An 86,812-nucleotide genomic window follows, 5' to 3' on the forward strand; every position below is an offset into this window, starting at 1 on the left:
TATCAACTGTTTCAGCAGCGATCCCAGCATCAAGTCCAGCCTGAAGTTCTTGCGCAAGACGCCGTGGGCCAGGACGCAGGTCGAAGCCCTGTATCTGGCCACCACATTCTAAACAGGGAACGATTATGGACAGCAATCTGAAAACCTCGCTCAAGAACCTGCACGCCAATCTGGCCAATGCCGGTCCGGTCGATGAGGAATTGCAGGAACTGCTGCGACAGCTCAACGGCGATATCCAGACGCTGCTGGAGCGCGGCACCGAGCCGGCCCCCGGCGAGTCCACCACGTACGGCCTGGCGGAGCGCTCGCAGGAGCTGTCGGCCAAGTTCGCCGCCAAGCATCCGACGCTGGAGTCGGGCCTGCGCGAGCTGGGCACGATCCTGTCAAACATGGGCATTTGATATCGTTTTCGCACAAGTGTTTGAAAAGTAAAAGGAAATTCACGACCGCGTGAGCGGAACGGGGCTAACTCCGGTACAATACGGCCCCATATGAACCCCCCTACCAATTTATTTGCGGCCGTCCCGAAGCGGTCTGCCCGCGCTGCTGTTGCGCCTTTCCTGCCGATGACCCGTCAAGAGATGGACGTGCTCGGCTGGGATCAGTGCGATGTCATCCTGGTGACCGGCGACGCCTATATCGACCATCCGAGTTTCGGCATGGCCCTCGTCGGTCGCCTGCTGGAAGCCAACGGCTACCGGGTCGGCATCATCGCCCAGCCGGACTGGCTGTCGGTGGACGCCTTCCGCGCGCTGGGCAAGCCGCGTCTGTATTACGGCGTCACCGCCGGCAATATGGACTCGATGGTCAACCGCTACACCGCCGACCGCAAGCCGCGTTCGGACGATGCCTACACCCCGAACGGCGAGCCGAACAAGCGTCCGGACCGCGCTGTCACGGTCTACGCCCAGCGTTGCCGCGAAGCTTTCCCCGGCATTCCGGTGGTGATCGGCTCGATCGAAGCCTCGCTGCGCCGCATCGCCCACTACGACTACTGGTCGGACAAGGTGCGCCGTTCGGTGCTGTTTGAGTCCAAGGCCGACATGCTGATTTTCGGTAACGCCGAACGCGCGCTGGTCGACCTGACCAAGCGCATGGCCGATGGCGAGCCGATCAAGAGTATCCGCGACCTGCGCGGCACCTCGTTCCTGGTGCCGGCCGGCTGGATGCCGAATGAAGACTGGGGCGTGCACAACAGTACCCGCGTGGATACGCCGGGCAAGGTCGACAAGCATATCGATCCATACCTGATGGTCGAGCCGAATTCGCCGACCTGCGCCACCAGCAACGATCCGAACGCCAAGCCGGGCGAAGAAACCAATCCGGCCATGGTCGAGCCGACCAAGGCCGTTGCCGAACCGGCGCCACCGCCACCGGCGCCGTCCGAATACAAGCCGATCCGCATCATGAGCCGCGAAGAACGCCGCGCCATGGAGCTGGAAAAACACCACAAGACCGTGGTGCGCCTGCCGTCGTTCGAAACCGTCGCCAGCGATCCGGTGATGTATGCGCACGCCTCGCGCGTGTTCCACCTGGAGTCGAATCCGGGCAATGCGCGCGCGCTGGTGCAAGGCCACGGCGACCGCGACGTGTGGATGAATCCGCCGCCGCTGCCGCTGCAGATGGACGAGATGGACAACGTCTACGACATGAACTACGCCCGCGGCCCGCACCCGAGCTACGGCGGCGCCAATATCCCGGCGTGGGAAATGATCCGTTTCTCGGTCAACATCATGCGCGGCTGCTTCGGCGGCTGCACCTTCTGCTCGATTACCGAGCACGAAGGCCGCATCATCCAGAGCCGTTCGGAACCGTCGATCCTGCGCGAAATCGAGCACATCCGCGACAAGACCAAGGGCTTCACCGGCATCATTTCCGACCTGGGCGGCCCGACCGCGAATATGTATCGCCTGGCCTGCAAGGACAAGGAAATCGAGACCACCTGCCGCCGCCTGTCGTGCGTCTACCCGTCGATCTGCGTCAACCTGGGCACCAACCACAATCCGCTGATCAAGCTGTACCGTCGCGCGCGCGCCATCCCTGGCATCAAGAAAATCCTGATCCAGTCCGGGCTGCGTTACGACCTGGCGGTGCGTTCGCCCGAGTACGTCAAGGAACTGGTGACCCACCACGTCGGCGGCCTGCTGAAGATCGCGCCCGAGCACACCGAAAGCAATGTGCTGAGCAAGATGATGAAGCCGGGCATCGGCGCCTACGACGAGTTCAAGGCGCTGTTCGAGAAGTATTCGCTGGAAGCCGGCAAGAAGCAGTACCTGATTCCGTACTTCATCGCCGCCCACCCGGGCGCCACCGATGAAGACATGCTGAATTTGGCGCTGTGGCTGAAGAAGAACAACTTCCGCCTGGACCAGGTGCAGACCTTCATGCCGACGCCGATGGCCATGGCCAGCGCCATGTACCACTCGCGCCGCAACCCGCTGCACAAGGTCACCGAGGATTCGGAAGAAGTGTTCACGCCGCGCAGCCTGAAGCAGCGCCAGGCGCACAAGGCTTTCCTGCGTTACTACGATCCGAAGAACTGGCCGATCCTGCGCGACGCCCTGCGTAACATGGGCCGTGGCGATCTGATCGGCACCGGCGAGCGCCATCTGATTCCGCCGTACACGGCGGGCGAAGAGAACTTCAAGGCGTCGCAAGGCAAGCGCGCGATGCCGATGCTGGCGCCGGGCGAAGGCCGTCGCGAGCGTGGCATGCCGGCCGGCAGCCGTGGCAAGCCGAACGCGCTCACCGGTTCGCTGACGGCGCGCGCGACGATCGAGACCAAGGCCAAGCCGTCGATCCTGGACACCATCAAGGTCAAGAAGGCGGCGCCAGCGCCGGCCAAGGGCGGCAATCCTGGACGGCCGGCTACCGGCGGCGCCCCGCGCGGCCGCAAGTAAGGCAAGCGCTAACTTGCAAAAAGCACCTTCGGGTGCTTTTTTTTATCCGTTCTCAGAAGAAATCTTGTTAAATTGCCGTATCGGCTTAATAACGTGGATAATTCAGTTCTGCTTGTGTGATGTGCGGCTGCCGAGGCGGGCTACACTGCTTGCACCGCAGACTTTATTCTGTGAATTGGATGATCATGAAAAACTTTAAATTCTCTTCGTTCCTGCTGGTACCGCTGCTTGCCGTGCTGGCCGCGTGCGGTGGTGGCGGCGGCAGCAGCACCCCCTCGACCCCGGCCGTGACGCTGAAAAGCATTGCCGTGACTTCGGCGCAGCCGACCACCATGGTGACCAACACCACCGCGCAGCTGACCGCCACCGGCACCTATTCGGACGGTTCGACCAAGGCGCTGACCAGCGCGGTCTGGGCCATCAAGTCCGGCGCCACCACGGTGGCGCAAGTATCGTCCACCGGCCTGGTCACCGCCAAGGGTGTCGGCACCGAATCCGTGACCGCCACGGACAGCAGCATTACCGGCACGATCGCACTGTCCGTGATCGCCCCTTCGCCGTGGACCCAGGTGGCCGCCGGCGGCAACCAGACCATCGGCCTCAAGACCGACGGCAAGCTCTATAGTTGGGGCTCCAACATCCGCGGCCAGCTGGGCGACGGCACCAGCACCGACCGCAGCGCGCCGGTCACGGTGTCCGGCAATAGCACGCTGTGGAAGCAGGTGGCCGTGGGCGACCGCTTCGCCGTGGCGATCCGCACCGACGGCACGCTGTGGGCCTGGGGTTACAACCTCAATGGCCAGCTGGGCGACGGCACCCAGATCGACCGCCTCACGCCGGTCCAGATCGGCACCGCCAAGACCTGGAGCTTCGTTTCGGCCGGCCGCGCCCACGTGGCGGCGCTGCAGAGTGTGACCAGCACCGGCACCACCGGCAGCGCTGGCACCACCGTGTCCACCTTGTACACCTGGGGCAGCAATGTCAATGGCCAGCTGGGCGACGGCACCACCGACGAAAAGCGCGTGCCGACCAAGATCGGCACTGCCAACTGGCTGACGGTGGCGGCCGGCGATTCCCACACCGTGGGCATCCAGAGCAACAACACGCTGTGGGGCTGGGGCGACACCTCCTTTGGACAGGTCGGCAATGGCGCCACCAGCGGCAATGTCGTCGCGCCGGTGCAAATCGGCACGGCGACCTGGCTGTCGGTGGCGGCCGGCAGCTTCCACACGCTGGCGATCAGCACCGACAGTGCGTTGTTCGCCTGGGGCCGGGGCGATTCCGGTCAGCTGGGCAATAACGGCAACAGCCTGCAGCCGACGCCGGTGCCGGTCAGCACGGCCAAGAACTGGGCCCGCATCGCCGGCGGCCTGTCGCACAGTGTCGGCGTGCAGAACGATGGCACGCTGTGGGGCTGGGGCTCGAACGCGGAAGGCCAGCTTACCAATGGCAATACCGACAGCCTGTTCCCGGTCCAGATCGGCGACCTGAAAACCTGGAAAACCGTGGCGGCCGGCAACGCCCATACGGTCGCGCTGCGGGCCGACAGCACCTTGTGGACCTGGGGCCGCAACGGCAACGGCCAGCTGGGCAACGGCACCGTAACCAACTCGGCGACGCCGGTCAACGTGGCGTATTGATCGCGGCTTGGCGGCGCAACAACGGACGGCGGGCATCAGCCCGGCCGTCCGTTGCTTTTTGTGTGGCGCCGGCGTCGAAGCGGCTACACTAGAGCCACTGCCTATCGTCCCGGGAACTCTGTGACTGTGCGCTTTTCCGCCCTTGCCGCGCTGTGCACCGCTGCCGCCTTGCTGCTGGCTGCGGTTCCGGCCTTGGCGCTGGAAAAAGTTACCCTGCAACTCAAGCACGTCCACCAGTTCCAGTTTGCCGGCTATTACGCTGCACTGGAGCTGGGTTATTACCGCGAAGCCGGGCTGGACGTGCGAATTCTCGAAGGGACGGACGGCAATGCGCCCGAGCGCGATGTGATTGCCGGCCGGGCCGAATACGGCACCGGCAGCAGCAGCCTGCTGCTGGCGCGCATGGCCGGCAAGCCGGTGGTGGTGCTGGGCGTGATTTTCCAGCATTCGCCGTATGCGCTGGCGATGCGCCAGGGCGGCGCCGAACCTGATATCCGCCGCCTGATCGGCAAGCGCGCCATGATCGGCTCCCTCACCGACGACCTCGGCAACGCCGACGAACTGCTGGCCTATCTGACCAAGGAAGGCGTACCGTCCACCAGCTTCCAGCGCGTCGAGCACAGTTTCAATCCGGATGACCTGATCAACGGCAAGGTCGACGCCATGGCGATCTATACCACCAACGAGCCGGACACCTTCGACCGCCTCGGCTTTCCATATGATATCTACAGCCCGCGCTCGGTCGGCATCGACTTCTACGGCGACAACCTGTTTACCAGCGAGCAGGAGCTGGCCAACCATCCGGCACGCGTGAGCGCCTTCCGCGCCGCCAGCATGCGAGGCTGGCAGTGGGCCATGAGCCACCAGGAAGAGGCGGCGGATATGATACTCAGCAAGTATTCCCGCCGCAGCGACCGCCAGCACCTGCTGTACGAAGCGCGCCAGATGGTGCCGCTGGTGCAGCCGGTGCTGGTGGAAATCGGCTACATGAATCCGGACCGCTGGCAGCATATTGCCGACGTCTACGCCGGACTGGGTATGATGCTGCGCCAGGCACGCTTCGACGGCTTTATGTACCGCGTCGACACCGCCCGCGCCAGCCTGGCGTGGCTGTACCGGCTGCTGGTGGCCGTGGTGCTGCTGCTGGTGCTGGGCGCGGCCATTCACTTCAGTTTGCTGGCGCGCGAGCGCAAGCGCGCGCTGGAAACCATCCGCCACGGTGAGCGGCGCTTCCGCACCATGTTCGAGGCGTCACCGCTGGGCATTGCGCTGATCGATTCGATCACGTATGAATACCGCGATATCAATGCACGTTACCAGGAGATACTGGGGCGTTCGCAGCATGAGCTGCGGGCGCTGCGCTGGCTGGAAGTGGGCCATCCTGACGATGTGGTGCAGATCAAGGCGGAGATGGCGCTGCTGACCACGCAGCAGATCAGCAGCTTCAAGGCGCTCAGCCGGCTGTTCCGGCCGGACGGCACGGTGACCTGGATCGATGTCTCGGTCAACGCCATCGAACCCGAGGCCGGCAGCCATCCGCACCACCTGTGCATGATCGAGGACGTCACCGCCAAGAAGCAGAGCGAGGCGCTGATCTGGCAGCAGGCCAATTTCGACACGCTGACGCAGCTGCCCAACCGCCGCATGTTCCTCGACCGGCTCGCGCACGACATGCTCAAGAGCCAGCGCGACAAGTCGCGCATTGCCGTGCTGTTCATCGACCTCGACCACTTCAAGGAAGTCAACGACACGCTCGGCCACCAGCAGGGCGACGTGTTGCTGATCGATGCCGCGCGCCGCATCAGCGCCTGCGTGCGCAAGTCGGACACGGTGGCGCGCCTGGGCGGCGACGAATTCACCGTCATCCTGACCGAGCTGGAGGCGCCGGACCATGTTGAACGCATCGCCCAGTCCATTCTTAACAGCTTGCTGAAGCCGTTCGATCTGGGCCAGGAGCAGGCATTTGTCTCGGCCAGCATCGGCATCACGCTGTACCCGGACGACGCGCTGGACATCGACGACCTGCTCAAGCACGCAGACCAGGCCATGTACGCGGCCAAGGGTGCCGGTCGCAACCGCTACAGCTATTTCACGCCGACCTTGCAGGTGGCGGCGCTGAACCGCATGCGCCTGACCAACGACCTGCGCGGCGCGCTCAAGGGCCAGCAGTTCGCGCTGTATTTCCAGCCGATCGTGCACCTGGAAAGCGGCGCCATCCACAAGGCTGAGGCGCTGATACGCTGGAACCATCCGCAGCGCGGGCTGGTCAGTCCGCTGGAATTCATTCCGCTGGCCGAAGCGAGCGGGCTGATCGTCGAGATCGGCGAATGGGTGTTCCACGAATCGGCGCGCTGGGTGCAGCGCTGGCGGCAGCAGGTGCATGGCGAGTTCCAGGTCAGCCTGAACCAGTCGCCGCTGGAATTCCAGCGCGAGGGCAGTTCTTACCAGGGCTGGCTGGCGCATTTGCAATCGCTGGCGCTGCCCGGCCAGTCGCTGGTGGTGGAGATCACCGAAGGGCTGCTGCTGGACGCCAGCAGCGCGGTCAGCAACCGCCTGCTGCAACTGCGCGACGCCGGCATCCAGGTCGCGCTGGACGACTTCGGCACCGGCTACTCGTCGCTGTCCTATTTGAAGAAGTTCGACATCGACTACCTGAAGATCGACCGCTCCTTCACCCGCAACCTGGCGCCCGAATCCAGCGACATGGCCTTGTCGGAAGCCATCATCGTCATGGCCCACAAGCTGGGCCTGAAAGTCATCGCCGAGGGCGTGGAGACGCCCGAACAGCGCGACCTGCTGGCCGCCGCCGGCTGCGACTACGGGCAAGGTTATCTATTTGCCAAGCCGATGCCAGCCGAGCAGTTCGACGCCTTCCTGCGCGATAATGCTATGCCGCTTGCAGCGTCGATAGTCAAAGCCAATTGAAACTATTGGAACAATCAATTTTGCAAATGGCGGGAAAAGCCTTACACTGGCGTCTCAATGATTCACAACCCCAACGAGGAAACCACCATGTCCCTGATCAATACCCAAATCAAACCATTCAAGGCCCAGGCTTACCACGCAGGTAAATTCATCGAGGTCAGCGACGAGACCCTGAAAGGCAAGTGGGCGGTCCTGATGTTCTACCCAGCCGACTTCACCTTCGTCTGCCCTACCGAACTGGAAGATCTGGCCGATTTCCAACCTGAATTCGCCAAACTGGGCGTGGAAGTTTACGGCGTGTCGACCGACACCCACTTCGCTCACAAAGCATGGCACGACACCTCGGACGCGATCAAGAAAGTGAATTACCCACTGATCGGCGACCCAACCGGCACCCTGTCGCGCAACTTCGAAGTCATGATCGAAGAAGAAGGCCTGGCACTGCGCGGTACCTTCGTGATCAATCCAGAAGGCCAGATCAAAGTGCTGGAAGTGCACGACAACGGCATCGGCCGCGACGCTTCGGAACTGCTGCGCAAAGTTAAAGCAGCTAAATACGTTGCCGAGCACCCAGGCCAGGTTTGCCCAGCTAAATGGACCGAAGGCGCAGCGACCCTGACCCCATCGCTGGACCTGGTTGGCAAGATCTAAATCTTGAGCAACAAAGCAGCACACAAGTAGTTACCGCGATGCCGGACCGGGCGTCCGGCCCGGCATACGCCTAAATATTTGTAAAGGAAGAAAATCATGTTGGACGCTACCCTCAAAACCCAGTTGAAAGCCTACCTGGAAAAAGTGGTTTACCCACTGGAGCTGGTCGCCTCTCTCGATGACAGCGCCAAAGCCCGCGAGATGAAAGAACTGCTCCTCGAAATTAGCGAGTTGAGCGACAAAATCACGCTGGTCGAGCGCACCGAAGCGGGCGTCCGCGCACCGTCGTTCAGCATCAACCGTGCTGGCACCGATATCGCCGTGCGTTTCGCCGCGATTCCGATGGGCCACGAATTCACCTCGCTGGTGCTGGCGCTGCTGCAAGTCGGCGGCCACACCATCAAATTTGACGAAGCCGTGATCGAGCAAATCCGCAACCTGGATGGCGATTACGAATTCGAAACCTTCATGTCGCTGACCTGCCATAACTGCCCGGACGTGGTGCAGGCGCTGAACGCCATGTCGGTGATTAACCCACGCATCAAAGTCACCACCATCGATGGCGGCCTGTTCGCCAAGGAAGTGGAAGAGCGCCAGATCCTGGCCGTGCCGATGATGTTCCTGAACGGCCAGCATTTCGGCCAGGGCCGTACCTCGGTCGAGGAAATCCTCGCCAAGCTGGACACCAATGCCGGCGTCCGCCAGGCAGCCGAGATCAGCAAGAAAGACGTGTTCGACGTGCTGGTGGTCGGCGGTGGCCCAGCCGGCGCGGCAGCGGCGATCTACGCCGCCCGCAAAGGCATCCGTACCGGTGTGCTGGCCGAGCGTTTCGGCGGCCAGGTGCTGGATACGCTGGCGATCGAGAACTTTATCTCGGTCAAGGCCACCGAAGGCCCGAAATTTGCAGTGGCGCTGGAACAGCACGTCCGCGAATACGAAGTGGACATCATGAACACCCAGCGCGCCAGCAAGCTGGTGCAGGTAGGCAAGCTGACCGAAGTGCATACCGCTTCCGGCGGCGTGCTGAAAGCCAAGTCGGTGATCCTGGCGACCGGCGCCCGCTGGCGCGAAATCAACGTGCCGGGCGAGAAGGAATACCGCAACCACGGTGTGGCCTACTGCCCGCATTGCGATGGTCCGCTGTTCAAGGGCAAGCGCGTGTCGGTGATCGGCGGCGGTAACTCCGGCGTGGAAGCGGCGATCGACCTGGCCGGCCTGGTCAAGCATGTGACGCTGATCGAGTTTGGCGCTGAACTGCGCGCCGACGCGGTGCTGCAACGCAAGCTGCGCAGCCTGCCGAATGTCACCGTGATCACCTCGGCGCAAACCACCGAGATCCACGGCGACGGCAAGATCGTCAACGGCCTGAGCTACACCGACCGCAACACCAGCGTGTCGCACAAGGTTGAGCTGGAAGGCGTGTTCGTGCAGATCGGCCTGGTGCCGAATACCGAGTGGCTGAAAGGCACGGTAGCCCTGTCGCGTCATGGCGAGATCGAAGTCGATGCGCGTGGCCAGACCTCGCTGCCGGGTGTGTTTGCCGCCGGCGACGTCACCACCGTGCCGTACAAGCAGATCATCATCGCCACCGGCGAAGGCGCGAAAGCGGCACTGTCCGCCTTCGATCACCTGATCCGCTCTGACGACGAAGAAGTCGTCGAAGAGTCGGCCGACAAGCACGCGATGACCGCGTAATCTAAGCCGGCATTAAACAAAAATGGGAGCCTCGGCTCCCGTTTTTGTTTATTTCTTCAGCACCCCCGAGTTTCGCCCGAACTCGCCGAGCATATTATCCAATCCCCGAAAGCCAAACAGCAGTGCGGCAATCACCAGAATGGTGACAAAATTCACAGCCAGATTGCCGCTGACATCTGCTGCCCACCCTTTCCAACTACGCTTCTGCTGTTGGTTGGCTTGAATCACTTCCAGTTGTTCCCCTACCTTCGTCGCCAAAAAATCCTGCTCCAACTCGCGTTTGCGTAGCTCCAGCGTTTTCCCAACTAATTGCTGCATTAATTTTTCGGCTTGCTGCACGTACATCTTGCGCATGCTCGGAGTACAGCAGGAAAGATAAAATGTTTCTAGTTCGACTTGCGTAGCTTCTTTGCCGTTCTTTTCAAGAATTGCGCGCAGTGACTCAGCTTTATGCTGTTTATAAACGGTATAGGCGAAGATAGCGAGGGCTTCGCTGCTGCATTCCTGCGCGAGTAATTGATACATGGCAGGCATGATGATGGCCCATTTAATTCTTGAATGTCTCTTTCCATGCTGCGTCTAATGCAGCTCGAATTTCTTCACTGGTGAAATGCGCGCTGGGCCAGTCATCGAAGAACTTCTTGGGGCGCGGTTTGCCTGCACGTTCGTTGCGCATATCTTCGTCGACAGCCCTGCAAATCTCACGGATTTCTTCCGAGGTAAGATTGTCGAATCTCATAATCGCCTCCTGTATAGATCTCAGGCCAGTGTACGCCGTGTGTTGCGGCGCACGTTTGATATGGCTCTAGGAGGTCAGGTCGTAGCTGGCTTGCTTGGTGCGCAGGGCCATGGCGTTGCGGTGGCGGGCGCGCAAGCGTGGGTCGGTGATCAGCCTGCCCAGCGTTTCGCCGATCACCATCACCACGCCCAGCAAGGGCAGCACCAGCATCAGCCCGGCCACGCCGGCCACCGAGCCGCCGATAAAAATCATCAGCACGGTAATCAGCGGATGGATGTGCAGGCTGCGGCCCAGCGTCAACGGCATGAAGACGAAGTCGTCCAGCAGGCGTACCAGGATGAATACGCCGATTGCCATATACGCCACCGACGGTTGCGACGGCGCATCGGTCGACGCCACCATCACCACCAGCATGCAGCCGACGATCGAACCGACATACGGCACCCACGCCAGCAGCGCCGCAATCAGCCCCAGCACCAGCGGCGACGACACGCCGATCGCCCACAAGCCCAAGGCCAGCACCGCTGTGTCGAGCACGGTCAGCCGTATCAGCCCCTTGAAGTAGCGGTGCGCGGTCTGGTCGACTTCATGCAGCAGGCATAGCGTGCGTTCAAAGAAGGCATTCGGCACCGCCCGCGCCAGGAATTTTTTAAAGCGCAGGCCGTCGCGCAAAAAGAAGAAGGTCAGGAACGGCGCCAGCAGCAGCGACGGCAGCCACGCCACCACCGTCACCAAAATGTCGGTCAGGTGCGACTGGATGAAGTCGCCCGTGAATTCGCTCATGCGCTGGTTGACGGTGTCGGCCAGCGCCACCTGTTTCAGCAAGGGGAACTGCTGCTCCAGCGCCACCATCGTATGGCGCACGAATTCCAGCCCGCCGGCCAGGTAGATGCCCAGCATTTCCTGCCACGAGGTGGTCGGCGCGGATTTCCAGTACACCGCCGCCAGCACGGCCAGCGCCACCAGCAGCAGGGACACCGTGCCGACCATGAAGGTGGCGGCGTTCTGGCTGAAGCCCATGCGGATCAGGCGCTGCGTCGGCGGTTGCAGAATGTAGTACAGCACGATGCCGAGCAGGAAGGGCACGGCCAGGAACAGCATCTGCTGCAACAGGAACAGCAGCCCGCAGGTGGCGGCGATGATGCCGCTCCACACCACCGGCCCGCCGCGCTGTTGCGTCGGCAGCAGATTCATAGCGCCTCCAGTTGCGGCTTGCCGGTCATCCAGTCGCGCAGGCGGCGGCCGATGTGGCGCGCCAGGGCCAGCGAGATCTTGTAGCCGATCACGGGATCGGTTTCCATCAGGCCCATGAAGTCGGCGCGGAAGAATACCGCTAGTTCGCAGTTGTCCAGCGCGCGCGTCTGGGCGTTGCGCGGGGCGTTGTCCAGCAGCGCCAGGTCGCCGAAGAAGGAGCCGGACGACAGTTCCGCCACCACTTCGCGTCCCGCCCCCAGCTGGCGGCTGATGATCACGCGGCCCGACGTCACCAGGTACAGCGCCTGGCCTTCCTCGCCTTCGTCGAAGATGATTTCTTCGGCCAGGTAGCGGCGCTCGTGCATCAGGCCGTCGATGATTTTCAGTTCGAGCGGGGTCAGCGAATCGAACAGCGCCGAATCTTTCAGGCGCAGCAAACGGGGTGACAGGGCGGGGGACTTGAACAGGCCAAACATGAGGCAAAACTCCTGCGGAAATAACGGGGCAGCATCCATTGTCGCCGGTTTTACGGCGGCTGCCGCCACCCAAAGGGAATTGTTGCTAATTCATCACATATTTGCCGCCGCCGCGTCACTTGCAAGGTCATACCCTTGACATACTCGGCCGCTAAGCTGGCGCCCGCAATCCCACCACAACAACCAGCAGAGCAGAGATGAATATCAAACGTAGCCAAATTGCGAGCGCCGCCGCGCTGTGCGCCTGCCAGGCCATGATGGTCGCCCACGCCGACACCATCGCCGACACCGCCACCACCGCCGCAGATAGCCAACAGTCCATCATCGTCACCGGCACCCGCGCCAGCAACCGTACCCAGTTCGACACGCTGGCGCCAGTCGACGTGTTCAGCCGCGAGGACATCGCCGCCGTCGCCTCGTCCGACCTCAACGACGTGCTGGCCCAGCTGGTGCCGTCGTACGTGGTGCAGCGCCTGCCGATGGCCGATGGCCAGGTATTCGTCCGCCCGGCCACCTTGCGCGGCCTGTCGCCGGACCAGACGCTGGTGCTGGTCAACGGCCGCCGCTTCCACCGCAGTGCGCTGCTGGGTGCGCGCGGTGCGCAGGCGCCCGACCTGGCGCAGATTCCGAGCAGCGCCATCAAGCGCATCGAGGTGCTGCGTGACGGCGCCTCGGCGCAATACGGTTCGGACGCGATTGCCGGCGTCATCAACATCATTCTGGACGACAGCCTCGGCGGCGAACTGACCGCCCAGCATTCGCAATACAGCGAAGGCGACGGCAAGGCCAACGAGTTGCACGCCAAGTACGGCTTCATGCTGGGCGAGCATGCGCGCATCGCGCTGTTTGCCGAGGCAGCGCAATCCGATCCGACCTCGCGCACCCGCCAGCGTCCGGACGCCATCGCATTCCAGGCCGCGCATCCAACGCTGAGCGTACCGAATCCGGTGCAGCGCTGGGGCCAGCCGGAACTGGAAAGCCAGCACCTCGGCTACAACGCCACGCTGGACCTGGGCAACGAGCTGGAAGCCTACAGCTACGGCCTGTTCGCGCACAGCGATGGCACCTCGGACTTCAACTGGCGCAATCCGGACACCGGCACCACGGTCTACAAGCTGACCACGATTTTCCCTGGCTGGGATGTGCGCAGCATTTATCCGGTCGGCTTCAGCCCGCAGTACACCAACAAGCAGAACGACATGCAACTGCTGGCCGGTCTGCGCGGTCGCATGAGCGAAGCGCTGGGCTGGGACGTCAGTGCCTCCTACGGCCGCAACGCCATCGACTATGGCTTGCACAACTCGATCAACGCCTCGCTCGGCCCGTCCAGCCCGACTTCGTTCTACCTCGGCCGCCTGACGCAGGAAGAAAAACTGGTCAACGCCAACTTCAATTACGAATGGCGCGTGGCGGGTTTGTCGCAGCCGGTCAACCTCGCCGTTGGCGCCGAATATCGCAACGAGACTTATTCGGTCAAGGCCGGCGATCCGGCCTCCTACGCGGTAGGCCCAGGCGCTGCTGCCGGCCTCGACGCCAACGCCAATGGCGCGCCGGGCTTCAGCGATATCCAGTCCGGCAAATGGGGCCAGGACAGCTATGCCGCCTATGCCGACGTCGAAGTCCCGCTGAGCAAGCAGGCCACCATCGGCGCCGCCGTGCGTTATGAAGATTTCTCCGAGTTCGGCAACACCGTCAACGGCAAGCTGTCGGCGCGCTTCGAGGTGACGCCGGACTTCGCGCTGCGCGGTTCCTGGTCGACCGGCTTCCGCGCGCCAACGCCGGGCCAGCTCAACACCAACAGCACCAGCCAGGGCCTGGACACCAAGACGCTGCTGGTGTTCACCAGCGGCCGCCTGGCCAACAACGATCCGCTGGCGGTGGCATTGGGCGCCAAGCCGCTGCAACCGGAAAAATCCAAGAACCTGTCGCTGGGCCTGACGTGGAAAGACGCCAGCGGCCTGTCCGGCTCGGTGGACCTGTACAACATCAAGCTGCGCGACCGCTTCAGCACTTCGGCCTCGTTCGCGGTGCCGGCCGGTGTGCCCAATCCGCTGCGCTACACCTCGGTCAGCTACTTCACCAATGACTTCGACACCACCACCAAGGGCGTGGATGTAGTGGGCAGCTATCTGCACCGTCTCGGCGTCGGCAAGCTGAACCTGACTGCGGCTTACAACTACAACGAAACCAAGATCGACGGCGGCAAGTCCAGCATCGCCACCAATGAGAGCCAGCGCGTGGTGTTCGAAGAACGCTTGCCGCGCCAGAAGGCTACCTTCAGCGCATCGTATGACCAGGGCGGCTGGAGCACGCTGGTGCGCGCGCGCTACTACGGCAGCTGGACCGACAGCACCGGCAACGCCACCGGCGACATCTTCCAGCGCTTCGGTGCGATGCGCTTCCTCGACCTGGCCGCCACCTACAAGCTGACGTCCAAACAGTCGCTGCGCTTCGGTGTCGACAACGTGCTGAACAAGTATCCGGACGAAGCCGTGTTCCAGGCCAGCCGCGGCCTGATCTACTCGCGCAACGCGCCGTACGATACCGACGGCCGCAATCTGTACGTCGATTACACGGTGAAGTTTTGAGCCTGCGTAATCCCACGCGCCGCCGGTGGCTGAAGGCTGGCGCGCTGCTGGCGCCGACCGCCACACTGGCGGCATCGCCGATGCCGGTGCGGCCGGCGGTGTCGCCGCAGGAGCTGGCTGCTGACGAAGGCTACTGGCAGTCGGTCGCCGCGCAGTACGACATCAAGCGGGACGTGGCGATGATGGACAACGCCTACTGGGGTTCGATGTCGCGCCCGGTAATGGAGGCCTATCAGCGCCATGTGGCCGACGCCAATCACGGCAATTCCTACTACGGCCGCTTGCAGTTTCCCGCCGAGTTTGAATCGGCACGGCAGCGGGCGGCGCTGGCGCTGGGTGTCTCGGCCGACGAGATCGCCTTTACGCGCGGCGCCACTGAAGCACTGCAAATCCTGATCAGCGGCTACAACCGCCTGCAGCCGGGCGATGTGGTGCTGTGCGCCGACATCGACTACGACAATATGATCACCACCATGCACTGGCTGAAGCAGCGGCGCGGCGTGGAGGTGGTATCGATTGCGATGCCGGAGCCGGCCAGCTACGAGGCGGTCATCGACAGCTACGCGCAAGCGATGGCGCGTTACCCGCGCCTTAAGCTGATGCTGCTGACGCACGTCAACCACCGCAACGGCATGGTGCTGCCGGTGGCCGAGATCAGCCGCATGGCGCGCGAGCGCGGCATCGACGCCATCGTCGACACGGCGCATGGCTTCGGCCAGCTGGATATGCGGATTCCCGATCTGCATGCGGATTTCGCCGGCATCAACCTGCATAAATGGATAGGCGCGCCGGTGGGCGTCGGCGCGATCTACATTCGCCGTGGCCGGGTGCGCGCCGTCGATCCGTATATGGGCGAGGACGACCGTGGCGATGTGCGTACCCGCGTGCACACCGGCACGCTCAACTTTGCCGCGTATGTGACCCTGCCGCTGGCACTCGACCTGCATGAACAGGTAGGCGTCGCGTATAAACAGGCTCGGCTGGCGCGGCTGCGCAACCGCTGGCTGGATGCGGTGCGCGATGTGAGCGGCCTGGAGTTGCTGGCGTCGTCCGATCCGCGTTTGAGCAGTGCGATTGCCTCGTTCCGCTTGCGCGGCCGCACCTCGATGGCGGACAACAATGCATTGGCGCGCCGTCTGCTGAAGGAGCATGGCGTGTTCACCGTGCCGCGCGATGGGCTGGCGGCCGGCGCCTGTGTGCGCGCCACGCCGTCGATCTTTACCTCGGAAGCGCAGGTGGACCGCCTGAGCGAAGCGCTGCGGCGGGTGGCAACTTAAAGCTGCACGGTCTGCACCAGCGGCAGTTGCGGTTCCAGGTGGCTGGTCAGCAGGATGCACTGGCGCGCCAGCCGTTCCGGCGCGGCCAGCTGCTGGCGCAGGTAGGCTACCGCATCGACATCGAGGCCGTTGAAGGGCTCGTCAATCAGCAGCAGTTGAACTGGCAGCGACAAGGCCAGCGACAACTGCATCTTCTTGTGCTGGCCCAGCGACAGCGTGGTGACCGGCTGGTCCAGCGTCGGCAGCAGGTGGAAGGCGGCCAGCTCGGCGTTGAGCAGTTCGGCATCGGCGCTGGCATACAGCGAGACGTGCATGTCCAGCACCTCGCGCACGGTCAGCCATGGCAGTTGCGGCGTGTCGCCGCCGCAGTAGTAGCATTGCAGGCGATAAGCCAGCGGCTGCGCCTGCAACTCAAGATCGTCCAGCCAGATATGGCCGCCGTGCGGCGTCAGCGCGCCGCCGGCCAGTTTCATCAGCGTGGTCTTGCCGGCGCCGTTTTCACCGCGCAGCCAGGTGATGCCGTTGCCGAGCTTGAGATTGAATTGATTGAACAGCGGATGGCTGGCGTATTCAAAGCTGAGCTGTTCGATTCTTAATTCCATAATTCACTTCCGATTGCGGTCAGGATGAGGATGGCGCTGATCACCAGGCCGACGCGGCCGCGCACGCTCAGCTTGCGCAGCGCGACCACGGCCAGTTGGGCGGTGGCGGCAACGGACAGCCAGACGGTGGCGACGGTGTGGCTGTAGCCGCCGGCGCTGCGGCCCAGCGTCAGCACGGCGAACCAGCCGAGCACGGCCAGTCCCGGCAGCAGTGTCGCCAGCATTGCCAGGCGATACAGCGATGCGGTGCGCAGCGGCCAGCCGGCGGCGACCGGACGCAGCAGCGCGATTTGCTCGGCCACGGCCTTGTCGCCACGGTCGGTCAGCAGCATGGTCATTAACGCGGCGCACGCGCCCCACAAGGCTGGCGGCACCAAGGGCGGATGCGCCATCCACACGCCGATGCTAAGCAGCGCGCCGGCCAGTAGCAAGGTTTGCTGAATGCCGATGACATTTTCCGCGCGCCAGAACGGCAGCCAGAACAGCCGATACCAGTAGCGCGCCATGCCACCGCGTTGCGCGATGTATTGAGTCGGCGCAGGCCGGGAACGGCCGGGCTTGCGCGCAGCAGGTATGCGGTTGCGATGATGCAGCATGAGTGCTGACAACAGCCAGGCCAGCAGCAGCGAGACAACAGTGATCAGCAGTGCTTGCGGCGCAATCGGACGCAGCCAGTCCGGCCACTGGAAAAACCAGATCGCGGTGGAGATGGCGTAGACCAGACTCAGCGGACCGACGATCAGGCCGGCGACGGCAGCATCAGCCTGCCATTTGCTGCGCGGCGAAATCGGCAGCGGCCGGCTCCACAGCATCACCGTCGCCGGATGCAGGCGCTTGCGCAGCAGCCAGACCGGCAATGTGCCCAGCAGCGTCTGGCCAGTGAACAGGCCGAGCGCTTCCGGCCATGGCTGGCTGGCGGCAAACAAGCCGGGCAGGGCGATCACGGCGACCAGGCCGATCAGCACCGGGCCGAAGCCGAGCAAAATATATTCGAGGGAACTTTTCAGGCTGGCGGCGAAGTGCAGCAGCGCGTGCCGTGCCAGGCGTAGACGGAAATGGAGATAAGCATTTTTCATTGCCGATCAGCTTACATGCTAATTCTGAAATGCAAATGAAAAAAAGGCCCGATGCGAACATCGGGCCCTTCTTCTGAATATTGGCGGAGCGGACGGGACTCGAACCCGCGACCCCCGGCGTGACAGGCCGGTATTCTAACCAACTGAACTACCGCTCCAATTCGTTTTTTATAAGTTTAGCTGGTGGGTGCTGAGAGGCTCGAACTCCCGACCTACGCCTTGTAAGGGCGCCGCTCTACCAACTGAGCTAAGCACCCAGAAAACTTATCAGCGTTGTTTCATTTAACTGCGACAACTGCTGAACGAGGCCGTATTCTATAGGAGGCCGATTCGGTTCTGCAAGGGGTTTTGTAAATTATTTAGAAAATTGTTTTAGCGTGGCGGCGGCAAGGCATTCAGCAGGTCGCGGGTGCCGTTGTCGAACAGCCGGTGGCCCATGTCGGCGCCGAGGTAGCGTTCGTAGAATTTCTGCATGGTGCCGTCGAGCACAATCGAGCGCAGCGCGTCGGCATAGCGTTGCAGTATGTGCGGCGGCACTTTCTTTGACACATACAGGCCGACCATCATGCGTGGCGATTCGCTGACCCACGTCGCGCTCATTTTGGCGGTCAGGCCGAACAGGCGCTGGTTCAGCAGGTGGATGGTGGCGGGCGCCAGCGTGCCTTCGGCGCGGCCGGCCTTGATCTTGCGGAACACCACGCCGAAATCGCTGACGTATTCCAGCCGGCCTTGCTGTTGCAAGCGCCAGCTGTTGCTGCGCCTCGGCCGCGTAGAAGATGCCGCGCGTGATATTCAGGCGCGCGTTGCTGTGATCGACGAAGTCGGCCAGGCTGTGGAACTTGCCGGCGTCCGCTCCCAGCAGCACCAGTTCAAAACGGGTCCAGGTATAGGGCAGCCAGATGCCGTAGCGGTCGCGCTCGGCCGTGCGCAGCGAGGCGCCGGTCATTTCCAGTTCGTTGCTGAAGAACAGCGCTTGCTGGCGGCTGCGCGGATACCAGCGCACATTCAGCTGGCAGCCGCTACGCAGCTGGATTTCGGCCAGCACGTCAATATTGCTGCCGCGAATCACTGTGCCGTCGAGGTAGGAGGAGTAACCGAGATCGCTGACGCCCACCCGCGCCGGGGTGCAGGCCGGGTCCAGCGGCACGGCCTGCGCGGCAGTCAATGGCAGCCATAAAGCTAGCAACAAAGTGAACAGGCATCTGGTCATGCAACGAGTGTAGCATCGGCAACTTGCATGCCGACGATTTTCGGTGGATACTGTACGTATTTACAGTATTATTTGTGTATTATGGCCGACACCGCGCGCCGCATTGCCCATATCGACATGGACGCTTTCTTTGCGTCGGTGGAGTTGTTGCGCTATCCGCAGCTGCGCGGCCAGCCGGTGGTGATCGGCGGCCGTGGCTACGATCCCGAGCAGCGCGCAGATGGCTCGTTTGTCTTCAAGCGCCTGCGCGATTATGTCGGCCGCGGCGTGATCACCACCGCCACCTACGAGGCGCGGGCGTTCGGCGTCGGTTCGGCGATGGGCATGATGAAGGCGGCCAAGCTGGCGCCGGACGCCATCCTGCTGCCGGCCAATTTTGATTCCTACCGCCATTACTCGCGCCTGTTCAAGCAGGCGGTGGCCAGCATCGCGCCGGATATCGAAGACCGCGGCATCGATGAAATCTTCGTCGACCTGACCCATGTGGACGGCGAGACGCAGGACATCGGCGCGCGCATCAAGCAGGCGGTGCAGGACGCCACCGGTCTGACCTGTTCGATCGGCATCACGCCCAACAAGCTGCTGGCGAAAATCTGTTCGGATCTGGACAAGCCGAACGGCCTGACGGTGCTGGGCTTTGACGATATTCCCACCCGCATCTGGCCGCTGGGCGTGCGCAAGGTCAACGGCATCGGCCCCAAGGCCACCGAAAAGCTGGCCTCGCTGGGCATCGAGACGGTGGGTCAGCTGGCGCAGGCTGATCAGGGCTTGTTGCAGGATTATTTTGGCGCGCATTACGCGGCGTGGCTGGCGCGGGTGGCGCAGGGCATCGACGATCGCGAAATTTCCACCAGCCGCGAGAGCAAGTCGATGTCGCGCGAAACCACCTTCGAGCGCGACCTGCATGCGCGCCAGGACCGGGCGACGTTGTCCGGCATCCTGACCACGTTGTGCGAGCGGCTGGCGGACGATCTGAAGCGCAAGGATTACGTCAGCCGCACCATCAGCATCAAGCTGCGCTATGACGATTTCCAGATCGTCAGCCGCAATGTGACGCTGCCGCAGGCGGTGGCCGAACCGGCCGCGATCCTGCAGGCGGCGCGCGAATGTCTGAAGCGGGTGCCGCTGCAGCGCAAGCTGCGCCTGCTGGGCGTGCGTGCCAGCACGCTCGAACCTCCCGGCGCCATGGCCAGCGCGCAACAGCCGGTGCAGGGCGATCTATTCGCCTGAGACCGGGTGTGCGCCAGCGTGTAAAATGGCGCTCCTTTTGCAATTTCCGAAACAAGGCCAGTCAACTTTATGTGGTTCAAGAATCTACAGATTTACCGTCTGCCGGCCCCTTGGGCCTACACTCCCGAACAACTGGAAGAAGCGCTGTCGTCGAACGCGTTCACGCCGGCCAGCAGCAACGAGCTGCTGCGCCAGGGCTGGGACAAGCCGCGTCCTAACGGCGGCCTGGTCCACGTGGTCAACAAGCAGATGCTGATCGTGCTCGGCACCGAGAAAAAACTGCTGCCGTCCAGCGTCATCAACCAGGTCGCCAAGGCGCGCGCCGCCGAAATGGAAGAAGCCCAGGGTTTTGCGCCGGGCAAGAAAGCCATGAAGGAACTGAAGGAACGCGTGGCCGACGAACTGCTGCCGCGCGCCTTCTCGATCCGCGGCAACGTCTGGACCTGGATCGACCCGGTCAACGGCTGGCTGGTGGTGGACGCCGCCAGCCCGGCCAAGGCCGATGAAGTCATCAAGCTGCTGCTGAAGGCGGTCGACCGCATGCCGCTGGAAAGCCTGCGCGTGCAGCGCTCGCTAGTGGGCGTGATGACGGAATGGCTGCAAACCGACGAAGCGCCGGCCGGTTTCACGGTCGACATGGACACCGAACTGCGCGCCACAGGCGAGAGCAAGGCGGCGGTGCGTTACGTCAAGCACTCGCTGGACCCGGAAGAAGTGCGCCGCCACATCGCCGCCGGCAAGCAGTGCACCCGCCTGGCCATGACCTGGGACAGCAAGATTTCCTTCGTGCTGACCGAATCGCTGGCGATCAAGGGCGTCAAGCCGCTGGATGTGCTGGACGAAAAAGACGCCGGCGTGCGCAATGACGACGAACGCTTCGACGGCGACTTCATGCTGATGACCGGCGAACTGGCCAAGCTGATGGCCGACGTGGTGGAAGCGCTGGGCGGCGAAGCCAAGGCATAATCGCCCACATCCCTTGCCTTTCAGTTAAAAATGCCGCGAAGTCGTTGATTTCGCGGCATTTTTTCGTTGGTAAATGCAAAAAAATGTGCATTGCCATGAGGAAAGTAAGACAAATTCTGCTATAGTGAAAAGTCTTATCAAAAGAGGAACTTCCTATGAGCGGCCCTGTCGGATTGACCACACTGCAGATCGCCAATCTGACCTCGCAACAGCTGGCGGCATGGACCACGGCGGACATCGCCGCCCTGACGCCGGCGCAAGTGCCGGCGCTGCGCCCGGCCGTGCTGAATGCCGCCGGCGCCGCCACCACCGCGCTGATGGCGGCGCTCAATCCGGACCAGATCGCCGCGCTGAGCGTGGCCCAGGTGTCGGCGCTGGGGACGCGCGCCTTCACCAGCCTGGCCCACGGCGCGATCGCCTCTTTTGAAACCGCCGACATCGCCGCACTGAGCACCGCCAACTTCGCCACGCTGCAAACCGCCGACATCGCGCTGATGCAGGCGGCCCAGTTCGGCGCGCTGAGCGCCGCACAGCTGACCACATTTTCTGCCGACGACGTGCGCGCCATCAGCGATGCCGGTTTCGCGCAACTGAGCACCCAAGCCATGGCGACCCTGGGCAGCACCCAGGTGGCCGCCTTGACCAGCGGCCAGACGGTGGCCCTGACCACGCGCCAGGCCACGGCCTGGAATGCGACCCAGCTGGCCGCCTTGTCGAGCGCCAACCTGGCCGCGCTGCAAGCGGCCGACCTGGGGGCGATGAAAACCGCCACCATCGCCGGCCTGTCGGCCAGCCAGATGGCGCTGCTGTCGGCCGGCCAGCTGGCCGGCTTGAGCACGGCGCAGTTTGCCGCACTGAACACCAGCCAGGTCGCCGCGCTCAGCAACGCCGCGCTGGCCGGCCTGTCCGGCGCCGACCTGGCGGCACTGAGCACTGGCGCCGTCGCCCAGCTGGGCACGGCCGTGCTGGCGCAACTGAGCAGCGAACAGCTGGGCGCCCTGACCACCCGCCAGATCGTGGCGCTTAGCAGCGCCCAGGTTGCTGGCCTGACGCCGCAGCAAGTCAGCCGGCTGCGCAGCGCGCAACTGGCGGCGCTGGGGTCGCGCCAGGTAGCCGGCTTGTCCAGCGCCGATATTGCCGCGCTCGATAGCGGTGACCTGCCTTACCTGAATGCGGTGGCGATGGGCGCGCTGACGTCGGCGCAGTTCAGCGTGCTGGGCGGCGCCGATTTCAGCGCCATCGCCAGCCTCACCACGGCGCAGATTGCCGCGTTGGGCACCGCCACGCTGGTGGCGCTGAATGCCGCCCAGGCCGCTGCGCTGAGCAGCCGGCAAGTGGCCGCCCTGAGCAGCGCGCAGGTCAGCATGCTGTCGCTCGCCGCCATCCACGCCCTGTCGGCCGCCGACCTCGGCGCGCTGCGCACCAATGCAATCACCGCGCTGTCGACCCAGCAAATGGCGGTGTTGAGCAGCGCCCAATTCGCCGCCTTCACCACGGCGCAGTTCTCGGCCATGAGCAGCCGCCAGCTGGCGGCCATCAGCAACCAGACCCTGGCCGGCCTGTCCAGCGGCGCCTTGTCGGCGCTGTCGACCAGCGTGATCGCGCAACTGAGCCCGTCGCTGCTGGCGGCGCTCAGCGTGACGCAGCTGGCTGGCCTCGGTTCGCGCCAGATTGCCGCGCTGAGCACGGCGCAAGTGGCGGCCCTCGATGCGGCGGTGCTGGCCTCGCTGAGCACCGCCCAGATCGTCGGTCTCAACAGCACACAGGTCAGCGCGCTGAGCGAAGACGACCTGAACACCCTCGGCACCCGCGCCTTGCGGGCGCTGACCACCAGCGTGATGGCGGCGCTGAATTCCCAGCAGCTGGCCGCCATCGGCTTGCTGGACGGGGGCACCGCCATTGCCGCGCTGAGCACCGCCCAGATCGCCGCGCTGCGCAGCAGTGCACTGGCCGGCCTGACCCACAATCAGTTGCTCGCGCTGACCACCGCGCAAGCCGCCGCGCTGACCAGCAGCCAGGTGGCGGCGCTGCCGAACGCCCTGCTGGCGGCGCTGGAGACGGCCGACTTTGCCGCGCTGCGCACCAGCGTCATTGCCAGCCTCGGTACGGCGGCGCTGGCGCTGCTCAGCAGCGATCAGGTCAGCGCCCTGACCACCGCGCAAGCCAGCGTGCTGAGCGCGCGCCAGTTGGCCGCGCTGAGTGCCCCGAGCCTGGCCGGCCTGCAAAGCGCCGACCTCGGCGCGCTGGCCACGGCCACCATTGCCGCCATCGACGGCGCGCGCCTGGCGTCCCTGCAGACCGAACAGTTGAGCGGCCTGGCCACGCGCCAGATCGCCGTGCTCAGCATCGAACAGTTGAACGCGCTCAGCGATGACCAGCTGGCCAGCCTGCGTTCGGCCCAGGTGGCCGCCCTGACCAGCCGCCAGATCGGCGGCCTCAGTGTCGACACCGTCGCCGCGCTCAGCAGTGCCGGCGTGGCGGCGCTCAGCACGGCGGTCATCGCCAGCCTGAGTTCGCAACAACTGGCAGCGCTGGGACTGGATGTGGCGGCGCTCAGCACGGCCCAGATCGCCGCTCTGCGCACCAGCACGCTGGCGGGCCTGACTGCCGCGGAAGTGATGGCGCTGGGCACGCGCCAGGCCGCCGCGCTGAACAGCGCGCAGGTCCAGGCGCTGTCGACCGCGATCATCCACGCGTTTGAAGCCGCTGACTTCGCTGCGCTGCGCACCAACGCCATCGCCGCGCTGACCACGGCGCAAGTGGGGGCGCTGACCAGCGACCAGCTGAGCGCGATGACGCCGGCCCAGTTTGCCGCGCTCGGCACCCAGCAGCGCGCCGTGCTGCCGACCGACGCCATCGCCGGCTTCTCCAGCGACAGCCTGGCTGCACTGGGCCCGGCGGTGCTGGCCGCGCTGTCGGCCGACCTGATTGCGCGCCTGAATGCAGCGCAGCTGGCGTCGCTGGGTTCGCAGCAATTCGCCGTCTTCAGCAGCGCCCAATTGGCGGCGCTGAGTGCGGCACAAGTGGCCTTCCTCAGCAGCAGCCAAGTGGCCGGCCTGACCAGCCGCAACCTGCCGGGCCTGTCGACGGCCGATATTGCCGCGCTGAGCAGCAACGGCCTGCGCGGGTTGAGCACGACGATGCTGCAGGCGCTGAGCAGCACGCAACTGGCGGCGCTGGGTGCAGATCCGCACGGTAACCTGTTCGGCGCCCTCAGCACCACGCAGATCGCGGCGCTGGGCACCCGCGCCATCGGCTGGCTCAGCATCGACCAGATCGTTGCCCTGAGCACCTTGCAGGCCAGCGTATTGAGCAGCGCCCAACTGCGCGCCTTGAGCAGCAATGACATCGCGGCGCTGGAGACGGCCGATGTGGCGGCGCTGCGCACCGCCGCCCTGAGCGGGTTGAGCACGGCACAGGTGGCCGCGCTCGGTAGCGACCAGGTGGCGGCCCTGACCAGCCAGCAAATCGCGGTCCTGAACGCCGCCCAGTTTTCCGCGCTCAGCTCGGCAGGGCTGCTGGGCTTGCAACTGAGCGACATTCCCGTGCTGAACACCGGCGTGATTGCCAGCCTGACCACGCGCGCGCTGGCCGCGCTCAGTCCCGAGCAAGTCGCCGCGCTGGCCACCCGCCAGATCGCGACGTTGAACAGTAGCCAGTTGAACGCGCTGAGCAGCCGCCAGATATTCAGCCTGCAGTCGGCGCAATTGGCGGCGCTGAGCTCGGCGCAACTGGCCAGCCTGTCGCTGAGCGACATCGGCGCCCTCAATCCCGAGTTGCTGGCGGCGCTGAGGACGGCGGCGATTGCCGGCCTGAGTTCGGCGCAGTTGAGCGTACTGGGGAATGATCCGCTCGGCAGCGGCCATACTGCGATCGGCACGCTGACCACGGCCCAGATTGCCGCCTTGCGGCCGGCTGCGCTGGCCGGCTTGCGCTCCGCGCAGGCGGCGGCGCTGAGCTCCGACCAGGTCATGGCCTTGAGCAGCGCGCAGCTGGCGGCCCTGTCGACCGCCGATCTTGGCGTGTTCGACCTCACCGATATCGCCGCACTGCGCACCAGCACCCTCAAGGGCTTGTCGTCCAGTCAGCTGGCCGGCCTCAGCGGTGACCAGTTCGCAGTGCTCAGCACCGGCCAGTTTGCGGCGCTGGGCAGTGCGGCGCTGCGCGGCCTGACGGGCGCACAGGCGGCCGCCATCACGGTCGAGCAGGCCGGGGCGATCACCAGCGCCCAGCTGGTCGGACTGTCGCTGGCGGCCATCGCCAGACTGAAGGCGGAAGAGCTGGCGGCGCTGCGTACCAGCGCGATCGCCGGCCTGACATCGGCCCAGATGACGGCCATCGGCACGGCCCAGCTGGTGATGATGTCGACCGCCCAGGTTGCTGTGCTCAACAGCGCACAGGCAGGCGCCTTGTCGGCCGCCAGCGTGATCAGCCTGTCGGGCGCGCAGTTGTCGGTATTGAGCACTGCCGCCGTCAGCGCCCTGGACGCGGCCGGCCTGGCGCAACTCAGCACCCAGAAACTCCTCAGCCTCACTACGCGCCAGATCGCCAGCCTGACGTCGGGCCAGGTCAGCGCCTTGTTGCCGGCGCAGATGACCGCGCTGACCGCAGAGCAAGTGGCGGCCCTGGCCGTGCGCCAGGTGGCCGGACTCTCGACGGCCGATGTGGTGGCGCTGGACAGCGATGTCGGCGCCCTCAGCACGCAGGCGGTGGCGGCCCTGAACACCAGCCAGATCGGCGCCCTCGGCACCAACAGCCTCGGCCAGGCGGTCAACTTCGGCCTGCTGCGCACGGCGCAGGTCGCCGCGATCGCCACCGCCGCGCTGCAAGCGCTGCGCTCGTCCCAGGTGCAAGCCTTTACCAGCGAACAGATCGGTGCGCTCAGCCTGACGCAGATCAAATCGGTGGCGCCGGCCTTCCTGCACGGCCTGAGCCGTTTGCAGCTGGGTGGCCTGAGCACCGCGCAGTTGGCGGCGCTCAGCACTTACCAGCTGGACGGCCTGACCACGGCGCAGCTCAGTTTGCTCAGCACGACCCAGGTGCATGCATTGACGGCGGCGCAAGTCAGCAGCCTGACGGTCGACGACATCGCCGCCTTCGGTAACGATGCGCTGGCGGCCCTCAGCATTGCCGCCATCGCCACCTTGACGCCGGAACAGCTGGGCGCGCTGGGCAGCCAGGGCGGCGGCCTCGTCGCGCTGAGCACGGCGCAGATCGCTGCGCTGAGCACGCGCACCTTTGCCACCATCAGCACTGCCCAGGCGGCGGCGCTGACGCTCAACCAGATCGCCGCCCTGAGCGCGGCGCAAATGGGCGTGCTGCCGCTGACGGTGGTCGGCGCGCTGGACGCCGGCGTGATTGCCATGTTGAAGCCGGCCGTGGTGGGCAGCCTGAAAACCGAGCAACTGCTGGCGCTGAAGAGCAACCAGATCGCTGCGCTCACCGGGGGGCAGGTGGCGGCGCTGACCAGCACGCAGCTGGCCACCTTGGCGGCGTCGCAAGTGCGCTACCTGGACCCGAACGACATCGCCCTGATCAGCCCGCAACTGCTGAATGCGGCGGCGCGCGACGGCAACCTGCTGGCGGCGCTGAACACCGCGCAATTGCAGGCGATGACGTCGGCGCAGTTTGCCGCGCTGAATTCGGCGGCGGTGGCGCGCCTGCTGCCGGCCTCGCTGGCGGCGGTGGAAGCGGTCGATATCGCCGCGCTCAGCACCGGCGTCATCAGTGCGCTGAGCGATGCCCAGTTGCAGGCGTTGACGGTGCGCCAGGTATCGTCGCTGACCGTCCAGCAATTGGCGGCCTTGATTCCGCACGATAGCGCCGAGCAATTCACGGCGGCGCAAATGGCGGCCTTTACCGGCGCCCAGCTGGCGGCGATGAGCACCGCCCTGATTGCCGACCTCAGCGCGGACAACCTGCGCGCCATCGACGTGGGCGATATCGCCAGCCTCGGCACGCGCCAGATCCGCGCGCTGACGCCGTATCAGATGACGTCCTTGAGCAATGCCCAGTTGTTGCAGCTGACCACCACGCAAACCCATGTGATGACGGCGACGCAATACAACAACCTGTCGACGGCCCAGCAGGCGGTGTTCACGGCCGAACAGAAAGCGGCGATGACCTTCGTCACGCCGCTGGTGCTGGACCTGGACGGTAATGGCGTGCGCACGCTGGGCCTGGACGCCGGCGTGCAGTTCGACCTGGCCGCCAGCGGCGTCAAGCGCGCCACCGGCTGGGTTGGCCAGGGCGACGGCTTGCTGGCGCTGGACCGCAACCATGACGGCATCATCAACGACGGCAGCGAACTGTTCGGCTCGGCCACCAGGCTGGCCGACGGCAGCACCGCCGGCAACGGCTACCAGGCACTGGCGTCGATCGACAGCAATGGTGACGGCGTCATCGATGCGCAGGACGCGCAGTTTGGCGACCTGCGCGTGTGGGTGGACGCGAATGCGGACGGCGTCAGCCAGCCGGATGAGCTGAAGACCCTGGCCGCCTTGCACATCACCAGCCTCAAGCTGGACGTGCAGCGTAGCAGCGCGCTCGACAATGGCAACCTGGTCGGCATGACGTCGACCTACACCACCGACGACGGCCAGTCGCACGCGGCGGCCGACGTCTGGTTTGTGCAAGGCCTGAGTGGCAATGTCGGTGGCATGGCGCAAGCGATGTCGAGCTATGCGGATGCGGCAGGCGGCAGCGCTGCGGCGCCGGCGAGTGGCCAGCTGGCGACGCACAGCGCGCGCCTGGCGGAAGCGTTGCAGCACTACAGCGCCGCCGGCCTGCGCGTCACCAACGCCGCCCACACGGATGCCGACACGCAGCGCCTCAAAGCCCTGCAAGCCGGCGCCACGCAAGGGCTGCTGGCAGCGCGCTAACTCCGGGGTCAGGTCCGGCACTTGGACACGAGCACAACTGTAGCGGCTGCTACGGTTGTGCTCGTGTCCAAGTGCCGGACCTGACCCCGGATTTCTGAATTTCCTTTTCCCCCGGCTAGCCGCGTGTGCGGCGGGCTGGGTTCGTCCGCCGGTCTTCCACTTCAGCGCTCGATAAAAAGGAAAATCCATGAGCTTTAACGCTAACTTGACGACCGCGCAGTTTGCGGCCGGCGGCACGCGCTTGATCGCCAGTTTGACCACGGCCGATCTCGCCTCGCTGTCCACCGATTACCTGGTCGCGATGACCACGTCCCAGGCGCGCGCCCTCACCGCCGCGCAACTGTCCGCCCTGCCCGAGGCCAGCATCGCTGCGCTGGAGGAGGCCGATGTCGCCGCCTTCGGCTTGGCGGCGCTGACCGTCGCCTCGCAATCGACCCGCTTCATGTCGTCGCTGACCACCAGCCAGGTGGCGTCGCTGGCGGCGGCGGAGGTGCTGGTGCTCAACCCCAAGGGCATCGGCGGGCTGGACCCGCAAGCGCTGGCCGCGCTGCGCACCGATCATCTGACCACGCTGCGGCAGGCCCAGCTGGCTGCGCTCACCGCCGATCAATTGCGCGCGCTCACCACCGCGCAGATCGCCGCGCTGACGCTGGTCCAGCTGCCTTATCTGTCGCGTCCGCACGAGGATGGCCAGGATGTGTTCCGCTCCGATCAGATCGCCGCGCTGACCACCCGCCAGGTGGCGGCGCTGAACACGATGTTCATTGCGCGCCTCAGCGCCACCGAACTGGCGGCGATGGAAACCCAGGACATCGCGGTACTGACCACGCGCCAGCTGGGCGTGCTGAATGTGAACCAGGTGCTGGCGCTGAGCGATGCGCAGCTGTACGCCATCACCAGCCGGCAGATCGGCGCGCTCGGCACTGCGCAGTTCCAGGCGCTGGATGTCCATCGCCTGCAAGCGCTGAGCACCAGTGCGCTGGCCGGCATCGGCAGCCGCCAGTTGAATGCGCTGTCCGACGAGACTTTCGCCGCGCTGGGACTGGACGATCTGTCGGCGCTGGGCCTGGCGGCCATCGGCGGCATCAGCACGCGCTTGCTGGCGTTGCTGGACGCCGACCGCATCGGCGCGCTGACCACGCGCCAGGTCGGCGCCCTCACCTCGGCCAGCCTGAACGCGCTGCGCACCGACCAGTTCCTGGCGTTGAACACGGCGCAGGTGGCCAGCCTCAAGGCGGCCCAGCTGGGCGGGCTGTCGACCGAGAATCTGGCCGCCATCCAGCTGGAAAACCTGGGTGCGCTGCCGCTGTCCTTCATCGCTTCGCTGAACTCGGCGCAGTTTGCCGCGCTCGGTGGCGCCGCGCATGACATCAGCTACCTCGCCACCAACCAGATTGTGCAGCTGCGCACCGCCGCGTTGTCCGGCATGACCACCGCGCAGGCGGTGGCGCTCACCACCGATCAAGTGGCGCGCCTGACCGGCACCCAGCTGGGCGCCTTGTCGACACAGGTGATTGCGGCGCTGGAGCCGGAAGACTTTGCCGCGCTCAGCGGCCTGGCGATTTCCGGTCTCAGCGCGAAACAGTTCGCGGTCTTGCAGAGTGACCAGATCCTCGGCCTGACCACCGCCCAAGCCGCCGGCCTGGGCAGCCAGCATCTGGCCGCGCTGACCACCGACGTGCTGCAGCAGATGCGTGAAGAGGAAATCGCCGCTCTGAAACCGGCTGCCATCACCGGCCTGCGCATCGATCAGATGCAGGCGCTGTCCAGCGACCAGCTGCGCGCGCTGACCACCACCCAGGTTGCCACGCTGAGCAGCATGCAATTCCGCGCGCTGTACAGCGATATGATCGCCAGCCTGGCGACGGACGATGTGGCGGCGCTGAACGCCAGCGTGATCGGGTCGTTGTCGGCCACTGCGCTGGCTGCGCTCAGCACCGACCAGATCGCCGCATTGGGTTCGCGTCAGGTAGCGGCCTTGTCCAGCAGCACGCTGAATGCGCTGAGCGATGCGCAGTTTGCCACGCTGAACGCGCAGCAACTGGCCGGCCTGACATCGCGCCAATACCAGACGCTGTCCGCGCACGACATGGCGGCGCTCACTTCGGCGCAATTCGGCGGCTTGTCGACGCAGGTGATTGCCAGCCTGAGTACGGCGCAGGCGGTGGCGCTGACCACCGAGCAGATGGTGGCGCTGACCACGGCGCAAGTCGTCGCGCTTAGCAAGACCACGCTGTCGGCGCTGGAGACGGAAGATCTGGCGGTGATGGAAACGGCGGATTTGCACGCGCTCAGCAGCGCGCAGTTGAAAGTGCTGTCGACCGCGCAGCTGGGCGCTTTCTCGGCCAGGCAGGCGACGGTCTTCACGACGGCGCAGACGGCCGGCCTGAGCACGGCGCAACTGGCCGTGTTGACGGCGGCCAAGGAAGCCCAGCAAGCCACGGCCACGGTGATGAGCATGCGGGTGCGTGATCTGGCGCAGGCCATGGCCTCGTACCAGGCCGAGGCGGCGCCGGCCGCACCGGATGCGCTACATCGGCACGCGGCCAGCCACTTGCAGTTGAATATTTACGCGCCGGAGACGCCGCAGCATCTGCTGACGCCAACGCGTAAATAATAAGGAAGGCGTTACAGCGGCTGGAACACGCCAGCCGCCTTATTCTTCTGCACATTGTCCCAGGCGAAGATCTTGCCGTTCATGGCGACGTACACGCCGGCCGGCAGGGTCTGCGCCACGCCGGAGGCGAAGCCGAGGTTGAACAGGGCGTCGGAATTGGCGATCTCGTAAGGAATCATGGCGCCGGTCAGCACGATGGTCTTGCCCAGGTTGGCCGGGCCCAGCACTTGCGCCGTCTGCGGCATGGTGTCGGTGCCGTGGATGATGACGATGGCTTTTTCGCCGGCTGCGCGGCACGACGCCAGGATGCGCTCGCGGTCGGCATCCACCATGTCCAGCGAATCCATCAGCGGCAGCTGTTCCAGCGCCACATCGATGGTCAGGCGGCAACGTTTCAGCAGGTCCGGCACGTGGCTGTCGGCGAAGCCCAGGGTGCCGTTCAGTTCATTGTAGTGTTTGTCGAAGGTGCCGCCGGTGGCCAGGATGCGCAGGGTCATGATAAAAACGTATGCTAAAGAATGGATGTGCATCATAACCCAAACCTCGCACTGGAAACTTGGGTAGACTATGTCTACACTGGTTTCTTTGTTCGTTTAGCTGATCATGAAAGCGCTCGCTCCCGGCACTGTTATTTTCCACCGCCACCGTGGCTACGGAGTAATCACGACGGTCAATTTGCTGACCGGCTGGATTTCCGCCCGCTTCGGTAGCGAGTCGCGCACGCTCGACCTCAATCTGTCCACCGACGAGGTGCAGTTTGCCGATGGCGAAGCGATCCTGTTCCGCCGCGCGCCGCCCGACCGCATGCCGCACGCGCGGCTGATGGCGATGGTGCGCGCGCTGCATCAGGCCGGCTATCAGAAGCTATACCTGTATTCCTGGCCCAAGCCGTCCGGGCTGCACTGGCGCTGGCATTTGTTTACCGGCCAGCGCGACTGGATGCAACGGCCGTGGCGCGAAGGCTGGTATGGCTCGGGCGCGGACTACAACAGCAATCCGGTGATGGGCTGGGGCGATACGCCGGGCGCCAGCACCGATGAGCTGATCCACGCGCTGGCGAAATTCGATCCGCAAGGGTTGGCGCAGGCGCTGGGCCGCGATGAAGATCACACCGCCTGGTTCGCCAGCGTGTGCGATGCGCTGCTGCCCGGCTATATGTACAGCCTGGACATGCAGCGGCCTGATGGCGGCCCGCTGACCGACATGCCGCCGGTACCGGTGATTCCGGTGCGCGCCACGCTGCCGCCTTATGCCGGTCCGGACATCACCTGGCCGCCCGGCTGGGCCGGCCTGTGGAGCAAGGTGCATGTGATGCCGGCCCCGCGCATCAATCTGACTGGCGTGCCTGACGAGCGTAGTCTGGATTATTGATGTTGGCCGGCGTGCCATTGGCAAACGCCACCACGTTCTGGAACGCATGCTGGAAGTACAGCTCATAGCTGTCCTGCTCGACGTAGCCCAGGTGCGGCGTCGCCAGCACGGTGGGGATGCGCAGCAGCGCTGAATCGGCCGCCAGCGGCTCCGAGTGGAACACGTCCAGCGCCGCATTGCCCGGCCGTCCCTTCAGCAGCGCCTGTTCCAGCGCATCCGGCTGCACCAGCTCGGCGCGGCTGGTGTTGACGAACAGCGCATCCGGCCGCATGCGCGCCAGATCCTCGGCGTTGACGATGCCGCGGGTGGCGTCATTCAAGCGCAGATGCAGGCTCAGCACATTGGCTTGCTCGAAGAAAGCCTCGCGCGATGCGGCCGCCGTGTAGCCGTCCGCCACCGCCTTGTCGCGGCTGGCCTGGCTGCCCCACACCATCACGTTCATGCCGAAGGCACGGCCGTAGCCGGCCACCGTCTGGCCGATCTTGCCGTAGCCCCAGATGCCCAGCGTGCGGCCCTTGAGCACGAAGCCCAGGCCGTTCAGCTCGGGGTTGATCGAGGCGGTCTGCCACAGGCCGTCTTTCAGGTTGTTCGCATATGGCACGATCTTGCGCGCCGCCGCCATGATCAGCGCCCACGTCAGTTCCGACGGCGCGGTCGGCGAACCGATGCCCTCTGCAATCGCAATCCCCAGCTCGGTGGCGGCCGCCACATCGACGTGGCCGGCCAGCTTGCCGGTCTGCGAAATCAACTTCAGGTTCGGCAATTTGGTCAGCAGGGCGCGGTTAAAGGCGGTGCGTTCGCGGATCAGCACCAGTGCGTCGTAGGGCGCCAGCCGGATCGCCAGCTGGCCGAGGCCACGAGTCGTGCTGTTGAACACTTTTACTTCGTAGCCTGCCAACAACTCAAAGCATTTCAAACTTGGAGTTGCATTTTGGTAATCATCGAGAATTGCGATTTTCATGGAAGATGAACGATCTTTTAAGAAATTTCGTAGGGAAATAACAGCCCCAGAGATAAGCCAAATAGCCTACTACTTTACTCAACTAATTCTCCTACATTTTCGTATGGAACCTTTGTTGAGGGGTGTACAATCGGCCGAAAATACAAGGCCGGACCACGAGATCCGACCCGCGCCACGACCGCCGTATGACCGCCGACCCATTTCGAATGGACCTCTGAGCGCTAGCCATAAGCTGACGACGATCTGCCGCCACCGAATTCTTTATTAGCATTGGAGGTATCATGAATCAGCCCGTGATGGGAGGCGTTGCACCATTGAACGCACCAGCTTACATCAAACAGCAAAAGCTCATCAATTGGGTGGCCGAAATCGCCGCCCTGACCAAGCCGGACCGCATCTACTGGTGCGATGGCTCGCAAGAAGAGTACGACCGCCTGTGCGCGGAGATGGTTGCCGCCGGTACCATGAAAAAGCTGAACCAGGAAAAGCGTCCGAATTCCTACCTGGCCTGCTCGGACCCGACCGACGTCGCCCGCGTGGAAGACCGCACCTTCATCTGCTCGACCACCAAGGAACAAGCCGGCCCGACCAACAACTGGATGGACCCGGCTGAAATGCGCGCCACCCTGCATCCGCTGTTCGACGGCTGCATGACCGGCCGCACCATGTATGTGGTGCCGTTCTCGATGGGCCCGCTGGGTTCGCCAATCGCCCACATCGGCGTGGAACTGTCGGACTCGCCATACGTGGCAGTCAATATGCGCACCATGACCCGCATGGGCAAGGCCGTGTATGACGTGCTGGGCACCGACGGCGAATTCGTGCCGTGCGTGCACACTGTCGGCGCGCCGCTGAAAGCCGGCCAGCAGGACGTGGCATGGCCATGCAATTCGACCAAATACATCGTGCATTACCCAGAGACCCGCGAAATCTGGTCCTTCGGTTCCGGCTACGGCGGCAACGCGCTGCTGGGCAAGAAATGCTTCGCGCTGCGCATCGCCTCCAACATGGGCTTCCAGGACGCCCAGAATGGCGGCGCTGGCTGGCTGGCCGAACACATGCTGATCCTCGGCGTGGAATCGCCGGAAGGCAAGAAGCACTACGTGGCGGCAGCCTTCCCGTCGGCGTGCGGCAAGACCAACTTCGCCATGCTGATTCCGCCAGGCACCTTCAACGGCTGGAAGATCACCACCATTGGCGACGACATCGCCTGGATCAAGCCGGGTGCCGACGGCAAGCTGTACGCCATCAACCCGGAAGCCGGCTACTTCGGCGTGGCCCCTGGCACCAACGAAAAAACCAACTACAACTGCATGGCCTCGCTGCGCGAGAACACCATCTTCACCAACGTCGCGCTGACCGATGATGGCGACGTCTGGTGGGAAGGCCTGAGCAAGCCGGCCCCAAGCCACCTGATCGACTGGCAAGGCAAGGACTGGACGCCGGAATCGACCGGCAAGGCTGCGCACCCGAACGCCCGCTTCACCGTGCCGGCCACGCAGAATCCGGTCATCGACGCAGCCTGGGATGATCCAGCCGGCGTGCCGATCTCGGCCTTCATCTTCGGCGGCCGCCGTTCGACCACCGTGCCGCTAGTCACCGAAGCGCGCAACTGGGTGGAAGGCGTCTACATGGCCGCCACCATGGGCTCGGAAACCACCGCTGCCGCTGCCGGCCAGATGGGCGTAGTGCGTCGCGATCCGTTCGCCATGCTGCCGTTCATCGGCTACAACATGAGCGACTACTTCCAGCACTGGCTGGACCTGGGCAAGAAAGTGGAGAAAATCGAAGGCGCCACGCTGCCGAAGATCTTCTGCGTCAACTGGTTCCGCACCGACGAGCAGGGCCACTTCGTCTGGCCTGGATTCGGCGACAATATGCGCGTGCTGAAGTGGATGCTGGAACGCATCGAAGGCGAAGCCGGCGGCGTCGAGAACATCTTCGGCACCACCCCGCGCTTCGGCGACATCCACTGGGACGGCATGCCGTTCTCGCCGGAAGAATTCGAGACGATCACCTCGATCGACAAGGACGCCTGGCGCGAAGAGCTGAAGCTGCATGAAGAACTGTTCACCAAACTGGCCTACCGCCTGCCGGCAGAACTGACGGCCGTGAAAGCCGAGCTGGAGAAGCGCCTGGCCCGCTAAGCCACGGTGGAGGAGACAAAAACGGCGCATAGCAATATGCGCTGTTTTTTTTGCTTGCATTTTCGCACACCTGTGCTAAAGTGCAGTCCATGGATACCCTGACCGCAAAAAGCGAAGCCACCTACGCCGCCATTCTGGAGGCGGCGCTGGATATGGCCGCCACCGACGGCATCGGCAAGCTGTCGCTGGGCGAGCTGGCCAAGCGCACCGGCATTAGCAAGAGCGGCGTGTTTTCGCGCGTCGGTTCATTGGAATCCTTGCAGGAGGCCGTGCTGGATGAGTACGACCGCCGCTTTGGCGCGGAGATTTTCCTGCCGTCGCTGCAACAGCCGCGTGGCTTGCCGCGCCTGACGGCCCAGGTCAACGCCTGGGCCAGCCGCGTCGCCGATGAGGGCTTGCGCAATTCCTGCCTGTACAGCGCCGGCGCCTTCGAGTTCGACGACCAGCAAGGCCCACTGCGCGACCGCCTGCAACAAGGCGTGATGGCCTGGCGCGCCTCGCTGCGCAAGACCATTCTGCAGGCGATGGAGCTGGGCCAGTTGCGGCCGGATACCGATCCCGGCCAGCTGGTGTACGAGATCTACAGCCTGGTGGTCGGCCTGATTCACGACACCCGCTTTCTGCACGACGACCAGACGCTGCGCCGCATGCAACGCGCCTTCAGCCGCCTGATCTCGACCTACAAGAGTTTTAACGATATGGCCTGAGCCTGCCTTTTTATTCACCAAATTTCGCACATGTGTGCGAAAACGGAGTCGACCATGAAAACCATCCTGCTGTTGCTGCTCGTCCTGCTTTGCCTGCTGTGGCCGCGACTGGGCCGCACCTTGCGTTCGCTGCCCAACCGCAACGAAGACTTCATCCTGTTTTGAATACACCGGCATAATGGTGCACCTCACATTGTGCCGGGAACCACTTGAACCGCAAACTCATCATCTTTGATTTCGACGGCACCTTGGCCGATACCCTGCCGGTGTTCTTGCAGGTGTTTGACGAAGCCGCCGACAAGTACGGTTTCAAGCGCTTCGATCCCAGCCGCAGGCAAGCGTTGCGCGACCTCGACGCGCGGCAGCTGATGACGCTCCATCAGGTGCCACTGTGGAAGCTGCCCGCCATTGCCAACTTCATGCGCGCCAGCATGGGCCGCAACACCGACGGCATCCGCCTGTTCGACGGCATGGATGAGGCGCTGCGCGCGCTGAAGGCGCAAGGCGTGCAACTGACCATCGTCAGCTCCAACTCGCGCAGCAATGTGCTGACGATCCTGGGGCCGGAGACTTCGGCACTGTTCAGCCAGTTCGAATGCGGCGCTTCGCTGTTCGGCAAGCTGCCGAAGATACGCAAGGTGCTCGCCGCCACGGGCATCGCGCGCGAGCATGTGATGCTGATCGGCGATGAGATCCGCGACGCCAGGGTATCGGCCGAAGCCGGCATCGCCTTCGGCGCCGTGGCCTGGGGCTTCAACAACGTCGACGTGCTGATTGCCGAGCAGCCGCAGCAGGTGTTCCGTCAGGTCGCCGACCTGATCGAAGCGCCCGCCGCGTCCAAGGCGCGTTAGCGGTACTGCGCCGTCTCGCCGAGGATGGCTTTCGGTTCCAGATACGCTTCCAGCCCGTACGGCCCGAACTCGCGGCCGATGCCCGATTGCTTGAAGCCGCCGAACGGCGCGATCAGGTCGTCATGGATGCCGTTGATATGCACCCGGCCGGCCACGATCTGGTCCGCGACGCGGTTGGCGCGCGCCAGGTCGGTCGAGCTGACGTAGGCTTGCAGGCCATAGGGCGTGTCGTTGGCGATGGCGATCGCTTCCTCTTCGGTCTGGTAAGTCATGATCGACAGCACCGGGCCGAAGATTTCTTCCCTGGCGATGGTCATCGACGGCGTCACGCCGGCAAACACGGTCGGCTTGACGAAGTAGCCCGCCTCCAGACCGACCGGCTTACCGAGTCCGCCGGTGACCAGTTCCGCGCCTTCCGCGATGCCCACGCCGATGTAATGCTGCACGCGATCGAACTGCTTCTGCGTGACGATCGGGCCCAGCGACACGCTGGCGTCATGTGGATCGCCGACCACCACCGCTTCCGCCGCCGCCTTGGCCAGCGCCTTCACTTCTTCCAGACGATGCGCCGGCACCAGCAGGCGCGTGCCGGCGATGCAGGCTTGGCCGTTGTTCATGTAGCAGGCCGCGATCGCATTCGGAATCGCCTTGGCGAAATCGGCGTCGTCCAGGATCACGTTGGCGCTCTTGCCGCCCAGTTCCAGCGTCACGCGCTTCATGGTGTCGACGCCGAGGCGGGCGATCTGCTTGCCGACCGGCGTCGAACCGGTGAACGAAATCTTGTTGATATCCGGGTGCACGCTTAGCTCCGCGCCGACCACGTCGCCTCGGCCGTTGACGATATTAACCACGCCCGGCGGCAGTTCCGCCGCGTGGAAGGCTTCGGTCAGGATCTGGTTCTGGCGCGCGCTCAATTCGCTCGGCTTGACCACCACCGTGCAGCCGGCCGCAATCGCCGTGGCCACCTTGTTGGCGACAAACCAGGCACTCGAATTCCACGGCGTGATGATGCCGACCACGCCCACCGGCACCAGCACCACCTTGGACTTGTTCACGGTCTTCACGTATTCATGATCGTCCATGACCTTCTTCACATCCAAAAACATATTCGCGGTGTAGCGCGAACGGCCTACGCTGCCGTTGCGTGGACCACCGTATTCTTCGATCAGCGCATCGGCCGCATCGTCGGCGCGCGCCAGCACCGCATCGTGCAGGCGTTGCAGCATGGCGCCGCGTTCCGCCTTGGTGGTGCGCGAGAAGGCCGGGAAGGCTGCCTTGGCGGCGGCGATGGCGCGGCGCGTGTCTTCCACGTCGCCCAGCCGCACCTGGCCGTCCAGCAGGCCGGTGGTGGGATTGATAAGGTCGAACATTTCGGTGCCGTGCGGCGTGACGAACTGGCCGTTGATGTAGATGTGATCGATGGTGTGCATGACAGCTCCTTGGGTAAGTTGATGGAGCCATTCTAGGAATTCGCGCGCCGCCGCATCAGTGGGATTCCTGCCGCATGGTTGCCTGATTCTGCATTCCACGCCGGGGTTTTAGCGTTTCGTCACAATTGGGCCGCAGCTTGCCGGCGCTGGCGCTACAGTGCAAGCTCACCACCTCTTTACGATAGGCCCACATGATCACCACCACCCGCATCGGCGCCGCCAGCGCCTTGTTGTTTGCCCTGTTTTTGGGCGTGGCCCATGCCGACACCACCGCGCCCGACCTGGAAGCGCGCCGTGCGGCGCTGAATAATCTGCTCACCGAGCAATGGCAGTACACCATGCGCACCAGTCCCGAATGGGCCTCGCTGCTGGGCGATAAGCGCTACAACGATAAATGGTCGGACTTCTCGCAGGCCGGCATTGACGCCGACATCCAGGCCAGCGCCGCCTTCCTCAAGCGCTTCCAGGCGGTGGATACCACTGGCTTCCCATTGCAGGAACAGCTCAATCGCGAACTGATGGTGCGCCAGTTGCAGCAGAATGTGGACGGCGCGCGCTTCAAGGACTGGGAGATGCCGCTGGCGCAGAACTCCGGCGTGCATATCGATACGCCGATGATTATCTCGGCGCTGAATTTCGAAACGGTGAAGGACTACGAGGACTACATCCAGCGCCTGCACGCGCTGCCCAAGCTGTTCGAGCAGACCCGCGTGCAGATGGAGAACGGCGTGCGCGATCACCTGATGCCGCCGCAGTTCCTGATCCCGAAAATCGTCAAGCAGTGCGAAGACGTGGCGGCCATGAAGCCGGCCGATTCGCCGTACGCGGAGCCGATCAAGAAATTCCCCAAAGAGTTCTCTGCCGCCGACAAGGCACGCCTGAGCAAGGAAGTACTGGCGGCGGTGAAGAACGACGTGGCGCCGGCGTATAAAAAACTGGCGGTCTACACCAAGACCAAATACCTGCCATACGGCCGCAAGGACGTCGGCATGTGGTCGCTGCCGGACGGCGCGGCGCGCTATGCCTTCAAGGCCCAAGCCTCCACCACCACCGAAATGACGCCGGAGCAGATCCACCAACTGGGCCTGTCGGAAGTGGCCCGCATCGAAGGCCAGATGCTGGCGACCGCGCAGAAGCTGGGCTACAAGGATCTGAAGACCTTCAACAAAGCGGTAGCCGCCAATCCGGCACTGCATCCGAAATCGCGCCAGGAGATCATCGACCTGTATCAGAAATATACGGACCAGATGTACCTCCAGCTGCCTAACCTGTTTGGCGTGCTGCCGAAGGGGAAAGTGGAGATCAAGCCGGTGGAGGAGTTCCGCGAGAAGGGCGCTTCCGCTGCGGCCTATATGTCCGGTTCCCCGGACGGCAAGCGGCCGGGCCGCGTGATGGTCAACACCGGCGACTTCGCGCACCGCTCCACCATCGATATCGAAACCACCGCGTTGCATGAAGGCGTACCCGGTCACCACATGCAGCTGACCGTGGCGCAGGAGATCCAGGGCCTGCCGGACTTCCGCCAGCAAGGCAACTACACCGCCTATGCGGAAGGCTGGGCGCTGTATTCGGAACGTCTGGGCGAGGAGCTAGGATTCTACAAAGACCCATACAGCTACTACGGCCATTTGCAGGACGAGATGCTGCGCGCGATCCGCCTGGTAGTGGATACCGGCCTGCACTCGAAGCAGTGGACCCGCCAGCAGGTAGTGGACTTCTTCCACGCCCACTCGGGCATCGAGGAAGTGGAAGTGCAGAGCGAGACCGACCGCTACATCGTCTGGCCGGGCCAGGCGCTGGGCTACAAGATCGGCCAGCTAAAGATTCTTGAACTGCGCGACTACGCCCGCAAGGAACTGGGCGACCGCTTCGACATTCGCGCCTTCCACGACCAGGTGCTGGGCGCCGGTGCCTTGCCGATGGATGTACTGGAGGCGCACATCAAACAGTGGGTGGCAAGCCAGAAGCAGGCTTGATGCCCTGAAGCCGCCGCAGGTCGATCTTGGTTACCCACCAGGCGCGGTTCTGGAAGGTGAAGTCCAGCGCGCCGATGGGGATGACTTTGCCGTCGGTTGCCTGCACTTCGCCGGGACGCGGCAGCACGTCGGTGTCGCTTTTGTTGTCTGAGAGGTAGTCCAGCGCCTGCATCAGGCGCGGGTCGTCGCGCTTCATGGCGGCGCAGACGCCGTACTGGTCGCACACCTGCACCGGGAAGGCGATGAAGCGCGCCGCGCGGTCCAGCATGTCCTCGTTGCGCAGATAGTTGAACACCCAGCTGGCGGTGTCGCCAAGGTCGCGCGCGCGGGCCAGGATGGCGTCGTTCTCCTGCAGAAGTTCAACCCGCATCGAACGGTTTTGCGAGAACAGCATGTCGTCCACGCGCCAGCCTTCGTCTTCCTGCACCAGTACATAGCGGATCTGGCGGTCGTAGGCGGTACCCATGTCGGGATAGACATTGAAGGTGGCCTCCACCACGTTGTCGCCGACGCGGCTGATGCGGAAGCTGGAGCGCTCGAAGTCCAGGCTGGGCGAGGCTTCCTGCGCATCGAGGAATACATCGCTGTCGGCGCCATAGCCGCAAATATCGTCACTGCGCGACAGGCTATAGCAAAGCTGGTTGTTGGCGTCCACCAGCGCTTCCAGTTCCGGCGTGAAGAAGCCCGGCGGCACCTGGCTCGGTTGGCGCTTGTCCGGCCGCGCCAGATGGTCGCGATAGAAATCGGTGATCAGGTCCAGCTGCTGCTGCTTCTCCGACCACGCCTTGTCGGCCAACAGTCCCACCATGGCAAACACGAACAAGCCTATGCCCAGCGGCAGCAGGCGCTTCTTATTGATCTTCATGGTGCGGTCCGTAGTTTCTTGATGTCCTGCATAGGCGGTGCGCCGAACAGGCGGCGGTATTCGCGGCTGAATTGCGAGGCGCTCTCGTAGCCGACCTTGTACGCGGCGGTGGTGGCGTCAACCTCGCCGTTCAGCAGCAGGCTGCGCGCCCGTTGCAGGCGTAGCTGCTTCTGGTATTGCATCGGCCCGATATTGGTCACCGCCTTGAAGCGGTGGTGCAGGCTGGAGACGCTCATATTGGTGGCCTGCGCCAGCTCTTCCACCTTGATCGGCTGATCGTAGTGGTCCTTGAGCCAGGCGATGGCTTTGCTGATGCCGCGGTCCTGCTGGTCCAGCACCACGTTCTGGTACAACTGGCGGCCGTAAGGGCCGTTCAGCATGCGGTAGATGATTTCGCGCTTCAGTCCCACCGCCAGGAAGGCCGCTTCCGCCGGCGGCGCTTGCAGCAAGCGCACCAGCTGGTACAAGGACTCCTGCAAGACGTCATCGGTCTGGCCGATGAAGGCGCCGCGCACCGGCTGTTCGGAATCGATGGTGATTTTCGCTTCCAGCACGATGGCTGCAATCTCCTGCGGATCGAGCTCGATGTTGAGCAGCAGGTAGGGCTTGTCGGCGGTGGCGCGGACGATGTGGCCGGAGGCCGGCATGTCGACCGACACCACCAGGTATTCGCCGGGACCGTAATCGAGCACTTCGTCGGACAGGTGCACGCGCTTGTGCCCTTGCAGGATCACGCAGCACGATGGTTTGAGCACGCCCTTGGTAACAGGCGTGGGATGGGAAGAACGCAGCAGCGACAGAAACGGGATCGCCGTCGCCACCCGCTGCTCGTCCAGCGTATGCAACTGGACGATGTCGATCATGTGATCGAGGCGGGTGGGGGCGAGATCCCGTTTCATTTTATTTCAGCAGCGGTACCAGGTATTTGCCGGTGACGCTGGCCGGATTGGCCGCCACTTCTTCCGGCGTGCCGCTGGCGATGATCTTGCCGCCGCCGGCGCCGCCTTCCGGTCCCAGATCGACGATCCAGTCGGCGGTCTTGATCACATCGAGATTGTGCTCGATGATGACCAGCGTGTTGCCCTGGTCGCGCAGGCGATGGATCACTTTCAGCAGCAGGTCGATATCGTGGAAGTGCAGGCCGGTGGTCGGCTCGTCCAGGATGTACAGCGTGCGGCCGGTGTCGCGCTTGGACAGTTCCAGCGACAGCTTGACGCGCTGCGCTTCGCCACCCGACAGCGTGGTCGCGCTCTGACCCAGCTTGATGTAGCCCAGGCCCACGTCCAGCAGCGTATGCAGCTTGCGGGCGATGACCGGCACCGGCTTGAAGAACTCGTGCGCGTCTTCGACCGTCATGTCGAGGATCTCGGTGATGTTCTTGCCCTTGTAGTGGACTTCCAGCGTTTCGCGGTTATAGCGCTTGCCGTGGCAAACATCGCACGGCACGTAGACGTCCGGCAGAAAGTGCATCTCGACCTTGATCACGCCATCGCCCTGGCACGCTTCGCAGCGGCCGCCCTTGACGTTGAACGAGAATCGGCCGGCGCTGTAGCCGCGTTCCTTCGCGGTCGGCACGGTGGCGAACAGGTCGCGGATCGGCGTGAACAAACCGGTGTAGGTGGCCGGATTCGAGCGCGGTGTGCGCCCGATCGGCGCCTGATCGACCGAGATCACCTTGTCGAAGTGTTCCAGGCCGCTGATGGTGTCGTGCGGCGCTGGTTCGGTTTGCGAACCATACAGGTGGCGCGACAGCGCCGGGAACAGCGTGTCGTTGATCAGCGTCGATTTGCCGGAGCCGGAAACGCCGGTCACGCAGGTCATCAGGCCCACCGGCAGCTTGAGGTTGACCTTCTTCAGGTTATTGCCGGTGGCGCCGGTGATCACCAGCTGCTTGTCTGGATCGGCGATGTGGCGCTTGGCCGGCACCTCGATCTTGCGCGTGCCGCTCAGGTACTGGGCGGTGAGCGACTTCTTGTTCTTCATGATGTCCTTCAGCGAACCGGCGGCGATCACTTCGCCACCGTGTACGCCGGCACCCGGCCCCATGTCGACGATGTAGTCGGCGGTGCGGATCGCGTCTTCGTCGTGCTCCACCACCAGCACGCTGTTGCCGATGTCGCGCAGATGGCGCAAGGTGTCGATCAAACGGTCATTGTCGCGCTGGTGCAGGCCGATCGACGGTTCATCCAGCACGTACATCACGCCGGTCAGGCCGGAGCCGATCTGCGACGCCAGGCGGATACGCTGCGCTTCGCCGCCGGACAGGGTGTCGGCGCTGCGGTCCAGCGACAGGTAATCCAGGCCGACGTTGTTCAGGAATTGCAGGCGCGAGATGATCTCTTTTACCACGCGGTCGGCGATGTCCTTCTTCGCGCCTTTCAGTTTCAGCTGCTCGAAGAACGACAGCGTTTCGCGCAGCGGCTTCTCGGCGATCTCGTAGATGGCCTTTTCCTGCTTGCCGGTGCCGACCTTGACGAAGCGCGCTTCGATGCGCAGGCGCGCGCCTTCGCACGAAGGACATTTTTTCTCGTTGATGAACTTCGACAGTTCTTCTTTCACCGCCATCGAATCGGTTTCGCGATAGCGGCGCGCCAGGTTGTTGACCACACCTTCGAAGGTATGTTCCTTGACCACGGTGCGGCCACGCTCATTGATATAGGTGAACGGGATCGAGGTTTTGCCGGAGCCGTTCAGCACCGCGTCCTGCGCTGCCTTCGACAGTTTTTCAAACGGCAGGTCCAGGTCGAATTCGTAGAACGCCGCCAGGTTGGACAGCATCGAGAAGTAGAACTGGTTGCGACGGTCCCACCCTTTGACCGCGCCGGAAGCCAGCGACAGGTTAGGGAAGGCGACGATGCGCTTCGGATCGAAGAACTCGATGTGACCGAGGCCGTCGCACTCCGGGCAGGCGCCCATCGGGTTATTGAACGAGAACAGGCGCGGCTCCAGCTCCTGCAACGAGTAGCCGCAGATATTGCAGGCGAACTTGTTGGAGTAGACGTGGGTGGCGCCGCTGTCCATTTCGAATGCGACGGCGCGGCCGTCGGCCAGGCGCAGCGCGGTCTCGAAGCTCTCGGCCAGGCGCTGCTTGATATCCGGGCTGACCTTGACGCGGTCGATCACCACGTCGATGGTGTGTTTCTCGGTTTTTTTCAGCTTCGGCAGGTCGTCTACTTCGTAGATTTTTGCGTCATGGGTGCCGCTCTGTACGCGGAAGCGCACGAAGCCCTGCGCCTGCATCGACTCGAACAGGTCGGAGTGCTCGCCCTTGCGGTTGGCCACCACCGGCGCCAGGATCATCAGCTTGGTGTCGGCCGGCAGGGCCAGCACCGCGTCGACCATCTGCGAGACGGTTTGCGCGGCCAGCGCCTGGTCCGGGTGGTTGATGCAATAAGGCGTACCGACGCGCGCGTACAGCAGACGCAGATAATCGTGGATCTCGGTCACGGTGCCAACCGTCGAACGCGGGTTGTGCGAAGTGGCTTTCTGCTCGATCGAAATGGCCGGCGACAGGCCTTCGATCAGGTCCACATCCGGCTTTTCCATCAGTTGCAGGAACTGGCGGGCGTAGGCCGACAGCGATTCCACATAGCGGCGCTGGCCCTCGGCGTACAGCGTATCGAACGCCAGCGAGGATTTGCCGGAACCGGACAAGCCGGTAATCACAATCAGCTTGTTGCGTGGCAGGTCAAGATTGATGTTTTTCAGGTTGTGCGTGCGTGCGCCGCGGATGCGGATCTGTTCCATGGGATTTTTGGCCTTTAGAGTCAACCCGTCACTATAGCCGGGTTTGATTACTTGCGCCGGGCGCGCGCTGGTTCGTGCGTGCGCAGGCTAACACTGTACATAATACCAGTATTTTCTTGCGCCGTTTCAACTTGCCTGATGCGAACGTTGCTGCAGCGCTTCGCCGATCATCACCAGCACCGGACCCTGCGCGGCGTCCAGCCCGTTGGCCAGACCGTCCAGCGTCAGGCGCAGGATGCGCTGGTCTACGCGGCTGCAATTTTCCACCACCACCACCGGCAGATCGGGCCGGCGGCCTTCGGCCAGCAGACGCGTTGCGGTCGCGGCCGCTTCCCGGCCACCCATGTATTGCACCAGAGTATCGGTTTCCGGTAACGCCGGATGGTCCGGCTCGTCCGGCGCGGTGCTGGAGGTAAAGAAAGCGACGCTGCGGGCCACGCCGCGGCGGGTCAGCGGTTGCTTGGTGGCGGCGGCGGCGGCGAGCGCGGTGGTGATGCCGGGCACCACTTCGACCTCGATGCCTTCCGCTTCCAGCGCGCGCAACTCTTCGTCGGCGCGGCCGAACAGCATCGGATCGCCGCCCTTGAGGCGCACCACCAACTGGTATTGCTGCGCGCATTCCACCAGTTGCTGGTTGATCAGCGTTTGCGCGGTCGAGCGCTGGCCGGAGCGTTTGCCGACCGAAATCAGCCTGGCCTGCGCACACAGGGCCAGCATTTCAGGCGTGACCAGTGCGTCGTACAACACCACGTCGGCCTGCGCCAGCAAACGCGCACCGCGCACGGTGATCAAGTCATCCGCTCCCGGCCCTGCTCCGATCAAATAGACTTTCCCCAGCGCTGCCATACATTCCCTTTTAGACGATTCAAGACGAATGATACCGGCTGCGGCGTGGTTTGGGTTTAGCTTGGCACGTGTCCGGCGGCTAGTGTAAGATGCGATCCTTGGGTGCGCCGAATTTTGTTGTAAAGGCGTTAAACGGGAAACCGGTGTAATTCCGGTGCAGCCCCCGCTGCTGTAAGCCTGACGACTCCGTCAACACGTCACTGCCGTCACACGCGGGAAGACACGGAGAAGGATGAAGGCGAGCCAGAATACCGGCCCAAAAAGTCCAGCACCATTCCCCGGGGTCACGGGAAGCCGCTGTCGACCCCGGCCGCCAGTCCCACGCCCTCCGTCGACCGTCCTCTCTGCTCCCGCCTTGGTGTCCATCCAGCCCATTCGACGGGAGGTTTCGAATGCACATCATGGAAGGCTTTTTGCCGCCAGCGCACGCGCTCGGCTGGGCAGCCGTTTCCTTACCTTTTCTGGCCTGGGGCCTGCGCGCCATCGGCCGCGACCTGCAGGCGCATCCTGAACGCCGCATGCTGCTCGGTGTGGCGGCGGCGTTCGCGTTTCTGCTGTCCGCGCTCAAGCTGCCGTCTGTGACGGGCAGTTGTTCGCACCCGACCGGGGTGGGTCTCGGCGCGGCGTTGTTTGGGCCGGTGGCGATGGTGCCGGTGGGTTTTGTGGTGCTGCTGTTCCAGGCGCTGTTGATGGCGCACGGCGGCTTGACCACGCTCGGTGCGAATGTGTTTTCGATGGCGATTGTGGGGCCGTTTGTGTCGTACGGCGTGCTGCGCGCGGTGGCCGCGATGGGCTTTTCGCGCTCGGTGGCGGTGTTCATGGCTGCCAGCCTGGGTGACCTGGCGACGTATGTGACCACGTCGGTGCAACTGGCGCTGGCGTTTCCGGCGGCGGTGGGCGGCTTTAGTGTGTCGTTCTTCAAATTTGCCGGCATCTTTGCGCTGACGCAGGTGCCGATCGCCATCAGCGAAGGTTTGCTGACGGTGCTGGTGGTGAACGCCATGGTGCGTTTCAACGCCCACGAACTGCGTTCGCTGCCGGTGATGATGCTGGGCGCGCGGAAGGGCGGCGCATGAAGGCCCGTACCGTGCTGGTATGGCTGGCTATCGTCGCGCTGACGGTGCTGCCTTTATGGCTGGTGAGCGCGCCGCCGGCCAATCAGGGTGGCGAAGCGTCTGCGCTGTTTGCCGGTGCGGACGACCGCGCGCAGCGCGCCATCGGCGATATCGCGCCGGGCTACAAGCCGTGGTTTGCGCCGGTGTTCGAGCCGGCCAGTGATGAAATCGCGTCGCTGCTGTTTGCGTTGCAAGCGGCCATCGGCGCCGGCGTGATCGGCTTCTGGCTCGGCCTCTCCGTCGCCCGCGAACGCGCATCGAAGGTCTCATCGCCGCAGGATCAACGTGCTGATTGAATCGTCGGCTTACGCCAGCCGGTGGCGCGATGTGGCACCTGCTGCCAAGGCGCTGTTTGCGCTGGCGGGCTTCGTCGCGGCCTGGCTGGCGCGCAGCCCTGTGGCATTCGCCGTGCTGACGGCCATGCTGGTGCTGGCCGCGTTGCTCGGCGCGCGCGTGCAACTGCGCAGCTACATCGCGGTCGCGCTGCCGCCGCTCGGCTTCCTGCTGCTGTCCTGCCTGACCATGCTGTTTGGCCCTGACGCCAACGGCCATTGGAACGTTACCACCACCATGCTGCCGACCATCGAGCATCTGGCCCTGCGCTCGTTCGCCATGCTGGCCGCGATGCTCGGCCTCGTGCTGACAACACCATTGCCCGACCTGCTCGCGCTGCTGCGCAAACTGCGCACGCCAGAACTGCTGCTCGACCTGATGGTGCTGTGCTACCGCATGCTGTTCGTCATGCGCCAGGCGTGGGACGAAAGCATCACCGCACAAACTGCGCGTCTCGGTTACCGCAACTGGCGCCAGGCCTGGCGCTCCACCGGCCTGCTGGCCGGCCAGATGGCAGTCCAGGTCTGGCAACGCGCCGCCGCGCTGCAAACCGCCGCCGACGCCCGCGTCTACCAGGGCACGCTGCGCTTCCTGCCAACCGCCTATCCGCAAGCCAGCCGCCAAATGACCAGCGCCGCACTGGCGGGCGTGCTGATGCTGGCCATCGCACTGGGAGACCGCCTGTGAGCGCGCCACTGCTGGAATTGCAAGCCGTCAGCTACGTCTACCCCGATGGCAGCGCGGGCCTGGACGACTGCACGCTGGCGCTGCACCGTGGCCGCCGCTACGCACTGCTGGGCGCCAATGGCGCCGGCAAGACCACCGTGCTGCAACACCTGAACGGCCTGTTGCGCCCCACCGCCGGCACGCTGCGCCAGGAAGGCCAACCGTTCGACTACAGCCGCAAAGGCCTCACCGCGCTGCGCACCCGCGTCGGCCTGGTGTTCCAGAACCCGGACCGCCAGTTGTTCTCCGCCTTGGTGGAAGAAGACGTTTCCTTCGGCCCCCTCAACCTCGGCCTGAGTGCGGAAGAGGTGCGCCAGCGCGTTGCCACCGCACTCGATGCGGTAGGCCTGCGCAGTCACGCCCGCCGCGCCGTGCACCAACTGAGCTTCGGCCAGAAAAAGCGCATCTGCATCGCCGGCGTGCTGGCGATGGAACCGGATGTGCTGCTGCTGGACGAACCCATGGCCGGTCTCGACGCCCCCATGCAAACCGAATTGACAGCACTGCTGGACCGACTCGCCGCGCGCGGCGTCACCATCCTGCTGTCCACCCACGACATCGACTTCGCACTGCGCTGGGCCGACGACATCCACGTGATGGCGGCCGGCCGCTGCATCGCCTCCGGCCCGGCGCAGCAACTGGCCACGCAGACTGACGTGCTGCAAGCGGCCGGCCAGCGACCACCGGCCGCACTGGCGCTGCACGCGGAACTGGTGGCTCTCGGCGTGCTGCCGAAAGGCCCGGCGCCCCGCAGTGTCGACGCCCTGCTGGATACGCTGCGCGCACTCAAACAATCAGGAGTAATCACTGCATGACCACCCTCGGAAAAATCTGGTTCGTCGGCGCCGGTCCCGGCGACCCGGAACTCATCACCGTCAAAGGCCAGAAGCTGCTGTCGCAAGCTGGTGCGGTGCTGTTTGCCGGTTCGCTGGTCGATCACGCCGTCACGCTATACGCGCCGCCCGGCTGCGCCATCCGCGACTCCAAGGACATGACGCTGGAAGACATGACCGCATGGCTGATCGACCAGGCCAGCCGGCACGCCACTGTGGTGCGCCTGCAGACCGGCGACCCGGCGCTGTACGGCGCGCTGATCGAACTGGCGCGGCCACTGACCGACGCCGGCATCGAATGGTCGGTGGTGCCGGGCGTGTCGTCGGCGATGGCCTCGATGGCCGCCGCCGGCGAATCCATGACGCTGCCCGAGGTGACGCAAACCGTCATCCTCACCCGCGTGGAAGGCCGCACGCCGATGCCGGAGGGCGAAGATCTCGCCAGCCTGGCAGCACACCGCACCACCATTTGCATCTTCCTGTCGATCACCTTGATGCACAAGGTGGAAACCGCATTGCGCGCCGCCGGCTGGGCCGAGGACGCGCCGATGCTGGTGGTGCACAAGGCCAGCTGGCCGGGCGAACAAAAAATCGTCCGCGGCACGCTGGCCGATATCAAACAGAAGTGCCGGGAGGCCGGCATTGCGAGCCAGGCGATGATCGTCGCCAGCCCCACGCTGGGCGCGCTGCACTGGGAAACCCTGGCGCGCTCCAAATTGTATGACCCTACATTTACCCATCGTTTCAGAAAGGCGAGCGCATGAACCAAGTTTCCAAGGACACGATCCTGATTGTCGGCCACGGTTCCCGCGAGGACTCCGGTAACCAGGAGATTCGTGAATTCACGGAGCAGTGGCGCGCGCGCCGTCCGGATTGGCGCATTGAGTTGTGCTTCATCGAGTTTGCGCCGCCGGAGATGAACGCCGCCTTGCTGAGCGCCGCGCGCAGTTCGCGCCGCGTGCTGGTGGTGCCGCTGATTCTGAACGCCGCCGGTCACGTCAAGATGGAGATTCCGGAAGCGATCGAACAGGCGCGTTTGGCTTGCCCGCAGACCGAGATTCTGTTGGCGCCACACCTGACGGCATGCGATCCGATCCTGGCGATCCTCAAGCGCCGCCTGCGCAAGGCCATGAACGCGCTGGATATGCCTGATCCAACCACCACTGGTGTGGTGGTGCTGGGTCGTGGCTCGTCCGACCGTGGCGCCAATGGCGAAATGGCCAAGATGGCGCGCTGGCTGCTGGAAGAGGGTGATCATGAATTGGTCGATCTGGCGTTCACCGGCATTACGTGGCCGCGCCTGGAGAAGGTCGTGCAGCGCCATGTGTTGCTGGGCATGCGCCAGATTGTGGTGCTGCCGTATTACCTGTACACCGGCACGCTGATGCAGCGCATTCATCGTCAGGTGGAACATCTGCGCGTGCAGTATCCGCAGGTACGCTTTGCTTGCAGTGAGCATTTCGGCTTTGAGAAAGAGATCTTTGAGCTGATGGACCAGCGCGTGGAAGATCTGCGCGCCGGTGTGCCGGATAGCCGCCTGCCGTGCGATGGCTGTACTTACCGCGTCATCGCGCATGATCTGGGCCACGGCCACTCGCACGCCCATACGCACGATCACGCACCGCATGATCACGCGCCCGGCCAGGAGCACGCGCACGAGGATCACGCCCATGCACACGGCGACCACGCGCATGACCACGCCCACGACCACGATCACGCGCATCACGACCATGCGCATCATGATCACGCACATGATCACGATCATCCACACGCCAAGTCTGAAAGCCATCCAGCATGAGCACCGTGAACACCGTCACCGAGCAGCTAACGCGCGCCGGCCAGGTTATTGAGCACGACAGCTTCGCCATCATTGACGCCGAAGTCGGTCCGCACACCTACACCGAAGGCCAGTGGCCGATCGTGCGCCGCATGATCCACGCCAACGCCGATTTCGATTTCAACGGCCTGACAGACTTCCATGCAGACGCGGTGGAAGCCGGCGTCCAGGCCATGCTGAAAGGCGGCACGCCCGTCGTCGCCGACGTTGAAATGATCTGCTCCGGCCTGTCGCAACCGCGCCTCGGCCACTTCGGCATGAAGCCCCACCAGTTCATCAGCGACCCGGACGTCATCGAAACCGCCAAAGCCGAAGACACCACGCGCGCCGTGCAAGCGATGCGCAAGGCGCACCGTCTCGGTCTGCTGGACAACGCCATCATCGGCATTGGCAACGCCCCTACCGCATTGATCGAGCTGGTACGCCTGATCCGCGAAGAAGGCGTCAAGCCTGCGCTGGTGGTCGGCATGCCGGTGGGCTTCGTCTCCGCCGCTGAATCCAAAGACCTGATGGCCGAACTGACCGACGTGCCGTGGATCGTCATCCGTGGCCGCAAGGGTGGCTCCACGCTGGTGGTGGCGACGCTGCATGCGCTGCTGTCGCTGGCCGAAGCCCGTCAAAAGGCCGCGCCATGAAGGAAAAAACGGCTGCCGAACGTGGCACCCGTACCGGTTTCACCACCGGCGCCTGTTCCGCTGCCGCTGCACGCGCGGCGGTGCTGGGTCTCGTCCACGGACAAGTACCGGCAGAAATCGAAAGCCTGCTACCCAACGGTAGCCGGGTGACGTTCGCCATCCATGACGGTAGCTGCGGCGATGGCCGCGCGCACGCCATGGTCGTCAAGTTTGCCGGCGACGATCCCGATTGCACCGACGGCGCACACATGACAGTCGACCTGCGCCTGCTGCCCGGTGAAGCCGGCGTGGTCTCGTACGTGGCAGGCGATGGCGTCGGCACCGTCACCATGAAAGGCCTCGGCCTGGAAGTGGGCGGTCCGGCCATCAATCCGGTCCCGCGCAAGAACATCGCCGACAACTTGCGCGAAGCCGCACCGGCGCTGTTGGCGGAACACGGCATCGAAGTCACCATCAGCGTGCCGGACGGTCAGGTGATGGCGAAGAAAACCACCAATGCCCGCCTGGGCATTTTGGGCGGCATCAGCATCCTCGGCACCACCGGCATCGTCAAGCCGTATTCCACCGCCGCGTGGCGCGCCAGCGTGGTGCAGGGCGTGCAGGTCGCCTCGACCGCCGGCTACAACCTGGTCGCGCTGACCACCGGCGGCCGCACCGAAACCTTCGCCATGACGACGCTGCGCGCTGAGCGTCCCGAACTGCCGTCCGCCTGCTTTGTGCAGATGGGCGACTTCCTGCGTTATGCGCTGGATGAAGTGGTCGCGCAAGGCATTGAGCTGGTGGTGATGGCGGTCATGGTCGGCAAGCTGACCAAGATCGCGCAAGGCGAAACCATCACCCACGCTAACCGCAGCGAAGTCGATACCGATCTGGTGGCGGAAATCGCCCGCCGCATCGGCGCCACAGAAGAAGACTGCGCCGCCATGGCCGCCGCCGAAACCGCGCGCTTCGGCGCAGAGCTGATGGTGGAACGCGGCCTGGGCGACGCCTTCCACCACGCACTGGCGCAAGCCGCCATCGACACGCTGACCGCGCCGGACCGCTATGGCCGCGCGTTCCAGTTGCGCGTGCTGGTGTGCGATTTCAGCGGCGTGCAGGTGGCGGACGTCTGGTCCGCGCCGGCCGAACCGCACGAACGTCCCGCCAGCGCTGGCCGCACAGGCGTCGATCACTTACCGGAAACCTAAGAATGGAAATCAAAGATCCCAATCCCTGCCGCGTCATCGGCGTGCTCGATGACGGCGTCGCCAGCCTGAACGCCACCGCACTGGCCTTGCTGCGCAGTGCTGATGTGATCATCGGCGGCGCGCGCACCCTGGCGCTGCTGGAACGCGAATTCAAAAGCGGCGCAGTGCGCCATGACCTCACCGGCAAGCTGAAAGAAGTGCCGGAGTGGGTCCGTGCCGCGCGCGCCGACAACCTGGCCTGTGTGGTGCTGGCCACCGGCGATCCACTGTGCCACGGCATTGCGCCGTATCTGGCGCAGCACCTGTGCGTGGAAGCGCTGGACATCCTGCCCAACCTGTCGACCTTGCAGCTGGCCTGTGCGCGCATCGGCCTGGCGTGGCAGGATGCGCGCATCGTCTCGGTGCACGCCAAGGACGCGGGCGAGTGGCAGCGCGGCGCCAAGCCGGGTCACGGCCTGTACGCGCTGGCGCAAGCCACACGCCAGCATGCGCGCCTGCTGATCCTGACCAGCCCTGACAACTCGCCCGACCGCATCGCGCGCCTGCTGGTGGCGGAAGGACTGGGCGACGACTTCCTGATGGCGGTGGCGGAAAACCTGCTGCAACCGGAAGAACGCGTGCTGGCCGAACTGACGCCGCAGCAAGCGGCCGAGATGAAGTTCGCCGCGCTCAACGTGGTGCTGTTGTGGCGCATAACGCCAGCCGCGCGGCCGGTGCGATTCGGCCTGGCCGATACGGAGTTTGCGCAACGCCAGCCGGAGAAAGGCCTGATCACCAAGCAGGAAGTCCGCGCCGTCAGTCTGGCGCGCCTGCAACTGCATGCGGACAGCGTGGTGTGGGACATCGGCGCCGGTTCCGGCTCGGTGGGGCTGGAGGCGGCGCGCCTTTGCCCGCAAGGCCACGTCTACGCGATTGAAAAGAACGACGCCGATTTCGGCATCGCTGGGCAGAATCACGCAGCCTTCGGCATCAGCAACTACAGTCTGCATCTTGGCAAAGCGCCGGAGCAGCTGGATACCTGGCCCGATCCGGATGCGGTCTTCATCGGCGGCTCCGGCGGCGAACTGGCGGGGCTTATCGCCGGCATCATCGCGCGCCTGCGTCCTCACGGCACGCTGGTGATGAACTTCGTCACGCTGGAAAACCTCGCCACCGCCACCGCCACGCTGCAAGCGATGGAAGGCGTCAGCTGGGACGTGCTGCAACTGCAAGCCGCGCGCAGCAAGCCTATCCTGCACATGCACCGCATGGCGGCCGAGAATCCGGTATGGATCGTCTGCGCGCGCCGGGAGGCCAAGAATGACTGATCAAGCGACTAAGCCCGGCACCCTGTGGGGCATCTCGCTCGGCCCCGGCGACCCAGGTCTGATCACGCGCGCCGCGTGGGAAGCGCTGCAACGTCGCGACACTATCTGGGTCTACCCGGCACGCAGCGGCAAGACGCCAAGCTACGCCTTCGACATCGTGGTGCGCTCCGGCGTCACGCCGCCGGAGCAGCACACGCAACTGCTGTTCCCCATGACGCATGACGGCGAAAAGCTTGGCCGCGCATGGCTGCGCGCCGCCGACACCGTGCTGCCATGGCTGCGCGAAGGCCGCGACGTGCTGTTCCTGGTTGAAGGTGACGCCAGTACCTACGCCACCTTCGGCCACCTTGCGCGAACGGTCAACGCCATCGACCCGCAGGTGCCGGTGCAGATCATCGCCGGCGTCAACTCCTTCACCGCCGCCTGCGCGAAAGTGCCGGTGCCGTTCTCGGAGCAGGACGACACGGTCGCCATCGTGCCGGCAGCCTATGGCGTTAGTGCAGTGGACCGCCTGCTGCCGGACTTCGACACGCTGATCCTGATGAAGGTGAAGCCCATCCTCGACGAATTGATCGACTGGATGGAGCGCCGCGACTTGCTGGACGGCGCGCACTTCATCGAACGCGTTGGCGCGCCGGACGAACGCCGCTTCAGCGGCAACGACATCCTGACGCTGCGCGGCACCAAGGTCAGTTACCTGTCGCTGCTGATCATCAAACACCCGCACCGCATTCGCGGTGAACGTATCAAGGGCTGCCTGCGCAAGGATGGCCCACAACCTCACTCCCTGGAGACCACTGCATGAGCACCATCATCAATCAGCCGGCACCGCGCGTATGCCTGGTCGCCATTACCAAGCACGGCGCCGCACAGGCCGCGCGCCTGGCCACCGACCTGCCGGAAGCGGACATCTGCACCTCGGCCAAATTCGCCGCCACGTTTGCGGAGGCCAGCAATACCGTGCGCGCCTACGACGGCGCACTGCGCGATGAAATTGGCCCGCTGTTCGCCGGTTACGACCAGATCATCTTCTTCGTTTCGCTGGGCGCCGTGGTGCGCCTGATCGCGCCGCACCTGCGCAGCAAGGACGAAGACCCAGGCATCATCGTGGTGGACGACGCCGGCCAGTACGTTATTCCGGTGTTGTCCGGCCACGTCGGCGGCGCCAACGAATGGAGCGAACGCGTGGCCGACCTGCTGGGCGCCGCGCCGGTGCTGACCACCGCGTCCGACGTCGGCCGCACCATCCCGGTCGATATCCTGGGACGCCACCTCGGTTGGAAGGTGGAAGCGCCGAAGATCAACATCACGCGCGTCTCGGCGCACGTCGTCAACGGCGAACCAATCGCCTTCGTGCAGGAAGCCGGCAGCCCGGATTGGTGGACCCGCCCGACGCCGCTGCCGGAGAACATCCACCGCTTCACCAGCTTTGACGACGTGCCGCTGGACCGCTACGCCGCGCTGCTGTGGGTCACGCACGCCGAAGTGCCAGCCGAACGCTGGACCGCGCTGACCGAACGCCTGGTGGTCTACCGTCCACCGCAGGAAGCATGAGTCCAGCGTTCACCATAGGCCTCGGCTGCGATCGCGGCGTGCTGCTGGTGACGGTGCGCGAAGCGGTGCAGGCCGCGCTGGCCGCCGCTGGCGCGCAGCCGCAGCAAGTGGTGGCCGCCGCCAGCATCACGCTGAAGAAGGACGAAGTGGCGCTGCTGGCGCTGGCCGAGGAAAACGGCTGGCCGCTGCACTTCTACGAAGCCGAACAACTGGCCGCAGTCGACGTGCCGCATCCATCCGAGACCGTGCGCAAGTACACCGGCACGCCATCGGTCAGCGAAGCGGCGGCGCTGCTGGCCGCCGGACCGAATACGCCGATGACCGCGCTGGTCGTCGAAAAACATAAACACAAAGGGACGGACGGCCGCAACGCCACCGTCTCCATCGCAAGGAAAACACCATGAGTGGAGCAGGAAAAATCATGCTGGTCGGGATTGGTCCCGGCAGCGTAGAACACATGACGCAACGCGCGCGTGACGCCATCGCCGAAGCGGATGTGGTGATCGGCTACGTCACCTACATCAAGCTGGTGGCGGATCTGATCGAAGGCAAGGAGATCATCCGCAAGTCGATGACCGAAGAGCTGGACCGCGCCATCAGCGCGCTGGAAGCGGCGCGCGCCGGCAAGAAGGTGGCGCTGATTTCGTCGGGCGATGCGGGCGTCTACGGCATGGCCGGGCCGACCTATGAAGTGCTGTTCCAGTCCGGCTGGACGCCGGACGATCCGGTGCAGGTGGAAATCATTCCCGGCGCCTCGGCACTGAACAGCTGCGCGGCCTTGGTTGGCGCGCCGCTGACGCACGACTTCTGCGCGATCTCCTTGTCCGACCTGCTGACGCCATGGCCGACCATCGCCCGCCGCCTGGACGCGGTGGCCATGGCCGATTTCGTGGTCGCGCTGTACAACCCGAAGAGTGGCCGCCGCACGCGCCAGATCGTTGAAGCACAACGCTTGTTCCTGCGCCATCGCCGTCCGGACACGCCGGTGGCCATCGTCAAGAGCGGCTACCGCCGTCGCCAGAACATCGTCTTCACCACGCTGGATTCGATGGCGGAAGCCGACATCGGCATGCTCAGCACCGTCCTGATCGGCAACAGCAATACCTTCGTGCGCTACGGCCTGATGGTGACGCCGCGCGGCTACGCCAACAAGTACGACATGGAAGAGGGCGGCGCCACGCGCGAAGGCGAGAAGGCAGGCCGTTCGCTGTCCACCGGCCTGCTGGGCTGGCTGGAGACGCTGCAAGCCGAACACGCGGCCGGCGACAGCATCGAGACGCTGGCTGCGCGCCACCGCCTGCCGGCCGACTACATCCGCGACACTTTGAATGAACCGGTGGAAGCCGAAGCCGCCGCCAGCGAGGAGAGCGAAGCATGACTGACGCCGTGATCAAGCCGAAAATCGGCAATTACTACCGCCACATCCTGATCTGCACCGGTCCGCGCTGCGCCCAGGACGGCGCCTCGCAGGCGCTGTTCGACAGTTTGGGCGACAAGTTCAAGGCGGCCGGACTGAACGAAGGCGAGTTGCGCGTCAAGCGCAGCCGGGTCAGCTGCTTTGCCGCCTGCAAGGGCGGTCCGATCATGTGCGTGCAGCCGGACGGCACCTGGTATTACAACGTTACGCCCGAGAATATGGACCGCATCATCGACGACCACCTGTGCAATGGCAAGCCGGTGGAAGAGCTGGTCTTCCACCAGGCGGGCAACACGGATTTTGAGCGATAACAAACGGTCGGCGTGCGGAATCTAGGGTCCCAAGCCAAAAGTGAGCTAAACTTCTACTTTCGCCGAACACATTTGGAGTTTTAATAAAATGGCATCAGTCAACAAAGTCATCATCGTCGGCAATCTGGGTCGCGATCCTGAAATTCGCTACATGCCTAGCGGTGATGCGATCGCCAACATCGCCGTGGCGACCTCGTATAAATCGAAAGACCGTAACACCGGTGAGCAGAAAGAGCTGACCGAGTGGCACCGTATTTCGTTCTTCGGCCGTCTGGCGGAAATCGTCGGCCAGTACCTGAAAAAAGGTTCGTCGGTCTACGTCGAAGGCCGTCTGCAGACCCGTAAGTACACCGATAAAGATGGCGTAGAGAAATACGCAACCGACATCATCGCGGAAAACATGCAGATGCTGGGCGGCCGCGCAGGTGGCGGCGACGCCGGCATGGATGACGGCAACAGCTACGGTGGCGGCGGCTACGAAGCCCCACCACAGCGCCAGGCGCCAGCCCCGCGTCCACAAATGGCGGCCCCGGCACCAGCACCGCGCCCAGCCCCACGTCCAGCACCGAACTTCTCGGATATGGATGATGATATTCCGTTCTAAAGCAGCTTAGCTTTGGAAAGTAAAAATCCCCATAACTCTTTGAATTTATGGGGATTTTTTACATTTTAGAGCAAGTAAAAGCGTCAATATAATTGGTCTATAATCGCTCTATAATTATCTATAAAGATAAGACCATGTCCCACTCGCCAGAATTGTTCCATCGACCGGAGCTTGCGGAGAGGATTGCCCGGCAAGTGTTGACTGTCGCAGTCGGCAGTGCCGCCAGTTCAGGGGTATTTCTCGCCGCGCCGCGGCGCACCGGTAAATCCACATTCTTACGCGAGGACCTGAGGCCGGCTTTTGAACGCGCTGACGCTCTCGTCGTTTATGCAGACTTGTGGGCCAACCCTACGGCAGATCCAGGCGAGGTGATTGTCGCGGCTATTCGGGCGATGCTGGCGACCAATGACGGTGTCGTCATGCGCCTTGCCAAAGCTTCCGGATTGAGCAAGATCGCTATCGGCGGTGCCGTCAATTTTGATCTGGATCGCGTAGGATTAAGCAAAGATATCTCGTTGACCGACGCACTTGTCGCGCTATCGGATGAGATCGAGCAGGTGATTGTCCTGGTCATCGACGAAGCCCAACACGCGATAACGACCGATGCCGGTATTGCCGCCCTATTTGCGCTGAAGGCGGCGCGTGATGAATTGAATAGTACGCATCATCATGGCTTGCGGCTAGTTTGTACGGGTTCAAATCGAGACAAGCTGGCAATGCTGCGCAATAGTAAGGACCAGGCATTTTATGGGGCGCCGATGGTCGATTTCCCGATGCTCGGCAAGGACTTCATCGCGTGGTTTTGTGAGAAAGCGGCGTTGCCGTTTCCGCTGCCGCCAGAAAGAATTTGGCCAGTCTTTGTGGCGGCCGGTTACCGCCCGGAGTTGCTGGGCGCCGCCGCCGATACGCTGCGGTTCAATTTCGACGTCAGCGCCGATACGGGGCCAGACAGGTTCGTTGACGCAGTAAGTCAGCTGGCGACGGAAATGAACCAAGTGCAGCGCAAGGTCATCCGTAGTTTGACGCCTATTCAGCAGGCAGTCCTACGGGTAATGGCTGTCACGGGAAGCAACTACGCGCCGTTTGAGGCTGCGACGATGGCGCTTTATCGGAAGGGTCTGCTTGAAGTAGCCGAGGATGACGTTAAAGTAGATGTGCCAAACGTTCAACAAGCGCTGATCGCGCTTCAGGAAAAGAAATTAGTCTGGCGCGCCGCCCGTGGCGTCTATGCCATTGAGGAGCAAGCGGTGACCGATATTCTCGCTTCAGACGGTCTGCTAACAGGTCTGGAACCCGCGTCAGAGTAGGTGGTCCGCCCCAGGTGGGAGCCGACCACCTAGCCGGATTATTTGCAGACGTAGGCCTTGCCGATCCACTCGCTGGTCATGCTCGTGCCTTGCTGCGACCCGACGATGTCGGTGGCTTTCCGGCGCTCAGGCCGACAAATACCGAGTCGGAACCGAGTGATTACTGGGCCGCCTGGCTGGCCAGCACATTGCCCTTCTTGTCGACCAGCTCGACCTTGAGGATTTGCGCCTGCACCACTTTCTTGCTAACGTCGGCGTCTTGGACGTAGCCGTACACCACCAGGTGCATAGACTCGTACTTGCTGCGCAAGCCTTCGATCACGCGCGCCTTGTCTTCTTCCGGCACGTTGAGGTAGCGGAAGCTGGCGCCGTTGTTGAAGCCGATCTTGTAACTGCTGTTGTCGCCGAAGTAGCGGTACGAGCCTTTTTCCCATATCGACGAATCGAGCGGGAAGCCTTTTTTCTCGAAGTCGTACTTCTGCACCGGGCTGGCAATCTCCAGCTTGACGTAGCGCTGTTGCGCTGCCTGCGCCACACCCGCGTCGATCTTCACTTTCAACGCTTTCAGCAGATCGCTTTTTTTGAATTCGTCGGAGGCAGTGGCGTAGTCGCGCGAGTAGCTGGTGGCCACTTCGTTGTAATCGATCGGCATGCCGGCTACGCCGAGGTAGGCGAACATCAGCTGGTTGCCGCTTTCGATGTCGGTGTAGCTGCTGGCCGGCGTGTTTGGATCGCCTTTCGGCAGGGCGGCACGCGCTTGCTCTTTGGCTTGTTCTGCCATGACAGCGGGTTTGGCGGCGTCGGCCAGGTTCGGCTTGGCGTCGGCGCCGGTCGGTGCGGTGGCGGCCTTGTCGCCGCAAGCGGCCAGCAGGGCCAGCGTCAGCAGGCTGGCGGCAGGGAGGATACGGAGTGAGTGGCGCATGATGGTTCCTTGATCAAATAAGAGTGGGTTCAAGCCTTGGCGGCCAGGAATTGGATGGCGCTGCGGCCGGCCAGGTACAAGCTGGCCGCCAGCGACAGGTAGCCGCCGATGCCGACGGAGATGGCGCGCATGGCTTCGCGCAGCATTTCGTTACCGACGCTTTCGGCCATGCGCGCGCCCTGGCCACCGCCGAACATGCTGGCGGCGCCTTGCGCCTGCTTCAGGCCGTCGCTGATGCCGAGGTAGACCATCAACGCCACCAGCAGCATGAAGGCCAGCGGCAGCAGGCCGCCCAGGTAGGCGCGCTTGTCTTTCCAGACTTGCGGCGCCAGCGGGGCGATCAGGGCGACGATGCACAGGAAGGCGTAGATGCCGCCACCGCCGCCGCCACCGGCGTCGCTAAAGCTGGTCATCAGTGTGGCCGGCGAGTTAAGCACGCCGAGAATTTTCCAGAACGACAGTCCGATGCGGTAGCTGGACGAGATCTGGATCGCTATGGTGTTGAGGAAGAACCAGCCGGCCACCAGTGCCGCCATGGCGACCAGTGTCGGCACGCCGAAACGCGCGGTCAGGCCAGCGGCCAGTTCGCCGCCCTTGGCCTTGGCTGCTTGCATCGCCAACTCTGCCTGTTCCTTGGCCAGTTGGGTGTCCGCCACCGGGACCACCGTCCGCAAGGCGCCGGCGTCATCGATGTCGGCTTCGACCACCAGGCCGACCTTGGGCGGCATATCCGACTTCCAGTGAGCCTCCAGCGTAAACGGATGCTGTACGCCGTCGATACTCAGCAGGCCGGGGCCGGCGTTGGTGTCCCGCAAAATCTTGCCGCGTTTTTTCATGATGCTGTTTCTCCTCTCCAGTTTCAGTGCCGCACACGCAGCCTGTCGCGGTGTTATTCGTAGCCTTGGAGAGCACGGTTCAAATTATTTTTTGTTTTTTGTATGTTGCCAAAAGATGATGATCTGACCCTATAATGTTTCTCATGATTACCAATCCCATCGTCATAAAATCCCGTCGGAGGCCGGCTTGAGTACGCCTACGCTGGCTCCCAGCGAACTGCTGGCGGCCATGGCCGGTGGCGACCAGCGCGCGCTCGACGCGCTGTATCGCGGCTGGTCGCGCAAGGTGCGGGTGTTTGCCCATGCCAGGCTGCTGCGTTGTGGATTGGATGCCGACGCCATCGCCGACGAGGTCACGGTGGATGTGTTTCATGATTTGTGGCGGGCGCCGCTGCGCTACGACGGCCGCATCGAATTCGCCAGCTGGCTGCTCACGCTAACGCGCAACAAGACGGTCGATCAGATTCGTCGCCACGGCAAGCGTCAGGCGGCGGAAGTGTTGCTGGATGAAGAGGGTGAGCTGGAGCAGGCAGCCGCCACCCACCTGGAGATGATGGCGCCCAGTCCGATGGTGTTGCAGGAGAATGCGCAGCGCCGCTCGGCGGTGATGAATTGCTTGCGCCGGCTGCGCAATCCGCTGCAGCGCGAGAGCCTGACGTTGTGGGCGTTGGAAGATTTGTCGGTGGTCGAGATCGCCCGCATTCAGGGGACGGTGGAGGGGACCGTCAAGAGCCGGCTGTTCCATGGCCGGCTCAATTTGCGCCAGTGCCTGGAGCGCTGGTTTGTACAGGAAGGTGGCCGTCATGGATGAGCAACAACGTTTGCTGGAGCGCTTGCCCGATTACCTCACTGGGCACGTCACCGGCGAGGATGCGGAGCGTATCGCGGCGTTGCTGGCTACCGATGCGGAATGGCAGGCGCAGGCCGCCATGCTGGATGATGTGCGCGGCGCCATCGCAGCGCAGATCGCGGCCATGGATAGCGATACCGGACTTGATGAACTGCATCGCCGCATCGCTGCCGCGCCGGCAGCCGAGGCCGACACCGCTGCGTCGCCACAGCAGTTGCAGGAGCCTCAGTCTGCACAGCCGCAGCGGCCGGCCAAGCCGCCACGCAACGCCTGGTGGCAGCGCCTGTTCGATCTGCGCCTGGTGCCGCAGTTCACGCCGGCCATCGTGGCGTCGCTGGTGGCGGTATGCGCGGCGCAGGGCTGGATGCTGGGCCACGCGCCCGACACCGATGTGGTCTGGCGCGACGCTCCGCTCAACGTCGCCGCACCGGCCGCCAACTTGCAGGTACGCTTCGCCGCTGACGCCAGTCTGGCGCAGGTAGAGGCCGCGCTGCTGCAAGCCCATGCCCGCATCGTCAGCGGGCCGCAGGGCGGACAGCGTTATCTGCTGCAAGCCGAGGACGCCACCGCCGCGTTGGCGCAACTGCGGGCCAACGCCGTGGTGGCCGAAGCCAGCATAATCCCGCCCGGACCGGCGGCGCCGCAACCCTGATGCGCGGCCGGCTGCTCGTCTTGTTGCTGGCTGCCGCCGCTGGCATCGGCGCACCAGCAGCGGCAGCCGAGCGCTACGCGCTGCTGGTCGGCGTCTCGGCCATGCCGGCCTTGCCGCGCAGCGCATGGTTGAACGGACCGCGTTACGACGTGCCGGCCATGCGCAGCGCGCTGCTGGCGCAAGGATTCTCCGCTACCCATATCATCAGCCTGGCCGACGGTGTCGACGGCGCGACAGCACCGACCCGCAGCGCCATCCTGGCCCAGCTGGCGCAACTCGGCAAAACGCTACGACCAGACGATGTGCTGGTGCTCTACTGGTCGGGCCACGGATTGCTGATGCCGGGACAGCCCGGTGTGTGGCAAACGCCATCCGGCCAGCAAGTGCATCTGCTGACGCGTGACGCCCGCATTGATGCGCATAGCCGGCAACTGTCCGGCAGCATCAGCAGCGCCGACATCGGCCGCACCATCGATGCGCTGGCGGCGCGGCAGGTGCACGTGGTGGCGCTATTCGATAGTTGTTATGCGGCTGGCAGCACGCGCGGCGATCCGGGTCTGGCGTGGCGCGGTCTGTCCAGCGCAGCGCTGGGATGGGCGCCACGGCCGGCCAGTCTGGGCGGCCGGCGTCCAGCTAGCGAACGTGCAGACATGCCGCAGCCGGATAGCGTGGTCTCGCCGCATGAGCGGCCGTTGTTCATCGGCTTCTTCGCCGCAGAGCCGCAGCAGCGCAGTGCCGAAGCGCTCAGCAGCGACTACGCCGGCCAGGCACGCGGCATCTTCACGCGCGCGCTGATTGCCGGTTTGGGCGATAGTCCGGCCAGCTATCTGGCATGGGCCAGCGCCACCAATCAGCACTACCGTGAGGCGCTGGACGCCCGACAGTTGCCGGCCAGCGCCCGGCCGTCGCCGGTGTATGCCGGCACCCTGGAGCAAGCGTTGTGGACGGCTGCCGGTGCGCCGGTGTTATGGCCGGTGCGGCAGGATGGACGCGGCTGGTATGTGCCTTATGGCCGTCTTGATGGCTTACAGGCGGGCGACCTGCTGCAGCGTGGCGCCAGCACCTGGCGCGTCACCGACGTCGGCTGGGGCGAGGCAAGGCTGGCCGTCGCAGACAGCGCGGCAACAGCCGGTGACGGTGCTAGCAGGTTGCTGGCCAACACCACACTTGACGGCGGTAGCACTGGCCTGCAACGGACCGGTGTGGCATCGACCGGCGGCTGGGCTAGCCGGCTGCCGGCCAACACGGCGGCTGCCAGCACCGCGTCTGGCGGAATTTCCGCCGGCGCGTCTACGGTTGCCATCCTCGGACGGCAGGGCGGCGCGCGGGCGGTTAGCGTCACGCTGCCCGGTCGTAGCGCGGTGCGCTTGCGCCTGGCGGATAAGGAATTGCCGGCCTTGCGGGCCCGCGCCGCCAGCATCGCCGCCTTGCTGGCGCTGCCATCGACCGCCGCCGCCGCACCGCTGCTGCAAGCGCGCATTGAGATTCAGGCACCCGGTCAGGCCGCCATCAGCCTGCCGTTTGCCGATCGCGACCTTGGCCCGCTGACGCCTGGTACTCGCCTGCGTGTGGTGGTGGAAAACGGTGGCGAGGATTCGGTCGATGCCGGCATTGTGCATCTACCGTTGAGCGGCCCGGCCACGCGCGTATTTCCGCCGTTTGAGGGCGACAGCAACCGGCTGCCGCCTGGCACGCCGGTTCAGATCAGCCGCTTTGAACGCGAGTTCGAGGTTACGGCGCAGGGGGCGGCCGGTGCGCCGGAATGGCTGGCGCTGGTCGCCGCGCCGGCTGTCAGTGGCGCCATGCCGCGCCGTTTCGCGTTGCTCGATGCCTTGCGCAGCAACCTTGCCGCGCCGGCCGAGCGTGGCGCTTCGCTGGCGGCCGGGCACAATCCAGATCAAGCGCAGGTGGCGCGCGTCAGTTGGCGCGTGGCGACAGGAGGCGGGCAATGAAGCGAAGCTTGCTGGCATGGGCCGCGTGGCTGTGTGTGGCGACCGCCGGATTGCCGGTCACGGCGCAGACATCGGCAGTGGCGTCTAATGCGGGCCCCTCCAGCGGTAGTTGCCACCCTGCTGCTGACGAATTGCTGGCGAAAGGCGATAAGGCGTTCGGAGAAGAGCGCTATCAGGATGCCATTCCATCCTTCGAGGAAGCGCTGCGCCTGTGCCGCGCGGCCGGCGATGTACGCGGCATCTCGGCGGCCCTGCTGGAGTATGGCCAGACGGTCCATCACCTGAACCGCTATGCCGACAGCGAGGCGGCGCTGCTGGAAGGCTGGGCATTGCGCCAAAAGATCGACAGCAGCGCAACACCGGACGGCGATCCCGACCGCGAAGGCGTGCACTATCCGGCAGAGCTGATGTACCTGTACCGCCAGTCCAGCCGTTTCGATCTTGCCTGGCAGTGGGGAGAAATAGCGCTGCGCGTCAAGGCGAAGTCGGAGGGCACCCGCACCAGTTCTTATGGCACCTTGCTGTCCAACCTGTCCGGCATCACGCTGATGACGCGTGACTATGCGCGCGGCCTGGTCTACGCCAAGGAGGCGATGGATATCTGGGAGCACACCTCCGGCACCGACAGTACCGACCACGCCTGGGGCATGCGCGACGTAGGCGTGTTGCTGCTCCGCCAAGGCAAGCAACAAGAGGCTTACTACTATCTGGAGCGCGCTTACCGCATCCGCCTGGCCGCTTTCGGTCAGGACCGCACTGAGACGCAGACCAGCACGCAAGACATGGCGGCCTGGTACACCGAGGCCGGCAACGATGCGGCGGCATTGACCTTCGCCGAACAGGGACTGGCCAGCGCGGTGCGGCGCTTCGGTCCCGAGTCGGTGAATTCCACGTATGCGCTGTCGCGCGTGTCGGCCATTCACCTGCGGTTGGGCGAGGCGGCACAGGCAGCCAGCGAGGCGGAACAGGTGCTGCGCATTCGTCGCGCGACCTTGGGCGAGCACCATGCGCAAACCATCAGCGCCTGGCAGGATGTAGCGAGCGCGCAGTTAGCGAATAACCGTTTGGGCCGCTCGGCAGCCGCAGCGCAGGCGGGATTTGACGCTTGCCGTGCGATGCCGGGTGGGATTGCCGCCTCGTGCGTCTGGCTCCAGCTGGCCCACGCCAAGGCGCTGCTGGCGCTGGGGCAGGCGCAGGCAGCGCTGGACGAGTCCGAACGTGCCGCCGCCGTGGCCCGGGCCGCGCAGGGAGAGTTGGGCGGTGATGAGCGTGTTGCCGCCATGCTGCGGGCGCAGGCGCTGCTGGCGCTGGGACGCTACGAGCAAGCCGAGAGCACACTGGCAGAGCTGGCGCAGCGCGTGGCGGCGTTGCCTGATCCGATGGCCAATGGCCAGACTGAAGTGGATCTGGCGCTGAATGCGGTACGTGCCGAACGGGCTGGCATCGATGCGCAGGCCTTGTCTGTGCTGGCCGAACGTGTTGGCGTGCTGGCGCAGCAGTTGGCTGGACAGCGTGGTCTGTCACATCCCACATATGCCAATGCGCTGCTCGATGCCGCCGCGTTGAATGCACGCGGTCCGGATCTGGCACTGGCGCGTCGGCAAAGCGCGCGCGCCATGGCGATTGGTCTGGCTAACCGCGCTACGTTGTTACAGGCGCGGGCGGCCGCGCAGTTGAGTGCGCTCGATGACGGCAATCAGGCTGTGTTTCTTGGCAAGCAGGCGGTGAATGCCTTGCAGTTGGCGCGCGAGAATATCACTGGCTTGCCGGTCGAGCAGCAGCATAGTTTTGTGCAGTTGAAGCAGGTAGCGTATCAACAGCTGGTTGATCGCTTGTTGGACCGGCGCCGCATCGGCGAAGCGGAAAGCGTGCTGGCGATGGTGGAGGAAAACGAATTCCACGATCTGGTGCGCGGCGCCGACACCAGCGCCGACGGCCGCCAGGATGCCCGCGTTGCGCGTCTCGGTTTCGATGGCATGGACCAGTTGGCGCAGCAGCAGTTTACGGCGCGCGCGCAGGCGTTGGAGCAAGCCGCCCAGGCGTTGGCGAAGGCACGCGAGCATCAGGCGCAGGGCAGCGCAGGCGGCGCGGCGGAGCTGGCGACGGCGCAGGCCGACATGCAGCGTTTGTTGGATGATGCCACGGCAGCATGGGGCGATCCGTCGGTACCCAGCGCCGCCATCGCTGCAACAGCGCCGGCTGAGCCTTCGGTCGCAGCACCGGCCACCGTCACGCGCGCGGCGTTGCCGGTGGGGCGGTTGCAGCTGACTTACCTGGTGAGCGAACGCCGGCTGCGCATAGTGGTTCAACATGACAGCGTTGCGCGCGTGGTGACGCTGGATGTCGATGAGGCTGTGTTGGCTCGGGAAATCGCCACGCTGCGGCGGCTGGCGCAAGATCCGGGCAAAGATCCGCGTCCGCAGGCACAGCGGCTGTACAACCAGCTGCTGGCGCCGGTGGCGCAGGAGTTGTCGCAGGCGCGCAGTTTGAGCCTGTCGCTGAACGGCGTGCTGCGCTATCTGCCGTTCGCCATGCTGCACGATGGCCGTCAATGGCTGGTGGAGCGTTTGCCGCTACAGGTCGCCGGCGGCGCCGACTCCAACGATATGCCGGCCGCCGCCAACACCCCGGCGCGCACGCATTCGGTGGCGCTGTTCGGCCAAAGCCAAGCCACCGACGATCTGCCGGCCCTGCCATACGTGGCGCGCGAGTTGCAAGCGGTGAGCGCCACCGAGCGCGCCGGCCATATTCCCAGCCAGACCTATCTGGACGGCAGCTTCACCGCCGCCACGTTGGAGCACGCGTTGCAACGCGACAGCATGGTCCACATCGCCAGCCACTTCGTGCTGCGCTCGGGTCGCGATGATGGTTCCTACCTGCTGCTTGGCAACGGCCAGCGTCTCAGCCTGGCGGAACTGGCGCAGCCGCGCTTCCGCTTCACCGGCCTGGACCTGCTAACCCTGTCCGCCTGCGAAACGGCGGTGCCGGCTGGCGTCGACGCCACCGGCCGTGAACTGGCCAGTCTGGCCTGGCTGGCGCGCGAACGCGGCGCGCGCAACGTGCTGGCCAGCCTGTGGCGCGTGTCCGACCGTTCCACCGCCACGCTGATGACCGACTTTTACCAGGCGTTGGGACGCGGCGCCAGCAAGCCGGAGGCACTGCGTCAGGCACAATTGCGACAGATCGCTAGCGCGGCGGCAACCGGCGCCGGACGCGCACGCGGCCTGAAACCGATCGACGCATCGGCGCCGGCGACGATGCCGGCCGGCACGCATAGCCATCCGTTCTACTGGGCCGGATTCACCATGCTGGGCAACTAAAAAACCATCCGCCGGATGCCGCGCCATATCTTTGGACAGGGGCGTCAACCGAACGCCTGATTCACCATTAAACTGACAAAATCACTTCCCGAGGTAACACCCTTTACACGAGGAAACCATGCGACTGCCACTGATCCCCCCATCTGAACTGAGCACCGAGCAAAAATCCCTGTACGACAGCATGCGCAAAGGCATCGCCAGCAACTTCAATGCGTTCCAGGTGGAGCGCGAAGACGGCGCCTTGATGGGCCCATGGAATCCATGGCTGCACGAGCCGGCTATCGGCAAGGCGATCTGGGATCTGACATTGGCCATGACCGCCAATGCCGTTCTGCCCGATAACGTGCGGCAGATTGCCATCCTGGTGGTCGGCGCGCGCTACGACGCTGCCTACGAGCTGTACGCTCATGTGGCGGTGGCCGAGAAGGAGGGCATGTCGCCCGAGCGCCTGGCGGCGCTGGTGGCGGACCTGAAGCCTACCGATTTGTCGAAGGAGGAAAATATCGCCTTCGATTTCTCGTATGCGCTGAGTCGCGGCGGCGTGCTGCCGGAGCCGCTGTACCGGCTGGCCATCGCAACCTTCGGCCAACATGGCACGAATGAGTTAATCTATCTGGTCGGCCTGTATGCGCTGGTCTCGACCACGTTGAACGGTTTCAACGTGCCGGTGCCGGAACGCGAATAAACGAGTCTCCCCTAACATCTCTTTTGAAGGAACATCATGAGTATTCAAGACAAAGTTGCTGTTGTTACCGGCGCCGCCAGCGGCATCGGCAAGGAAATCGCCACGGTATTTTTCAAGAACGGCGCCAAGGTCGTCATCGCCGACCTGAACCTGGCATCGGCGCAGGCGGCCGCCAAGGAACTCGACCCGTCGGGCGAACGCGTGATCGCGGTGGCGATGGATGTCACCAATGAAGAACAGGTCGATGCCGGCATCGCCGACGCAGCGGCCAAGCTGGGCGGCATTGACGTGCTGGTGTCCAACGCCGGCATCCAGATCGTCGCGCCGGTGGACACCTTCGCGTTCTCCGACTGGAAGAAAATGCTGGCGATTCACCTCGACGGCGCCTTCCTGACCACGCGCGCCTGCCTGCGCCTGATGTACGAGCAAAAACGCGGTGGCAGCATCATCTACATGGGTTCGGTGCACTCGAAAGAAGCGTCGAAGCTGAAAGCCCCGTACGTGACCGCCAAGCACGGCCTGGTCGGCCTGTGCAAGACCGTAGCCAAGGAAGGCGCCGCCCACGGCGTGCGCGCCAACGTCATCTGCCCCGGCTTCGTGCGCACCCCGCTGGTGGAGAAACAGATCCCCGAGCAAGCCAAGGAACTGGGCATCACGGAAGATGAAGTGGTCAAGAATGTGATGCTGAAGGAAACCGTCGACGGCGAATTCACCACCGTCGACGATGTCGCGCAAACCGCGCTGTTCCTGGCCGGTTTCCCGACCAACGCGCTGACCGGTCAATCGATCGTGGTCAGCCACGGCTGGTTCATGCAGTAATCAAAACACGTGCCGCACGCCCAGGTTGAAGGCGGCATTGCCGCTGCCAGCCTCGGTGTCGTTGCCCACCGTATAGCCAGCACCGTTGCGGTTGTTGATCTTGGCGTAGGCCAGATAGGTGCTGGTACGACGTGACCACGCATACGAGTAACCAAGCGCCAACTGGCTGGCGTCCTGATGCCATTGACGGTCGTCCTTGTGCAGATAGGACGTCATGACCGTGCCGCGCGCACCCACCGGGATGGTGGCGCCGATCAGCAGATCGCGGCTGTCGGTGGTCGGCTTGGGCGCATCCTTGTAACCGTAGGCGTTGGCCACCGGCAGCACCGCGCTGTTGAAGCCCTTATCCTGGCCGAACGCAAAGAACGCTTTCACGATATGAAAATCGTAGTTGGCGACGAATAGCGCGTTGTGGCCCAGGTCATGCGATACCGTCGCGGCGCCTGGCACCACGCTGTCGCTGTTGCGGTTGTTGTAGACCAGGCGCGCGTTCAGGTCGCCATTGCTGTAGGCCAGCGCCGCGCCGTACTGGCGGCCGGCCGACTGGTCGCCCTGCTGTTCACCCAGGCTGTAGGTGGCTTCGCCGGAAAAGCCGTATAGCGATGGCATCGCGTAAGCAATGGTGTTGCTGGTGCGCGTATTCGGTCCGGCCAGCGGGAACAGGTTCTTGGCGCTGCCCGCATAGCCCAGGCCGAATGGATCGCCGACTTCGCCCAAGGCCTTGTACATGGTGGTCTTCTGACGGCCCAGCGTCAGCATGCCGTAATCGCGGCTATTCAGGCCCACCAGCGACTGCCGGTTGGCGATGGAACCAGCGGCATCGGATTCGCCCGTATCCACCTTAACGCCGGACTCCAGGATAAACAGCGCACTCAGTCCGCCGCCCAGATCCTCGTTACCTTTGAAGCCCAGGCGGGAGGCCGAACCGACGCCGCTGGTCACCTTGTCCAGGTTACCGGCCGCGCCGCCACGTTCCGCCACCACGCCGGCATCGATGATGCCGTAGACCTGCACGTTCGATTGCGCTTGTGCGCCAGCGGCGATGGCGCCCAGCGCCACCACGCCGAATAATTTCTTCTTCATAGGCGCCCTCGCTTAGCCGCGGTACAGCGGGTTGCTGGCGACGTAGACTTCAATCGCGCCTGCGTCGAAGCCGGCTGGCGCAATCTTTTTCAGATCCACTTCGGTCACGTTCGGGTAGGTGTCGAAGTGCCAGGTGAAGCTTTTGCCTTGCTGGACGAACTGCACAGTCTCACCGTTCGTCACATTGACGTACCTGGTGCCTGCGTCGAGGTTGATGACGCGATCGCTGTAATTGTTACCGACCACTTGGCCGTAGTCGGCAGCATGGGCAGCGCTGATGGCGGCGGTGGCGATAGTCAGGGCAAACAGGGTGTTTTTCAGGGTGTTCATGGCATGGCTCCTTTGCGTTGAGAATGGAGCCAGTGTAGAGAACCGCCGCTGACACCAGCATGACGCTGCCATTACAAATTCATGACGCCATCATTGCAGAAAGATGGCAGCGAAAATGACCGAATTGTCATATCTCTGTCAGATTGCTGTCCCCCGGCTGCGACTAAAGTCAGGCTTTGGATTGCAACAAGGACTGATCATGAAAATCCTGGTGATAGAAGACGAACCCAAGGCCGGCGAATACCTGCGCACCGGCCTGACAGAATCCGGCTACGTGGTGGACCTGGCCTGCAACGGCAAGGACGGCCTGCACATGGCGCACGAATTCCGCTACGACCTGATCTTGCTGGATGTGATGATGCCGGAGATGGATGGCTGGGACGTGATGCGCCAGCTGGATAAATCGGCCGGCGTGCCGGTGCTGTTCCTGACGGCGCGCGGCACGCTGGAGGACAAGCTCAAGGGACTGGAGCTCGGTGCGGAAGATTATCTGGTCAAGCCGTTTTCATTTGCGGAACTGCTGGCGCGCATTCGTGTCGCCCTGCGTCGCGGCAGCCAGCAGCGCGCGGACGATATGCTGCGCATCGCCGATCTGGAGATCGACGTGCCGAAGCGCCGCGTGGTGCGCGGCGATCAACGCATCACGCTGACCAACAAGGAATTCGCGCTGTTGCAGTTCTTTGTGCAGAACCAGGGACAAGTGCTGTCCCGTTCCCTGATCGCCTCGCGCGTGTGGGACATGAACTTCGACAGCGACACCAATGTGGTGGATGTGGCGGTGCGCCGCCTGCGCCAGAAGATCGACGAACCCTTCGCCAAGCGCCTGATCCAGACCGTGCACGGCGTCGGCTATCGCTGCGAAGCGGAGGCGTGATGCGTCGCTCACTCGCCGCCCGTCTGGCGCTGCTGTTCGCCTGCCTGTCGTTTGCGGTGCTGGCGGCGGTTGGCGCGGTGCTGTACAAATCGCTGGCGCGACAATTGGCCGACCGCGACGATGCCGCGCTGGTCGCCCGCGTGGAACAGATCCGCACGCTGCTACAGGAGGCCGACCTGATTTCGCTGATTCACCAGAAGCCGCAACTGTTCGCCAATATGCTGGGCAATCGCGAAGCCTTGCTGGTGCTGCGCTTTGCCGGACAGGCGCCGCTGATCGAGGTGAATCCCAGCCGCACGCCGGTGCCGGTGGTGATGCCGGTGCGGACCAGTTCGCCGCTGGCGCTGACCGACGTCCAGCATGCGCAGGAACGCGATGGCATCCCGTTTTCAGTGCTGGCCATCTCGACCGCCATTTCCGGCTCGCCGCAAGACCTGGAAATCGTCGCCGGCCGCTTGATGACAGAACGCAGCCGCGTATTGAAGGCATATCGCAACGAGATCCTGCTGGTGGCGTCGAGCGCGGCCCTCCTGCTGGCCTGCCTGGCCTGGTGGGGCGCGCGGCGCGGGCTGCGACCGCTGCGGGCGGTGGCACGCCAGACCGCCGGCATCGGCGTGCGCAACCTGTCGACCCGCATCGACGCGCAGGACGCGCCGCGCGAACTGGCGCCGCTGATCGACGGCTTCAACGGCATGCTGGACCGGCTGGATCGCAGCTTCACGCAACTGAGCCAGGTCTCGGCCGACATGGCGCATGACTTGCGCACGCCGATCGGCAATCTGCTGGGCCAGACCGAAGTGGCGCTGGGCCAGAAGCGCGACGTCGCCTACTACGAGAAACTGCTGGGTTCCAATTTTGAGGAATTGCAGCGGCTATCCAAGATGACTGACAACATGCTGTTCCTGGCGCGCGCCGAGAACGCGGACAACGCCATCGCCCGCAAGCGCCTGCCGCTGGCCGATGAAATGGAGCGCATGGTCGATTATTTCGAGGGCGTGGCCGAGGAGCGCGAGGTGCGCATTGCGTTGCATGGCGACGGCATCGTCTGGGCCGACCAGACCTTGCTGCGGCGCGCACTGGGCAACTTGATGGCCAACGCGGTGCGCTATGCCGAGCCGGGATCGATCATTGTGCTGTCGGCAGTGGCGCATGCCGGCGGCATCGACCTTAGCGTCGAAAACCGTGGCCCGACCATTCCGCCGCAGCACCTGGCGCGCATCTTCGACCGCTTCTACCGTGCCGATCCGGCCCGTGCCGATTCGGCGACGTCCAGCGGCCTGGGGCTGTCGATCGTGCGCAGCATCATGACCCTGCACCAGGGACGCTGGCAGGCCACCAGCCAGGATGGCGTGACCCGCTTTACACTGCGCTTTCCGCACGAGCCGGCGTAAGCGGCGCGGCCTCGGTCTCAGCTTCGCAGCGGTAGCCAACGCCGTGCACGGTATGGATCAGGCGCATGGCAAACGGCGCGTCGATCTTCTGGCGCAGGCGGCGCACGGCGACGTCGACCACGTTGGTGTCGCTGTCGAAGTTCATGTCCCAGACGCGCGAGGCGATCAGCGAGCGCGACAACGCCAGTCCCTGGTGCTCGACGAAGAAGGTCAGCAGCGTGAATTCCTGGTTGGTCAGCGTAAGCCGCTGGCCGGCGCGGGTTACCCGCCGCGTCAGCACATCGACATGCAGGTCGGCGATGCGCAAACCGTCTTCCGGCCGGCCGTGGTTGTTTCGGCGCAGCGCGACGCGGATGCGCGCCAGCAGTTCGGCGAAGGAAAACGGCTTGCCCAGGTAGTCTTCGGCGCCCAGTTCCAGGCCCTTGAGGCGGTCGGCCAGCTCGTCGCGCGCCGACAGGAAAATCACCGGCGCGGCCGGCGACGGGCCAAGCTGCCGCATCACTTCCCAGCCGTCCATGCCGGGCATGCTCACGTCCAGCAGGATCAGGTCGTAGTGCAGGGTGGTGGCCAGGTGCAGGCCGTCCTGGCCGTTGCGGGCCAGATCGACCACATAGCCCGATTCGTCCAGGCCGGCACGCAGATAGTCGCCGGTCCTGGGGTCATTTTCGATCACCAGGATTTTCATCGGAGGCGGCCGCAGTGACTCAGCCGACTTGCGCGCGCGGATCGTCCAGGTGCTGGCGGGCGACGTCGTAGCGCACGCCCTGGCGGTCGAGGATGCGGACGTTCTGCACCACGGTGGACAGCGCGGTCAGGAAGGTCGCGGCCTGCTCATGGTGCAGGTAGGCGGCCTCGTCGGCCCAGCCTTCCACCAGATGGAAGGCGTTCGGATCGGTCAGGTCCGGCGCAAACGCGTAATAGATACAGCCCGGCATCTTGCGCGCCGCCGTCATGTCCGGGATCACGGCGTCGATGAAGGTCTGGCGGTCGTCGGGATGGACGCGGTAGTAGGCCGCCACCACGATCTGGGTCGGCAGATTCTTGTCATGGTCGGCGACGGACTGGCCGTGGTCGGGAAATTGGGCGCTGTAGTTGGTGCTTTCGGTGGTGTTCATTGTTGCTCCTTTGAAGTAAAACGGTTGGGTTAAGCGACTTCCACCATCACCAGCTCGCTGTCCTGCAGGGCGATGATGTGCGTGGCTTCGACGCCGAGGATCACCGCGCCGTCGCCCATCGTCATGATTTCGCCGTCGATGTCGATGCGGCCGGACGCCACCACCAGATAGGCCTGGCGTGCCAGGCCGAGCGGATGGCGCAGGTAGTCGCCGGCCTTCAGCATGGCGCTCAGCACGCGGGCGTCGGCGTTGATTGGCAGCGCCGCCTCGTCGCCGGGCAGGCCGCTGGCCAGCACCGTGAAGCCGTTGCCCGGCTCGCGCGGAATAGGCCGCGTTTCCCAGCGCGGCTCGGCGTCCGGCGTGCGCGGTTTCAGCCAGATCTGGTACAGCCGCAGCGGCACCTTGCCGTGGTTGGCTTCCGCATGGCGGATGCCGGTGCCGGCGCTCATCACCTGCACTTCGCCGCCGTGCAGCAGTCCTTCGGAGCCGAGGCTGTCGCGGTGCTGGAGCACGCCATGGCGCACGTAGCTGACGATTTCCACCGCGCGGTGGCCATGCATGGGGAAGCCGGCGCCGACGGCTACCTCATCATCGTTCCAGACGTAGAGCGGGCCGAGCGCGCTGTGCTCCGGGTTGCCTTGGGGATCGACGCGGAAATGGTAGCTGGCGCGCAGCCAGGGCAGGGTATTGCGGTCGAGCGACTTGTAGCGGCGATGTAAAAGCATGGATTCCTCACTAACGAGGAATCCAGTGTATTTTGTGCAGCCCGCTGTGTAAATTGGGAGAAAGTGGAATCACTATCCATGTAGCTGCACAATAAACGCGTTCTGCTGTCATCTATTTGTAATCCTTGCGTCATGGCTTGGTCACCCTCTGGTTTTTATAGTGGGGACTAATTAACCCAAGGAGAAAATGATGGCTGATACACCGGAAAATTTACACCGCAGGAATACCCTGCTTCAGGCTGTGCGCTTGTCCGTGGCCGGCACTTTTGCCGCTTCCGGCGCGGCCGCGCTGGCTAGTCCCGCCGCGCCGGATGAGGCAGCGGCGGCGACCGCCGAGAAAGCCATCGATACGCTGGAAGGCACGTATGGCACGCACAAAGGCCAGCGGCGCAACCATACCAAAGGCATCGGCGCGATGGGCACCTTTGTCGGCAATCCGGCGGCGGCGGCGCCGTACTCGCGTTCGCTGCTGTTTTCGGGGGCGCCGATTGATGTGGTGGCGCGCTTCTCCATCGCCGGCGGCAATCCCAAGGTGGAGGACAAGGAGAAAAGCACGCGCGGACTGGGGCTGGAGTTCCGTCTGCCGGACGGCGGCATGCATCACATCACCATGCTGAATACGCCGATGTTTTTCGCCCGCATGCCGGCCACCTTCATTGCCAAGTTTGCCGCCGTCAAGCCGGACCCGGCCACCGGCAAGCCGATGCCGGAGAAGGTCAAGGCGTTCAACGCCACTCATCCGGACGCCGCATCGCAAACCATGTTCCTGACCGAGCACAATCCGCCGCCGAGCTATGCCAACAGTGCTTTCTACGGCATCCATACCTTCAAGTTCGTCAACAAGGCGAATCATGTTACGCTGGTGCGCTGGCGCTTTGTGCCGCGCGATGGCGAGAAAAGCCTGAGCGATGCGGAAATGGCGTCGGCGCCGGATGATTTCCTGTACGCGGCGCTAACCGAGCGCCTCAAGCACGGGCCGGTCAAGTGGGACATGCTGGTGGCCATCGGCGAACCGGGCGATTCGGAAACCGATCCGACCGTGCTGTGGCCGAAGGAGCGCAAGGAAATCAACGTCGGCACGCTGACGCTGACCTCGGCCGCGCCACCGGAAACCGCCGCCAGCAACCGCATCAATTTCGACCCGCTGGTGATGGCGGACGGCATCCTGCCGACCGAAGATCCGATCCTGCTGTTCCGCTCGCCGTCCTACGCCTATTCGTACGCGCGGCGCCAGAGCGAAGGCTGAACGCAAGCGGCCCCGCCGTTGTCCCGGCTGGGCCATGCTTCAGCCATCAGGCTTTAGCTTGCAGCAGCTCGACTTGTCGCGAGGCCAGCAGCGGCACGGCGCGGCCGACCACCAGCGACTGGTAGTGGGCGGACTGGCGGTGCGCTTCCAGTGCCGCGTCGTCGCGGTAGTGTTCCAGCAGCAGCAGGCTGTGCGGCGAATCGACGCCCCGGTAGATTTCGTAGCCGAGGCAGCCTGGTTCGGCCAGCGTCTGCGGCCGCACTTCGGCCAGGATCGCCATCACCTCGCCGAGGTTGCCGTCGGCCGGCTGCCAGCGCGCCACCACCGTGATCACCCCGGCGCTCATTGCGCTGCTCCTTGCAGGGCTTTGACGATTTCCTGCGCCATGGCGCTGCTGGAACCCGGATTCTGGCCGGTGATCAGGCGGCCATCGACCACCACGTTTTCCTGCCAGACGGCGGCGGCGGAAAAATCGGCGCCTTCAGCGCGCAGCGCGGTTTCCAGGTTGAACGGCACGTCGGCCTGGGCGTAGCCGGCTTCTTCGTCATTCGAGAACGAGGTCAGCTTGCGGCCGTAGACCAGCGGCGTGCCGTCGTCCAGCTTGACGCCGAGCAGGGCGGCCGGACCGTGACAGACGGCGGCGACGATCTTGCCGGCATTCCAGGCGCGCAGCACGGCGGCTTTGACGTCGGCGTCTTGGGCGATGTCGACCATCGGGCCCAGGCCGCCTGGGAAGAAGATGGCGTCATAGTCGCGCACATCCACTTCCGACAGCTTGCGGCTGTGGTTCAGGCGGCGGATGGCGGCGCTGTTGCGGAACGCCAGTTGCGACGGGTCGGCGGCGTCATAGCCGTCTTCGGGAATCGCACCGCCCAGCGGCGAGGCGTATTCCACTGCAATGCCGGCGTGGTCCAGCACTTCGTATGGGTGGGCGACTTCCGGGAAGAAATAGCCGGTGGCGCGTTTGTGTGGGCCGATTTCAGCGGCGTTTGTCAAAATAAACAATACGTGTTTGGTAGTCATGGCAAGCTCCTGTTTGGTTTATTGTCCGCAGTGCGTCGCGGTTGAACTAACTATAGGAGTGTCTGGCCCGTCCCGGTAGATACTGCTAGGATGACGCAATGTCAAAAAAATTAATACAATCATGAGTGACCCGTCACCGATCCTCGATGAATTGCGGGCCATGGCGGTGTTTGCCACCGTGGTGCGCAGCGGCAGTTTTGCCGCCGCCGCGCGTGCGCTAGGCCTGACCCGCGCCGTGGTCAGCCATCACATCCGCGCGCTGGAAGCCAAGCTGGGCGTGCCGCTGGCGCAGCGCAGTACCCGCAGCTTCAGCCTGACGCCGGCCGGCGAAGCTTTCCGCGTGCATTGCGAAAGGCTGCTGGACGAGGCGCACGATGGTATTCGCGGCATGGAGTTGCTGCGGGCCGAGCCGCGCGGCGAGGTGCGCATCACCTGTTCGCACCACTTCGGCAGCAAGCGCATCCTGCCGGCGCTGCTGGAATTCCGCCGCCGCTATCCGGCCATCCGGCTGCATGTGTCGATGAACGACGCCAATGTCGACCTGGTGCAGCAGGGTATCGAGCTGGCGGTGCGGGCCGGGCCGTTGCCGGATTCGTCGCTGGTGGCGCGGCGGCTGGTGCGCGAGCCGACCATGCTGTGCGCATCGCCGGCCTATCTGCGCCGCTACCGCGCGCCGCTGACCACGGCCGAACTGGAGCAGCATCGCTGGGTGGTCTATCCGCCCACCCAGCGCGGCCTGACGGTGCGCGTCGACGGCAAGGAGATCCAGGTGCCGGTGCGTGGCGACGTGGTGACCGACAGCGCAGCGTCGCGGCTGGCGTTTGTGCTGGCCGGCGACGGTATCGCGCGCCTGCCGGCGTATGACGCCGCCGCGCTGCTGGCTTCGGGCGACCTGGTGCGGGTGTTGCCGGAGGTTGAGACCGCGGCGCTGGAGATTTTTCTGGTCCACTCGCAGCGCATCGGCCCCAGCGCCCGGCTGCTGCGCGATTTCCTGCTGGCGGCAGGGCCGGACGAGGGATGAGCAAGGGGAACATTTCCGGAGAGATAATCAAAGTAGGGCAATCATGGCAGCCAGTTAACAGCTTTACATGAATTTACGTGGTATTTGGGTGATAATTTCCTTCCGGTAATTTGTTTCCATGTGGGAATTTGATAGTATTTGCTGACCCCTTCTGCTTTTCCTGCGAGACCGCCATGTCCCTGTTTTCCCGCCACAGTCGTTTAGCTGTACCGCTGACCTGCATCGCCGCATTGCTGAGCGCCTGCGGCGGCAGCACCACCGATAGCACGGCCAATACAGCCCAGTTGCAGGCCGCGCCGCTGGCCACTGCCACCACCATCCTGCAGCTTGATCCGGCCACGTTGCCGGAAGCCGATGCGCAGCAGTTGGCGGTGCCGGCGTTCCACATGGCGCCGGTGTTGCTGGAGACGCCGACTGACGCCGCCGCCGACGCGGCCGCGCCAGCCACCGTGCATACGCAAACCGTGCCGACCGAATTTCGTGGCATCAGCTCGCGCCGCCTGACGCTGCAAGGCTTGCGCCAGGTGCAAGCGGCCCGTAGCCTGAGCGCCGCCGACAGCGCCAGCAGCACCGACAGCAGCGCCGCGCCGCTGGCCACCACCACCACGGTGGCGACCTACACGCCGGCGCAGATCCGCGCCGCTTACGGCCTGCCGACGCTGCCGGCCAGCTACACCGGCCTGACCGCCGCGCAGGCAGCCCAGCTCGGCGCAGGCCAGACCATCTACATCGTCGACGCCCAGCACAATCCGAACGTGGCAGCCGAGCTGTCCGCGTTCAACACCAAATTCAGCCTGCCAGCCTGCACCACCAAAACGGTGGCCACCACAGCCAGCCTGCCGCTGGCGACCGCGTCGTCGTCGGCCTGCGAACTGTCGGTGGTGTACAGCACCGCTGCCGGCGGCATGACCGCCACCGCGCCGACCTATGATTCCGGCTGGGCCACCGAGATTGCGCTGGACGTGCAGTGGGCCCACGCCACCGCGCCGCTGGCGCGCATCGTGCTGATCGAAGCATCCAGCTCCAGCTACAACAACCTGCTGGGCGGCATCAAGCTGGCCAACGCAATGGGGCCGGGGATTGTGTCGATGAGCTTTGGCGGCAGCGAGAGCAGCGGCACCAGTTCGGCCGAGAGCGCGTTCGCGGCCAGCGGCATGACTTATCTGGCTGCCACCGGCGACTCCGGCGCCGCCGTATCGTGGCCGTCGTCGTCGGCCAAAGTGCTGGCGGTGGGCGGCACCACGCTGACCTACACCGGCGGCACCCGCTCGGAAGTGGTGTGGTCCAGCACCGGCGGCGGCGTCAGTGCGTATGTGGCGACGCCTAGCTATCAAAGCACTGCCGTGCCCGGCATGGGCAGCGCGGTGCGCCGCACGGTGGCCGACGTCGCCTTCAACGCCGACCCTAACAGCGGCCAGTACGTAGCCGTGATCGCCTCCGGTAGCACCACCGTCAAGTGGGCCAGCGTCGGCGGCACCAGCCTGGCGACGCCGCAATGGGCCGGCCTGATCGCCGTCAGCAATGCGCTGCGCGCCGTCAACGGCAAGGCCGCGCTGGGTGCGCCGCATGTGGCGCTGTACACCAATATCTCCACCGTGCCGGGCACTTACGCCAGTACGTTCGCCGATATCACCAAGGGCAGCCACGGTACGTGCTCGGCCTGTAGCGGCGAAGTCGGCTACGATCAGGCCACCGGCCTGGGCACGCCGAACGCCACCGCGCTGCTGTCGACCTTGTCCGGTTTGACGGTGCAGACCGCGCCGGTGGTTGCCGCCGCCAGCATCAGCGGCAAGGCCGGCACTGCGTTGAGCTTTACCGTGGCGGTGACCGCCAGCAATGCGGTGACCTACACGCTGAGCGGCGCGCCGTCCGGCATGAGCATCAGCAGCGCCGGCGTAGTCAGTTGGGCGACGCCGGTGGCCGGCACCTATAGCGTGACCGTCACCGCCAAGGACAGCAAGACCGGCTTGAGCGGCCAGGGCGTGTACACGGTGACGATTGCGGCTGCCACCAGCACGACTACTACTACCACCACGACCACCGCCGGCAGCGGCCCGGTCATCAAGGCCACCACCATGAGCGGCGTCGCCGGCCGCGCGCTGAGCGGCACCATCAGCATCAGCGACGCCACCAGCAAATCGATCTCGGTCAGCATCTCCGGCGCACCGCTGGGCATGAGCTTCCAGGTCAGTGGCATGCAGATTGTGGCCAACTGGGCCTCGCCGCAGACCGGCAGCTATACGCTCAAAGTGGTCGCCACCGACGGCAACGGCGCCAGCGCTTCGCTCTCGGTCCCAGTGACGGTGAACGCCCGCTAAGCCGCACCAGCACTCAGCTCCAGCCCGGCCTCGCGCCGGGCTTTTTTACGTCTGTCCCTCCCAAAGCGGGATGGCGGGGGTCTGCGGACAGCGCTACATTCTGTTATAGTTCTGCAATAATTGGTCTGACCAATTGTGTTTTGGTCAGGCCATAATTACATATATGTACTATTAACAAGTAATAAATTAAGCAGTAAGCAGCGCCTGTTGACGGGGCTGTCCTCCTCACTCTCACTACACGCTACCTATGTCCAAAGACAAATTCAGTCCGTCTCGCCGGACGATACTCATGGCGACTGCAGCGGCCGTTCCTCTCGTTTCCGTGCCGGTCTACCGCGCTGCCCGCGCCGACGGCCTGGAAGGCGTTGAACTGGCGCAGTACCAGCCTGTCTTCTTCTCGGCAGCCGAATGGCAATTCCTGCTGGCCGCCTGCGACCGCCTGATTCCGGCCGAAGGCCGTGGTCCCGGCGCGCTGGAAACCAATGTGCCGGTGTTCATCGACCAGCAGCTGCACAACGGCCTCGGCGACGATGTCTACATGGCCGGTCCGCACAAGACCGACGCGCCGCCGACGCTGGGCTTCCAGGGCACCTTCACGCCGCAGCAGTCCTACCGTACCGGTATCAAGCTGGCGCAGCAAGTCGCGCAGCAGAAACACGGCAAGCCGTTCGAGCAACTGGCGCCGGCCGACAAGGACGCCCTGCTGACCGCGCTGCAAAAGAACGAGATCGTGTTTGCCGACCTCGGCGAACCGGGCCTGAAGGCGTCGTCGTTCTTCAACCAGATGCTGGGCGACGCCAAGAACGGCTATCTGGCCGACCCTATGTACGGCGGCAACAAGGACATGAAGGCCTGGGTGGCGATCGGCTTCCCCGGCGCCCGCGCGGCATACACGGAATGGGTCGACCAGCACAACGTGAAGTACCCGTTGGGTCCGGTCAGCGTCAGCGGCAAGCGTGCTTAAAAAGAAGAAAGTTAAAAATGCCAAACATCACTAACGACGAAGTAGACGTCGTCATCGTCGGCCTCGGTTGGGCCGGCTCCATCATGGCCATCGAACTGGCCAAAGAAGGTCTGAAAGTACGCGCGCTGGAGCGCGGCCCGGACCGTCCGCCGGAAGATTTCGCCTACCCGAAACCAGCCGACCAGTACGCCTACGCGATCAAGAACAAGGTGTTCGCCACCCCGCGCGACGCCGCGCTGACGGTGCGCTACAACGACAGCGAAACCGCGCTGCCGACCCGCAAGTGGGGCGCGTTTGCGCCCGGCACCGGTGTCGGCGGCTCCGGCCTGCACTGGACCGGCGTGCTGATCCGCCCTACCACCACCGACCTCAAGCTCAAGACCTACGCCGACCACGCCTACAAGCGCGGCTCGCTGGACCCGGACATGCGCATCAAGGACTTCCCGTTCACCTGGGATGAGATCGAACCGTTCTACGACAAGTTCGACAAGATCTGCGGCCTGTCCGGCAACACCGGCAACCTGAAGGGCGTGATCCAGCCGGGCGGCGATCCGTTCGAAGGCCCGCGTTCCAGCCCGTATCCGCTGCCGGCGCTGCACGACACCTACAACAGCTCGCTGTTCGCGGCCACCGCGAAAAAGATGGGCTACCATCCGTTCCCGAATCCGTCGGCCAACGTCTCGCAGGCGTGGACCAACCCGTACGGCGCACAGCTGGCGCCGTGCAACTACTGCGGCTACTGCTCCAAGTACCCGTGCCTGAACTATTCGAAAGCCTCGCCGCAGACCACCATCCTGGACGTGGTCAAGCGCATGCCGAACTTCAGCTACCGCGCCAACGCCAACGTCATCCGCGTCGACCTGCATGCCGACAAGAAGACCGCCAAGGGCGTGACCTATATCGACGAGAACAAGAATGAAGTGTTCCAGCCGGCCAAGATCGTCATCCTGTCCAGCTTCCAGTTCGCCAACGTGCGCCTGATGATGTTGTCGGGTATCGGCCAGATCTACAATCCGCTGACCGAGACCGGCACCATCGGCCGCAACTACGCCTTCCTGAGCAATGGCGACGCGACGCTGTTCTTCAAGGACAAGCACTTCAACCCGTTCGCCACCGCCGGCGCCACCGGCGAAATGTTCAACGACATCTCGCCCGGCAACTTTGAAGACGGCATCAAACTGGGTTTCATCGGCGGCGCCAAGATCCACAGCTCGCAAGCGACCGGCGCACCGATCGGCACCTCGCTGCCGAAGGGCACGCCAGGCTGGGGCAAGGGCTGGAAAGAAGGCATGGTCGACTGGTATGGCCGCTCGATGAAAATCGGCATCACCACCACCTGTCAGTCGTACCGTGGCCACCACCTGGACCTCGATCCGAACTACAAGGATCCTTGGGGCCAGCCGCTGCTGCGCATGACTTTCGACTGGCGCCAGAACGAACTGAAACTGCAACGCTATCTGCGCGACATCGTGCTGGGCATTGCCAAGGAACTGGGCCCGGACTCGATCAGCGAAAACTTCCTGGCGCTGGATTCGCACTGGGACATCACCAAGTACGTGTCGACCCACAACGTGGGCGGCGCCATCATGGGCGATTCGCCGCGCGACTCGGCGCTGAACCGCTACCTGCAATCGTGGGACGTGCACAACGTGTTCGTGCCGGGCGGTAATGCCTTCCCGCAGAACTTCCAGGCCAATCCCACCGCGACCATCGGCGCCATCACGCTGTTTGCCGCGGAAGCGATCAAGAACCAATACCTGAAAAACCCTGGCCCGCTGGTGCAAGTATGATGAACAAACTGACGCAATTCCTCACCACGGCAGTGCTGGCGCTGGCCGGCGCCGCTGCCAACGCGGCGCCTGATCAAGCGTTGATTCAGCGCGGCGAATACCTGGCGCGCGCCGGTGACTGTATCGCCTGCCACAGCGCGGCCGGCAAGCCGGCGTTTGCCGGCGGCTTGGCCATCGACAGCGGCCACGGCATCATTTACTCGACCAACATCACGCCGGACAAGCAGCACGGCATCGGCACGTATTCGGAGAAGCAATTCGCCGACGCCGTGCGCAAGGGCGTGCGCGCCGATGGCACGCACCTGTATCCGGCCATGCCGTACACCAGCTACGCCAAGGTCAACGATGCCGACATCAAGGCGCTGTACGCGTTCTTCCAGTCGGGCGTGAAGCCGGCAGCGTATGACCCGCCGGCTACCAAGATGAACTTCCCGTTCAATATGCGCTGGGGCATGGGCGTGTGGAACTACCTGTTTGCCGACACCAAACCGTTCGTGGCGCAAGCCGGCTGGAGCGACAAGGTCACGCAGGGCGCGTATCTGGTGGAAGGCCTGGGTCACTGCTCCAGCTGTCACACGCCGCGCGGCTTCGCGATGAACGAGAAAGCCGGCAACAGCGGCCAGGAGAAATTCCTCGCCGGCGGTGAGCTGAACGACTGGCCGGTGCCATCGCTGCGCGGCCTGCCGCGCTGGAGCGAAGCGCAGATCGTCGACTACCTGCAAACCGGCCGCAACCACGGTTCTGCGGTGGCGGGAGAGATGACGTCGGTGGTCGAGCACAGCACCTCGCAGCTGCAGGACGCCGATCTGCAAGCGGTGGCGGCCTACCTCAAGCAGTTGACGCCGGTGCCGCCACGCGGTCCGGCCGTCAAGCCGCAGGGCAAGGAAGAAACCGCGCGCAAGCTGACGGCCGCCGTCAACCTGACGCTGGGCGAACGCCTGTACCTGGACAACTGTGCCGCCTGTCACTTTGTGAACGGCAAGGGGGCCAGCCGCGTGTTCCCTGAGCTGGATGGAGCGACCGTGATCAATGCGGACAATCCGACCGCGCTGGTCAACGTGGTGCTGCACGGCGCGCGCACGCCATCGACCGAGAAGGCGCCGTCGATCCTGGTGATGCCAGGCTTCTCGCGCCGCTTGAGCGATGCCGAAGTCGCCTCGCTGGCGACCTTCCTGCGCCAGGGCTGGAGCAACAGCGCCGACAGCGTTTCCGAACGCGACGTCGCCAAGATCCGCGCCAAAGCAATTCAATAAGCCTCACTCACACTCGCCCGGCACGCGCCGGCGAGTGCCTGCCTTATAAGCTTTTCGCCTTTGTGAAGTCGTTTTTATTCGTTTTGTTTCACATTAACGAATCGTATGCTGGCGTCTATCGCCATCAACGCACAAAGGTGTTTCATGTCAGAACCTGTACCCGATCTGCCGTCTGCCGGCGGCGTGCCGCCCGCCGTCGCGTGGGAGTTGTTTTCCAGCGGCCGCGCCTTGCTGGTCGATGTGCGCACCGCCGAGGAGCGTAAATTCGTCGGCCATGTGCCGAACAGCCTGCACGTGCCGTGGGCCACCGGCACCGCGCTGACCCGCAATCCCCGCTTCGCCCGCGAGCTGGAAGCCAAGATCGGCGGCAAGGATACGGTGGCGCTGCTGCTGTGCCGCAGCGGCAAGCGTTCGCTGCTGGCGGCGGAGGCGGCGGCCAAGGCCGGCCTGACCAAGGTCTTCAATGTGTTGGAAGGTTTTGAAGGCGAAATCGATGCGCAGCAACATCGCGGCAAGGCCGACGGCTGGCGCTTCCACAGCCTGCCATGGATACAGGACTGACGCCCATGGCCACCTTCGACATCAGCGGCATCGTGCAATCGCTGCACGACGCGCGCCACAGCTGGCGCCAGGCCCAGAGCCGCAACAGCGAAGCCGGCAACCGCGAGTTTCCATCGCGCGATGCCTTGTCCTCCATCCTCGATTGCCTGAAGGGCGTGCTGTTCCCGATGCGCCTGGGGCCGCCCGACCTGCGCCAGGAAAGCGAAAACTTCCACGTCGCCCACGCTCTCGATGCCTCGCTGCACGCCTTGCTGCATCAAGTGAAGCGGGAGCTTGCCTACAACGCCAACTTGCGCGGCGAGGCCGGCCGTCCAGTTGATGAAGCGGCGCTGGCCGCGGTGCGCGCCTTTGCCGCCGCCTTGCCCGCCATCCGTACCTTGCTCGATAGCGATGTGCTGGCCGCCTACCAGGGCGATCCGGCCGCGCGCAGTGTCGATGAGGTGCTGCTGTGCTATCCCGGCGTGCTGGCGATGATTCATTACCGGCTGGCGCACCAGCTCTACACGCTGGGCTTGCCGCTGCTGGCGCGCATCGTTGCCGAGCTGGCGCACAGCGCGACCGGCATCGACATCCATCCCGGCGCGCAGATCGGCGCCGGCTTCTTCATCGACCATGGCACCGGCGTGGTGATCGGCGAGACCGCCGTCATCGGCGAGCGGGTGCGCGTCTATCAGGCGGTGACCTTGGGCGCCAAGCGCTTCCCCACCGACGCCGAGGGCAATCTGCAAAAAGGTTTGCCGCGCCACCCGGTGGTGGAAGACGACGTGGTGATCTACGCCGGCGCCACCATCCTCGGCCGTATCACGCTGGGCAAGGGCGCCGTCATCGGCGGCAATGTGTGGCTGACACATGACGTGCCAGCCGGCGGCCGCGTGGCGCAGGCCGAGTCGCGCGAGGGTGCTTTCGCCAACGGCATTGGTGCCGCATGAGTACCGGCGTGTCGTGCGCGCTGGCACGCAGCTTCGGCCTCGGCGTGCGGCAACTGCGCGAGGCGCAGGGCTGGTCGCAGGAGCGGCTGGCGGAAAACTCCAACCTCAACCGTTCCTACATCGGCGAAATCGAGCGCGGTGTGGTGATCGCCTCGCTGCTGACGGTGGAGAAACTGTCGGCCGCTCTCAACCTGTCGCCGGCGGCGCTGCTGACGCATGGCGAGAATTTACGTCAGACCGCGTCGGCTTGATGGCTATAGCCTGTTGAGCCCGGGCGGCTGGCACCGCACACTATTCCAGTTACTTTCTTTAACTAATTCAGATCGGAGTCACGATGTCGGCAACAGTTGGTGGGACCACGGCGCTGGGCGATAACGCCGCGCGGCAATTAGCAAACGCAACCAAGACCGCTCCCCAGCTGTCGACCATCAGCCCGCGCTGGCTGACCCATCTGCTGCAATGGGTGCCGGTCGAGGCCGGTATCTACCGCCTCAACCAGGTGAAGAATCCGGAAGCGATCAAGGTCACCTGCACCGCGCGCGAGGAAGAGAACCAGCTGCCGCGCACCTATGTCGATTACGAAGAACATCCGCGCGAGTTTTTCCTCAATGCCGTCTCGACCATCCTCGACGTGCATACCCGCGTGTCCGATCTGTACAGCAGCCCGCATGACCAGATCAAGGAACAACTGCGCCTGACCATCGAAACGATCAAGGAAAACCAGGAATCCGAGCTGATCAACAACCCGGATTACGGCCTGCTGGCGCAAGTAACCGATGAGCAACGCATCTTCCCGCTGACCGGTGCGCCGACGCCGGACGATCTGGACGAACTGCTGACCAAGGTGTGGAAAGAGCCGGCCTTCTTCCTGACCCATCCGCTGGCGATCGCCGCGTTTGGCCGCGAGGCGACCCGCCGCGGCACGCCGCCGCCGACCATCAGCCTGTTCGGCTCGCAGTTCATCACCTGGCGCGGCATTCCGCTGATTCCGTCGGACAAGGTGCCGGTGGCCGATGGCAAGTCGAAGATCATCCTGCTGCGCGTGGGCGACAAGCGCCAGGGCGTGGTCGGCCTGTTCCAGCCGGGTTTGCCGGGCGAACAGAGTCCGGGCCTGTCGGTGCGCTTCATGGGCATCAACAACCACGCGATTTCGTCCTACCTGATTTCGCTGTACTGCTCGCTGGCGGTGCTGACGCCGGACGCGCTGGCCGTGCTCGATGACGTGGAAATCGGCAAGTACCACGACTATCCAGACACCTATAAATAAGGCGCGCCGTGAGCCATCCAACTCCTTCTCTGCCGGTGGCGTCAGCGCCGGCCGGCGCACCGTTCGATCCGGCGGCGCTGGCGCGGCTGGCCAACGAGCTGTTCCAGGCGTCGCCGGGGGCATCGGCTTCGCCTGCGCTGGGCGCAGCCGGG

The 86,812-nt window shown here is 64.2% G+C and carries 76 protein-coding genes, 2 tRNA genes and 1 riboswitch (1 of these 79 only partly in view); of the genes, 53 read left to right on the forward strand and 25 right to left on the reverse strand.

Annotated elements, in window-relative coordinates; genetic code table 11:
* From GTP69_RS12355 to ahpF, 7 genes are all read left to right on the forward strand, one after another.
* Positions 1–112, forward strand: the 3' portion of a protein-coding gene (locus GTP69_RS12355) for a VF530 family protein (protein ID WP_161055183.1). 92 nt of this gene lie to the left of the window's left edge; 112 of the gene's 204 nt are visible here — the last part of the coding sequence; its start codon lies beyond the left edge, outside the window; its stop codon occupies positions 110–112.
* 13 nt (positions 113–125) lie between these two features.
* A complete protein-coding gene (locus GTP69_RS12360) occupies positions 126–401 on the forward strand; it encodes a DUF4404 family protein (protein WP_161055184.1) in 276 nt (91 codons plus the stop codon).
* Between the two features lie 90 nt (positions 402–491).
* Positions 492–2,900: a YgiQ family radical SAM protein gene (locus GTP69_RS12365; RefSeq protein ID WP_161055185.1), complete on the forward strand. Its 2,409-nt coding sequence runs from the start codon at positions 492–494 to the stop codon at positions 2,898–2,900.
* Positions 2,901–3,085: 185 nt separating this feature from the next.
* The gene (locus GTP69_RS12370) at positions 3,086–4,540 is read left to right on the forward strand and encodes an RCC1 domain-containing protein (protein ID WP_161055186.1); all 1,455 of its coding nucleotides are present in this window, start codon (positions 3,086–3,088) and stop codon (positions 4,538–4,540) included.
* Between the two features lie 126 nt (positions 4,541–4,666).
* Positions 4,667–7,465: an EAL domain-containing protein gene (locus GTP69_RS12375; RefSeq protein WP_161055187.1), complete on the forward strand. Its 2,799-nt coding sequence runs from the start codon at positions 4,667–4,669 to the stop codon at positions 7,463–7,465.
* A gap of 87 nt (positions 7,466–7,552) precedes the next feature.
* On the forward strand, positions 7,553–8,116 hold the full coding sequence (gene ahpC, locus GTP69_RS12380; protein ID WP_161055188.1) for an alkyl hydroperoxide reductase subunit C: 564 nt from the start codon (positions 7,553–7,555) through the stop codon (positions 8,114–8,116).
* 96 nt (positions 8,117–8,212) lie between these two features.
* Positions 8,213–9,811 (forward strand): alkyl hydroperoxide reductase subunit F, encoded by a 1,599-nt coding sequence (gene ahpF, locus GTP69_RS12385; protein ID WP_161055189.1) that lies wholly within the window; start codon positions 8,213–8,215, stop codon positions 9,809–9,811.
* Positions 9,812–9,859: 48 nt separating this feature from the next.
* On the opposite strand, the gene GTP69_RS12390 is transcribed toward ahpF, so the two are convergent.
* From GTP69_RS12390 to GTP69_RS12405, 4 genes are all read right to left on the reverse strand, one after another.
* On the reverse strand, positions 9,860–10,345 hold the full coding sequence (locus GTP69_RS12390; protein WP_161055190.1) for a hypothetical protein: 486 nt from the start codon (positions 10,343–10,345) through the stop codon (positions 9,860–9,862).
* 13 nt (positions 10,346–10,358) lie between these two features.
* Positions 10,359–10,550 carry a hypothetical protein gene (locus GTP69_RS12395; protein ID WP_161055191.1) on the reverse strand — a complete coding sequence of 64 codons (192 nt, stop codon included), beginning with the start codon at positions 10,548–10,550 and terminating at the stop codon, positions 10,359–10,361.
* Positions 10,551–10,616: 66 nt separating this feature from the next.
* Complete coding sequence (locus tag GTP69_RS12400) at positions 10,617–11,744, reverse strand: AI-2E family transporter (protein WP_161055192.1); 1,128 nt, start codon at positions 11,742–11,744, stop codon at positions 10,617–10,619.
* On the reverse strand, positions 11,741–12,220 hold the full coding sequence (locus GTP69_RS12405; protein WP_202424395.1) for a cyclic nucleotide-binding domain-containing protein: 480 nt from the start codon (positions 12,218–12,220) through the stop codon (positions 11,741–11,743). The genes GTP69_RS12400 and GTP69_RS12405 overlap by 4 nt, the downstream gene beginning before the upstream one ends.
* Positions 12,221–12,417: 197 nt before the next feature.
* Here GTP69_RS12405 and GTP69_RS12410 point away from each other — a divergent pair, with 197 nt between their 5' ends.
* Together GTP69_RS12410 and GTP69_RS12415 are read left to right on the forward strand one after the other, a co-directional pair.
* Complete coding sequence (locus GTP69_RS12410; protein ID WP_161055194.1) at positions 12,418–14,808, forward strand: TonB-dependent receptor plug domain-containing protein; 2,391 nt, start codon at positions 12,418–12,420, stop codon at positions 14,806–14,808.
* On the forward strand, positions 14,805–16,085 hold the full coding sequence (locus GTP69_RS12415) for an aminotransferase class V-fold PLP-dependent enzyme (RefSeq protein ID WP_202424396.1): 1,281 nt from the start codon (positions 14,805–14,807) through the stop codon (positions 16,083–16,085). Before GTP69_RS12410 ends, GTP69_RS12415 begins: the two co-directional genes overlap by 4 nt.
* Here the strand turns inward: GTP69_RS12415 and GTP69_RS12420 are convergent.
* The 5 genes from GTP69_RS12420 to GTP69_RS31340 all read right to left on the reverse strand — a co-directional run bounded on the left by GTP69_RS12420 (position 16,082) and on the right by GTP69_RS31340 (position 18,504).
* Positions 16,082–16,687, reverse strand: a complete 606-nt coding sequence (locus GTP69_RS12420) for an ABC transporter ATP-binding protein (RefSeq protein WP_161055195.1) — start codon at positions 16,685–16,687, stop codon at positions 16,082–16,084. The genes GTP69_RS12415 and GTP69_RS12420 overlap by 4 nt on opposite strands.
* Entirely contained in the window at positions 16,678–17,763 is a 1,086-nt protein-coding gene (locus GTP69_RS12425) for a hypothetical protein (protein WP_161055196.1), read from the reverse strand. The genes GTP69_RS12420 and GTP69_RS12425 overlap by 10 nt, the downstream gene beginning before the upstream one ends.
* An 81-nt stretch (positions 17,764–17,844) precedes the next feature.
* A tRNA-Asp gene (locus GTP69_RS12430) sits at positions 17,845–17,921 on the reverse strand.
* Positions 17,922–17,944: 23 nt separating this feature from the next.
* Positions 17,945–18,020 (reverse strand) — tRNA-Val (locus GTP69_RS12435).
* Between the two features lie 115 nt (positions 18,021–18,135).
* Positions 18,136–18,504 carry a transporter substrate-binding domain-containing protein gene (locus GTP69_RS31340; protein WP_229260917.1) on the reverse strand — a complete coding sequence of 123 codons (369 nt, stop codon included), beginning with the start codon at positions 18,502–18,504 and terminating at the stop codon, positions 18,136–18,138.
* 10 nt (positions 18,505–18,514) lie between these two features.
* On the opposite strand from GTP69_RS31340, the gene GTP69_RS31345 reads away from it, so the two are divergent.
* From GTP69_RS31345 to GTP69_RS12460, 5 genes are all read left to right on the forward strand, one after another.
* A complete protein-coding gene (locus tag GTP69_RS31345; RefSeq protein ID WP_229260918.1) occupies positions 18,515–18,940 on the forward strand; it encodes a hypothetical protein in 426 nt (141 codons plus the stop codon).
* 114 nt (positions 18,941–19,054) lie between these two features.
* Complete coding sequence (dinB, locus tag GTP69_RS12445; RefSeq protein ID WP_161055197.1) at positions 19,055–20,203, forward strand: DNA polymerase IV; 1,149 nt, start codon at positions 19,055–19,057, stop codon at positions 20,201–20,203.
* Between the two features lie 69 nt (positions 20,204–20,272).
* On the forward strand, positions 20,273–21,169 hold the full coding sequence (locus GTP69_RS12450; RefSeq protein WP_161055198.1) for a recombination-associated protein RdgC: 897 nt from the start codon (positions 20,273–20,275) through the stop codon (positions 21,167–21,169).
* A gap of 155 nt (positions 21,170–21,324) precedes the next feature.
* Positions 21,325–28,050 (forward strand): beta strand repeat-containing protein, encoded by a 6,726-nt coding sequence (locus GTP69_RS12455; protein WP_161055199.1) that lies wholly within the window; start codon positions 21,325–21,327, stop codon positions 28,048–28,050.
* 187 nt (positions 28,051–28,237) lie between these two features.
* Positions 28,238–30,667, forward strand: a complete 2,430-nt coding sequence (locus tag GTP69_RS12460) for a hypothetical protein (protein ID WP_161055200.1) — start codon at positions 28,238–28,240, stop codon at positions 30,665–30,667.
* Positions 30,668–30,678: 11 nt separating this feature from the next.
* Here the strand turns inward: GTP69_RS12460 and GTP69_RS12465 are convergent, their stop codons facing one another.
* Positions 30,679–31,164: an asparaginase domain-containing protein gene (locus GTP69_RS12465; protein ID WP_161055201.1), complete on the reverse strand. Its 486-nt coding sequence runs from the start codon at positions 31,162–31,164 to the stop codon at positions 30,679–30,681.
* Between the two features lie 106 nt (positions 31,165–31,270).
* On the opposite strand from GTP69_RS12465, the gene GTP69_RS12470 reads away from it, so the two are divergent.
* Positions 31,271–32,038, forward strand: coding sequence for an L-asparaginase (locus tag GTP69_RS12470; protein WP_110846649.1), 768 nt, complete (start codon positions 31,271–31,273; stop codon positions 32,036–32,038).
* Here the strand turns inward: GTP69_RS12470 and GTP69_RS12475 are convergent.
* Positions 31,995–32,999 carry a D-2-hydroxyacid dehydrogenase family protein gene (locus GTP69_RS12475; RefSeq protein WP_161055202.1) on the reverse strand — a complete coding sequence of 335 codons (1,005 nt, stop codon included), beginning with the start codon at positions 32,997–32,999 and terminating at the stop codon, positions 31,995–31,997. The genes GTP69_RS12470 and GTP69_RS12475 overlap by 44 nt on opposite strands.
* 281 nt (positions 33,000–33,280) lie before the next feature.
* Here GTP69_RS12475 and GTP69_RS12480 point away from each other — a divergent pair, with 281 nt between their 5' ends.
* The 3 genes from GTP69_RS12480 (at position 33,281) to GTP69_RS12490 (ending at position 36,704) form a co-directional block, all read left to right on the forward strand.
* Positions 33,281–35,146, forward strand: coding sequence for a phosphoenolpyruvate carboxykinase (GTP) (locus tag GTP69_RS12480; protein ID WP_161055203.1), 1,866 nt, complete (start codon positions 33,281–33,283; stop codon positions 35,144–35,146).
* A gap of 89 nt (positions 35,147–35,235) precedes the next feature.
* Positions 35,236–35,853, forward strand: coding sequence for a TetR/AcrR family transcriptional regulator (locus GTP69_RS12485; protein WP_110845837.1), 618 nt, complete (start codon positions 35,236–35,238; stop codon positions 35,851–35,853).
* A 209-nt stretch (positions 35,854–36,062) separates the two neighbouring features.
* On the forward strand, positions 36,063–36,704 hold the full coding sequence (locus tag GTP69_RS12490; protein ID WP_161055204.1) for an HAD hydrolase-like protein: 642 nt from the start codon (positions 36,063–36,065) through the stop codon (positions 36,702–36,704).
* On the opposite strand, the gene GTP69_RS12495 is transcribed toward GTP69_RS12490, so the two are convergent.
* On the reverse strand, positions 36,701–38,134 hold the full coding sequence (locus GTP69_RS12495) for an aldehyde dehydrogenase family protein (RefSeq protein WP_161055205.1): 1,434 nt from the start codon (positions 38,132–38,134) through the stop codon (positions 36,701–36,703). The genes GTP69_RS12490 and GTP69_RS12495 overlap by 4 nt on opposite strands.
* Before the next feature lie 191 nt (positions 38,135–38,325).
* Between GTP69_RS12495 and GTP69_RS12500 the strand changes: the two genes are divergently transcribed.
* Positions 38,326–40,110 carry a DUF885 domain-containing protein gene (locus GTP69_RS12500; RefSeq protein WP_161055206.1) on the forward strand — a complete coding sequence of 595 codons (1,785 nt, stop codon included), beginning with the start codon at positions 38,326–38,328 and terminating at the stop codon, positions 40,108–40,110.
* Here the strand turns inward: GTP69_RS12500 and GTP69_RS12505 are convergent.
* The 4 genes from GTP69_RS12505 to cobA all read right to left on the reverse strand — a co-directional run bounded on the left by GTP69_RS12505 (position 40,076) and on the right by cobA (position 45,568).
* Complete coding sequence (locus tag GTP69_RS12505) at positions 40,076–40,975, reverse strand: hypothetical protein (RefSeq protein WP_161055207.1); 900 nt, start codon at positions 40,973–40,975, stop codon at positions 40,076–40,078. The two genes, GTP69_RS12500 and GTP69_RS12505, sit on opposite strands and share 35 nt — an antisense overlap.
* Positions 40,972–41,874 (reverse strand): AraC family transcriptional regulator, encoded by a 903-nt coding sequence (locus tag GTP69_RS12510; RefSeq protein WP_161055208.1) that lies wholly within the window; start codon positions 41,872–41,874, stop codon positions 40,972–40,974. The genes GTP69_RS12505 and GTP69_RS12510 overlap by 4 nt, the downstream gene beginning before the upstream one ends.
* 1 nt (position 41,875) lies before the next feature.
* Positions 41,876–44,722, reverse strand: coding sequence for an excinuclease ABC subunit UvrA (uvrA, locus tag GTP69_RS12515; protein WP_161055209.1), 2,847 nt, complete (start codon positions 44,720–44,722; stop codon positions 41,876–41,878).
* Between the two features lie 126 nt (positions 44,723–44,848).
* Positions 44,849–45,568: a uroporphyrinogen-III C-methyltransferase gene (gene cobA, locus GTP69_RS12520; RefSeq protein ID WP_161055210.1), complete on the reverse strand. Its 720-nt coding sequence runs from the start codon at positions 45,566–45,568 to the stop codon at positions 44,849–44,851.
* A gap of 83 nt (positions 45,569–45,651) precedes the next feature.
* Positions 45,652–45,842, forward strand: a riboswitch (cobalamin riboswitch).
* Between the two features lie 118 nt (positions 45,843–45,960).
* On the opposite strand from cobA, the gene GTP69_RS12525 reads away from it, so the two are divergent.
* The 16 genes from GTP69_RS12525 to GTP69_RS12600 all read left to right on the forward strand — a co-directional run bounded on the left by GTP69_RS12525 (position 45,961) and on the right by GTP69_RS12600 (position 58,734).
* Positions 45,961–46,644, forward strand: coding sequence for an energy-coupling factor ABC transporter permease (locus tag GTP69_RS12525; protein WP_110845827.1), 684 nt, complete (start codon positions 45,961–45,963; stop codon positions 46,642–46,644).
* A complete protein-coding gene (locus GTP69_RS12530) occupies positions 46,641–46,979 on the forward strand; it encodes an energy-coupling factor ABC transporter substrate-binding protein (RefSeq protein WP_161055211.1) in 339 nt (112 codons plus the stop codon). Before GTP69_RS12525 ends, GTP69_RS12530 begins: the two co-directional genes overlap by 4 nt.
* Positions 46,969–47,703, forward strand: coding sequence for a cobalt ECF transporter T component CbiQ (gene cbiQ / locus GTP69_RS12535; RefSeq protein ID WP_161055212.1), 735 nt, complete (start codon positions 46,969–46,971; stop codon positions 47,701–47,703). The genes GTP69_RS12530 and cbiQ overlap by 11 nt, the downstream gene beginning before the upstream one ends.
* On the forward strand, positions 47,700–48,557 hold the full coding sequence (locus GTP69_RS12540; RefSeq protein ID WP_161055213.1) for an energy-coupling factor ABC transporter ATP-binding protein: 858 nt from the start codon (positions 47,700–47,702) through the stop codon (positions 48,555–48,557). The genes cbiQ and GTP69_RS12540 overlap by 4 nt, the downstream gene beginning before the upstream one ends.
* Positions 48,554–49,339 carry a precorrin-4 C(11)-methyltransferase gene (cobM, locus tag GTP69_RS12545; RefSeq protein ID WP_161051485.1) on the forward strand — a complete coding sequence of 262 codons (786 nt, stop codon included), beginning with the start codon at positions 48,554–48,556 and terminating at the stop codon, positions 49,337–49,339. Before GTP69_RS12540 ends, cobM begins: the two co-directional genes overlap by 4 nt.
* Positions 49,336–50,373 (forward strand): sirohydrochlorin chelatase, encoded by a 1,038-nt coding sequence (locus GTP69_RS12550; protein WP_161055214.1) that lies wholly within the window; start codon positions 49,336–49,338, stop codon positions 50,371–50,373. Before cobM ends, GTP69_RS12550 begins: the two co-directional genes overlap by 4 nt.
* Positions 50,370–51,047 carry a precorrin-8X methylmutase gene (locus GTP69_RS12555; protein ID WP_161051483.1) on the forward strand — a complete coding sequence of 226 codons (678 nt, stop codon included), beginning with the start codon at positions 50,370–50,372 and terminating at the stop codon, positions 51,045–51,047. The genes GTP69_RS12550 and GTP69_RS12555 overlap by 4 nt, the downstream gene beginning before the upstream one ends.
* Positions 51,044–52,234, forward strand: coding sequence for a cobalt-precorrin-5B (C(1))-methyltransferase (locus GTP69_RS12560; RefSeq protein WP_161055215.1), 1,191 nt, complete (start codon positions 51,044–51,046; stop codon positions 52,232–52,234). The genes GTP69_RS12555 and GTP69_RS12560 overlap by 4 nt, the downstream gene beginning before the upstream one ends.
* Before the next feature lie 2 nt (positions 52,235–52,236).
* Positions 52,237–53,541, forward strand: a complete 1,305-nt coding sequence (gene cbiE, locus GTP69_RS12565) for a precorrin-6y C5,15-methyltransferase (decarboxylating) subunit CbiE (protein ID WP_161055216.1) — start codon at positions 52,237–52,239, stop codon at positions 53,539–53,541.
* Positions 53,534–54,346 (forward strand): precorrin-2 C(20)-methyltransferase, encoded by an 813-nt coding sequence (cobI, locus tag GTP69_RS12570; protein ID WP_161055217.1) that lies wholly within the window; start codon positions 53,534–53,536, stop codon positions 54,344–54,346. The genes cbiE and cobI overlap by 8 nt, the downstream gene beginning before the upstream one ends.
* The gene (locus GTP69_RS12575) at positions 54,343–55,095 is read left to right on the forward strand and encodes a cobalamin biosynthesis central domain-containing protein (protein WP_202424397.1); all 753 of its coding nucleotides are present in this window, start codon (positions 54,343–54,345) and stop codon (positions 55,093–55,095) included. Before cobI ends, GTP69_RS12575 begins: the two co-directional genes overlap by 4 nt.
* A complete protein-coding gene (locus GTP69_RS12580; RefSeq protein ID WP_161055218.1) occupies positions 55,092–55,499 on the forward strand; it encodes a cobalamin biosynthesis protein in 408 nt (135 codons plus the stop codon). Before GTP69_RS12575 ends, GTP69_RS12580 begins: the two co-directional genes overlap by 4 nt.
* The gene (gene cobJ, locus GTP69_RS12585) at positions 55,496–56,473 is read left to right on the forward strand and encodes a precorrin-3B C(17)-methyltransferase (RefSeq protein ID WP_161055219.1); all 978 of its coding nucleotides are present in this window, start codon (positions 55,496–55,498) and stop codon (positions 56,471–56,473) included. Before GTP69_RS12580 ends, cobJ begins: the two co-directional genes overlap by 4 nt.
* Positions 56,470–56,823, forward strand: coding sequence for a (2Fe-2S) ferredoxin domain-containing protein (locus tag GTP69_RS12590; RefSeq protein ID WP_161042986.1), 354 nt, complete (start codon positions 56,470–56,472; stop codon positions 56,821–56,823). The genes cobJ and GTP69_RS12590 overlap by 4 nt, the downstream gene beginning before the upstream one ends.
* Positions 56,824–56,911: 88 nt before the next feature.
* The gene (ssb, locus tag GTP69_RS12595) at positions 56,912–57,427 is read left to right on the forward strand and encodes a single-stranded DNA-binding protein (protein ID WP_161055220.1); all 516 of its coding nucleotides are present in this window, start codon (positions 56,912–56,914) and stop codon (positions 57,425–57,427) included.
* Positions 57,428–57,561: 134 nt separating this feature from the next.
* Positions 57,562–58,734 carry an ATP-binding protein gene (locus GTP69_RS12600; RefSeq protein WP_161055221.1) on the forward strand — a complete coding sequence of 391 codons (1,173 nt, stop codon included), beginning with the start codon at positions 57,562–57,564 and terminating at the stop codon, positions 58,732–58,734.
* A 160-nt stretch (positions 58,735–58,894) separates the two neighbouring features.
* Here GTP69_RS12600 and GTP69_RS12605 read toward each other — a convergent pair whose 3' ends face one another.
* Both GTP69_RS12605 and GTP69_RS12610 read right to left on the reverse strand, forming a co-directional pair.
* Positions 58,895–59,656: a hypothetical protein gene (locus tag GTP69_RS12605; protein ID WP_161055222.1), complete on the reverse strand. Its 762-nt coding sequence runs from the start codon at positions 59,654–59,656 to the stop codon at positions 58,895–58,897.
* 29 nt (positions 59,657–59,685) lie between these two features.
* Positions 59,686–60,492, reverse strand: coding sequence for a hypothetical protein (locus GTP69_RS12610; protein WP_161055223.1), 807 nt, complete (start codon positions 60,490–60,492; stop codon positions 59,686–59,688).
* Positions 60,493–60,679: 187 nt separating this feature from the next.
* Here GTP69_RS12610 and GTP69_RS12615 point away from each other — a divergent pair, with 187 nt between their 5' ends.
* From GTP69_RS12615 to GTP69_RS12640, 6 genes are all read left to right on the forward strand, one after another.
* Positions 60,680–61,303 (forward strand): RNA polymerase sigma factor, encoded by a 624-nt coding sequence (locus GTP69_RS12615; RefSeq protein ID WP_161055224.1) that lies wholly within the window; start codon positions 60,680–60,682, stop codon positions 61,301–61,303.
* The gene (locus GTP69_RS12620) at positions 61,296–61,994 is read left to right on the forward strand and encodes a hypothetical protein (RefSeq protein WP_161055225.1); all 699 of its coding nucleotides are present in this window, start codon (positions 61,296–61,298) and stop codon (positions 61,992–61,994) included. The genes GTP69_RS12615 and GTP69_RS12620 overlap by 8 nt, the downstream gene beginning before the upstream one ends.
* On the forward strand, positions 61,994–63,946 hold the full coding sequence (locus GTP69_RS12625; RefSeq protein WP_161055226.1) for a caspase family protein: 1,953 nt from the start codon (positions 61,994–61,996) through the stop codon (positions 63,944–63,946). Before GTP69_RS12620 ends, GTP69_RS12625 begins: the two co-directional genes overlap by 1 nt.
* Positions 63,943–67,266: a CHAT domain-containing tetratricopeptide repeat protein gene (locus GTP69_RS12630; protein ID WP_161055227.1), complete on the forward strand. Its 3,324-nt coding sequence runs from the start codon at positions 63,943–63,945 to the stop codon at positions 67,264–67,266. Before GTP69_RS12625 ends, GTP69_RS12630 begins: the two co-directional genes overlap by 4 nt.
* Before the next feature lie 118 nt (positions 67,267–67,384).
* Positions 67,385–67,951 (forward strand): carboxymuconolactone decarboxylase family protein, encoded by a 567-nt coding sequence (locus GTP69_RS12635; RefSeq protein WP_161055228.1) that lies wholly within the window; start codon positions 67,385–67,387, stop codon positions 67,949–67,951.
* Positions 67,952–67,987: 36 nt separating this feature from the next.
* A complete protein-coding gene (locus GTP69_RS12640; protein WP_161042976.1) occupies positions 67,988–68,770 on the forward strand; it encodes a 3-hydroxybutyrate dehydrogenase in 783 nt (260 codons plus the stop codon).
* On the opposite strand, the gene GTP69_RS12645 is transcribed toward GTP69_RS12640, so the two are convergent.
* Positions 68,771–69,853, reverse strand: coding sequence for a porin (locus tag GTP69_RS12645; protein WP_161055229.1), 1,083 nt, complete (start codon positions 69,851–69,853; stop codon positions 68,771–68,773).
* 12 nt (positions 69,854–69,865) lie between these two features.
* Positions 69,866–70,183 (reverse strand): CzcE family metal-binding protein, encoded by a 318-nt coding sequence (locus GTP69_RS12650; RefSeq protein ID WP_161055230.1) that lies wholly within the window; start codon positions 70,181–70,183, stop codon positions 69,866–69,868.
* Between the two features lie 199 nt (positions 70,184–70,382).
* Between GTP69_RS12650 and GTP69_RS12655 the strand changes: the two genes are divergently transcribed.
* Complete coding sequence (locus tag GTP69_RS12655; RefSeq protein WP_161055231.1) at positions 70,383–71,057, forward strand: heavy metal response regulator transcription factor; 675 nt, start codon at positions 70,383–70,385, stop codon at positions 71,055–71,057.
* Positions 71,057–72,448, forward strand: coding sequence for a heavy metal sensor histidine kinase (locus GTP69_RS12660; RefSeq protein ID WP_161055232.1), 1,392 nt, complete (start codon positions 71,057–71,059; stop codon positions 72,446–72,448). The genes GTP69_RS12655 and GTP69_RS12660 overlap by 1 nt, the downstream gene beginning before the upstream one ends.
* Here the strand turns inward: GTP69_RS12660 and GTP69_RS12665 are convergent.
* The 3 genes from GTP69_RS12665 to GTP69_RS12675 are packed head-to-tail and all read right to left on the reverse strand — an operon-like array spanning position 72,417 to position 74,288.
* Positions 72,417–73,133: a heavy metal response regulator transcription factor gene (locus GTP69_RS12665; RefSeq protein ID WP_161055233.1), complete on the reverse strand. Its 717-nt coding sequence runs from the start codon at positions 73,131–73,133 to the stop codon at positions 72,417–72,419. The two genes, GTP69_RS12660 and GTP69_RS12665, sit on opposite strands and share 32 nt — an antisense overlap.
* A gap of 19 nt (positions 73,134–73,152) precedes the next feature.
* Positions 73,153–73,563 (reverse strand): putative quinol monooxygenase, encoded by a 411-nt coding sequence (locus tag GTP69_RS12670; protein ID WP_161055234.1) that lies wholly within the window; start codon positions 73,561–73,563, stop codon positions 73,153–73,155.
* Positions 73,564–73,592: 29 nt separating this feature from the next.
* Positions 73,593–74,288 (reverse strand): pirin family protein, encoded by a 696-nt coding sequence (locus GTP69_RS12675; protein WP_161055235.1) that lies wholly within the window; start codon positions 74,286–74,288, stop codon positions 73,593–73,595.
* Positions 74,289–74,475: 187 nt separating this feature from the next.
* Between GTP69_RS12675 and GTP69_RS12680 the strand changes: the two genes are divergently transcribed.
* Entirely contained in the window at positions 74,476–75,534 is a 1,059-nt protein-coding gene (locus GTP69_RS12680) for a catalase family peroxidase (RefSeq protein WP_202424398.1), read from the forward strand.
* A gap of 46 nt (positions 75,535–75,580) precedes the next feature.
* On the opposite strand, the gene GTP69_RS12685 is transcribed toward GTP69_RS12680, so the two are convergent.
* Together GTP69_RS12685 and GTP69_RS12690 are read right to left on the reverse strand one after the other, a co-directional pair.
* Complete coding sequence (locus GTP69_RS12685; protein ID WP_161055236.1) at positions 75,581–75,880, reverse strand: putative quinol monooxygenase; 300 nt, start codon at positions 75,878–75,880, stop codon at positions 75,581–75,583.
* Complete coding sequence (locus tag GTP69_RS12690) at positions 75,877–76,557, reverse strand: type 1 glutamine amidotransferase domain-containing protein (protein ID WP_161055237.1); 681 nt, start codon at positions 76,555–76,557, stop codon at positions 75,877–75,879. Before GTP69_RS12690 ends, GTP69_RS12685 begins: the two co-directional genes overlap by 4 nt.
* Before the next feature lie 121 nt (positions 76,558–76,678).
* Between GTP69_RS12690 and GTP69_RS12695 the strand changes: the two genes are divergently transcribed.
* The 9 genes from GTP69_RS12695 to GTP69_RS12735 all read left to right on the forward strand — a co-directional run bounded on the left by GTP69_RS12695 (position 76,679) and on the right by GTP69_RS12735 (position 86,660).
* Positions 76,679–77,578, forward strand: a complete 900-nt coding sequence (locus GTP69_RS12695; protein WP_161055238.1) for a LysR family transcriptional regulator — start codon at positions 76,679–76,681, stop codon at positions 77,576–77,578.
* A 173-nt stretch (positions 77,579–77,751) separates the two neighbouring features.
* Entirely contained in the window at positions 77,752–79,896 is a 2,145-nt protein-coding gene (locus tag GTP69_RS12700; RefSeq protein WP_161055239.1) for a S53 family peptidase, read from the forward strand.
* A 247-nt stretch (positions 79,897–80,143) separates the two neighbouring features.
* Entirely contained in the window at positions 80,144–80,860 is a 717-nt protein-coding gene (locus GTP69_RS12705; RefSeq protein WP_161055240.1) for a gluconate 2-dehydrogenase subunit 3 family protein, read from the forward strand.
* A gap of 17 nt (positions 80,861–80,877) precedes the next feature.
* Positions 80,878–82,650: a GMC family oxidoreductase gene (locus GTP69_RS12710; protein WP_161055241.1), complete on the forward strand. Its 1,773-nt coding sequence runs from the start codon at positions 80,878–80,880 to the stop codon at positions 82,648–82,650.
* Positions 82,647–83,903, forward strand: a complete 1,257-nt coding sequence (locus GTP69_RS12715; RefSeq protein WP_229260920.1) for a c-type cytochrome — start codon at positions 82,647–82,649, stop codon at positions 83,901–83,903. The genes GTP69_RS12710 and GTP69_RS12715 overlap by 4 nt, the downstream gene beginning before the upstream one ends.
* Before the next feature lie 144 nt (positions 83,904–84,047).
* Positions 84,048–84,464, forward strand: coding sequence for a rhodanese-like domain-containing protein (locus tag GTP69_RS12720; RefSeq protein WP_229260921.1), 417 nt, complete (start codon positions 84,048–84,050; stop codon positions 84,462–84,464).
* A 5-nt stretch (positions 84,465–84,469) separates the two neighbouring features.
* Positions 84,470–85,393, forward strand: a complete 924-nt coding sequence (gene epsC / locus GTP69_RS12725) for a serine O-acetyltransferase EpsC (RefSeq protein WP_161055255.1) — start codon at positions 84,470–84,472, stop codon at positions 85,391–85,393.
* Positions 85,390–85,644, forward strand: a complete 255-nt coding sequence (locus GTP69_RS12730; RefSeq protein WP_161055243.1) for a helix-turn-helix domain-containing protein — start codon at positions 85,390–85,392, stop codon at positions 85,642–85,644. Before epsC ends, GTP69_RS12730 begins: the two co-directional genes overlap by 4 nt.
* A gap of 83 nt (positions 85,645–85,727) precedes the next feature.
* Positions 85,728–86,660: a family 2A encapsulin nanocompartment shell protein gene (locus GTP69_RS12735; protein WP_161055244.1), complete on the forward strand. Its 933-nt coding sequence runs from the start codon at positions 85,728–85,730 to the stop codon at positions 86,658–86,660.
* The last annotated feature ends 152 nt before the right edge of the window (positions 86,661–86,812 follow it).

The organism is Duganella levis (assembly GCF_009857605.1).
GTDB lineage: Bacteria > Pseudomonadota > Gammaproteobacteria > Burkholderiales > Burkholderiaceae_D > Rugamonas > Rugamonas levis.

Coding starts and splice junctions, on each gene's coding strand:
- GTP69_RS12360 (WP_161055184.1), top strand. CDS start 126: ATGGACAGCAATCTGAAAACCTCGCTCAAGAACCTGCACGCCAATCTG.
- GTP69_RS12635 (WP_161055228.1), top strand. CDS start 67,385: ATGCGACTGCCACTGATCCCCCCATCTGAACTGAGCACCGAGCAAAAA.
- GTP69_RS12400 (WP_161055192.1), bottom strand. CDS start 11,744: ATGAATCTGCTGCCGACGCAACAGCGCGGCGGGCCGGTGGTGTGGAGC.
- GTP69_RS12600 (WP_161055221.1), top strand. CDS start 57,562: ATGTCCCACTCGCCAGAATTGTTCCATCGACCGGAGCTTGCGGAGAGG.
- cbiE (WP_161055216.1), top strand. CDS start 52,237: ATGGAAATCAAAGATCCCAATCCCTGCCGCGTCATCGGCGTGCTCGAT.
- GTP69_RS12730 (WP_161055243.1), top strand. CDS start 85,390: ATGAGTACCGGCGTGTCGTGCGCGCTGGCACGCAGCTTCGGCCTCGGC.
- GTP69_RS12685 (WP_161055236.1), bottom strand. CDS start 75,880: ATGAGCGCCGGGGTGATCACGGTGGTGGCGCGCTGGCAGCCGGCCGAC.
- GTP69_RS12690 (WP_161055237.1), bottom strand. CDS start 76,557: ATGACTACCAAACACGTATTGTTTATTTTGACAAACGCCGCTGAAATC.
- GTP69_RS12630 (WP_161055227.1), top strand. CDS start 63,943: ATGAAGCGAAGCTTGCTGGCATGGGCCGCGTGGCTGTGTGTGGCGACC.
- GTP69_RS12405 (WP_202424395.1), bottom strand. CDS start 12,220: ATGTTTGGCCTGTTCAAGTCCCCCGCCCTGTCACCCCGTTTGCTGCGC.
- uvrA (WP_161055209.1), bottom strand. CDS start 44,722: ATGGAACAGATCCGCATCCGCGGCGCACGCACGCACAACCTGAAAAAC.
- GTP69_RS12395 (WP_161055191.1), bottom strand. CDS start 10,550: ATGAGATTCGACAATCTTACCTCGGAAGAAATCCGTGAGATTTGCAGG.
- GTP69_RS12720 (WP_229260921.1), top strand. CDS start 84,048: ATGTCAGAACCTGTACCCGATCTGCCGTCTGCCGGCGGCGTGCCGCCC.
- GTP69_RS12560 (WP_161055215.1), top strand. CDS start 51,044: ATGAAGGAAAAAACGGCTGCCGAACGTGGCACCCGTACCGGTTTCACC.
- GTP69_RS12365 (WP_161055185.1), top strand. CDS start 492: ATGAACCCCCCTACCAATTTATTTGCGGCCGTCCCGAAGCGGTCTGCC.
- epsC (WP_161055255.1), top strand. CDS start 84,470: ATGGCCACCTTCGACATCAGCGGCATCGTGCAATCGCTGCACGACGCG.
- GTP69_RS12370 (WP_161055186.1), top strand. CDS start 3,086: ATGAAAAACTTTAAATTCTCTTCGTTCCTGCTGGTACCGCTGCTTGCC.
- GTP69_RS12695 (WP_161055238.1), top strand. CDS start 76,679: ATGAGTGACCCGTCACCGATCCTCGATGAATTGCGGGCCATGGCGGTG.
- GTP69_RS12665 (WP_161055233.1), bottom strand. CDS start 73,133: ATGAAAATCCTGGTGATCGAAAATGACCCCAGGACCGGCGACTATCTG.
- GTP69_RS12645 (WP_161055229.1), bottom strand. CDS start 69,853: ATGAAGAAGAAATTATTCGGCGTGGTGGCGCTGGGCGCCATCGCCGCT.
- GTP69_RS12670 (WP_161055234.1), bottom strand. CDS start 73,563: ATGAACACCACCGAAAGCACCAACTACAGCGCCCAATTTCCCGACCAC.
- GTP69_RS12410 (WP_161055194.1), top strand. CDS start 12,418: ATGAATATCAAACGTAGCCAAATTGCGAGCGCCGCCGCGCTGTGCGCC.
- GTP69_RS12660 (WP_161055232.1), top strand. CDS start 71,057: ATGCGTCGCTCACTCGCCGCCCGTCTGGCGCTGCTGTTCGCCTGCCTG.
- GTP69_RS12605 (WP_161055222.1), bottom strand. CDS start 59,656: ATGCGCCACTCACTCCGTATCCTCCCTGCCGCCAGCCTGCTGACGCTG.
- GTP69_RS12640 (WP_161042976.1), top strand. CDS start 67,988: ATGAGTATTCAAGACAAAGTTGCTGTTGTTACCGGCGCCGCCAGCGGC.
- GTP69_RS12455 (WP_161055199.1), top strand. CDS start 21,325: ATGAGCGGCCCTGTCGGATTGACCACACTGCAGATCGCCAATCTGACC.
- GTP69_RS12655 (WP_161055231.1), top strand. CDS start 70,383: ATGAAAATCCTGGTGATAGAAGACGAACCCAAGGCCGGCGAATACCTG.
- GTP69_RS12550 (WP_161055214.1), top strand. CDS start 49,336: ATGAACCAAGTTTCCAAGGACACGATCCTGATTGTCGGCCACGGTTCC.
- ahpC (WP_161055188.1), top strand. CDS start 7,553: ATGTCCCTGATCAATACCCAAATCAAACCATTCAAGGCCCAGGCTTAC.
- GTP69_RS12650 (WP_161055230.1), bottom strand. CDS start 70,183: ATGAACACCCTGAAAAACACCCTGTTTGCCCTGACTATCGCCACCGCC.
- GTP69_RS12620 (WP_161055225.1), top strand. CDS start 61,296: ATGGATGAGCAACAACGTTTGCTGGAGCGCTTGCCCGATTACCTCACT.
- ssb (WP_161055220.1), top strand. CDS start 56,912: ATGGCATCAGTCAACAAAGTCATCATCGTCGGCAATCTGGGTCGCGAT.
- GTP69_RS12510 (WP_161055208.1), bottom strand. CDS start 41,874: ATGAAACGGGATCTCGCCCCCACCCGCCTCGATCACATGATCGACATC.
- GTP69_RS12480 (WP_161055203.1), top strand. CDS start 33,281: ATGAATCAGCCCGTGATGGGAGGCGTTGCACCATTGAACGCACCAGCT.
- GTP69_RS12580 (WP_161055218.1), top strand. CDS start 55,092: ATGAGTCCAGCGTTCACCATAGGCCTCGGCTGCGATCGCGGCGTGCTG.
- GTP69_RS12470 (WP_110846649.1), top strand. CDS start 31,271: ATGAAAGCGCTCGCTCCCGGCACTGTTATTTTCCACCGCCACCGTGGC.
- GTP69_RS12465 (WP_161055201.1), bottom strand. CDS start 31,164: ATGACCCTGCGCATCCTGGCCACCGGCGGCACCTTCGACAAACACTAC.
- GTP69_RS12710 (WP_161055241.1), top strand. CDS start 80,878: ATGCCAAACATCACTAACGACGAAGTAGACGTCGTCATCGTCGGCCTC.
- GTP69_RS12420 (WP_161055195.1), bottom strand. CDS start 16,687: ATGGAATTAAGAATCGAACAGCTCAGCTTTGAATACGCCAGCCATCCG.
- GTP69_RS12700 (WP_161055239.1), top strand. CDS start 77,752: ATGTCCCTGTTTTCCCGCCACAGTCGTTTAGCTGTACCGCTGACCTGC.
- GTP69_RS12450 (WP_161055198.1), top strand. CDS start 20,273: ATGTGGTTCAAGAATCTACAGATTTACCGTCTGCCGGCCCCTTGGGCC.
- cobI (WP_161055217.1), top strand. CDS start 53,534: ATGACTGATCAAGCGACTAAGCCCGGCACCCTGTGGGGCATCTCGCTC.
- cobM (WP_161051485.1), top strand. CDS start 48,554: ATGACCACCCTCGGAAAAATCTGGTTCGTCGGCGCCGGTCCCGGCGAC.
- GTP69_RS12575 (WP_202424397.1), top strand. CDS start 54,343: ATGAGCACCATCATCAATCAGCCGGCACCGCGCGTATGCCTGGTCGCC.
- cobJ (WP_161055219.1), top strand. CDS start 55,496: ATGAGTGGAGCAGGAAAAATCATGCTGGTCGGGATTGGTCCCGGCAGC.
- GTP69_RS12500 (WP_161055206.1), top strand. CDS start 38,326: ATGATCACCACCACCCGCATCGGCGCCGCCAGCGCCTTGTTGTTTGCC.
- GTP69_RS12525 (WP_110845827.1), top strand. CDS start 45,961: ATGCACATCATGGAAGGCTTTTTGCCGCCAGCGCACGCGCTCGGCTGG.
- GTP69_RS12475 (WP_161055202.1), bottom strand. CDS start 32,999: ATGAAAATCGCAATTCTCGATGATTACCAAAATGCAACTCCAAGTTTG.
- GTP69_RS12495 (WP_161055205.1), bottom strand. CDS start 38,134: ATGCACACCATCGATCACATCTACATCAACGGCCAGTTCGTCACGCCG.
- dinB (WP_161055197.1), top strand. CDS start 19,055: ATGGCCGACACCGCGCGCCGCATTGCCCATATCGACATGGACGCTTTC.
- GTP69_RS12555 (WP_161051483.1), top strand. CDS start 50,370: ATGAGCACCGTGAACACCGTCACCGAGCAGCTAACGCGCGCCGGCCAG.
- GTP69_RS12625 (WP_161055226.1), top strand. CDS start 61,994: ATGCGCGGCCGGCTGCTCGTCTTGTTGCTGGCTGCCGCCGCTGGCATC.
- GTP69_RS12530 (WP_161055211.1), top strand. CDS start 46,641: ATGAAGGCCCGTACCGTGCTGGTATGGCTGGCTATCGTCGCGCTGACG.
- GTP69_RS12505 (WP_161055207.1), bottom strand. CDS start 40,975: ATGAAGATCAATAAGAAGCGCCTGCTGCCGCTGGGCATAGGCTTGTTC.
- GTP69_RS12735 (WP_161055244.1), top strand. CDS start 85,728: ATGTCGGCAACAGTTGGTGGGACCACGGCGCTGGGCGATAACGCCGCG.
- GTP69_RS12675 (WP_161055235.1), bottom strand. CDS start 74,288: ATGCTTTTACATCGCCGCTACAAGTCGCTCGACCGCAATACCCTGCCC.
- GTP69_RS12460 (WP_161055200.1), top strand. CDS start 28,238: ATGAGCTTTAACGCTAACTTGACGACCGCGCAGTTTGCGGCCGGCGGC.
- GTP69_RS12590 (WP_161042986.1), top strand. CDS start 56,470: ATGACTGACGCCGTGATCAAGCCGAAAATCGGCAATTACTACCGCCAC.
- GTP69_RS12485 (WP_110845837.1), top strand. CDS start 35,236: ATGGATACCCTGACCGCAAAAAGCGAAGCCACCTACGCCGCCATTCTG.
- cobA (WP_161055210.1), bottom strand. CDS start 45,568: ATGGCAGCGCTGGGGAAAGTCTATTTGATCGGAGCAGGGCCGGGAGCG.
- GTP69_RS12390 (WP_161055190.1), bottom strand. CDS start 10,345: ATGCCTGCCATGTATCAATTACTCGCGCAGGAATGCAGCAGCGAAGCC.
- ahpF (WP_161055189.1), top strand. CDS start 8,213: ATGTTGGACGCTACCCTCAAAACCCAGTTGAAAGCCTACCTGGAAAAA.
- GTP69_RS12425 (WP_161055196.1), bottom strand. CDS start 17,763: ATGAAAAATGCTTATCTCCATTTCCGTCTACGCCTGGCACGGCACGCG.
- GTP69_RS12610 (WP_161055223.1), bottom strand. CDS start 60,492: ATGAAAAAACGCGGCAAGATTTTGCGGGACACCAACGCCGGCCCCGGC.
- GTP69_RS12715 (WP_229260920.1), top strand. CDS start 82,647: ATGATGAACAAACTGACGCAATTCCTCACCACGGCAGTGCTGGCGCTG.
- GTP69_RS12705 (WP_161055240.1), top strand. CDS start 80,144: ATGTCCAAAGACAAATTCAGTCCGTCTCGCCGGACGATACTCATGGCG.
- GTP69_RS12680 (WP_202424398.1), top strand. CDS start 74,476: ATGATGGCTGATACACCGGAAAATTTACACCGCAGGAATACCCTGCTT.